The organism is Saccharopolyspora sp. NPDC003752 (assembly GCF_053605825.1).
Genome location: NZ_JBSGJZ010000009.1, coordinates 1 through 111,272 on the forward strand (window position 1 = coordinate 1; position 111,272 = coordinate 111,272).

The 111,272-nt window shown below is 71.0% G+C and carries 104 protein-coding genes and 2 pseudogenes (1 of these 106 running past the window's edge); 54 read left to right on the top strand and 52 right to left on the bottom strand.

Annotation, left to right across the window (positions count from 1 at the left end):
* Positions 1–117: 117 nt before the first annotated feature.
* Entirely contained in the window at positions 118–1,251 is a 1,134-nt protein-coding gene (locus ACWEV3_RS13840) for a threonine synthase (RefSeq protein ID WP_452614185.1), read from the bottom strand.
* Between the two features lie 47 nt (positions 1,252–1,298).
* A complete protein-coding gene (locus ACWEV3_RS13845; RefSeq protein WP_452614186.1) occupies positions 1,299–1,970 on the bottom strand; it encodes a LysR substrate-binding domain-containing protein in 672 nt (223 codons plus the stop codon).
* A 493-nt stretch (positions 1,971–2,463) separates the two neighbouring features.
* Between ACWEV3_RS13845 and ACWEV3_RS13850 the strand changes: the two genes are divergently transcribed.
* Together ACWEV3_RS13850 and ACWEV3_RS13855 are read left to right on the top strand one after the other, a co-directional pair.
* Complete coding sequence (locus ACWEV3_RS13850) at positions 2,464–2,745, top strand: isocitrate/isopropylmalate family dehydrogenase (protein WP_452614428.1); 282 nt, start codon at positions 2,464–2,466, stop codon at positions 2,743–2,745.
* A gap of 52 nt (positions 2,746–2,797) precedes the next feature.
* The gene (locus ACWEV3_RS13855) at positions 2,798–3,007 is read left to right on the top strand and encodes a 2-hydroxycarboxylate transporter family protein (protein WP_452614429.1); all 210 of its coding nucleotides are present in this window, start codon (positions 2,798–2,800) and stop codon (positions 3,005–3,007) included.
* A gap of 210 nt (positions 3,008–3,217) precedes the next feature.
* On the opposite strand, the gene ACWEV3_RS13860 is transcribed toward ACWEV3_RS13855, so the two are convergent.
* Complete coding sequence (locus ACWEV3_RS13860; RefSeq protein WP_452614187.1) at positions 3,218–4,408, bottom strand: alpha/beta hydrolase family protein; 1,191 nt, start codon at positions 4,406–4,408, stop codon at positions 3,218–3,220.
* Positions 4,409–4,605: 197 nt separating this feature from the next.
* Between ACWEV3_RS13860 and ACWEV3_RS13865 the strand changes: the two genes are divergently transcribed.
* Positions 4,606–5,382: an SDR family oxidoreductase gene (locus tag ACWEV3_RS13865; protein ID WP_452614188.1), complete on the top strand. Its 777-nt coding sequence runs from the start codon at positions 4,606–4,608 to the stop codon at positions 5,380–5,382.
* A 257-nt stretch (positions 5,383–5,639) separates the two neighbouring features.
* On the opposite strand, the gene ACWEV3_RS13870 is transcribed toward ACWEV3_RS13865, so the two are convergent.
* Positions 5,640–7,103 carry an MFS transporter gene (locus ACWEV3_RS13870; RefSeq protein ID WP_452614189.1) on the bottom strand — a complete coding sequence of 488 codons (1,464 nt, stop codon included), beginning with the start codon at positions 7,101–7,103 and terminating at the stop codon, positions 5,640–5,642.
* Positions 7,104–7,359: 256 nt separating this feature from the next.
* Between ACWEV3_RS13870 and ACWEV3_RS13875 the strand changes: the two are divergent.
* Both ACWEV3_RS13875 and ACWEV3_RS13880 read left to right on the top strand, forming a co-directional pair.
* Positions 7,360–7,509: pseudogene (locus ACWEV3_RS13875) on the top strand (SDR family NAD(P)-dependent oxidoreductase); the annotation flags it as partial.
* 83 nt (positions 7,510–7,592) lie between these two features.
* Positions 7,593–7,718: an SDR family oxidoreductase gene (locus ACWEV3_RS13880; RefSeq protein ID WP_452614430.1), complete on the top strand. Its 126-nt coding sequence runs from the start codon at positions 7,593–7,595 to the stop codon at positions 7,716–7,718.
* A gap of 211 nt (positions 7,719–7,929) precedes the next feature.
* On the opposite strand, the gene ACWEV3_RS13885 is transcribed toward ACWEV3_RS13880, so the two are convergent.
* From ACWEV3_RS13885 to ACWEV3_RS13895, 3 genes are read right to left on the bottom strand one after another with little or no spacing between them, the layout of a single operon-like run.
* Positions 7,930–8,337 carry a nuclear transport factor 2 family protein gene (locus ACWEV3_RS13885; protein WP_452614190.1) on the bottom strand — a complete coding sequence of 136 codons (408 nt, stop codon included), beginning with the start codon at positions 8,335–8,337 and terminating at the stop codon, positions 7,930–7,932.
* Positions 8,334–8,843, bottom strand: coding sequence for a nuclear transport factor 2 family protein (locus ACWEV3_RS13890; protein WP_452614191.1), 510 nt, complete (start codon positions 8,841–8,843; stop codon positions 8,334–8,336). Before ACWEV3_RS13890 ends, ACWEV3_RS13885 begins: the two co-directional genes overlap by 4 nt.
* 15 nt (positions 8,844–8,858) lie before the next feature.
* The gene (locus ACWEV3_RS13895) at positions 8,859–9,713 is read right to left on the bottom strand and encodes a TIGR03619 family F420-dependent LLM class oxidoreductase (RefSeq protein ID WP_452614192.1); all 855 of its coding nucleotides are present in this window, start codon (positions 9,711–9,713) and stop codon (positions 8,859–8,861) included.
* A gap of 228 nt (positions 9,714–9,941) precedes the next feature.
* Here ACWEV3_RS13895 and ACWEV3_RS13900 point away from each other — a divergent pair, with 228 nt between their 5' ends.
* The gene (locus tag ACWEV3_RS13900; protein WP_452614193.1) at positions 9,942–10,829 is read left to right on the top strand and encodes an IclR family transcriptional regulator; all 888 of its coding nucleotides are present in this window, start codon (positions 9,942–9,944) and stop codon (positions 10,827–10,829) included.
* A gap of 55 nt (positions 10,830–10,884) precedes the next feature.
* Here the strand turns inward: ACWEV3_RS13900 and ACWEV3_RS13905 are convergent, their stop codons facing one another.
* A complete protein-coding gene (locus tag ACWEV3_RS13905; RefSeq protein ID WP_452614194.1) occupies positions 10,885–11,466 on the bottom strand; it encodes a flavin reductase family protein in 582 nt (193 codons plus the stop codon).
* A 223-nt stretch (positions 11,467–11,689) separates the two neighbouring features.
* Here ACWEV3_RS13905 and ACWEV3_RS13910 point away from each other — a divergent pair, with 223 nt between their 5' ends.
* From ACWEV3_RS13910 to ACWEV3_RS13950, 9 genes are all read left to right on the top strand, one after another.
* Positions 11,690–12,556, top strand: a complete 867-nt coding sequence (locus ACWEV3_RS13910; RefSeq protein ID WP_452614195.1) for an alpha/beta fold hydrolase — start codon at positions 11,690–11,692, stop codon at positions 12,554–12,556.
* Complete coding sequence (locus tag ACWEV3_RS13915; RefSeq protein WP_452614196.1) at positions 12,553–14,205, top strand: FAD-binding protein; 1,653 nt, start codon at positions 12,553–12,555, stop codon at positions 14,203–14,205. Before ACWEV3_RS13910 ends, ACWEV3_RS13915 begins: the two co-directional genes overlap by 4 nt.
* Positions 14,206–14,218: 13 nt before the next feature.
* Positions 14,219–15,262: a 2Fe-2S iron-sulfur cluster-binding protein gene (locus ACWEV3_RS13920; RefSeq protein ID WP_452614197.1), complete on the top strand. Its 1,044-nt coding sequence runs from the start codon at positions 14,219–14,221 to the stop codon at positions 15,260–15,262.
* Between the two features lie 162 nt (positions 15,263–15,424).
* Entirely contained in the window at positions 15,425–16,210 is a 786-nt protein-coding gene (locus ACWEV3_RS13925) for a 2-keto-4-pentenoate hydratase (protein ID WP_452614198.1), read from the top strand.
* Positions 16,211–16,299: 89 nt separating this feature from the next.
* A complete protein-coding gene (locus ACWEV3_RS13930; protein WP_452614431.1) occupies positions 16,300–17,151 on the top strand; it encodes an acetaldehyde dehydrogenase (acetylating) in 852 nt (283 codons plus the stop codon).
* Between the two features lie 7 nt (positions 17,152–17,158).
* Positions 17,159–18,205, top strand: a complete 1,047-nt coding sequence (dmpG, locus tag ACWEV3_RS13935; protein ID WP_452614199.1) for a 4-hydroxy-2-oxovalerate aldolase — start codon at positions 17,159–17,161, stop codon at positions 18,203–18,205.
* On the top strand, positions 18,205–19,389 hold the full coding sequence (locus ACWEV3_RS13940) for an acyl-CoA dehydrogenase family protein (RefSeq protein ID WP_452614200.1): 1,185 nt from the start codon (positions 18,205–18,207) through the stop codon (positions 19,387–19,389). Before dmpG ends, ACWEV3_RS13940 begins: the two co-directional genes overlap by 1 nt.
* 33 nt (positions 19,390–19,422) lie before the next feature.
* Positions 19,423–20,343 carry a VOC family protein gene (locus ACWEV3_RS13945; protein ID WP_452614201.1) on the top strand — a complete coding sequence of 307 codons (921 nt, stop codon included), beginning with the start codon at positions 19,423–19,425 and terminating at the stop codon, positions 20,341–20,343.
* Positions 20,344–20,350: 7 nt separating this feature from the next.
* The gene (locus tag ACWEV3_RS13950; protein ID WP_452614202.1) at positions 20,351–21,823 is read left to right on the top strand and encodes an FAD-dependent oxidoreductase; all 1,473 of its coding nucleotides are present in this window, start codon (positions 20,351–20,353) and stop codon (positions 21,821–21,823) included.
* Positions 21,824–22,013: 190 nt separating this feature from the next.
* Here ACWEV3_RS13950 and ACWEV3_RS13955 read toward each other — a convergent pair whose 3' ends face one another.
* Entirely contained in the window at positions 22,014–22,943 is a 930-nt protein-coding gene (locus tag ACWEV3_RS13955; protein ID WP_452614203.1) for a helix-turn-helix transcriptional regulator, read from the bottom strand.
* A 164-nt stretch (positions 22,944–23,107) separates the two neighbouring features.
* On the opposite strand from ACWEV3_RS13955, the gene ACWEV3_RS13960 reads away from it, so the two are divergent.
* On the top strand, positions 23,108–24,367 hold the full coding sequence (locus tag ACWEV3_RS13960) for an MFS transporter (RefSeq protein ID WP_452614204.1): 1,260 nt from the start codon (positions 23,108–23,110) through the stop codon (positions 24,365–24,367).
* A 130-nt stretch (positions 24,368–24,497) separates the two neighbouring features.
* Here the strand turns inward: ACWEV3_RS13960 and ACWEV3_RS13965 are convergent, their stop codons facing one another.
* Positions 24,498–24,716 carry a hypothetical protein gene (locus ACWEV3_RS13965; protein ID WP_452614205.1) on the bottom strand — a complete coding sequence of 73 codons (219 nt, stop codon included), beginning with the start codon at positions 24,714–24,716 and terminating at the stop codon, positions 24,498–24,500.
* A gap of 429 nt (positions 24,717–25,145) precedes the next feature.
* On the opposite strand from ACWEV3_RS13965, the gene ACWEV3_RS13970 reads away from it, so the two are divergent.
* The 3 genes from ACWEV3_RS13970 (at position 25,146) to ACWEV3_RS13980 (ending at position 26,856) form a co-directional block, all read left to right on the top strand.
* A complete protein-coding gene (locus tag ACWEV3_RS13970; protein WP_452614206.1) occupies positions 25,146–25,994 on the top strand; it encodes a helix-turn-helix domain-containing protein in 849 nt (282 codons plus the stop codon).
* A complete protein-coding gene (locus ACWEV3_RS13975; RefSeq protein WP_452614207.1) occupies positions 25,991–26,164 on the top strand; it encodes a DUF397 domain-containing protein in 174 nt (57 codons plus the stop codon). The genes ACWEV3_RS13970 and ACWEV3_RS13975 overlap by 4 nt, the downstream gene beginning before the upstream one ends.
* A gap of 143 nt (positions 26,165–26,307) precedes the next feature.
* The gene (locus ACWEV3_RS13980) at positions 26,308–26,856 is read left to right on the top strand and encodes a dihydrofolate reductase family protein (RefSeq protein ID WP_452614208.1); all 549 of its coding nucleotides are present in this window, start codon (positions 26,308–26,310) and stop codon (positions 26,854–26,856) included.
* Between the two features lie 133 nt (positions 26,857–26,989).
* Here the strand turns inward: ACWEV3_RS13980 and ACWEV3_RS13985 are convergent, their stop codons facing one another.
* From ACWEV3_RS13985 to ACWEV3_RS13995, 3 genes are read right to left on the bottom strand one after another with little or no spacing between them, the layout of a single operon-like run.
* On the bottom strand, positions 26,990–27,790 hold the full coding sequence (locus ACWEV3_RS13985; protein ID WP_452614209.1) for an SDR family NAD(P)-dependent oxidoreductase: 801 nt from the start codon (positions 27,788–27,790) through the stop codon (positions 26,990–26,992).
* On the bottom strand, positions 27,791–28,063 hold the full coding sequence (locus ACWEV3_RS13990) for a ferredoxin (protein WP_452614210.1): 273 nt from the start codon (positions 28,061–28,063) through the stop codon (positions 27,791–27,793).
* Entirely contained in the window at positions 28,063–29,211 is a 1,149-nt protein-coding gene (locus ACWEV3_RS13995; RefSeq protein WP_452614211.1) for a Rieske 2Fe-2S domain-containing protein, read from the bottom strand. Before ACWEV3_RS13995 ends, ACWEV3_RS13990 begins: the two co-directional genes overlap by 1 nt.
* A gap of 148 nt (positions 29,212–29,359) precedes the next feature.
* Here ACWEV3_RS13995 and hsaA point away from each other — a divergent pair, with 148 nt between their 5' ends.
* Positions 29,360–30,526, top strand: coding sequence for a 3-hydroxy-9,10-secoandrosta-1,3,5(10)-triene-9,17-dione monooxygenase oxygenase subunit (gene hsaA / locus ACWEV3_RS14000; RefSeq protein WP_452614212.1), 1,167 nt, complete (start codon positions 29,360–29,362; stop codon positions 30,524–30,526).
* Between the two features lie 164 nt (positions 30,527–30,690).
* Here the strand turns inward: hsaA and ACWEV3_RS14005 are convergent, their stop codons facing one another.
* Positions 30,691–30,981, bottom strand: a complete 291-nt coding sequence (locus ACWEV3_RS14005) for a DUF1330 domain-containing protein (RefSeq protein ID WP_452614213.1) — start codon at positions 30,979–30,981, stop codon at positions 30,691–30,693.
* 286 nt (positions 30,982–31,267) lie between these two features.
* Between ACWEV3_RS14005 and ACWEV3_RS14010 the strand changes: the two genes are divergently transcribed.
* Entirely contained in the window at positions 31,268–31,900 is a 633-nt protein-coding gene (locus ACWEV3_RS14010; RefSeq protein WP_452614214.1) for a TetR family transcriptional regulator, read from the top strand.
* Between the two features lie 264 nt (positions 31,901–32,164).
* On the opposite strand, the gene ACWEV3_RS14015 is transcribed toward ACWEV3_RS14010, so the two are convergent.
* Positions 32,165–33,001 (bottom strand): transposase family protein, encoded by an 837-nt coding sequence (locus ACWEV3_RS14015; RefSeq protein WP_452614215.1) that lies wholly within the window; start codon positions 32,999–33,001, stop codon positions 32,165–32,167.
* Positions 33,002–33,160: 159 nt separating this feature from the next.
* The gene (locus tag ACWEV3_RS14020; protein WP_452614216.1) at positions 33,161–34,093 is read right to left on the bottom strand and encodes a 3-oxoacyl-ACP reductase; all 933 of its coding nucleotides are present in this window, start codon (positions 34,091–34,093) and stop codon (positions 33,161–33,163) included.
* 212 nt (positions 34,094–34,305) lie between these two features.
* Between ACWEV3_RS14020 and ACWEV3_RS14025 the strand changes: the two genes are divergently transcribed.
* From ACWEV3_RS14025 to ACWEV3_RS14040, 4 genes are read left to right on the top strand one after another with little or no spacing between them, the layout of a single operon-like run.
* The gene (locus tag ACWEV3_RS14025; protein ID WP_452614217.1) at positions 34,306–35,466 is read left to right on the top strand and encodes a steroid 3-ketoacyl-CoA thiolase; all 1,161 of its coding nucleotides are present in this window, start codon (positions 34,306–34,308) and stop codon (positions 35,464–35,466) included.
* A 1-nt stretch (position 35,467) separates the two neighbouring features.
* A complete protein-coding gene (locus ACWEV3_RS14030; RefSeq protein WP_452614218.1) occupies positions 35,468–37,672 on the top strand; it encodes an acyl-CoA dehydrogenase in 2,205 nt (734 codons plus the stop codon).
* Positions 37,673–37,699: 27 nt separating this feature from the next.
* Complete coding sequence (locus ACWEV3_RS14035; protein ID WP_452614219.1) at positions 37,700–38,572, top strand: MaoC/PaaZ C-terminal domain-containing protein; 873 nt, start codon at positions 37,700–37,702, stop codon at positions 38,570–38,572.
* Positions 38,569–39,198 (top strand): PaaI family thioesterase, encoded by a 630-nt coding sequence (locus ACWEV3_RS14040; RefSeq protein WP_452614220.1) that lies wholly within the window; start codon positions 38,569–38,571, stop codon positions 39,196–39,198. The genes ACWEV3_RS14035 and ACWEV3_RS14040 overlap by 4 nt, the downstream gene beginning before the upstream one ends.
* A gap of 215 nt (positions 39,199–39,413) precedes the next feature.
* On the opposite strand, the gene ACWEV3_RS14045 is transcribed toward ACWEV3_RS14040, so the two are convergent.
* Positions 39,414–42,158 carry a sensor domain-containing protein gene (locus tag ACWEV3_RS14045; RefSeq protein WP_452614221.1) on the bottom strand — a complete coding sequence of 915 codons (2,745 nt, stop codon included), beginning with the start codon at positions 42,156–42,158 and terminating at the stop codon, positions 39,414–39,416.
* Between the two features lie 447 nt (positions 42,159–42,605).
* On the opposite strand from ACWEV3_RS14045, the gene ACWEV3_RS14050 reads away from it, so the two are divergent.
* Positions 42,606–43,577 carry a nucleoside hydrolase gene (locus tag ACWEV3_RS14050; protein WP_452614222.1) on the top strand — a complete coding sequence of 324 codons (972 nt, stop codon included), beginning with the start codon at positions 42,606–42,608 and terminating at the stop codon, positions 43,575–43,577.
* Positions 43,578–43,696: 119 nt separating this feature from the next.
* On the opposite strand, the gene ACWEV3_RS14055 is transcribed toward ACWEV3_RS14050, so the two are convergent.
* The gene (locus ACWEV3_RS14055) at positions 43,697–45,331 is read right to left on the bottom strand and encodes a class I adenylate-forming enzyme family protein (protein ID WP_452614223.1); all 1,635 of its coding nucleotides are present in this window, start codon (positions 45,329–45,331) and stop codon (positions 43,697–43,699) included.
* A 207-nt stretch (positions 45,332–45,538) separates the two neighbouring features.
* Here ACWEV3_RS14055 and ACWEV3_RS14060 point away from each other — a divergent pair, with 207 nt between their 5' ends.
* The 9 genes from ACWEV3_RS14060 to ACWEV3_RS14100 all read left to right on the top strand — a co-directional run bounded on the left by ACWEV3_RS14060 (position 45,539) and on the right by ACWEV3_RS14100 (position 55,077).
* Entirely contained in the window at positions 45,539–46,300 is a 762-nt protein-coding gene (locus ACWEV3_RS14060; protein WP_452614224.1) for an SDR family NAD(P)-dependent oxidoreductase, read from the top strand.
* 86 nt (positions 46,301–46,386) lie between these two features.
* Positions 46,387–47,619, top strand: a complete 1,233-nt coding sequence (locus ACWEV3_RS14065) for an NADH:flavin oxidoreductase (RefSeq protein WP_452614225.1) — start codon at positions 46,387–46,389, stop codon at positions 47,617–47,619.
* A gap of 14 nt (positions 47,620–47,633) precedes the next feature.
* The gene (locus ACWEV3_RS14070; RefSeq protein WP_452614226.1) at positions 47,634–49,295 is read left to right on the top strand and encodes an AMP-binding protein; all 1,662 of its coding nucleotides are present in this window, start codon (positions 47,634–47,636) and stop codon (positions 49,293–49,295) included.
* Between the two features lie 62 nt (positions 49,296–49,357).
* The gene (locus ACWEV3_RS14075; RefSeq protein ID WP_452614227.1) at positions 49,358–50,560 is read left to right on the top strand and encodes an acyl-CoA dehydrogenase family protein; all 1,203 of its coding nucleotides are present in this window, start codon (positions 49,358–49,360) and stop codon (positions 50,558–50,560) included.
* Complete coding sequence (locus tag ACWEV3_RS14080; protein ID WP_452614228.1) at positions 50,557–51,504, top strand: bifunctional MaoC family dehydratase N-terminal/OB-fold nucleic acid binding domain-containing protein; 948 nt, start codon at positions 50,557–50,559, stop codon at positions 51,502–51,504. Before ACWEV3_RS14075 ends, ACWEV3_RS14080 begins: the two co-directional genes overlap by 4 nt.
* Positions 51,505–51,528: 24 nt before the next feature.
* Positions 51,529–52,641 (top strand): acyl-CoA dehydrogenase family protein, encoded by a 1,113-nt coding sequence (locus ACWEV3_RS14085; RefSeq protein WP_452614229.1) that lies wholly within the window; start codon positions 51,529–51,531, stop codon positions 52,639–52,641.
* A complete protein-coding gene (locus tag ACWEV3_RS14090) occupies positions 52,638–53,078 on the top strand; it encodes a MaoC family dehydratase (RefSeq protein WP_452614230.1) in 441 nt (146 codons plus the stop codon). Before ACWEV3_RS14085 ends, ACWEV3_RS14090 begins: the two co-directional genes overlap by 4 nt.
* Positions 53,075–54,265, top strand: coding sequence for a lipid-transfer protein (locus ACWEV3_RS14095; RefSeq protein WP_452614231.1), 1,191 nt, complete (start codon positions 53,075–53,077; stop codon positions 54,263–54,265). Before ACWEV3_RS14090 ends, ACWEV3_RS14095 begins: the two co-directional genes overlap by 4 nt.
* A complete protein-coding gene (locus ACWEV3_RS14100; protein ID WP_452614232.1) occupies positions 54,262–55,077 on the top strand; it encodes a MaoC/PaaZ C-terminal domain-containing protein in 816 nt (271 codons plus the stop codon). The genes ACWEV3_RS14095 and ACWEV3_RS14100 overlap by 4 nt, the downstream gene beginning before the upstream one ends.
* Positions 55,078–55,136: 59 nt before the next feature.
* Here ACWEV3_RS14100 and ACWEV3_RS14105 read toward each other — a convergent pair whose 3' ends face one another.
* Complete coding sequence (locus tag ACWEV3_RS14105; protein WP_452614233.1) at positions 55,137–55,550, bottom strand: RidA family protein; 414 nt, start codon at positions 55,548–55,550, stop codon at positions 55,137–55,139.
* 91 nt (positions 55,551–55,641) lie between these two features.
* On the opposite strand from ACWEV3_RS14105, the gene ACWEV3_RS14110 reads away from it, so the two are divergent.
* Positions 55,642–56,136, top strand: coding sequence for a MarR family winged helix-turn-helix transcriptional regulator (locus ACWEV3_RS14110; RefSeq protein WP_452614234.1), 495 nt, complete (start codon positions 55,642–55,644; stop codon positions 56,134–56,136).
* 116 nt (positions 56,137–56,252) lie between these two features.
* Here the strand turns inward: ACWEV3_RS14110 and ACWEV3_RS14115 are convergent, their stop codons facing one another.
* Positions 56,253–56,897: an NAD(P)-dependent oxidoreductase gene (locus ACWEV3_RS14115; protein ID WP_452614235.1), complete on the bottom strand. Its 645-nt coding sequence runs from the start codon at positions 56,895–56,897 to the stop codon at positions 56,253–56,255.
* Between the two features lie 54 nt (positions 56,898–56,951).
* On the opposite strand from ACWEV3_RS14115, the gene ACWEV3_RS14120 reads away from it, so the two are divergent.
* A complete protein-coding gene (locus ACWEV3_RS14120) occupies positions 56,952–57,320 on the top strand; it encodes a winged helix-turn-helix transcriptional regulator (protein WP_452614236.1) in 369 nt (122 codons plus the stop codon).
* 90 nt (positions 57,321–57,410) lie between these two features.
* Here ACWEV3_RS14120 and ACWEV3_RS14125 read toward each other — a convergent pair whose 3' ends face one another.
* The 3 genes from ACWEV3_RS14125 to ACWEV3_RS14135 are packed head-to-tail and all read right to left on the bottom strand — an operon-like array spanning position 57,411 to position 59,819.
* Positions 57,411–58,169: an SDR family NAD(P)-dependent oxidoreductase gene (locus ACWEV3_RS14125; protein ID WP_452614237.1), complete on the bottom strand. Its 759-nt coding sequence runs from the start codon at positions 58,167–58,169 to the stop codon at positions 57,411–57,413.
* A 22-nt stretch (positions 58,170–58,191) separates the two neighbouring features.
* Positions 58,192–58,497 (bottom strand): hypothetical protein, encoded by a 306-nt coding sequence (locus tag ACWEV3_RS14130; RefSeq protein ID WP_452614238.1) that lies wholly within the window; start codon positions 58,495–58,497, stop codon positions 58,192–58,194.
* A 20-nt stretch (positions 58,498–58,517) separates the two neighbouring features.
* A complete protein-coding gene (locus ACWEV3_RS14135) occupies positions 58,518–59,819 on the bottom strand; it encodes an acyl-CoA dehydrogenase family protein (RefSeq protein WP_452614239.1) in 1,302 nt (433 codons plus the stop codon).
* A 151-nt stretch (positions 59,820–59,970) separates the two neighbouring features.
* Here ACWEV3_RS14135 and ACWEV3_RS14140 point away from each other — a divergent pair, with 151 nt between their 5' ends.
* The 3 genes from ACWEV3_RS14140 to ACWEV3_RS14150 all read left to right on the top strand — a co-directional run bounded on the left by ACWEV3_RS14140 (position 59,971) and on the right by ACWEV3_RS14150 (position 63,139).
* Positions 59,971–61,680, top strand: coding sequence for a class I adenylate-forming enzyme family protein (locus ACWEV3_RS14140; protein ID WP_452614240.1), 1,710 nt, complete (start codon positions 59,971–59,973; stop codon positions 61,678–61,680).
* 9 nt (positions 61,681–61,689) lie between these two features.
* Positions 61,690–62,376: a TetR/AcrR family transcriptional regulator gene (locus ACWEV3_RS14145; RefSeq protein WP_452614241.1), complete on the top strand. Its 687-nt coding sequence runs from the start codon at positions 61,690–61,692 to the stop codon at positions 62,374–62,376.
* 124 nt (positions 62,377–62,500) lie between these two features.
* A complete protein-coding gene (locus ACWEV3_RS14150; RefSeq protein ID WP_452614242.1) occupies positions 62,501–63,139 on the top strand; it encodes a LysE family translocator in 639 nt (212 codons plus the stop codon).
* Positions 63,140–63,244: 105 nt separating this feature from the next.
* On the opposite strand, the gene ACWEV3_RS14155 is transcribed toward ACWEV3_RS14150, so the two are convergent.
* The 4 genes from ACWEV3_RS14155 to ACWEV3_RS14170 are packed head-to-tail and all read right to left on the bottom strand — an operon-like array spanning position 63,245 to position 66,727.
* Entirely contained in the window at positions 63,245–64,315 is a 1,071-nt protein-coding gene (locus tag ACWEV3_RS14155) for an NAD(P)H-dependent flavin oxidoreductase (RefSeq protein WP_452614243.1), read from the bottom strand.
* Positions 64,312–65,079, bottom strand: coding sequence for a CoA-transferase subunit beta (locus ACWEV3_RS14160; protein WP_452614244.1), 768 nt, complete (start codon positions 65,077–65,079; stop codon positions 64,312–64,314). Before ACWEV3_RS14160 ends, ACWEV3_RS14155 begins: the two co-directional genes overlap by 4 nt.
* 2 nt (positions 65,080–65,081) lie before the next feature.
* Positions 65,082–65,972, bottom strand: a complete 891-nt coding sequence (locus tag ACWEV3_RS14165) for a CoA transferase subunit A (RefSeq protein WP_452614245.1) — start codon at positions 65,970–65,972, stop codon at positions 65,082–65,084.
* Complete coding sequence (locus ACWEV3_RS14170) at positions 65,969–66,727, bottom strand: enoyl-CoA hydratase family protein (RefSeq protein WP_452614246.1); 759 nt, start codon at positions 66,725–66,727, stop codon at positions 65,969–65,971. Before ACWEV3_RS14170 ends, ACWEV3_RS14165 begins: the two co-directional genes overlap by 4 nt.
* Before the next feature lie 81 nt (positions 66,728–66,808).
* Between ACWEV3_RS14170 and ACWEV3_RS14175 the strand changes: the two genes are divergently transcribed.
* On the top strand, positions 66,809–67,570 hold the full coding sequence (locus tag ACWEV3_RS14175; RefSeq protein ID WP_452614247.1) for an SDR family oxidoreductase: 762 nt from the start codon (positions 66,809–66,811) through the stop codon (positions 67,568–67,570).
* A gap of 64 nt (positions 67,571–67,634) precedes the next feature.
* Here ACWEV3_RS14175 and ACWEV3_RS14180 read toward each other — a convergent pair.
* Positions 67,635–68,006, bottom strand: a pseudogene (locus ACWEV3_RS14180) (TerC family protein); the annotation flags it as partial.
* Between the two features lie 23 nt (positions 68,007–68,029).
* Here ACWEV3_RS14180 and ACWEV3_RS14185 point away from each other — a divergent pair.
* The 3 genes from ACWEV3_RS14185 to ACWEV3_RS14195 all read left to right on the top strand — a co-directional run bounded on the left by ACWEV3_RS14185 (position 68,030) and on the right by ACWEV3_RS14195 (position 70,056).
* Positions 68,030–68,380 carry a DUF3556 domain-containing protein gene (locus tag ACWEV3_RS14185; protein WP_452614432.1) on the top strand — a complete coding sequence of 117 codons (351 nt, stop codon included), beginning with the start codon at positions 68,030–68,032 and terminating at the stop codon, positions 68,378–68,380.
* The gene (locus ACWEV3_RS14190) at positions 68,377–68,526 is read left to right on the top strand and encodes a DUF3556 domain-containing protein (protein WP_452614248.1); all 150 of its coding nucleotides are present in this window, start codon (positions 68,377–68,379) and stop codon (positions 68,524–68,526) included. Before ACWEV3_RS14185 ends, ACWEV3_RS14190 begins: the two co-directional genes overlap by 4 nt.
* Before the next feature lie 114 nt (positions 68,527–68,640).
* A complete protein-coding gene (locus tag ACWEV3_RS14195) occupies positions 68,641–70,056 on the top strand; it encodes a phytoene desaturase family protein (protein ID WP_452614249.1) in 1,416 nt (471 codons plus the stop codon).
* Between the two features lie 97 nt (positions 70,057–70,153).
* Here ACWEV3_RS14195 and ACWEV3_RS14200 read toward each other — a convergent pair whose 3' ends face one another.
* The gene (locus ACWEV3_RS14200; RefSeq protein WP_452614250.1) at positions 70,154–70,837 is read right to left on the bottom strand and encodes a hypothetical protein; all 684 of its coding nucleotides are present in this window, start codon (positions 70,835–70,837) and stop codon (positions 70,154–70,156) included.
* Positions 70,838–70,875: 38 nt separating this feature from the next.
* Between ACWEV3_RS14200 and ACWEV3_RS14205 the strand changes: the two genes are divergently transcribed.
* Positions 70,876–71,502, top strand: coding sequence for a TetR/AcrR family transcriptional regulator (locus ACWEV3_RS14205; RefSeq protein WP_452614251.1), 627 nt, complete (start codon positions 70,876–70,878; stop codon positions 71,500–71,502).
* A gap of 155 nt (positions 71,503–71,657) precedes the next feature.
* On the opposite strand, the gene ACWEV3_RS14210 is transcribed toward ACWEV3_RS14205, so the two are convergent.
* Genes ACWEV3_RS14210 through ACWEV3_RS14220 form a run of 3 tightly spaced genes read right to left on the bottom strand, consistent with a single transcriptional unit; the run spans position 71,658 to position 76,095 of the window.
* Positions 71,658–72,662 carry an alpha/beta fold hydrolase gene (locus ACWEV3_RS14210; RefSeq protein ID WP_452614252.1) on the bottom strand — a complete coding sequence of 335 codons (1,005 nt, stop codon included), beginning with the start codon at positions 72,660–72,662 and terminating at the stop codon, positions 71,658–71,660.
* Positions 72,659–74,110 carry an MFS transporter gene (locus tag ACWEV3_RS14215; protein WP_452614253.1) on the bottom strand — a complete coding sequence of 484 codons (1,452 nt, stop codon included), beginning with the start codon at positions 74,108–74,110 and terminating at the stop codon, positions 72,659–72,661. Before ACWEV3_RS14215 ends, ACWEV3_RS14210 begins: the two co-directional genes overlap by 4 nt.
* A gap of 47 nt (positions 74,111–74,157) precedes the next feature.
* The gene (locus tag ACWEV3_RS14220; protein WP_452614254.1) at positions 74,158–76,095 is read right to left on the bottom strand and encodes a flavin-containing monooxygenase; all 1,938 of its coding nucleotides are present in this window, start codon (positions 76,093–76,095) and stop codon (positions 74,158–74,160) included.
* A 300-nt stretch (positions 76,096–76,395) separates the two neighbouring features.
* Here ACWEV3_RS14220 and ACWEV3_RS14225 point away from each other — a divergent pair, with 300 nt between their 5' ends.
* Together ACWEV3_RS14225 and ACWEV3_RS14230 are read left to right on the top strand one after the other, a co-directional pair.
* Positions 76,396–77,331 carry an SDR family NAD(P)-dependent oxidoreductase gene (locus ACWEV3_RS14225; protein WP_452614255.1) on the top strand — a complete coding sequence of 312 codons (936 nt, stop codon included), beginning with the start codon at positions 76,396–76,398 and terminating at the stop codon, positions 77,329–77,331.
* On the top strand, positions 77,331–78,257 hold the full coding sequence (locus ACWEV3_RS14230) for an alpha/beta hydrolase (RefSeq protein ID WP_452614433.1): 927 nt from the start codon (positions 77,331–77,333) through the stop codon (positions 78,255–78,257). Before ACWEV3_RS14225 ends, ACWEV3_RS14230 begins: the two co-directional genes overlap by 1 nt.
* Before the next feature lie 4 nt (positions 78,258–78,261).
* On the opposite strand, the gene ACWEV3_RS14235 is transcribed toward ACWEV3_RS14230, so the two are convergent.
* The gene (locus tag ACWEV3_RS14235) at positions 78,262–78,858 is read right to left on the bottom strand and encodes a TetR/AcrR family transcriptional regulator (protein WP_452614256.1); all 597 of its coding nucleotides are present in this window, start codon (positions 78,856–78,858) and stop codon (positions 78,262–78,264) included.
* A gap of 192 nt (positions 78,859–79,050) precedes the next feature.
* Here ACWEV3_RS14235 and ACWEV3_RS14240 point away from each other — a divergent pair, with 192 nt between their 5' ends.
* Together ACWEV3_RS14240 and katG are read left to right on the top strand one after the other, a co-directional pair.
* Entirely contained in the window at positions 79,051–79,467 is a 417-nt protein-coding gene (locus tag ACWEV3_RS14240; protein ID WP_452614434.1) for a Fur family transcriptional regulator, read from the top strand.
* An 18-nt stretch (positions 79,468–79,485) separates the two neighbouring features.
* The gene (katG, locus tag ACWEV3_RS14245; protein WP_452614257.1) at positions 79,486–81,714 is read left to right on the top strand and encodes a catalase/peroxidase HPI; all 2,229 of its coding nucleotides are present in this window, start codon (positions 79,486–79,488) and stop codon (positions 81,712–81,714) included.
* 95 nt (positions 81,715–81,809) lie between these two features.
* Here katG and ACWEV3_RS14250 read toward each other — a convergent pair whose 3' ends face one another.
* Positions 81,810–83,084, bottom strand: a complete 1,275-nt coding sequence (locus tag ACWEV3_RS14250; RefSeq protein WP_452614258.1) for a M20 family metallo-hydrolase — start codon at positions 83,082–83,084, stop codon at positions 81,810–81,812.
* A gap of 167 nt (positions 83,085–83,251) precedes the next feature.
* Complete coding sequence (locus tag ACWEV3_RS14255; protein WP_452614259.1) at positions 83,252–84,433, bottom strand: PucR family transcriptional regulator; 1,182 nt, start codon at positions 84,431–84,433, stop codon at positions 83,252–83,254.
* 226 nt (positions 84,434–84,659) lie between these two features.
* Here ACWEV3_RS14255 and ACWEV3_RS14260 point away from each other — a divergent pair, with 226 nt between their 5' ends.
* Positions 84,660–85,970 (top strand): MFS transporter, encoded by a 1,311-nt coding sequence (locus tag ACWEV3_RS14260; RefSeq protein ID WP_452614260.1) that lies wholly within the window; start codon positions 84,660–84,662, stop codon positions 85,968–85,970.
* Between the two features lie 104 nt (positions 85,971–86,074).
* Here ACWEV3_RS14260 and ACWEV3_RS14265 read toward each other — a convergent pair whose 3' ends face one another.
* From ACWEV3_RS14265 to ACWEV3_RS14305, 9 genes are all read right to left on the bottom strand, one after another.
* A complete protein-coding gene (locus ACWEV3_RS14265) occupies positions 86,075–86,647 on the bottom strand; it encodes a class I SAM-dependent methyltransferase (protein ID WP_452614261.1) in 573 nt (190 codons plus the stop codon).
* Positions 86,648–86,716: 69 nt separating this feature from the next.
* Positions 86,717–88,372, bottom strand: coding sequence for an MDR family MFS transporter (locus ACWEV3_RS14270; RefSeq protein ID WP_452614262.1), 1,656 nt, complete (start codon positions 88,370–88,372; stop codon positions 86,717–86,719).
* Positions 88,369–88,968: a TetR/AcrR family transcriptional regulator gene (locus tag ACWEV3_RS14275; protein ID WP_452614263.1), complete on the bottom strand. Its 600-nt coding sequence runs from the start codon at positions 88,966–88,968 to the stop codon at positions 88,369–88,371. Before ACWEV3_RS14275 ends, ACWEV3_RS14270 begins: the two co-directional genes overlap by 4 nt.
* A gap of 280 nt (positions 88,969–89,248) precedes the next feature.
* On the bottom strand, positions 89,249–90,448 hold the full coding sequence (locus ACWEV3_RS14280) for a cytochrome P450 (protein ID WP_452614435.1): 1,200 nt from the start codon (positions 90,446–90,448) through the stop codon (positions 89,249–89,251).
* The gene (locus tag ACWEV3_RS14285) at positions 90,448–91,623 is read right to left on the bottom strand and encodes an NAD(P)/FAD-dependent oxidoreductase (protein WP_452614264.1); all 1,176 of its coding nucleotides are present in this window, start codon (positions 91,621–91,623) and stop codon (positions 90,448–90,450) included. The genes ACWEV3_RS14280 and ACWEV3_RS14285 overlap by 1 nt, the downstream gene beginning before the upstream one ends.
* Positions 91,620–91,820, bottom strand: coding sequence for a ferredoxin (locus tag ACWEV3_RS14290; RefSeq protein ID WP_452614265.1), 201 nt, complete (start codon positions 91,818–91,820; stop codon positions 91,620–91,622). Before ACWEV3_RS14290 ends, ACWEV3_RS14285 begins: the two co-directional genes overlap by 4 nt.
* A 30-nt stretch (positions 91,821–91,850) precedes the next feature.
* Positions 91,851–93,320, bottom strand: coding sequence for an MFS transporter (locus tag ACWEV3_RS14295; RefSeq protein WP_452614266.1), 1,470 nt, complete (start codon positions 93,318–93,320; stop codon positions 91,851–91,853).
* 68 nt (positions 93,321–93,388) lie between these two features.
* A complete protein-coding gene (locus tag ACWEV3_RS14300; protein ID WP_452614267.1) occupies positions 93,389–96,529 on the bottom strand; it encodes a BTAD domain-containing putative transcriptional regulator in 3,141 nt (1,046 codons plus the stop codon).
* 172 nt (positions 96,530–96,701) lie between these two features.
* Positions 96,702–97,487 carry an AraC family transcriptional regulator gene (locus ACWEV3_RS14305; RefSeq protein WP_452614268.1) on the bottom strand — a complete coding sequence of 262 codons (786 nt, stop codon included), beginning with the start codon at positions 97,485–97,487 and terminating at the stop codon, positions 96,702–96,704.
* 170 nt (positions 97,488–97,657) lie between these two features.
* Here ACWEV3_RS14305 and ACWEV3_RS14310 point away from each other — a divergent pair, with 170 nt between their 5' ends.
* Entirely contained in the window at positions 97,658–98,518 is an 861-nt protein-coding gene (locus ACWEV3_RS14310) for an alpha/beta hydrolase (protein ID WP_452614269.1), read from the top strand.
* Positions 98,519–98,562: 44 nt separating this feature from the next.
* On the top strand, positions 98,563–99,438 hold the full coding sequence (locus ACWEV3_RS14315) for a macrolide 2'-phosphotransferase (protein ID WP_452614270.1): 876 nt from the start codon (positions 98,563–98,565) through the stop codon (positions 99,436–99,438).
* A gap of 48 nt (positions 99,439–99,486) precedes the next feature.
* Here the strand turns inward: ACWEV3_RS14315 and ACWEV3_RS14320 are convergent, their stop codons facing one another.
* The 4 genes from ACWEV3_RS14320 to ACWEV3_RS14335 all read right to left on the bottom strand — a co-directional run bounded on the left by ACWEV3_RS14320 (position 99,487) and on the right by ACWEV3_RS14335 (position 106,055).
* Positions 99,487–100,788, bottom strand: coding sequence for an SLC13 family permease (locus ACWEV3_RS14320; protein ID WP_452614271.1), 1,302 nt, complete (start codon positions 100,786–100,788; stop codon positions 99,487–99,489).
* Positions 100,789–100,873: 85 nt separating this feature from the next.
* A complete protein-coding gene (locus ACWEV3_RS14325) occupies positions 100,874–101,626 on the bottom strand; it encodes a fumarylacetoacetate hydrolase family protein (RefSeq protein ID WP_452614272.1) in 753 nt (250 codons plus the stop codon).
* Between the two features lie 247 nt (positions 101,627–101,873).
* Positions 101,874–104,816 carry an FAD-binding and (Fe-S)-binding domain-containing protein gene (locus ACWEV3_RS14330; protein WP_452614273.1) on the bottom strand — a complete coding sequence of 981 codons (2,943 nt, stop codon included), beginning with the start codon at positions 104,814–104,816 and terminating at the stop codon, positions 101,874–101,876.
* Between the two features lie 75 nt (positions 104,817–104,891).
* Positions 104,892–106,055, bottom strand: a complete 1,164-nt coding sequence (locus ACWEV3_RS14335) for a pyridoxal-phosphate-dependent aminotransferase family protein (RefSeq protein WP_452614274.1) — start codon at positions 106,053–106,055, stop codon at positions 104,892–104,894.
* 40 nt (positions 106,056–106,095) lie between these two features.
* On the opposite strand from ACWEV3_RS14335, the gene ACWEV3_RS14340 reads away from it, so the two are divergent.
* Entirely contained in the window at positions 106,096–106,914 is an 819-nt protein-coding gene (locus ACWEV3_RS14340) for an IclR family transcriptional regulator (protein WP_452614275.1), read from the top strand.
* A gap of 11 nt (positions 106,915–106,925) precedes the next feature.
* Here ACWEV3_RS14340 and bioD read toward each other — a convergent pair whose 3' ends face one another.
* The 4 genes from bioD to bioB are packed head-to-tail and all read right to left on the bottom strand — an operon-like array spanning position 106,926 to position 111,052.
* Positions 106,926–107,585: a dethiobiotin synthase gene (gene bioD / locus ACWEV3_RS14345; RefSeq protein WP_452614276.1), complete on the bottom strand. Its 660-nt coding sequence runs from the start codon at positions 107,583–107,585 to the stop codon at positions 106,926–106,928.
* Positions 107,582–108,721, bottom strand: coding sequence for an 8-amino-7-oxononanoate synthase (locus tag ACWEV3_RS14350; RefSeq protein WP_452614277.1), 1,140 nt, complete (start codon positions 108,719–108,721; stop codon positions 107,582–107,584). The genes bioD and ACWEV3_RS14350 overlap by 4 nt, the downstream gene beginning before the upstream one ends.
* Positions 108,718–109,977 carry an adenosylmethionine--8-amino-7-oxononanoate transaminase gene (locus ACWEV3_RS14355; protein ID WP_452614278.1) on the bottom strand — a complete coding sequence of 420 codons (1,260 nt, stop codon included), beginning with the start codon at positions 109,975–109,977 and terminating at the stop codon, positions 108,718–108,720. The genes ACWEV3_RS14350 and ACWEV3_RS14355 overlap by 4 nt, the downstream gene beginning before the upstream one ends.
* A gap of 1 nt (position 109,978) precedes the next feature.
* Positions 109,979–111,052 carry a biotin synthase BioB gene (bioB, locus tag ACWEV3_RS14360; RefSeq protein ID WP_452614279.1) on the bottom strand — a complete coding sequence of 358 codons (1,074 nt, stop codon included), beginning with the start codon at positions 111,050–111,052 and terminating at the stop codon, positions 109,979–109,981.
* Between the two features lie 101 nt (positions 111,053–111,153).
* On the opposite strand from bioB, the gene ACWEV3_RS14365 reads away from it, so the two are divergent.
* A protein-coding gene (locus ACWEV3_RS14365) for a TetR/AcrR family transcriptional regulator C-terminal domain-containing protein (RefSeq protein WP_452614280.1) crosses the window boundary here: on the top strand, positions 111,154–111,272 show its start. The gene runs 436 nt beyond the window's last position; the window shows 119 of its 555 coding nt (coding positions 1–119); its start codon is at positions 111,154–111,156; its stop codon lies off the right edge, out of view.

Genomic DNA, 111,272 nt, shown 5'->3' on the forward strand with positions numbered 1-111,272 from the left:
CCTAATTTTCATTTTAATTTGGACATTAATTTTAATTGTAATTTGCGGACCGAGGGCGGAACCCGGGCATCCCGGGGGTTGGACCGGTGGGTCGGACCGGTGGATCGGTGGGGCGGGTCAGTCGTCCAGCAGCCGGGCCATTGCGGTGCTCGCCTTGAGGCCCGAGCCGGTCAGCACCGCCACGACGACGTCGTCGTCGGTGAGGTGGCCGTCGCGCACGAACCGTTCGAGGGCGGGCACCACCTGGGCGCTCGTGGGTTCGGCGTAGAGGCCGGTCTTCGCCAGGGCGAGCGTCGCCGGGCGGAGTTCTTCCTCGGGCACCGCGGTCATCGCGCCTCCGCTGGCGCGGATCGCGCGCAGCACCTCCTGGTCGCGCACGGGGTGCGCGATGGAGGTGCCCTCGGCGAGCGTCGGGGCCCATTCGGCCGGTTCCACGCCGTCCGCGCCGGAGTCGAACGCTCGCACCAGCGGGCTGCACCGCTCCGGCTGGCTGACCAGCAAGCGCGGAACCCGGTCGATCTCGCCCGCCCGGTGCAGCTCGTCGAAGCCCGCGGCGCAGCCCAGCACGAGGCTCCCGGCACCGGCCGGGACGACCACCGCGGACGGGGCGGTGAAACCGAGGTCCTCCCAGATCTCGTAGGCGATGAGCTTGATGCCGTCGAGGAAGTGGGGGTGCCAGTTGTGGCTGGCGTAGAAGCGTTCGGCCGACCGGCGGAGCGCCTCGTCCGCGGTGTCCTGCCTGCTGCCGGGCACGAGTTCGACCGACGCGCCGTGGATCCGGCTCTGCAGGATCTTGGCCGGGGACGTCGCTTCGGGGGCGAGGATCTGCGCGTCGATCCCGGCCGCCGCGCAGTAGGCGGCGACGGACGAACCGCCGTTGCCGCTGGAGTCCTCCAGCACCGCGGGGACGCCCTGCGCGCGCAGGGTGCTGATCATCACCGAGGTGCCGCGGTCCTTGAAGCTGGCGGTGGGATTGGCCGATTCGGCCTTGACCGCCACGTCGAGCCCGGCCAGCCGGCGGTGCAGCAACGGGGTCAGCCCCTCGCCGAGGCTGACCGCCGGGGTGTCGGGCAGCGCGAGCGCGGCGGCGTAGCGCCATTGCGAGCGCACGCCCGAGTCGATGCGCTCGCGGGTGATGCCGGGCAGCGGCTCGATCAGCAGGGGAGATCCGTCGTCGCCGCACCAGCGCGGCTCGTCGATCGGGTAGCGGCGGCCGGCGCGGTCGACCAGCTCGGGTTCGCCAGTGCTCACGATGTCTCCTCGGCTCGGGTGGACGGTTCGGAAGGGAAGCGCGAAAGTCATTGCCCCGCAGGGACATCCAGGCGCCGCGCGAGTCCCTCGGCGATGTGGTCGATCGCGAGCTTCGCGCGCCGGGTCAGGTTCTGGGCGGAGGCGTAGACGGCGTAGATGTTCGCGCCGGGAGTGGGGACGCCGTCGAGCAGCTGGACCAGCGCGCCGGTGCGCAGCATCGGGGCGACGTGCCACCGGGAGCGCATGAGCAGCCCGTGGCCTTCCACGCACCACTGCGTCGCGACGTCGCCGTCGTTGCTGACCATGGAGCCGGGGACCTTCACCGCGGTCTCCTCCGATTCGGTGCCGAATCTCCAGGCGGCGTGGTCGGAATCGTTCTCCCGGATCACGATGCAGTCGTGCTCGGGGAGCTCGTGGATCGACCGCGGCGGGTTCCGGTTCGCGAGGTACTTCGGGGCCGCGCACACGACGCGCCGGTTCGGGTGCAGGAGCCGGGCGCGGAGGCTGGAGTCGCGCTGCCTGCCGACCCGGATGGCGAAGTCGAACCGGGTCCCGGCGATGTGCAGCGGCAGGTGGGACAGCTCCAGGTCGATCTCGACATCGGGATGCAGGTCCTTGAACCGCCCCAGCAGGGGAGCGATGTGCGTGCGGCCGAGCCCGATGGTCAAGTGCACCGCGACGTGGCCGCGCAGCTCGTGGCGGCGCTTCGGCAGATCCACGACGCCCTTCTTTCGTCTCGCGCAACGCTGTTGTGCCGAATCAGGTCTTTTGGGTCCACTTCGTGCGCCCTACGCTACATGGAAATCGCCCGCGGGACGCGGGACGAGGTCGGGCCGAGCCGCCGGACAAAGCCGATTTCGACTGCGCCGCAAGGAAATGCGGCCAACGGGGGAAATCCAGCATGACCACCACGCATCGCATCGCCGTGATTCCCGGTGATGCGACCGGATCCTGGAGTTCGCCTTCGAGCTGGCGCCGAGGGCGTGCGGGTGCTGACCGCGGCCGCGCGCAGCCGCCCGCGCGAAGAGCAACGGGATCTCGATCTCGATGCCGTACTGGGACGAACGGGTGCAGAACATGGCCGCCCGGTAACCCGACGTCGAGGTGGACAAGTACCACATCGACATCCGCACCGCGAACTTCGTGATGCACCCCGACTGCAACCTCTTCGGCGACATCCTCTCCGATCTCGGTCCGGCCTGAACGGGCACGATCGGCGTGGCACCGAGCGCGAACATCAACCCGGAGCGGAACTTCCCGAGCCTCTTCGAGCCGGTGCACAGCTCGGCGTCGGACATCGCGGGCAAGGGGATCGCGAACCCGGTCGGCCAGATCTGGTGCGCCGCGATGATGCTGGAGCACCTCGGCGAGCACGCCGCCGGCGCGGCCGTACTGGGCCGCGGCGGAGCGCGGCTCACGCCGGATCTGGGCGGCGACGGCACGACCGCGGAGCTCGGAGCCGCCGTCGCCGACGCGGTCCGCGGCGCCCGCTGAGAGCGCTCCTGCCCGGTCGATCGGCTCCCGGATTTGCCGCCGCCGCCCGGAAATCGATTGGTCGGTCGCGCCGTTTTCCGCGTATCCCGTCGACGCCTCGCTGGTCACGGTGTGCCACAGCGGGCTCGGCGGCACCGGGGACGTGGCGATCCTCTCCGCGTCGAACCGGACGGTGCTCATGCCGTTCGCCCAGATCTCCACGCGGATCGGTGGGGTCGTGACGGTCATCAGCGCGGCCGCGCTCATCCAGGCGTTCGGCTGATGGGCCTGGTGGGGCTCATCGGGAGGTGCGGCGGGCAAGAGGTTGAATCAGCTGGACGACTTCTTCGGCGCGAGCCGCGATGCGCATCGCCGCGATCGCGGAATCGCCGCCCGGCAAGGTTCACGGCTGAACACCGCTCCTGGGCAACATCATGCGAGCACGCAAGGAGGTTTACCGCCGCTCCCGCTGCGGATCGGGCGGCGGTCGGGTTCACGATCGGGAGCAGGCGCTCGCCGGTTGCCGGTTCGCGAGGAGATCTTCGGTGAACCGCTGCGCCGCGGGCTGGGACGCCGCGAGGACCTGGCGGTGATCCGCGCCGTCGTACGCCTCGTAGCCGATCGCGGGGGAGCGTTCGCACAGGGACTTCACCAGCTGGTCGGTTCCCCGCTTGCTCACGAGCACGTCCGTCGTGCCCTGCAGGACCAGGGTCGGGACGCGGAGCGCCAGGCCCTCCGGTTCCTGCGACTTCAGGTACGCCGTCAGCCGGTCGAGATCCGCGCCCTCGCGGAAGACCCGCTCCGCCCGCACCGTCGAGGCGGCCTCCCGGATCCCGTCCTGGCAGGTCGTGCGCGCCGCGTCCAGCACCGGCCGGACCTCGTCGGCGAGCAGCTGTTCGGGCACGATTCCGGGATCGACCGCGGCCGCCCCGATGAGCATCGTGGGGAGGAACGGCAGCGCCGCGCGGACGCCCTGCTCACCCGTTTGCTGCTGGAAGTACGCCGTCGTCTGGCTCGTCTGGAAGCCGCCCGGCGCGATGGACACGGCACCGCGCAGCGACAGCCCAGCGGCTTGCTGGTCCGCTGCCGCGGTGAACAGCGCGGCGTGGCCGCCCTGGCTGTGCCCCACCGCGAACCAGTCCGGTCCGACGCCGGGGTCGACCTGGCGCGCGGCCCGGACGATGTCGGCGACCGCGTTCGCCGCGCTGGGCCCGTTGAGGTAGGGGTGTTCCCCGGGGGTGCCGAGCCCCTCGTAGTCGGTCTGCACCACGACGTAACCGGCGGCGACCCACTGGTCCAGCGTCTGGTCGACGAGCCCGACGTAGGAGTGCGCCGGGCCGCCCGGCCGGTCGGCGGACGGCGCGCAGGCGTCGGCCGTGCCGGTGGTGCCGTGCGCCCAGCTGATCACCGGCCAGCCCGCCTGCGGCGGGGGAGACCCGGGCACCGAGACCGTTCCCGAGACCGTGACCGGCTTCCCATCGGCGTCCGCGGAGGTGTAGGAGATCAGCCATTCGCCCTGCGCGCTGGGCAGGCGCCGGTGGTCCAGCGGGACCGAACTCGACAGGGTGCCGCGTTCCGGCGGTACCGGCTCCGGCGTGTCGCCGGTGCCCGCGGAGCAACCGGACGCGACCAGTCCGGCCGCGAGCAGCGCGGTCAGCGAGGTGGTTGGGGACAACCGGTTCACGGGCGTTCCTCCCGGGCGGTCGGGGTTCGAAGTCCCGCAGAGACAACCCCGTCGGCGCTCGGTGGGAGTCCGCTGATCCCACTCACCGGTACTACCGGATCCCGCGTCGCGGTGACCTCCGATAGGCATGCGGTGATGGCCGCTGCGCCGGATTTCCCAGGCGAGGCCGAACGAACTGGTGTGAGGAGCACGAGGACATGACACGCCGCATCGCCGTGACCGGCTCGGCATCGGGCATCGGCAAGGCCCTGGTGGAGGTGCTGAAGGCGCAGGGGGACACCGTGATCGGTGTCGATCGGGACACCGCGGACGTCCGGGCCGACCTGTCCACCGACGAGGGGCGGACCCGGGCGGTGGCGGAGGTGGCCGAACTCGGCGCGGGACGCCTGGACGGCGTGGTCGCGTGCGCCGGCGTCTCGTTGCCCGATCCGATCGCCGTGGGCGTCAACTACTTCGGCGTCGTCCGGCTGCTGGAGGGGCTTCGGCCGTTGCTCGCCGCCGCCCCGCAGCCGCAGGCCGCGGTGGTCGGTTCCATCGCCGGCACGCAGCCGGTCGACCAGGCCGTGATCGAAGCGTGCCTGCGGGACGACGAGCAGGCGGCGCTGGAACGCGCGAAGGCAGCGGTCGAGGGCGGGGCCGGTTCCCGGTTGTACCCGTCGTCGAAATCGGCCCTCGCGCAGTGGCTGCGCAGAGCGGCGGTGACCGCGCACTGGGCGGGTGCGGGCATCCCGCTCAACGCCGTGGCACCGGGAGTCGTGCTCAGCCCGATGGCGGCGCCGCTCCTGGAGGACGAAGCGATGAAGAAGGTCATGGACGAGGCGGTGCCGATGCCGCTGAACGGATACGCGGAACCGGGCGTGATCGCCACGGCGCTGGGCTGGCTGATCAGCGCGGGGAACACGCACATGACCGGCCAGGTGATCTATGTGGACGGTGGCGCCGAAGCCACCCTGCGGGGCCCGGAAGTCTTCTAGCGGGCCGGGAGCGGGGCCGCGGTGCGCGACCGCAGCCCCGTTCTCGTGGCGCAGTGGCCGAACCAAAGCGCCCACCGACCCTGCCGCCTATCGAGGCGAACGGTCCGTTCGCTCCGTTTCGGTGGTGTGAGCTGGTGTTGGGTGGGTGGAGTGAACGGCCTGTTCGCCTCGTCTATTGAGGTGAACAGGCCGTTCACTCCACACCAGTCGGGCGAGGTCGTGCCACCGCGCCGGATGGGGCTTCGCCGGGACAGCCCCTACGGTGTGTGCCGGCCGCGGAGGGGGCCGGTGGAGAGGGCGCTGATCAGGGCGATGGCGCCGCACACCGCAGTTGCGAGGAAGGCCAGCACGAAGCCCGATTCGGCGTAGTGCACCTCGGTGCCGAGATCGGTCGCGCCCGGCAGCAGTAGCAGCACCACCAGCGCCTGCGATCCGAGCGAACTGCCGAAACTGCCCACCAGGTTCAGCATTCCGCCGCTGACTCCCTGCACGTCGGCCGGCACCGCGTGCATGATGACGTTCGGGAGCGAGGCCGAGGCGGCCCCGATGCCGAGCCCGAAGATCAGCTGCGACAGCAGGACGATCCCCGTGGTGTCGTGGACGAACGCGATCAGGGTCGCGCCGATGGTGAGCGCCGAGGCGCCGAAGGCCATGCCGGCGTGGGGCCCGAAGCGCCGCGAGACCAGCCCGCTGACCGGGCCCGCGATCATCCCGGACACTCCTGATGCGGCGACGAATCCGGCCACCTCGAGCGCCGACGAGCCGAACCCGAAGCCGCCTTCCGGCGACGACATCACGAACATCGGCACCAGCATGGAGTTGCCGACCAGTGCGAACTGCACGCAGGCGTTGGCGATCATGGGAAGGCCGACCCGGCGCCGCGTGAGGAGTCCGATGTGGACGAGCGGATCAGCGGCGCGCCGCTCGTAGGCGACCCATCCCGCGATGAGCAGCACGCCCGCGATGATCCCGCCCAGCGTCGGCACCGAGACCCAGCCCGCCTTCTTGGCCATGCCGATACCGGCGAGGAAGGCCAGCGCGCCGAGCCCCAGCAGCGCCGCCCCGGCCCAGTCCACGCCGACCTTCGCACGCAGCCCGCTCTCGGGGATCAACCGCCACACCAGCAGGCCCACCACGACCGCGTAGCAGAGCTGGAACCAGAAGACGCCGCGGAAGGAGAACGTGCCGAGCAGGATTCCGCTGATGAACGGGCCGATGATCGTGCTGGCCCCCATCCCCGTGCCGATGAAGCCCAGCGCGATCGGGATCAGCCGCTTCGGCAGCACGTCCCGGACCAGCCCGTACGCCAGCGACAGGACGGCCAGGCCGAAGCCCTGCAGCGCGCGACCGGCGATCATCAGCGGCAGCACCGGAGCCGTCGCGCACAGCGCGGTGCCGACCGCGAACACGGCGGTGCAGGCCAGCGAGACCTTCTTCTTGCCGTAGACGTCGCCCAGCTTGCCGCACACCGCGAACGCGATCGCGCCCACCAGGGTGACGGCGGTGATGATCCAGGAGATGTCCGGCGATCGGTACGCGGCGGCGATGTTCGACAGCACCGGCGGCACCATCGTGTAGGCGAGCCCGGTGATCTCCACCAGCAGGACGAGGAGCGCGATGATCGCGTAGTTCTGCGCGGTGGACCGCTCCTCGCGGACGGATTCGCCGTCGGCGTCCGGTCCGGTGGGCGCAGATCTTTGCGGCAGCGATTCCTGATCCATTTTGGACTCCTCGCTGAGTCGGATTGGCTGCGGTGATCATCGAATTCGGTCCGGCGGGGCGGAGTTCTGGCCGGCCGCGCGGCGCCCGGGCACGTCGGGCGGATGCCCGGAGCGGGCGTGCCAGCGGACGCTAGCGACTCGACCAGGGGGCAACCGAAGAGGTCTCGGTCACCGAGACGGTGCGGAACCGGTCAGCGGCGGCTGCGAGGTCAACCCGGTTTCGCAGTGGCTCGGTATCAAGCACGCCGCGCCGGTCATGCGGGAGGGCGGCTCGATCGTGAACATCTCGTCGGTCAACGGGCTGGTCGGGGGAGCGGGCTTCGCCGGCTGCAGCGCCAGCAAGTTCGGCATCCGGGGCCTGACGAGGTCCGCGGCGCTGGAGCTCGGGCCGCGCGGGATCCGGGTCAACTCCGTGCACCCCGGCAGCGTGGCCACGCCGATGACCGGCAGGGAGGAGGACGAACTGGAGGACCAGGCCGCCGGCTGCCGATTCCCCGCTACGCCAGGCCGCAGGAGATCAGCAACGCGGTGCTGTTCCTCGCTTTCGACGAGTCGAGCTACTGCACGGGAGCGGAGTTCGTCGACGGCGGGATGACCGCAGGCGCCGGGTTCTGAGGGGCGTTCCAGACTGCGGTGCGGGCACGCGTGAGGGGTGATCGCCTGGCACGCAGGGCGGCGTTTTCGCGCGAAACCGGCGTTCCGCGTGAGGGCGGGTGGCGGTTTCGCGCGAAACCGCCACCTCCCCGGGCCTCAGGCGCCTTGCAGATGAGCCCTTGTGGAACGATTCTGAGGCGAAAAGTGTCCTATTAGGACGTGGCTGTGATGCTCAGGCCGGGCGGAGCACCGCGAAATCGCCCAGGGTGATCCGCATGTCGAACGTGCGCGACGACAGCCGCCATCCGCCGGGCGTGCGCACCCAGCGGTCGTCGTACTCGCCCATGCACTCGAAGAACCGCCCGGCCATCGGCCCGGCCCCGACGTGGTGCACGCGCGCGTAGGTGAGCGAACGCGCGGTGTCGCCGTCCACCGCCACCCGGTGGTTGCCGAGCAGGTGCTGCGTCGGCCCGCACCCGTCGAGGTGATCGCGCATCTGCCGCACGATCGCCTCGACGCCGTCCCGGCTGTACCCGTGGGCGTCCGGGAGGAAGGTGGCCTCGATGGCTGCCCAGTCCCGTGCGTCGATCGCGGCCGCCAGCTCGGCGAGCCGCTCCACGATCTCCTCCCGGGCGGTCATTCCGCCTCCACCGCAACGGGATCGAGCGCCGCGAGCAGTCGCGGCGACTCCTCGCGGCCGTCGAGCACCCGGCCCGTGCGGCGGGTGACGCGCCAGCCCGCCGGGCCGCGCCGCAGCTGCCAGCGGTTGGCGGTGGCGCGGCGCACGACGAACTCCCCGCCGTTGTGCACCACCATCAGCGAGTGGCCCACGGCGACGGCCTCGTCGCCGTCGACGGTGATGTGCGCGGGGCCGAGGAAGTGGGCGCAGCCGCCCTCGATCCAGCCCTGGTGCGTCGCGCCGGTGACCATCGCGGCGATCTCGGCGCGGCCGTTCATCGACCACCCGTCGACCTCGTACGTGCCGTCGGGTTCCCAGCGGTCGGCCACCGCCTCGGCGCTCCCGCTGTCGACCAGCGGGCCGTAGCTCGCGATGAGCCGGGCGATCTCCTGCTGGTCCTCGATCCGCCGCAGGCGCTCCTCCAGCGCGGCGAACCGCTCGGCAAGATCGGTGGATTCCTCAGCCATCGGTACCTCGTCCCGTCAATCGATGCCGGCCGCGATGCCGGCCAGGGCTTCGAGCTGCTCGCAGTAGTGATCGGCGGATCGCGCCCGCAGCTGGGCGCCGACGAGCGTGGCGCCCGCTTCGCGCACCTGCACCAGCGCCGCCTCGGCCGCCGCCGGCTTTTCCAGCGGGTCCAGCGCGCCGGAGGAGAGCACGACCTCGAAGTCCGCCGGAAGTTCGACCTTGGCCAGCATCTCCCGCAGCTGGGCCACGTCGAGGCCGAAGGGCACCCAGCCGTCGCCGTGCGTCGCCGCGCGTCGGAGGGAGCGCAGCGTCCGGCCGCCGATCCACATCGGCACGCGGGCCTGCACGGCGTGCGGCTCCACGACGAAGCCCGCGTAGTCGTAGTGCTCGCCGTGGTACTCCGGTTCCCGCTGCGACAGGCTGGCCCGCAAGGCGGCGAGGGCGTCGTCGGCTCGGGAGCCCCGCCCCTCGAACTGCGCGCCGAGCAGCGCGAATTCCTCTTCCAGGCTGCCCACGCCGAGCCCGAGCACCAGTCGGCCGCCCGACACGCGGTCGAGGGTGCCGTAGCGCTTGGCGATCTCCAGCGGGTGGTGGTAGCCGAGCACCAGGACCTGCGTGGCGAGGCGGATCCGCGTGGTGCGCGCGGCCAGGTACCCGAGCGTGGCCAGCGGGTCCCAGTAGGTCGCGCCGCGCTGCTCGGCGACCTCCCGGGGAATGCCCACGTGCTCGCTGCACGTCAGGTGGTGGAAACCCAGCCGGTCGGCGGCCTCGGCGATCCTGCCGAGCTCCTCGATGCCCGCCGTGCGCTCCCACTCCGAATGCACGCCGGGCACCTGCGTCACCACCGGGCTTGCGATGCCGACTCTCATCTGCAGACCTTTCCTCGCACGGCACCGGTTCCACCGGGCCGTCGACAAGGTTTAGCCCAGCCGCCTCGGCGAACTCCCGGCTCATCCCGGTCACCGGGAGCCGGCGGCCGCCCGGAACGCGGGCGAAACCCCGGCGGGAGGCTTCCGCAGCTCGCGCGCCGCTGCTACCGTTCCAGAGAAGAATTCATTTCAGTTTTGCTTCCGGTACGCCGGGCCGAGGGGAGAACCATGACTGTCCCTTTCGCTCGCGAGAACGCTGACTCCCCGCGCCGCGAGCTGCCGCCGTCGATGGTGGAACGGATGACGCTGATCCTCGACTCGTTCGAGCGCTGCTCCGCTCGGCTCACCCTGGAAGACGTGGCTCGGCGCACGCATCTTCCCAGGTCGACAGCGCATCGGATCCTCGATCAGCTGGTCCGGCTCGACTGGCTCCGGCACAGCGCCGCCGGCTACTCGCTCGGGCGCCGCGCGCTCAGCCTCGGCGGCCAGGCCAACGCCCACGACGAGCTCCGCGGCGCCGCCGCACCGCTGCTCCACGACCTCCAGATGAAAACTGGAATGGTCGTTCACCTCGCGGTGCTGGAGGGCGGCGAGATCCACTACCTCGACAAGGTGGGCGGCCGGTTCGCCGCGTCGGTGCCCTCGTGCGTCGGCGGCCGGGCCCCGGCGCACTCGACCGCCCTGGGCAAGGCGATCCTGGCCGGGCTCGCGCCCGAGACCGTGGACGAGCTGCTCGGCGACCGCATCGGGCGGCTGACGGACCGGACCATCGGCGACATCGGCACCCTGCACCAGGAGCTCAACCGCATCCGGCGCCGCCGCGGTCTCGCCTTCGAACGGGGCGAGTGCATTCCCTCGCTCGCCTGCGCGGCGGCCGCCGTCCGCGGCCCGGAGGGACCGGTGGGCAGCATCTCCCTGGTGGGCTACGTCAAGGCGCCGTTGGAGAAGGTGGCGCCGCTGGTCGTGGACGCCGCCAGGACGGTGTCGGACGTGCTCTACCCGGCTGCGGTGAAACCGCGCTCCTGTCGCAAGATGAGCGTGGTCGCGCCCGAGAAGACCTGGTCGACCGCGACGCTCGACCGGATGATGGCGGCCGGATCCGGCGACTGGCTCTGACCGCCGGGCGCCGGATTCCGGCCGCGCACGGCGGAAACCCGGTGCGCACGGCGGCTCAGGCCCAGGTGTCGCCCCAGCCCCAGGCGTCCGGCATGACGAGCTCCGGCTCCGGGGCGATCCCGAACCTGCCCCGGAAGAAGACCATCGGCGGCGCGTCGGCGGGCGTCTCCAGCTCCAGCACCCGGCCGATCACCACGTCGTGGTCGCCGGCGGCGTGCACGTCGTGCACCTCCGCGTGCACCCGCAGGAGCACGCCGGGCAGCGCCGGGCTGCCCCACCGGGACAGCTGCCAGGGCAGTCCCTCGAACTTGGCTCCCCGGCTGGAACCGAACCGGTCGCACAGGTCGTTCTGCCGCTCGGCGAGCACGTTCACGCAGAAGCGCCCGGCGTCGCGGATCCGCGGCCAGGACCGGCCCCGGTGGTCGGCGCAGAACAGCACGAGCGGCGGTTCCAGGGACACCGAGGCGAAGGACTGGCAGGCGAAGCCCACCGGCTCGCCGTCGTACCCGGTCACCACCGTGACGCCGCTGGCGAAGGTACCCATCGCCCGCCGCATCTCCAGCGGCGTGGGCGCCACCGCCGCGGGGGCGTCGTCCACCGTCACCTGAGGATCTTCCGCTGCACGCTGGGTGTTCACGGGACCGACGTTATGCGCGCGGTTGCGGCGTTCTCGCCGCGTCGTCCCGTTGAGCGGGAAGCACCGCCGGGCCCCCCGGAAGCGGATTCCGCGCGCGGTCGCGATCCTGTTGGCCGGGAGCCCGCGATCCCGCTGATCGGGAGTTCGTGACGCCCGACCGGGGCACCCGCGCTTAACGTGCAGCGGCGAAACCCCTGAAAGTCCTCGAGAGCTTGGGCGTGAGATGACGGAACTGAACTACGAGTCCACGCTGCGCGAGCTGCAGACGGACCGCGGTGTCCTGCGCTACCACGAAGCCGGCGACGGGCCGCCCCTGCTGATGCTGCACGGGTCCGGCCCCGGCGTCACCGGGTGGCGGAACTTCCGCGGCAACCTCCCGGTCTTCGCCGAGCACTTCCGCTGCCTGGTCCTGGAATTCCCCGGCTTCGGCGTCAGCGACCCCACCGACGAGCACCCCATGGTCGCCGCCCCCGACGCGGTCCGGCGCTTCCTGGACGGCCTCGGCCTCCAGCAGGTGGACGTGATCGGCAACTCCATGGGCGGCATCGTCGCGACCCGGTTCGCCATCGACCAGCCGGACCGCGTGCGCCGGCTCGTCACCATCGGCGGGATCGGCCGCAACCTCTTCAGCCCCTCGCCGGGCGAGGGCATCAACCTGCTGATGGAGTTCACCGAGGAACCCACGCGGGAACGGCTCGTGGCGTGGCTGAACTCCATGGTGTACGACCGGTCGCTGGTGACCGAGGAGCTGATCGAAGAGCGCTGGGCGCACGCCACCGATCCGAGCACCCTCGCCAGCGCGCGGAAGATGTACGGCCGCAAGGCTTTCGAGGCCGTCGCCGCCGCCGCGGCGATGTCCGACGAGCCGCCGTACTGGGCGATGCTGCACAAGGTCCGCGCCAGGACGATGATCACGTGGGGACGCGACGACCGGGTCAGCCCGGTGGACATGGCGCTGATCCCCATGCGCACGATTCCCGACGCGGAACTGCACATCTTCCCCAACTGCGGGCACTGGACGATGATCGAGCAGAAGGAAGCCTGGGAGAGCGCGGTGCTGGCGTTCCTGACGCGGAAGGACGCGCCGTGACCGCGTCCTGGGACCACGAGTTCGACCTCGTCGTCGTCGGCTCCGGCGGCGGCGGGATGACCGCCGCGCTCACCGCCACCGACGCGGGCCTGTCGACGGTGGTCGTCGAGAAGGCCGGGAAGTACGGCGGCAGCACCGGGATGTCCGGCGGCGGCATCTGGATCCCCAACAACCCCGTGCTGCGGGCGAAGGGCCACGACGACAGCCGCGAGTCGATCCGCCGGTACCTGGACCTGCTCACCGAGGGCAAGGTGCCGGCCGCCCGCCTCGACGCCTACGTCGACCACGGCCCCGCGGCGATGGAACTGCTGTGCCGCAGCAGGTGGATGCGGTTCTACTGGACCAAGGGGTACGCCGACTACCACCCGGAGTACGAGGGCGGCCGGCCGATGGGGCGATCCGTCGAGCCGCTGCCGTTCGACACGCGGAAGCTCGGCGCGGACGAGGAGTTCCAGCGCCCCAACAGCATGAAGGGTCCGCTGGGCCTGTGGGTCACCGGCAAGGACTACCACGACCTGGCCATGGTCAAGCGCACCTGGCGGGGCCGCTGGGCGTCGGTGATCGCCGCTTGGCGGGTGTCCTCCAACGTCGTCCGGCGGCGGCACATGTCCACCGGCGGCCGGGCCCTGGTCGCGCGGATGCGGATGGCGCTCAAGGACGCCGGAATCCCGCTGTGGCTGCGGGCTCCGATGACCGACCTGGTGGTCGAGGACGGTCGGGTGACCGGTGTCGTCGTGCGCCGCGACGGTGAGCAGCAGCGCATCCGCGCCCGCCGCGGCGTGCTGCTCGCGACCGGCGGGTTCGACCACAACAGCGAGATGCGGGCGGAATACCTGCCCGAGGGCGGCCAGGAGAACCACAGCCTCGGCGCGGTGGAGAACGTCGGGGACGGCATCGCCGCGGGCCGGAAGCTGGGCGCGGCCCTGGACTTCATGGACGACGCGTGGTGGATGCCCTCGGTCGAACATCCCTCGGGCGCCACGATCCCGCTGGTCTCCGAGCGCGCCATCCCGGGCCAGATCATCGTGTCGGCGGACGGGAAGCGGTTCACCAACGAGTCGGCCCCCTACACGAACTTCGTGCACGCCCAGCTGGCGGGCAAGCACCGGCCGATCTGGTTCATCATGGACGCGAGGGCGCGCGCGAGGTACCCGTTCGCGCAGATCCTGCCCGGCATGCCGTTCCCGCAGAGCTTCTACGACGCCGGCATCGTGCACCGGGCCGGCACGATCGCGGAACTCGCGGAACGCGTCGACGTCCCGGCGGACGCGCTGCAGCAGACCGTCGAGCGGTTCAACGGCTTCGCCCGCGCGGGCAAGGACGCGGACTACGGCCGCGGCGACAGCGCCTACGACCGCTACTACGGCGATCCCACCCTGAACAACCCCAACCTGGACGTGATCGACAAGGCGCCGTTCTACGCGGTGCGGGTCGAGGCGGGTGATCTCGGCACGAAGGGCGGCCTGGTCACCGACGAGCTCGGCCGGGTCCTGCGCGCCGACGACTCGGTGATCGAGGGCCTCTACGCCACCGGCAACACCACCGCGTCGATCATGGCCAACGAGTACGCGGGCCCCGGCGCCACCATCGGCCCGTCCATCGTCTTCGGCTACATCGCGGCGAAGCACGCCGCGGGAGTTCTCGGATGAGGCGGGAGGAAACATGACGCCGCCAACGGTGTGGAAGCTTCGCGTCGTCGAGGTGATCCGGGAGACCGCCGACGCGCACACCCTGGTCCTGGAGCACTCCGAGCAGCCGGGCGCGCCGTTCGGCTACCTGCCCGGCCAGTTCCTGACCATCCGGATCCCCTCGGACCGGCCGGGCGGTGCCGCCCGCTGCTATTCGCTGTGCAGTTCCCCGGTCTGCGACGAGAAGCTGAAGGTCACGGTCAAGCGCACCAAGGACGGCTACGGCTCGAACTGGATCTGCGACAACGTCGTGGCGGGCGACGTGCTCGACGTGCTGAGCCCGTCGGGCACGTTCACCCCCTCGTCGCTGGACACCGATCTGCTGCTCGTCGCCGCCGGCAGCGGGATCACCCCGGTGCTCTCGATCCTCAAGTCCGCCCTCCGCGCGGGCGCAGGCCGGATCACCTTGCTCTACGCCAACCGGGACGAGAACTCGGTGATATTCCGCGACGAACTGCAGACGCTCGGGCTCGACGAGCACGGCGACCGGCTCACCGTGCTGCACTGGCTGGAATCCGTGCAGGGGCTGCCGACCGCCGCGGGCGTGCGGGAGCTGCTGCGGCCCTACGCCGACCGCGAGGCTTTCGTCTGCGGGCCCAAGGTGTTCATGGACCTGGTGCTCGAATCGCTGACCGCGCTCGGCGCGCCGCCGAAGCGGGTGCACGTCGAACGCTTCACCTCGCTGACCGGCGATCCGTTCACCGCCAACGAGAATCCGCCGGAGATCAGCCCGGACGGGCCGATGAGCGAGGTCGAGGTGACCCTCGACGGGGAAACGCGCACCGTGTCGTGGCCCCGGAACAGCAAGCTGCTCGACGTGCTCCTGGCCGCGGGCCTGGACGCGCCGTACTCCTGCCGGGAAGGCGCCTGCAGCGCTTGCGCCTGCGTGCTGCTCGAAGGCGAGGTCGACCTCGAGCGCAACGAAGTGCTCGACGACACCGACCGCGCCGAGGGCATCATCCTCGGCTGCCAGGCAGTGCCGCTCAGCGACCGGCTGAAGCTGACCTACGACTACTGACCGGACGGGGTCCCGGTGAGCGGGCGGGAGAACCCGCGGTGCGCTCCTGCACCGCGGGTTTTCGCTCGTCCGGACGGAGTTCTGCGACGACCTCGCGGCGGGTGGTCCCGGTGAGCGGGAGAGGAATCCCAGCTGCGCGGGATCGGCTGGCACCGTTCAGGCATGCTCGATGCGACAACTCGACAGGCTGCCGCCGACGCCCTCCGGGCCGCGCAGTCCGATCGCGCGCCGATCGATCCGCTCACCGAGCGGTTCCCCGGCATCGACGTGGTCGACGCCTACGAGATCCAGCTGCTGAACATCCGCCGGCAGCTCGCCGCCGGCGCGGTGGTGCGCGGTCACAAGGTCGGGCTGTCGTCCCCCGTGATGCAGCGGATGATGGGCGTCGACGAGCCCGACTACGGCCACCTCCTCGACACGATGTTCCTGGCGGAGGACCGCGCGGTGGAAACCGCGCGCTACTGCTACCCGCGCATCGAGGTCGAGATCGGCTACGTCCTGGGCGATTCGCTGCCGGGCGAGGGGTGCACGGAGGAGGACGTGCTCGCCGCCACCGAGTACGTCGTCCCGAGCCTGGAGCTGATCGACAGCCGGATCGGGGACTGGCGGATCGGCCTCGCCGACACCATCGCCGACAACGCCTCCTCCGCGGGCGTCATCCTCGGCGCCGCCCGGGCCAAGCCCGGCGAGCTGGACCTCGCCGACATCGAGGCGGTGCTGTTCTCCGGCGGCGCGGAGATCGCCCGCGGGAACACCAGCGCGGTGCTCGGGAACCCCACCACGGCGGTGGCCTGGCTGGCCCGCAAGGTCGCCACCTTCGGCGTCCGGCTCGAAGCTGGGCACGTGATCCTGCCGGGCTCGTGCACCAGGGCCGTCGACGTCGCGCCGGGCGAGGAGTACCGCGCCGACTTCACCGGCCTCGGGTCGGTCACGGCCCGGTTCGCGTGAGGCGCACCGGGAACCTGGAAAGGACGAATGGAACAGTGACCAAGGCGACCGCTGCCATCGTGGGCTCCGGCAACATCGGCACCGACCTGATGTACAAGCTGCTGCGCTCCGAAACCATCGAGCCGCGCTGGATGATCGGCGTGGACCCCGACAGCCCCGGCCTCAAGCGCGCGGACGGCGAGGGGCTGATCAGCTCCGCCGCGGGCGTCGACTGGCTGCTGGCGCAGGACGAGCAGCCGGACATCGTGTTCGAGGCGACCTCGGCCTACGTGCACCGGGAGAACGCGCCGAAGTACGCCGAGCGGGGCATCCAGGCGATCGACCTGACCCCGGCCGCGCTGGGGCCCGCGGTCGTGCCCGCGGTCAACCTCGGCGAGCACCTCGACGCGCCCAACGTCAACCTGATCACCTGCGGCGGCCAGGCCACCATCCCGATCGTGCACGCCGTCTCGCGCGTGGTGGAGGTCGCCTACGCCGAGATCGTGGCCAGCGTCGCCTCGCCGTCGGCCGGGCCCGGCACCCGGGCGAACATCGACGAGTTCACCATCACGACCTCGCGCGGCATCGAGGAGATCGGCGGTGCCCGCCGGGGCAAGGCGATCATCATCCTGAACCCGGCCGAGCCGCCGATGCTGATGCGCGACACCGTGTTCTGCGCGATCCCGGCGGACTGCGACCGGGACGCGATCGCCCGGTCCGTCCACGAGGTCGTCGCGAACGTCGCGAGCTACGTGCCCGGCTACCGGCTGCGCGCCGAGCCGCAGTTCGACGATCCGTCCACTGTGAACGGTGGCATGGCCCGCGTCGCGGTGTTCCTCGAAGTGGAGGGCGCAGGCGACTTCCTCCCGCCGTACTCCGGGAACCTCGACATCATGACCGCCGCAGCGGCCGGCGTCGGCGCGGGCTTCGCCCGGCGGATCCGCGCGCAGAAGGGGCAGTGAGAAACCCATGGCCTACAGCACCGATCTCGACATCAGGATCACCGATTCCTCGCTGCGCGACGGCTCGCACGCCAAGCAGCACCAGTTCACCGCCGAGCACGTGCGGGACATCGTGGCCGCCCTCGACGGCGCCGGGGTCCCGGTCATCGAGGTGACCCACGGCGACGGCCTCGGCGGCTCGTCGTTCAACTACGGCTTCAGCCACACCCCCGAGCAGGAGCTGATCAAGACCGCGGTGGCCACGGCGAAGCGCGCCAAGATCGCCTTCCTGATGCTCCCCGGCGTCGGGGTGAAGGACGACATCCGCGCGGCGGCCGACAACGGGGCGGCCATCTGCCGGATCGCCACGCACTGCACGGAGGCCGACGTCTCCGTCCAGCACTTCGGGCTGGCCCGCGAGCTGGGCCTGGAGACGGTGGGCTTCCTGATGATGTCGCACAGCCAGCCGCCGGAGGTGCTGGCGCAGCAGGCCCGGATCATGGCCGACGCGGGCTGCCAGTGCGTCTACGTCGTGGACTCCGCGGGCGCCCTCGTGCTGGAGGACACCAGCGAGCGGATCGCGGCGCTGGTCGCGGAACTCGGCGACGACGCCCAGGTCGGCTTCCACGGCCACGAGAACCTGGGCCTCGGCGTGGCCAACTCCGTGCTCGCCGTGCGCGCCGGGGCGACCCAGATCGACGGCTCCACCCGGCGCTTCGGCGCCGGCGCCGGGAACACTCCGGTCGAGGCGTTCGTCGCGGTCGCCGAGAAGCTCGGCATCCGCACGGGCGTCGACACCCTGAAGATCATCGACGCCGCCGAGGACGTGGTCCGGCCGGTGATGGACGGCGAGTGCCTGCTCGACCGGCTCTCGCTGACCATGGGCTACGCCGGTGTCTACTCCAGCTTCCTCAAGCACGCCGACCGCGCCGCGAAGAAGTACGGCGTCTCCGGCGCCGAAATCCTCGTCGAGGCGGGCAAGCGCAAGCTGATCGGCGGCCAGGAGGACCAGCTGATCGAACTCGCCGTGGGCCTCGCCGCTCGCGGCTCCGACACCGAAGCGAGGGCCAGCTGATGTCCAACCCGGTTCTGACGGCGGTCGAAGAGCGCGCCGAGGAGATCGCCGCGGCCGCCGCCTCGAACGAGCGGCTCGGCAGGCTCGACGACCGAGCGGCCAAGGTGCTCCGCGAGACCGGTGTGATCAAGATGCTGCAGCCCGCCCGGTACGGCGGAGCGGAGGCGCATCCGGCCGAGTTCGCCGAGACGGTGATGAAGGTCGCGAGCCACGACGGCTCCACCGGCTGGGTCGCCGGCATCGTCGGGGTCCACCCGTGGGAGATGGCGATGGCCGACCCCCGGGTGCAGGAGGAGATCTGGGGCGAGGACACCGACACGTGGATCGCCTCGCCGTACGCCCCGCTCGGCGTGCTCAAGCCGGTCGACGGCGGTTACGTCTTCAACGGGCACTGGCAGTTCTCGTCCGGGACCGACCACTGCGACTGGATCTTCCTCGGCGCCTTCATGGGCGACGAGGAGGGCAACGTGGCCCAGCCTCCGGTGTCCTACCACGTGATCCTGCCGCGGTCGGACTACGAGATCGTCGAGGACTCCTGGGACGTCGTGGGCCTGCGCGGCACCGGCAGCAAGGACATCATCGTCAAGGACGCGTTCGTCCCGTCGTACCGGGTGATCCCGTTCAGCACGATGCTCGACGGGTCGGCGCCCAGGGACGCCGGGCTGGACAACCCGACCTACCACGTCCCGTTCACCACGGCCTTCCCGCTGGGCATCACCTCCGCGGTGATCGGCATCTGCGAGGGTGCCCTGGCGCACCACATGGCCTACCAGCAGAAGCGCGTGCAGATCACCGGCACCAAGATCAAGGACGATCCCTACGTGCTGTTCGCGATCGGCGAGGCGGCGGCCGAGATCCACGCCTCCCGCGTCGCGTTGCTCGACAACGTCTCCCGGATCTACGACAAGGTGGCAGCGGGCGCGGAGATCGGCTTCGAGGAGCGCGCGGTCAGCCGCCGCACCCAGGTCGCCGCGGCGTGGCGCGCCGTCCGCGCGATGGACGAGATCGTCGCCCGCTCCGGCGGCAACGGCCTGCGCATGGACAACCCGATCCAGCGCTTCTGGCGCGACGGCCACATGGGCATGGTGCACGCCATCCACGTCCCGGGCGCCGTCTTCCACGCGTCCGCGCTGACCGAACTCGGCATCGAGCCGCCGCCGGGCCCGATGCGCTCGATGATCTGACCGCCCCGCCGCACAGAGATAGGAAGAACGCACATGCCCCAGATCCGCGGCCTCGGATACCTCACGGTGCAGACCCGGGACATCGACCGCTGGCGCGAGCTCACGGTCGACGCCCTCGGGCTCCAGGAGGCCACCGGTCCCCACGCCGACGGGCTCTACCTGCGCATGGACGAGCGGGCCGCCCGGCTGATCGTGCTGCCCGGCGACACCGACAAGGTGCTCGCCGTCGGCTGGGAGGTGCGCGACCAGTTCGGGCTCGCGGCCGTCGGCCGCGACGTGGAGGCGGCAGGCACGGCGGTCAAGGCGCTGTCGCAGGCGGAATGCGACGAGCGGCGCATCGAGGCCGGGATCGCCTTCGAGGACCCGACCGGCACTCCCGTCGAGGTGTTCTTCGGGCCGGTGCTCGACCACAGCCCGGTCGTCACCAAGCACGCCCACCGGTTCGTCACCGGCGATCAGGGCATGGGCCACGTGGTGCTGCCGACGACCTGTCCACAGGAGACGGTCGAGTTCTACACCGAGGTGCTCGGCTTCCTGCCGCGCGGCGCCATCCGCGTCGGCGGCGGAGCCCCGGACGCCCCGCCGCGCCGGGTGCGGTTCATGGGCGTGAACCAGCGCCACCACAGCCTCGCGGTCTGCCCGGCCCCGCACGGCGAGCCGCCGGGCCTGGTGCACCTGATGGTCGAGGTCGAGGAGATCGACACCGTGGGCCGGGCCCTCGACGAGGTCAACCGGCGCGGCTTCTCGCTGTCGTCGACCCTGGGCAGGCACACCAACGACAAGGCGATCTCCTTCTACGTCCGCGCGCCCGGCGGCTGGGACATCGAGTACGGCTGCGACGGCCTGCTCGTCGACGAGACGTACTACACGGCGGAGGAGATCACCGCGGACAGCTACTGGGGCCACGACTGGTCCGGCTCGGAACCGCTCGCGGCGTTCAGCCAGGAAGGGTGAGCCGCCGATGAGCCCCCGGCCGGTGCACCCGGTGCCGCTGTCGCAGGTGGAAGCGTTCGACCACGAAGCCGATGTCCTCGTCGTCGGCTTCGGGTGTGCCGGCGCGGCGGCCGCTTTCGAGGCGGCGTCCGCCGGCGCCGACGTCATCGTCCTGGAACGCGCCGGGGGCCCTGGCGGGTCCTCGGCGCTGTCCGGCGGCGAGCTGTACCTCGGCGGCGGCACGCGCGTCCAGCGGGCGTGCGGTTTCGACGACACGCCGGACGAGATGTTCGCCTACCTCGAAGCGGCCCTCGGCCCGCACGCCGACGCGGAGAAGCTGCGGCTGTACTGCGACGAGAGCGTGGAGCACTTCGAGTGGCTCTGCGCCCGCGGGCTGACCTTCGAGGAGTCGATGTACGACGCCCCGAGCTGGATGCCGCCGACCCGCGACGGGCTGATGTGGCTGGGCGAGAACGCCTGGCCCTACAACACGATCGCGCGGCCGGTCCCGCGCGGCCACCGGCCCGCCGCGGAGAACTTCGGCGGCTGGCTGATCATGGAGCGCCTCGCGTCGGCCGCGCACGAGGCCGGGGCGCGGACGCACGCCGACACGCTCGCCACCGCGCTCGTCGTCGACGAGTCCGGGCGGGTTGTCGGGGTGGTGGCGACCAACTACGGCAAGACCGTCCACTACCGCGCCCGCCGCGGAGTGGTGCTCACCACCGGCGGCTTCGTGGATGACGAGGAGATGCTCGCCGACCACGCGCCGGTGCTGCTCGGGCACGGCAAGGTCAGCGACGGCCTCGACGACGGCAGCGGGATCCGGATGGCCGCCGCCCTCGGCGCGGCGACCCGGCGGATGGCGCAGGTGGAGGCGGCGTTGACCGCGCTGCCGGCGATGGTCTGCCGCGGCATGCTCGTCAACGCGCGGGGCCAGCGGTTCATCAACGAGGACGTGTACCCGGGCATGTTCAGCCACGCCGCGCTGCACAACCCGGCGCCGTGGTGGGTGATCATCGACGAGGCGGGCTACGACGCCATTCCCGAGCGCGACCTCTGGGGCGTGCGACCGCAGCACGTCGCCGAAACCCTTGCAGAGCTGGAAGAAGAGCTCGGCATGCCGGCAGGTGCGCTCGAAACGACCGTCGCGACGTACAACCGGCACGCCGTCGAGGGCGACGACCTCCACTTCCACAAGAACCCGGCGTGGCTGCGCGAGCTCGAACCGCCGTTCGCGGCGGTGAACCCGGCGCTCGGGTTCAACCCGGGAGGCGGCGACGCGGCGCCGCCGGGCACGGGCATCGCCGGGTTCACGCTCGGCGGCCTGCACACCACAGTGGACGGTGCCGTGCTCGACGTCTCGGGCAAGCCGATCGCGGGGCTTTTCGCGGCGGGGAGGGCGAGTTCCGGAATCCACGGCGAAGGCTACGTGAGCGGCACGTCACTGGGAGACGGAACGTTCTTCGGCCGCCGCGCGGGCCGCACCGCCGCACAGGTCTAGCAGGCGTCACCCCGGCCCCGGGGACGCCCGGTGCCTGACACCGGCGCTGATTTCGCGCGAAATCGCCACCCCTCCCTCACGGGAACCGGTGATTTCGCGCGAAATCGGCGTCCTGCATCCTATACATCCACGCCCCGCACGCCACTCTGGAACGACGCTCAAGTCCACTGCGGACACGAGACGCAGGACGTCAGTGCTCGGGGCGCGGGGATGGCGACCGTTCGGCTTGGTCTTCGGCCGCGGGAGTTTCGCCGAGGTGGGTGGCGGCCCAGGTGGCCAGGAGGGTCATGGCATCGGCCGAAGGGCTGCCGGGTTCGGGGCTGTAGACGGTGAGGACCAGGCCGGGGTCGGCGGGCAGCGGCATCGTCTCGTAGGTGACCGTGATGTCGCCGACGACGGGGTGGTGGAAGGTCTTGGTGCCGGTGTAGTGCAGGCGCACGTTGTGCTTGGCCCAGCGCACCCGGAATTCCTCGCTGCGGGTGGACAGTTCGCCGACCAGGTCGGAGATGCCCCGGTCGTAGGGGTCGCGGCCGGCGTCGGTGCGCAGCAGGTTGACCGCGCTGTCGGCCATCCACTCCCAGTCGGGGTAGAAGTCCCGCGCTCGGGGGTCGAGGAAGCAGAACCGGACGAAGTTGACCGGTTGGCCGGGGTCGGGGTGCAGCGGGTCGGGGTAGAGCGGGGAGTAGAAGGCGTAGGCCAGCTGGTTGCCGCAGACGAAGTCGTGGCGGGCGTTGCGCACGAACGCCGGCACCGTCATGGAGTCCACCAGGCGCTGCACCATCGGCCGGATGGTCTTCGTGCGGCGGGGCCGGGGCCGCTGCGGGCTGGTGGTGGCGCTGCGGTGCAGGTCGAACAGGTGGGAGCGCTCGGCCTCGTTCAGTTGCAGTGCGCGGGCGATTGCGTCGAGCACCGATTCGGAGACGCCGTTGACCTTGCCGCGCTCGATCTGCGTGTAGTAGTCGACCGAAAGCCCGGCCAGGGTGGCGACCTCCTGGCGGCGCAGCCCGGGCACGCGGCGCTTGGCGGCGTCGTAGACCGGCAGCCCGACCTGGTCGGGGGTGATCCGGGCCCGTCGCGACGCCAGGAACTCGCCGATCTCGGCGTGGTGCTGCTTGCCCATGCCGCCGACGCTACGACGCCCGGCCCACCGATGCCAGGCTCTGCGAGGGGGGTGCTGCCGGCACCCCCCTGAACACCGCCTCCCACACCCGCGACGTGCGGCGTTTCCTGGACATCGGGATCCGCTGCGGACCCGATGAAGAGCCACCTGGAGGGGCGGAGACGTTGAGCACATCGCTGCGGGGTGCCACGAGCAGCACGCGGACGCCGGGACTGGTCTACGTGATCGCGGCGGGCATCTTCCTGATGGGCACCACCGAGTTCATGATCGCGGGGCTGCTGCCCGAGGCTGCTGCCGACCTGGGCGTGGATGTCGCGCAGGCGGGCCTGTTGGTGTCCGCTTTCGCGGTCGGGATGATCGTCGGGCCGCCGGTGATGGCGTTGGCCACGCTGCGCCTGCCCCAGCGGGCGACGTTGGTGCTGTCGCTGGTGGTGTTCGCGGTCGGGCACGTCGTGGCGGCGTTGAGCGGTTCGTTCGCCGTGGTGACCGTCTCGCGGGTGGTCACCGCGCTGGCCACCGGGACGTTCTGGGCGGTGGGTGCCGTGGTGGCCACCACGGCCGCCGGTCCGGGGAAGAGTGCCCGGGCGCTGTCGGTGATGTCGGGCGGGCTGAGCCTGGCCGTGGTCGCCGGTGTGCCGTTGGGCACCTTCGTCGGGCAGTACACCGGTTGGCGGGGCCCGTTCTGGATGCTGGCCGGCCTGGCGCTGCTGGCCATCGTGGCGGTGCTGCGATTCATGCCGGCCGCCACCGGCCCTCAGCGCGCGGAGGTCACGGTGCGCGGGGAGCTGGCCACGCTGCGGCCGTGGCGGATGTGGGTCGTGCTGGGCGCGATCGGGCTCGCCCAGGCCGGGTTCCTCGGCGCCTACAGCTACATCAGCCCGCTGCTCACCGACGGCGCCGGCATCCCGGTCGAGTTCGTGCCGCTGGTGCTGGTCGGATTCGGGATCGGCGCGCTGGTGGGCACGGCCGTGGGCGGTCGTCTCGGCGACCGCCGTCCGCTCGCGACAGTCGCCGGAGCGTTCGCGCTGACGTCGTTGTTGCTGGCGCTGATCGTGTTCAGCTCGACCCGGTCGACGGTCGTGGTCGCGCTGGTCGTCCTGCTCGGGGCGTCGGGGCTCGGGGCCAACCCGGTGCTGATCGCCCAGACGCTGCGCCACGCGGGCAACGGTTCGACGCTGGCCTCCTCGCTGGCGACCGCGGCGTTCAACCTGGGCACCGCCGTCGGTGCCGCGGTGGCCGGGGCCACCCTGTCGACCTCGTGGGGGCTGGTCGGACCTGCCGCGCTGGGCGCTGTCGTGACCGGTGCGGCGCTGCTGCCGATCGGACTGCTCGCGGCTGCCACGACTCGACGCGCCCAGGGCGATGCGCCCGGAAGCCGCCATGAACGCGAAGACGAGACACCTGTTCCTGCTGCGGTGAGTTGAACCCACGGGCCGCCAGTTCGGCCGTATCCGCGGCTATGGGGCCCGGTAGCCGGGCGGGGTCGGGGGCAAGCCCGGCTACCGGGAGGATCGGCGCGCTGGGGTCGGGGAGGGCGCGCCGATCCGGTCAGGGTCAGGCGGCTCTGGACGAGTCGCCTTCAGGTGGAGCGCGGAGGCGGTGGCGGCCGGTGTACTCGGCTTCGCGTTCGGCCTCGATGTCCTGGATCAGCTGCCAAACTCCGTAGGCGTCGTCGTCGGCATCGCCGTGCTGCGGATTCGAGGCCGGGACGAGCAGCATCGCGAAGATGACGACGTTGAACGCGATGAGCGTGCCCAGCTGCAACCAGAACATGACGCCTCCCTTGTCACCGTCCGATGTGGTCAGATCAGCGTTCTCGCTTGAGGCACTGCTGATTTCGCAAGTGCCGCGCCGCCACGCCGGATCGGGCTGGACTTGATGTCTTCTTGCGCGCCTCGGCGATCCGCACGCAAACCGCGCAGCGCGGCCGGGTCGTGGTCGGATGCCCGACGGCGGCCCACATCACCTCGGCACCGCACTCTCCGGCCCCGCCGCGCTGAAGCACGAGATGCGTGTCCAACGGCCGCAATCCAGGCGACGGCAACCACCGAGGCCACGACTCCAACACCAACGAAACCACCTCCACGGTTCGGAACTTGCGTATTGGTTGCGTAGACACCATGTTGGTTGGTTGCCAGGGTGCACCACCAGTGATCTAATTGGGTGATCTGTTTGCGCTGATCAACCAATAGGATGTGGTGCATGGCCGCAACCGCAGGTACGCCGCGTGCCAGGGCGTTGTCGGCGGCTCTCCGCGAAGCCAGATTGGCCAGCGGCGTCGGTTCACGAGAACTGGCGAGACAACTGGAGCTGTCGCACACCCAGATCTCCCATTGGGAGAACGGCCATCGGGTGCCCAATGTCGAAACGGTCGCGATGATCCTGACCGTGCTTCGCGTTTCCCCGCGCGAGCGGGAGAGAATCCTCGACCTGGCGCGCAACGTTGCAGAGCCGAACTGGCTCACGGTTGGGATGAACGGCATCCCGCAACAGCTGGCAGGTGTCGTGGAGTGCGAACGTTCGGCCTCGTCGATCGTCGAGTGGTCGCCGATGGTGGTGCCCGGGCTGCTCCAAACTTCCGACTACACAAGAGCGGTCAAGGAAGCCGCCGGGTTGTCGCAGACCGACGTCGAGCTGCGCGTGATGCTCAACGTGAGTCGTCGGGAGGTCCTGACCCAGCGGAATCCGGTGAGCTTCCATGCATTGATCGGGGCGGCAACTCTGCACGAACCCATCGGTCCGGAGGGCGTGGTGCTGGATCAACTCCGGCACTTGGTCGAAATAGCCGACCGCCCCAACGTGGTGGTTCAGCTGATGCCGCTGCGCATCGGATGGCACCCGGGATGGGCGGGTCCGTTCGTCTTGTACGAGTTCCGAGACACTTCGCCCGTCGTGCACTTCGAACATCACAGTTCGGGTGCCTTCATCCCGACTGAGCACGATGTCGTGGAATACCAGAAGGCCGTGACCTGGCTCAGCGAGATCGCGATGGATGAAGCCGACTCGATTGACCTCATCGCAAAGACCATTTCGGAGATGGAGGAAAGATGAGCCCCCATGCCTGGCAGAAGTCCAGCTTCTCCAACGCCAACGGCAACTGTGTCGAATTATCCAGGCCGCTCGGGCTGATCCGGGACTCGAAGGACCCGGACGGGCCGCGTCTGGACGTCGACGTCGCGGGTTTCCTGCGGGCCGTCAAGGCTGGGCGTTTCGAGCGGTGAGCGGGTGGGTCTCGTGAGTGTTGAAACCGGTTCTTGCCGGTCTCAGCACTCACGACCCCGCTAGTGGTGCGTCGCTCCCCGGAGCCCACGTTCGGCGCGGCGAACAGGTCCGCCGTGCATCCCATCGGCGGTACTCTCGCGAGATGCGACCCCTTCGGTACTCCATCAACGTCACGTTGGACGGGTGCTGCGATCATCGTGCAATCCCCGCTGACGAAGACTTGCATCGTCACGCGGTCGAGAACCTCGACCAGGCCGATGCCCTTCTCTTCGGCCGGGTGACTTACGAAATGATGGAATCGGCGTGGCGGCCGCCGGCGCCGGCGGGAGCGAGACCTGATTGGATGGAACCCTTCGCCCAGGCGATCAACGCGGCGAAGAAGTACGTCGTGTCGAGCACCCTGGAGCAGGTCGATTGGAACGCGGAACTCGTGCGCGGGGACCTGGCCGGCGCCGTTCAGCAGCTCAAGCGGGAGCCGGGCAAGGGACTGTTCGCAGGAGGCGTGAAGCTCCCGCTGGCGTTGGCGGAGCTGGGATTGATCGATGAGTACGAGTTCGTGGTGCATCCCAGGCTCGCGGGCCACGGGCCGACGTTGTTCGCGGGGCTGTCGAAGCATGTCGACCTGAAGCTCGTGAGCCGGCTGGAGTTCGGCTCGGGCGCAGTGGCGATGCGGTACGAGCCGAGAAGGTAGCCATCGGGTGCCAGGTCCACTGAGGACGCTTCCGGTGGACCCGAGGTCTCAGAGTGGCGAATAGGCCAGAGCGACGCGGGAAACCGCGGTCCAGGTGCTCGGCAGGCCCTGGGCCGCGGTGTTCCGTGCCGCGTCAGGCCTTCGGCTCGGGCGGTAGCAGGCGTTTCGAAGCTTCGTGGGCGCCCAGTGCGAGTTCCGCCCGGTTGGGGCCGCTGCGCTTCTCCGCCGCCTCGGCGTTGCCGCCCGCCACCCACACCGGCCCGTGCGGCAGCCTTTCGAGGCCTTCCCGGGCCACGTCGTCGGGTTCCGCGACGTTGAGGCCCGGGATGTCGAAGTTGAGTCCGGCGCGCTCCATCGCCGGTGTCCGGGTCACGCCGAGCACCAGCTCCAGGACGTCCACGCCGTGTTCCCGCAGTTCGAGCCACAGGCCCTCGGCGAACACCCGGGAGAACGCCTTCACCGCCGAGTAGACGCTGATCTGGGCCTGGCCCAGGTAGCCCGCCATCGAGCCGACCAGGACCACCCCGCCGCGGGCCCGCTCCTTCAGCAACGCTCCGAAGTGGTGGGTGAGCGCGAGCTGCGCGGTGATGTTCAGGTCGATCACGCCATGCACGCGGTCGAGGTCGCCCGTGACGAACTCGTGGCCGTAGGTGTTGGCGCCCGCGTTGAAGATCAGCAGGCCGACGTCGAGGTCGTCGGTGACCTCCCTGACGGACCGCAACGCGCCCGGGTCGAGCAGGTCGAGCTCAAGCGCGTGCACCTGCACGCCCTTGGCCCGCACCGCATCGGCGGTGGCCTTCAGCGGCCCCGGTTTCCGCGCGATCAGCACCAGGTTGATCCCGGCGTCGGCGAGCTGGTGGGCGAACGAGGCGCCCACGCCTTCAGATCCGCCGGCGATGACCGCCCATGGTCCGTACTTCGTGGTGTCGAGCACTCAGTCCTCCGCCTGGATCGCGATCTCGCCGCGGGCCGCCGCTGCGCGCACGGAATCCCGCAATGCCTTGCAGCCGCTGAAGAATCGGCCGTTCGGCCCGGATCCCGGCTGCGCGTCGCGGCGCTCCGCGCAGGCCCGGACGGCGTCTTCGTGCCACTGGATGCTGGTCTGGTCCCAGCTGCTCTTGCGGACCTCGACGCGGCCGCCGCAGGCGCCGCACTGCACGGGCTGCATGGGCGAATCGACGAGCCGGCCGTCTGCGCGCACCGCCATCAGACGGCCTGCGCCTTGCGCGCCAGGTTCTCCTCGACCTCGCGGCGCCAGGCCTCGCTGGGCCGGGTGGTGTCGATCTCGAACTCGAACCGCTCCACCATCTCGGGCGTCACGTCCGCCGCGTCGACGTAGAACTGCTCGTACCACCGGCGAAGCTGGTAGACCGGGCCGTCCTCCTCGCACAGCAGCGGGTTGTCGATGCGGGTCTTGTTCTTCCAGATCTGCACGTCCTGCTCGAAGCCGATCTTGATGAAGTCGCCCATCTTGCGGGCCATCTCGTCCGCGTCGTCGCCCCGCATCCGGTCGGTGCGCTTGACGATGATCCCGTACTGCAGCACGAAGGAGTTCGCGGTGACCGGGTAGTGGCAGTTGATCAGCACCGACTCGACGTCGCCGTCGCTGTAGTGGTAGGTCAAATCGTCGATCATGAACGACGGGCCGTGGTAGGCGGCCACCGACGTGTTGCCGAGCATGCGGGGCGCGCCGCTGCCGGATTCCTGCGGGCGGGCGTCCTCCCGCCCGACGCCGTTCTGGATCTGGGTCGCGGTGTGGCCCTCGAAGATGTTCTTGAAGTACGTCGGGAACGAGTAGTGGACGTAGAAGAAGTGCGCCATGTCCACCACGTTGTCCACGATCTCGCGGCAGTGCGCGTTCTCGATGGTGACCGAGTACCACTGCCAGTCGGTCCACTCGTCGCTGGTGGCGCCCTCGATGCGCGGGATGGTCACATCGGCGGGCGGCGGATTGCCCTCGGGGTCGTTCCACACGAAGAACATCCCGTCCTGCTCCAGGGTCGGCCACGCCGCCGTCCGCGCGCGCAGCGGAACCCGGCGCGCGTAGGGGATGCTCTTGCACTTGCCGTCGCCGCCCCACCGCCAGTCGTGGAACGGGCAGGCGATCTCGTCGCCCTTGACCGAGCCCTGCGACAGGTCGCCGCCCATGTGCCTGCAGTACGCGTCGACCACGTTCAGCTCGCCGTGGGAATCGGCCCAGACCACCAGTTTCTGGCCGAACGCCTGCACCGTGTGCGGCTCGCCGTCCTTGAAGTCCTTGGCGAGCCCGAGGCAGTGCCAGCCGCGTGCGAACCGGGTGGGCGCCTCGTCCACCTCGATCTGCCGGACCTCCTCCACAGCGGTCATGCTCGTCATCCCTTCCTGTGAGCAGTGGGTCACCGCGAAAGTAGGCGGGGACGGCCGCCGGAACCGGCGATGATCCCACTCACCGGTACCTTCCGGAGACCGCTGCCGATGGCAGGCCGCACGATGGGAAACCCGACGCCGCAACGGGAGGACGAGCATGACCGACGAGGTGCTGGAGCGGGTCCGCGACGTCCTGCCGGCGATCGCGGAGCGGACCCGGGCCGCGGAGGAGGACCGGCGGCTGCCGGCGGAGACGGTGGCCGACCTGGTGTCGGCCGGCGCGTTCCGGATGCTGCAGCCGAAGCGCTACGGCGGCCTGGAAAGCGATCCCGTGCGCTTCTACGAGGTGGTCCGGGAAGTGTCCACAGTGTGCGGTTCCAGCGGCTGGGTGCTCTCGATCCTCGGCGTGCATCCCTGGCACGTCGGGCTGTTCCCCTGCGAAGCGCAGGACGAGGTCTGGGCGGGCGGCCCGGACGTGCTGATCTGCTCGTCGTACGCGCCCATCGGCCGCCTGACCGCGGTCGAGGGCGGTTACCTGCTCAGCGGCCGGTGGGGCTTCGCGTCCGGATGCGACCACGCGAGCTGGGCGCTGGTCGGCGGGCTGGTCGTCGGCGAGGAGGGACGGCCGGTCGACTTCCTCAGCGTCCTGGTGCCGCGCGCGGACTTCCAGGTGCTGGACGTGTGGGATCCGGTGGGGCTGCGCGGCACCGGCAGCAACGACATCGTCGTGGACAAGGCTTTCGTGCCCGCACACCGAATCGTCCGCAACTACGACGTGTCGCAGCTGCGCGCCCCCGGCCGGGCGGTGAACCCGGGCCCGCTGTTCGCGCTGCCGTTCGGCGCGGTGTTCACGACCGCCGTCGCCGCACCCGTCGTGGGAGTCGTGTCGGGTTGCTACGAGACCTACGTGTCGGCCATGCGCGACCGGGTGCGGCTGAGCCTCGGTGGCGGCCGGTTCGTGGAGGACCAGGGCGCGCAGGTGGCCGTGGCGCGGGCGGCGTCCGAGATCGACGCGGCGGTGCTGCAGCTGGACCGCAACATGACCGACCTCTACGACCACGCCGTCCGGGACGCGGAGATCCCGATGGAGCTGCGGCTGCGCGCCCGCCGGGACCAGGTGCGCGCCACCGAGCGCGCGTTGGCGGCGATCGACCTGCTGTTCCAGAGCGCGGGCGGGAACTCGCTGCGCCGGGGGAACCCCATCGAACGGGCCTGGCGCGACGCGCACGCGGGCAGCACGCACGTCGCCAACGACCCGCAGCGCGCCCTGGCGCTGTACGGCATGGGCGCGTTCAGCCTCCCCGTCGAGGACACGCTGGTCTGATCGCCTGCCTCCGGGCCGCTCGCTCAGGACGAACGAGCGGCGCGGGGACGTGGTCGGGGAATCCCGGTCTGCCTGTCAGCTCTCCGAGTGTTCGAAGGCTGGGGTCAGGGTCTGTGCCGGTCTCCGGTTCCGTCATCAGCGGTCTGATAGTCGTCGATCGATGATCACAAGCCTTCGACGAACGTGAGCCGCCTGTCCAGCGCTTGCTCACGCACCTGAAGAGCTTCCGCGTACTCAGGCGAGGCGTACCACTCGTGCGCGCGATCCAAGGACGGGAACTCGGCGACGATCACACGTTGTCCGGCCGGCCGGTCACCCTCGACGACCTCGGTCGTGCCACCCCGGGCGAGGTAGCGCCCGCCGTACTGGGCGATAGAACGTTCCGCGAGCGACTGGTACCTGCCGACCAGCGACTCGTCGACGATATTGACCTCGGAGATAACAAGTGCAGTCACACCTAGATCATCGCAGGACTGCCGACCCGTCCGAATGCCGAACCCTCACTGGACACGGCACGCCGGGACGGCGGGCGGATCGTGAGCTGGACCCGCTCGATGGCTCCGGCAGGGAGACCAGCGCGGGAGAATGCGCCCCTGGCCGATCCGATCGCCGGCGGGCCCGGGAATGCGGAAGCCCGTGGTACGGGGCCTGCCCGTCCCGGTGAGCGGTACGTTGGCGGAGACGGCCACGAGGCGAACCCGCACAATCAGACGTCGATGCGGATCAACCGAGGGGGGACACGTGCCGAGAATCGCCGAGGCCCGGCCGGCCGCGGAGCCGAGCTCGCAGGAGCAGAAGGCGCGCCAGCGCCGGATCCTGCGCGCCGCCGCAGGCCTCGCGGCCGAGCGAGGGCTCGACCGCGTGCAGATGCATGACGTGGCCAAGGAAGCAGGCGTCGCGATCGCCACGCTCTACCGCTACTTCCCCTCGAAGACGCACCTGTTCACCGCAGTCATGGCGGAGCAGGTCGAGCAGCTGGACAAGCTGGCACGGCCGCCGCGCGCGGATCAGGACCCGGTGGACGCCGTGTGCGAACTGCTGCTGCGGTCCACCCGCCAGCTGCTGAGCAAGCCGTTGCTGGCCAGCGCGATGATGCAGTCCAACGTCCAGGCCAACGCGGCGACGGTGAACGAGGCCATCCGCATCGACAAGATGATGAACGAGGCGGTGTTCCGGATGCTCGGCCTCGAGAGCCCGACGGCCCGCGACGTCCGCCTCGTGAGCCTCGTCATCGAGTGCTGGTACGGAATGCTGAGCTCGGCGCTCAACGGCCGGATCTCGATGGCGGACGTCGAGGTGGAGATCCGGCTCGCCTGCGGCCTCCTCCTGGCGGCCCGCTCGAACGCACCGGAACCCACCGCCCTGGAAGACTGACCCCTCCGCTCGTCCCTCCGCTCGTCCCTCCCCGCACCTCACCCGGCCGACACCGAGCTCCCGACCCCGTTTCCCGCAATTTCCATTGAAATCGAACCTTCGATTTCAATGGAAATTGCGGATCAGGTCGGGCCGGACCACCGGCCCACCCCGGACTACCGGCCTGATCCCCGGGCCACCGGCCTGATCCCCTCGGTCGTCCGGGTTCCGCCTTCGGTCCGCAATTTCCATTGAAGTTGGACCTTCGATTTCAATGAGGTGATCTCAGTGGATTTTGCCGTGTTCGTGGTGGGTGAGGGTGAGTGCGGCGCGGACGATCGCGGTGATTTTGCGGGGGCTGGCGGTGATGCGTTTGAGTGTGCGCCAGCGTTCGGTGAGGAGCGCAAAGCCGCGTTCTCCCTGGGCTCGTAGGCCTCTGAGCAGGGCGTTGTAGGTGCGGTTGTCGGCCTCGAGTGGGTGGCCTGTGAAGGATTTGTGGTGCTTGATCGGTGTGTGGACACCGATGCCGGCGCCCTGGAAACCGCCGTCGGCGAGTGTCGGTAGATCCAGCTGGGAGGCTGCCCAGTACAGGGCGCCGAGGACGTGGTTTTCGGCGGCGGTGATGTCGTGGACGCTGCCGGGCTCGACCGGTGAGGACCAGAGCGGGAAGCCGGTCGGGTCGGTGAGGACCAGGACATTGCCGCCGTGGGTGTGGTGTTTGCCGGAGAACCAGCGGTCGACCGGGTTGCCTTTCTTGTTCAGGGTTGTCTCGCCCAGTCGGTCGGAGGCGAACAGTTTGCCGTCCATGATCAGGTAAGGCTCGCCCTCCCTCGCTGCTTTCTTGAGTGCGTCGTGCAGGTCAGGGGCTTGTTCAGCGAGCACGCCGATGACCTCGTCGACGTAGCGGTAACCGGTCGCCCGTGCGATGTTGTTGTCCCGGGCCAAAGCGGGGATCGCGGTGCGGTCCCGGAACCACCGCAGACCCAGCACGGCCTGTTTGAACGGAGTCAAAGCCCGCCGCCCACGCGGGGTCCCGCGACGTCGGCGTTCCTCGGCCAGCAGGCGGCTGAGGTAGTGGGCGAGTTCGTCGGCGACATCAAGCGTGGCACGATAGGTGATCACGTGGGGTCCTGACTCTGCGGAAGATGATCTTGTGGTGAGACCTCTTCTACCAGGACCCCACGCCCACTCTCTTCAAACCCCCAGCACGCACCACCTCAAGAACCTCGGCCCCATTCCACTGAGATCACCTCAATGGAAATTGCGGATCAGGTCGGGTGGTTACTTCTTCTGGGGCGCGATGTTCTGCACTCCCGTGGTGTCCAGCTCCGCGACGCTGTAGGCCGCGTAGGTCTGGTACGGGCTCCGGCCCGCGAAGTACGGCGTGAGCTGGTCGTCGAGCTCCGCGACGCTGAAGGCGCCCGCCGCCGCCGTGAACTTCCGCTCCACCGTGGGCGCGGCCAGCAGCGCGACCATGTCGCCGTAGACCACGAAGACCTGGCCGTTGATCTCGTCCGCCGCCGGCGAGGCCAGGTAGGCCACGAACGAGCCCACCCGCTCCGGCGCCAGGATGTCCAGGTCGCCCCCGTTCGGGTCGTCGCTGAACACGTGGGCCGTCATCCCGGTCCGCGCCCGCGGGCAGATCGCGTTGGTGCGAACCCCGTACCGCGACAGCCCCTGCGCGCTCGACAGGGTCAGCGCGGTGATGCCGGCCTTCGCCGCCGAGTAGTTCGGCTGGCCCGCGGCGCCGAACAGGAACGCCTCCGACGTGGTGTTCACGATGCGGCCGTAGACGGGCCCGCCCGCCGCCTTGCTGGCGTTGCGCCAGTGCACCGCCGCAGCGCGCGAGACGGCCGCGTGGCCCTTGAGGTGGACGTGGATGACGTCGTCCCAGTCGCGCTCGGTGAGGTTGAAGATCATCGTGTCCCGCAGGACGCCCGCGTTGTTCACCACGACGTCCAGGCCGCCGAAGGTGTCCACGGCCGCCTCGACCAGCCGGTCGCCGGTGGACCAGTCGCCCACGTCGCCGGTCACCGCTACCGCGTCGCCGCCCGCGGACTTGATCTCGTTCACGACGTCCTCGGCGGCCGGGCCCATGTCGTTCACGACCACGTTGGCCCCGTGGGCCGCGAGCGCGAGCGCTTCCGCGCGCCCGAGCCCTGCGCCGGCGCCGGTCACGACCGCGGTGCGGCCCTCCAGCGTGCTGTCGCTCATCGCGTGCTCCTCGTCCTGCATCCGACGGTCCCGGCACGTCCGTGCCCGGTCTCGGGCCGAAAACTAGTATTCATTCTTCTAGCGAGCGCTCCCCAGTCCCACTGAGCGAGCCTGAAGCGGTCCGCTCTCGTCGCGGTGGTGTTTCAATGCGGATAGATAATGAATTCTAGGGCTGCGGGGCGCGTCGTCCCGCATGCGGATGGAGAAGCCAGATGCCCGAGGCCGTCATCGTCGAGGCCGGTCGAACGCCGGTCGGCAAGCGCTACGGAGCCCTGTCCGGGCTGCATCCCGCCGAACTCCTCGGCCTCGCCCAGCGGGGCGTGCTCGACCGGGCCGGCCCGGACCCGGCGAAGGTCGGCCAGGTCGTCGGCGGCTGCGTGACGCAGGTGGGGGAGCAGTCCAACAACGTCACCCGGAACGCCTGGCTGCACGCCGGCCTGCCCCACGCCACCGCGTGCACCAGCATCGACTGCGCCTGCGGCTCGTCCCAGCAGGCCGTGCACCTGGTCGCCGGGCTGATCGCCGGCGGCGCCGTCGACATCGGGATCGCCTGCGGCGTCGAGGCGATGAGCCGCGTCTTCCTCGGCGCGGCCCTGGCGCCGGGCACCGGCATCCCGGTGCCGGACTCCTGGTCGATCGACATGCCCGACCAGTTCACCGCCGCCGAGCGGATCGCCCGCAACCGCGGCATCACCCGCGCCGACGCCGACGCGCTTGGCGCGGCTTCCCAGCAGAAGGCGGCGGTCGCCTGGTCCGAGGGGCGCTTCGACGGCCAGATCATCCCCGTCGACGCGCCGGTCCTGACCGAGGACGGCCCCACCGGCGAAACCGCCCTGGTGACCCGGGACCAGGGGCTGCGCGAGACCACGACCGAGGGCCTCGCCAAGCTCAAGCCGGTGATCACCGACGGCATCCACACCGCGGGCAACTCCTCGCAGATCAGCGACGGGGCGGCGGCCGTGCTGCTGATGAGCCGGGAGCGGGCCGAGGCGGAGGGCCTGCGGCCGCGGGCCCGGATCGTCGCCTCCGGGATGGTGGGCTCCGACCCGTACTACCACCTCGACGGCCCCGTGCACGCCACGGCGCACGTGCTGGATAAGGCGGGCATGGCGCTCGGCGACATCGACCTGGTGGAGATCAACGAGGCCTTCGCGTCCGTCGTGCTGTCGTGGGCCCAGGTGCACCGGGCCGACATGGACAAGGTCAACGTCAACGGCGGCGCGATCGCGCTCGGGCACGCCGTCGGCTCCACGGGCGCCCGGCTGATCACCCAGGCCGTCCACGAACTCGAACGCAGCGACCGCTCCACCGCGCTGATCACCATGTGCGCCGGCGGCGCGCACGCCACGGCCACCATCGTCGAACGGATCTGAGATGACACGAGGAACTCTGGGGTTGAGCGAGGAGCACCGCGACCTGCGGGACTCCGTGCGGGCCTTCGCCGGCCGGCACATCACCGAGACCGAGGTGCGCGCGGCGGTCGATGCCGACGCGGAGCAGCTGCCGCCCTTCTGGAAGCAGCTGGCCGCGCAGGGCCTGCTCGGGCTGCACCTGCCGGAGGCTGTCGGCGGCGCCGGTTACGGGCTGCTCGAACTCGCGGTCGTCCTCGAAGAACTCGGCCGCTGCATGGCGCCCGGTCCCTTCCTGCCGACCACGCTCACCAGCGCGGTGCTGCGCGAGGCGGGGCACCAGGCGCACCTCCCGGCGCTCGCGGACGGAACGGCGACCGGCGCGCTCGCCCTCGGCGACGGGTTCACCGCCGAGCGCACCGCGGACGGCGGTCTCCTCGTCTCCGGGACCGCCAAGCCGGTGCTCGGCGCGCACCTCGCGGACGTGCTCGTCCTCCGCGTCGCGCTGGAGGGGGCGCAGGCGTGGGTGGTGCTGCCGCGCTCCGCGGTCGAGGTCGCCGAGGTGCCCAGCCACGACCTCACCAGGCGGCTCGCCGAGGTCGCGGTCTCCCGCGCGCAGGTGCCCGCCGAGGATGTCCTCGACGTCGCGCCGCACCGGCCGCACGACCTCGCCGCCACGCTCTTCGCGGCGGAGGCGTGCGGCATCGCCGACTGGTGCACCACGACCGCCGCCGAGTACGCCCGGGTGCGGGAGCAGTTCGGCCGGCCGATCGGGCAGTTCCAGGGCGTCAAGCACCGCTGCGCCCGCATGCTGGCCCGCACCGAGGCCGCCCGGGCCTGCGCCTGGGACGCCGCCCGCGCGCAAGACGCGCAGGACGCCGCCGACGAGGTTGAGCTGGCCGTCACCGTCGCGGGAGCCACCGGCGTCGAGGCCGGGTTCAGCACCGCGAAGGACTGCATCCAGGTGCTCGGCGGCATCGGGTTCACCTGGGAGCACGACGCCGGTCTCTACCTGCGCCGCGCGCAGACGTCGCGATTGCTCCTGGGAGCGACCGGCCACTGGCACCAGCGGGTGGCGCGCCTGGCGCTGGACGGCACCCGCCGCGCGGTTTCGGTGGACCTGCCACCGGAGGCGGAGGAGATCCGGGCGGTGGTGCGCGCGGAGCTCGCCGAGGCGGCCGCCCTGCAGGGAAAGGAGCGCATCGCCTACCTCGCCGAGCACGGCTACACCGCGCCGCACCTGCCGAAGCCGTGGGGCCGGGGCGCCGACGCCGTCGAGCAGCTCACCATCGCGGAGGAGATGCGGGCCGCGCAGGTGCGCGCCCACGACATGGTGATCGGGAACTGGGTGGTCCCGACCCTGATCCAGCACGGCGACGAGGAGCAGCAGCGCCGGTTCCTCCCCGCGACGCTCCGCGGGGACATCACCTGGTGCCAGCTGTTCTCCGAGCCGGGCGCGGGATCCGACCTGGCCGGCCTGTCCACCAGGGCGGAGAAGGTCGACGGCGGCTGGAAGATCAACGGCCAGAAGGTGTGGACCTCCATGGCCCGCGAGGCGCACTACGGCATCCTCCTCGCCCGGACCGACCCGGACGTGGCCAAGCACAAGGGACTGTCGTACTTCCTGCTGAACATGGACGCCCCGGGCATCACCATCAGGCCGCTGCGCGAGCTGACCGGCGATGCCCTGTTCAACGAGGTGTTCCTGGACGACGTCTTCGTGCCCGACGACATGCTGGTCGCCGAGCCCGGCGACGGCTGGAAGCTCGCCCGCACCACCCTGGCCAACGAGCGCGTCGCGCTCTCGCACGACTCGTCGCTGGGCACGGGCGGCGAAGCGCTGCTCGAACTGGCGGCGGCGGAAGCCGACGACCACCGCCTCGCGGTGCTGGGGCAGATCCTCTCCGACGCCCAGGCGGGCGCGTTGCTCGGTCTCCGCCAGACGATCCGCTCGCTGAGCGGGCAGCAGCCGGGATCGGAGTCGTCGATCGCCAAGCTCCTCGGCGTGGAGCACATCCAGCAGGTGTGGGAGACCGCGATGGAGTGGCAGGGGCCCGCGGCGCTGCTCAACGGCCAGCGGCCGTCCGCGGATTCTCCCGGCGCGACCTGGAAGTTCCTCAACACCCGATGCCTGTCGATCGCGGGCGGCACCACCGAGGTCCAGCTCAACATCGTCGGCGAGCGGCTGCTGGGGCTCCCGCGCGACCCAGAGCCCCGCCCCAAGCCCTGATCTGACGCACACAGGAGAAACGCAAGAATGGCGATCGACCTCGACGAGGCGCTGAACGCCCGGCCCGCGAGCCGCGAGATCTCGTGGACGCGGCGGGACGTGCTGCTCTACCACCTCTCGCTCGGCGCCGGCGCCCGCGCCGACACCGAGCCGGAGCTGCCCTACACCTACGAGGGCGGCCTCCAGGTGCTGCCGACCTTCGCGATGGTGGCGGGGCAGGGGATCTCCGCGGGCGACCGCGCCGAGCCGGGCCTGGCGCTGCCCGGGATCGACATCGACCTCCGCAAGATCCTGCACGCGGGGCAGGCGCTGCGCGTGCACCGGCCGCTGCCCGCGTCCGGCACGGCCACCGTCACCAGCCGCGTCGTGGACGTGTGGGACAAGGGCAAGGCGGCGGTGATCGTGCTCGAATCGACCGCGGCGGACGGCGACGGCGCGGCGCTGTGGACGACGACCATGCAGATCTGGGCGCGCGGCGAGGGCGGGTTCGGCGGAGAACCGGGACCGGACGTCGCGGCCGAACTGCCGGAGCGCGAACCGGATGTCGTGCTGGAGTCGCCCACGACGCCCGCGCAGGCGCTGATCTACCGGCTCAACGGCGACATGAATCCGCTCCACGCCGATCCCGGCTTCGCCCGGGCGGCCGGTTTCGACCGGCCCATCCTGCACGGCCTGGCCTCCTACGGGCTGGTCGCCAAGGCGATCGTCGACGGGCTGCTCGACGGCGACGCCGCCCGGCTGCGCGCGTTCGAGGTGCGGTTCGCCGGCACGCTGCTGCCGGGGGAGACCATCCGGACCGCGGTGTGGCGCGACGGCGGGCGGCTGGTGCTGCGCTCGACGTGCCCCGACCGCGACGACGCGCCCGTGCTGACCCACGCCACCGCGGAGGTGGCATCGTGACCGCCGCGCAGAAACAGCCGCTGGAACTGACCGCCACGCCCCGCAACGAAGGCGTCGACGCCGCGGTGTCGGCGGCCCGCCGGGTGATCGCGTCGCTGCTGCACGCCGGGGACGGGTCGGCGGCGGAGATGAAGGAGGTCGCGGACCGGCTCAACGCCGTCGCGGACCACCTCGACGAGCACGCGCCCGCGATGGACCAGCGGATGGTGGACATGTGGTCGGGGGAGGGCATCACCCGCCACGACCCCGTGACCGGCCCCGAGAACGCGATCGCGCCGCCGCTGCACCTGACCGGGAAGGACGACGGCTCGGTCGAGGGGGTGGTGGCGCTGGGCCTGCCGTACCAGGGGCCGCCCGGGCACGTGCACGGCGGGATCTCGGCGCTCCTGCTCGACCACACCCTCGGCGTGGCGAACCACTGGGCGGGTCAGTCGGGGATGACGGCGGAGCTCACGCTGCGCTACCACCGGCCGACCCCGTTGTTCGAGCCGCTGACCGTCACCGGCGAGCAGGTCGCGGTCGACGGGCGCAAGATCCGCACGACGGGCGCGATCACGGCCCGGGGCGAGGTCTGCGTGTCGGCCGAAGGCCTGTTCATCGCGAAGCACCTGCCGCGACCACGCTGACCCGGACCCGAAGGGCTCCCGGCCGGTGCGGGCACGTCGAGATGCGGCGGCCCCTGGGACGAGGGGCGCCGGTTTCGCGCGAAATCGCCGTCTCGGCCTCATGTGAGTGCCGGTTTCGCGCGAAATCGCCACTGGCGGCGGGGAGCGTGCTCGGAGCCGTCCTGGGACGACCCTGTCCAGCACGGGGTCCTTCGATGGTCGGGCTCGTGCGCCGGTTACGACGGCCAGTGGTTTCCGGGGAGTCGGTCGGCGGGCGTCGGTCTGCCGATGTAGAAGCCCTGGGCTTGGTCGCACCCGAGACGGCGGAGGAGGTCCAGTTGCCCCGCCGTTTCGACGCCTTCCGCCACCACCGTGAGCTTCACCGCGTGCGCCATCGCGATGATGCTGCTGACGATCGCTTCGGAGTCGGGGTTCTCGTCCACCCCGGTGATGAACGAGCGGTCGATCTTGAGCGTGTCCAGGGGGAGTCGTTGGAGCTGTGCGAGTGAGGAGTAGCCCGTCCCGAAATCGTCGATCGCCAGCCTCACCCCGAGCCGGCGCAGGTTGCTGAGCACCTGCGCCGCCGCCGTCGGGTCGTGCATGAGGGCGCTTTCGGTGACCTCCAGGCAGACGGCGCCGGCCGGCAGCCCCGCTTCGGTGAGGGCTTCGTGCACGTCGTTGTGCAGGTGGGGGTCGTCGAGCTGGCGTGCGGAGAGGTTCACCTTGAGCCGGAGATCGAGCTGGTGCCGGGCGCGGTAGGCCGCTAGTTCACGGCTGGCCATGCGCAGCATGTGGGCGCCGATTCCGTGGATGACGTCGCTCTCCTCGGCCAGCGGGATGAACTCCGCCGGCGACACCGTGCCGTACAACGGGTGCGTCCACCGCAGCAGTCCTTCCACGGCGACAGTCCGCCCGGTGCCCAGATCGATGATGGGCTGGTAGGCCATCCAGAGCTGGTCCTTCTGCGCCGCTTCGCGGAGGTCTTGCTGCAGGAGGAGGTGGCGCTGCATGCGTTCGCGCAGTCGCACGTCGAAGAACGCGGTCCGCCCGCGGCCGAGCGTTTTGGCGTGGTACATGGCAACATCGGCGTCGCGGAGCGCGTCCGCGGCCGTCCTCGGGTCACCGGAGGGCGCCAGCACGATCCCGATGCTGGCGTCGACGCGCAGCTTCCGGCCCTCCACGTTGATCGGATCGGCGATGTTCCGGCGCAGCTCCTCGGCGAGCAAGAGGAGCTTCCTGCGATCGTCCTCGGCGCGAGCGATGACGACGAACTCGTCACCGCCGAGCCGGCCGACCACTTCGCCCTCGCCCACCAGTTGCTGCAGCCGCTCGCCCACGACGCGCAGCACCTCGTCGCCGACACCGTGCCCCAGCGAGTCGTTGATGACCTTGAACTCGTCCAGGTCGATGAACAGCACCCCGGCGGGGCGGGTGGATCGCAACGCGGAATCGAGGCGCCGGAGCACCAGGGTGCGGTTGGCCAGGCCGGTCAGCGGGTCGTGCGTGGCCTCCCGCTCCAGCCGCTCCCGGATCGCCCGGGACTCGGTGATGTCGGTGAACGAGAGGACGACCGGGTGCGGCGCGTCGCTGTCCGGGGTGAGCGACCGCGAGGTCACCGAGAGCCACACGCTGCGTCCATCGCCTCGGCGGGTACCGATCACCCGGGCGTTCTCCGGGGCTCCGGTGCGGTGGGTCTGCGTCGCCGGTCGAGCGTCCAGCGGGATCGGCGTCCCGGTCTCGTCGAACAGCGGCCAGTCCCCGAGGTACGAGCCCACCACCTCCGTCCGGGCGGTGCCGAGGATCTGCGCCGCAGCGGGGTTCGCGGACAGGACGAGCCCCTTCGCGTCGGCCACGATCACTCCTTCGTCCAGCGCGTTCACGACGGTGGCGTAGTCCTGCTCGGCCCGTCGGCTCGCTGTCTCGTCGGCACATACCAGGACGAAACCGGACGGCATCTCCGCAGCGGAGACGCGGATGGCCAGTGCGGATCCGTCGGCGTGCAGGTGTCGAGCCTCCGTGATGCCGCCGGCGTCGAGCAGCTCCGCGGGATCCAGCGGCGCGCCGACCACCGCGCCGATCTGCCGGCCGATGGCCTGCTCGGGGGACAGCCCGTAGATGGCCGCTGCCGCCCGGTTCCAGCTGGTCACCATCCCGTCCCGGGTGGTGGCGATGATCGCGTCGCTGACGTGCTGGACCAGCGCGGCCTGGTGGTGCAGCACCACCTCGGCCGGTTGGTGGGCGGTGACGTCCCGTTGGATGATCTGGAACGCGGGGCGGCCCGCCCAGTTGATGCGCACCGCCACGGATTCGACCGGGATGGTGCTGCCGTCGAAACGCCGCATCTCGACCTCGGCCGGCATCGTGGCCGTTCCCGGGGTGGTCAGCGCCGCGAGCCGCTCCTGGACGCCCGGCATCGCGTGCCCGGCGACGAGGTCGGCGATCGGGCGGCCGACGATCTGCGCGCTGGACTCGGCCGCGAGCATGCGGACGGTAGCGGGGTTGGCGTAGACGGCCTTCCGATCTTGGTGGACCCAGATCGAGTCCGGGCTGTGCTCGACGAAGACCCGGTAGCGGGCGGCCAGGTCGGACATCGCCTGCCGGTCCTCCCGCGCCCGCGTGACATCGGTGGTGATCCCGAGCAGGCGACCGGTTCGGGCGTCCCCGACCAAGCGAGCGCGGGAACAGAGCAGCCGTTCGTCCCCGGTCGCCGTCGTGCAGTGCTGTTCGTGCCCGAAGACCTCCCCGGTCGGGGCGGAGCGGGCGGTCGCGATCAGCGGGCGGATGAGCTCGATGAGCCGGGCGCGGAGGTCGTCGTGGGTCGCGCCGGGCAGGCCCAGCAGGGCGTCCAGGCCGGCCGCCCAGGTCGGCTCGTCATGGGCGAAGCCGTACGACCAGGGGACCGCCTCGTTCAACGACCACATCGCGTCCAGGAGCTCGCGATCGATCACCGCGAACCCATCGGCATCATGCGGGTCGGTCATAGCCCTCCGGAAACCACCAGGAAGCGGTGGGGAGAATCCGCCCGGTCGGACTCCCGCTCGGTCGGGCGGTCCACCATGGCGTGCCGTCATTTCTAGACGCGTTCCGACGTGCATTCAAGCTCGGTTCGTTCAAGGTCGAACTTGACCGATTAAGCCATTGTCGGCGCTGTGCCCAGCGAAAACCGGTGGTCCGCAAGTGGCGCCCGGGGCGAGGTGCAATCCGGGCCCGTTTGAACAGTCCTCGTGTTCGCGATGCGCTGGACCGCTTCGAGTGCGGGGTAGTTCTGATCTTGATCCGGCCTGCACGAGATCGCGAGGCGCTCACCCGGCGAACCCTGGTGGAGATCCCGTCGTACGCCGGGAGGCGTGATCGGCGCCGTTCCGCTCTTGATCTACTGGGCGCTGGTTCGCCGACCCGGTGCGAACCGGAGTCGAAGGGATTTCTCCATGGGCCGCAGGATCATCCTCGATGTCGACACCGGCACGGACGACGCCGTCGCCATCATGTTCGCCGCGCTGCACCCCGATCTCGATCTGATAGGCATAACCACGGTCAACGGCAATGTGCCGCTGGAGAACACCACGGACAACACGCTGCGGGTCCTGGACTGGATCGGGAGGCCGGACATCCCGGTCTTCGCAGGCCTGTCGAGGCCCGTCGCCCGCCGGGGTTTCCCCGGGGGAAGGCATTTCGAACGGGACACCGATCAGGACCCGCACGGCAGCGAGCTGCCGATTCCGGCCCCGCACAGCGAAGTTCGGGACACCGGAGCCGTCGAGTACCTGGTGGAAACACTGCGATCGACCACCGAGCGGCTCACCTTGGTCCCGGTCGGCCCGTTGAGCAACATCGCCACCGCGCTCGCGATCGATCCGTCCTTGACCGAAGCCGTCGACGAGTTGGTCGTCATGGGCGGTGGCCACGGTGTCACCAACGTGACCGCGTCCGCCGAGTTCAACGTCTGGGCCGACCCCGAAGCGGCGGCCGTCGTCCTCTCGGCCGGCTTCGATCGCCTTACCCTCGTGACGCTGGACGCGACCCACCAGGCGTTGATCACGCTGGAGGACTGCGACGCGCTCGAAAACCTGGCGACCCCAGCGGGAATCGCGTCCGCCCGGATCATCAGGCGCCGGATCGACGCCTACGCGTCGGCGATGACGATCGAGCACGCGGCACCGGTGCACGACGTGCTCTGCACGGCCTACCTCGTGCGGCCCGAGGTCGTCACCACGCGGCACCTGCCCGTCGCGGTGGACACGACCAGCCCGCTCACCATCGGCCGAACGGTCATCGACACCCGCCCGGACACGCCGCAGGAACCCAACGCGCACATCGCGTTCAGCGCGGACGCACGCATGCTGTCCGGGCTCCTCGCCAGTACTTTCGCCCGCGACGCTCGCGCCGGCCAGCCGGGCTGAACCTCGGGACGACGCCCGGCGTCGTCGGACGATCAGCGCGCGAGCCCAGGGAAATCCGGGTGCGAAGGCCCCGGTCGTTCAGCCGGAGCGAACGGCCGGGGTCTTCGCGCTCCGCCGGGCTAGACGTCCTCGCGGACCGCGGTTCGGATCACCTTGCCCGTGGCGTTGCGCGGCAGCCGGTCGTGGGTGATCCGCCAGCGCGACGGCACCTTGAAGTAGGCCAGCTGGTCCCGGGCGTGGTCGCGCAGCTCCTCCTCGGTGAGCCCGCTGCCGGGATCCGTGACCACCACCGCGAACACCTCCTGGCCGAGGTCGGCGTGCGGGACGCCCAGCACGGCGCACTCCTGGACCTGCGGGTGCTCGGCGAGGACGCCCTCGACCTCCGCCGGGTAGACGTTCTCCCCGCCGCGGATGATCAGGTCCGAGCGCCGGCTGCTGAGCCGGAGCCTGCCCCGCTCGACCACCCCGATGTCGCCGGTGTGCAGCCACCGGTCCTCCCGGATGGTGTCGCCCGTCGCCTTCGGGTCGTTCCAGTAGCCGAGCATGTTGTAGGCGCTGCGGACGCACACCTCGCCCTCTTCGCCGTCCGGCAAGGGGATTCCGAGCGGGTCGCGGGTCTCGAGCTGGACGCCGGCGATCGGCCGGCCGAGGGTGCCCGGCGCCTCGGCGAGGTCCGCCGGGCTCGCGGCGGTGAGCGCCGTGCAGGTCTCGGTCATCCCGTAGCTGTCCACGAGGGACTTCTCCGCGAAGGGGAGCTTCTCCCGCAGGCGCTGCTTGAACGCCGTGGACGACGGCGCGGAGGCGAGCGAGAACGCGGTGAGGGCCGAGAGGTCGTACTTCGACACGTCGCCGTGCTCCAGCAACCGGTGGGCCTGGGTCGGCACCGCGCCCCAGTTGGTCACCCGCTCCCGCGCCACCAGGCCGAGCACCGCGTCCACGTCGAAGGCGCCCTGGTGCATGACGACGGTGCTGCCGGTCGCGAGCCTCGGCACCGCCAGGTTGTGCAGGCTGGCGATGTGGAACAGGGGCAGCGCCAGGAGGTATCGCCGGTCCTGCGGGGCGACCGGATCGCGCAGCGCCGCGGCGAGGGCGTCGTTCATGCGGTGGTACTCGACGACCGAGCACACGTTGCGGTGCGAGTGGACGGCTCCCTTGGGGCGGCCGGACGTCCCGCTGGTGAACAGGACGATCGCGGGGTCGTCCTCGGCCACTTCCACGGCGGGCAGCGGCGCGCCCGCGTACCGCTGGACCAGGTCGCCGACCTGCCGCTCCATGCGGAGCAGCGGCACGGAGCCGTTCTCCAGCAGGGCGGCGCGCTTGGCGTCGGCGACGATCACGTGCGGCTCGACGAGGCCGACGCCGTGGTCCAGCTCGCGGGCCGACCACCAGGCGTTGAACCCGACGGCGATGCCGCCCACGGCCATCGTGGCCCAGAACGCGAGGATCCATTCCGGCGTGTTGGCGGCGGCGATCGCGACCCGGTCGCCCTTGCCGACGCCGAACTCCTCGCGCAAGGCGGCGGCCAGCGCGGCGACCTGTTCGGCGTGCTCGCGGAAGGAGATCCGCCGGTCGGTCGTCACGATGTAGTCGCGGTCGCCGTGCGCGGTGGAACCGGCGAGGATCTCGGCGAGCGACCCGGCCCGGTTCTTGAACACCGGCAGCCGCGCGCCGAGCACGTCTTCTTCGGCGAGTTCGAAAGCGCCGCCAGGCCCGGTCAGGGCGGTCACGACGGCAGCAGGTTCGGTTGTGCTCATGGGTGGGCGTTCCTCCAGCTGCTGACCGGGACGTTGAGCGCATCAAATCGTGCGGCACCCGGTGCGGACAACAGCCGCAGGTTTCCGTTCATCGGGACGCCCGCTCGCCCGTCTTCCCGCTGAGCGGGACGGTCCGCTCGGCTCTGCCCCGATCCGCCCCACCCTTTGCGGGGCAGGCGCAGCACACGTCGATCTGGGAGTCGCCGCATGGGCATCTTGCAGGGCAAGGTCGCACTGGTCACCGGGGCCGGGCAAGGCGTCGGGCAGGGCATCGCGCTCGCGCTGGCCGGGGAGGGCGCGTCCGTGGCGGTGGTCGGGCGCACCGAGGCGAAGCTGAGCGCCACCTGCGAGCTGATCCGCGAACGCGGCGCCGAGGCCGTGCCGTTCACCGTCGACGTGGCGGACACCGCCGCCATCCCGCCGCTGGTGGAGCAGGTCGTCCGCACGCTGGGCGGCGTCGACGTGCTCGTCAACAACGCCTACACCGGCCACTACGGGCCGCTGCTGTCGATGAGCGACGACGACTTCCAGCGGGGCTTCCGGACCGCGCCGTTCGCCGCGTTCGCCTTCATGAAGGCCTGCCACCCGCACCTGAAGGCCCGCGGCGGCGGCTCCATCGTCAACCTCGTCACCTCCGCGATGGTGCGCTGGGATCCCACGACCTACGGCGCGTACGCCGCGGCGAAGCAGGCCCTGCGCTCGCTCACCCGGACCGCGGCGGCGGAGTGGGGGCGCGACGGGATCCGCGCGAACTCCATCGCGCCCCACGCCCTGTCCCCGGGGCTGGAGGCATGGGTGGCGAAGAACCCGGAGGAGGCCGCCGAATTCGTCAAGTCCATCCCGCTCGGCCGCATCGGCGAGTGCGAAGCGGACATCGGGCGCGCGGTCGTCGCCCTGGTCGGCCCGGACATGCGCTACCTCACCGGGGCCACCGTGCCCCTGGACGGCGGCCAGGCCTTCTTCGGCTGACCCGGTCCTCCCGATGGGCGGGATGGCCGGGGTGCGGGATCTCCCCGGCGACCTACCGTCCGCGCAGAAACCGAACAGGAGCATTCGTGACCACCACCGACAGGACCGTTCCGGACGTCTTCAGCCCCGGCAGGATCGGCCCCCTGACCCTCCGGAACCGGACCATCAAGGCCGCCACCTACGAAGGTCTCAGCCACAAGGGCAGGGTCACCCGGGATCTCGTCGACTTCCACGTCCGGCACGCGGCCGGCGGCGTGGGCATGACCACGGTCGCCTACTGCGCGGTGTCTCCCGAAGGGCGTACCGACCGGCACCAGATCCTGTGGACCCCGGAATCGCTGCCGGGCCTGCAGAAGCTCACCGCCGCGGTCCACGCCGAGGGCGCCGCCGCGTCGGCGCAGATCGGGCACGGCGGCCCGGTCGCCAACCCCAAGGGCAACGGCGCGCCCGCGCTGGCACCGAGCCGGCACTTCCACAAGACCACGCTGAGCTTCGCCAAGGAGGCCACGCGGGACGATCTGCGCCGCATCGTGCGGGATCACGCCCGGGCGGCGCGCATGGCCATCGACGCGGGCTTCGACGCGGTCGAGGTGCACCTGGGCCACAACTACCTGGCCAGCTCCTTCCTGAGCCCGAAGCTCAACCGCCGCACCGATTCCTACGGCGGGAGCCTGGAGAACCGGGCGCGGTTCGCGCGGGAGATCATGACGGCCGTCCGCGAGGCCGTCGACGACCGGATCGCGATCATCGCCAAGATGAACATGGACGACGGCGTGCCGGGCGGCTTCTGGCTCGACGAGGCGATCGCGGTGACCCGCTGGCTGGAGTCCGACGGCACGGTCGACGCCCTGGAGATGACCGCGGGCAGCTCGTTGAGCAACCCCATGTACCTGTTCAAGGGCGACGCGCCGCTGGAGGCGTTCGCCGACGTCATGCCCCAGCCCATCAAGCTCGGCGTGAAGCTGGTCGGGAACAAGGTGCTGCGGGAGTACCCCTACCGGGACGGCTTCCTGCTCGAGGACGCCCGCCAGATCCGGGCCGCCGTCGAGCTGCCGATGATCCTGCTCGGCGGCATCACGAACCGGGGGATCATGGACCAGGCGATGGCCGAGGGCTTCGAGTTCGTCGCGATGGCCCGCGCCCTGCTCCGCGAGCCCGACCTGGTGAACCGGATCGAGGCCGACGCGGGCGTCCGGTCGCTGTGCAACCACAACAACCGTTGCATGCCAACGAACTTCACCGGCACGCGCTGCGTCCTGGTCGACCGGAGCACCACGCGTTCCGCGACCTGGGGCACCGAGGCCGGCTACGTCTCCTGAAGCGGCGAGGACCGATGACCGAGCGACGAGAGACCATCGCCGATCTGCTGCTCGACCGGATCGGTGACCACCGGCCGGGGCTTCGCTCCCGGGAGCGGAGCTGGACCTGGGACGACGTCGTCCGGGACAGCGCCGCCCGCGCCGACCTGTTGCGGCGGCTGCGCGACGAGGACCGGCCCTTCCACATCGGGATCCTCCTGGACAACGTCCCGGAGTTCATCCTCTGGCTGGGCGCCGCGGCGCTCAGCGGGGCGACGGTGGTGGGCATCAACCCCACCCGCAGCGGCGCCTACCTGGCGGAGGAGGTGCGCAACACCGACCTCCAGCTGGTGGTGACCGACGCGGCGGGGCTGGAGATCCTCGACGGTCTCGACATCGGCGTGGCGCGGGACCGCTTCCTGCTCGTGGATTCGGCGGAGTACGCCGAGCGGCTCCCGAGCCGGGCCGAACCGGCCAAGGACCCGTCGGTCGCGGCCGCGACCCGGATGCTGCTGCTGTTCACCTCCGGGACCACCGGCGCGTCCAAGGCCGCGATCTGCTCCCAGGGACGGCTCGTCGGGCTGGCGTACCAGAACACCGCGAAGTACCGCATCGGCCGGGACGACGTCTGCTACTGCTGCATGCCGCTGTTCCACGGCAACGCGCTGATGGCCCTCTGGGCGCCCGCCCTGCTCGCGGGGGCGTGCGTCGTGCTCACGCCGAAGTTCACCGCGTCGGGTTTCCTGGACGACGTTCGCCATTACGGCGCAACGTACTTCACCTACGTCGGCAAGGCGCTCGGCTACATCCTCGGCCGGCCGGAACGACCGGACGACGCCGACAACACGCTGACGCACGGCTTCGGCACCGAGGCGTCGCCGGAGGACCAGGCCGAGTTCAAGCGCCGCTTCGCGGCGACGCTGTACGAGGGCTACGGGTCCAGCGAAGGCGCCGGGATGATCAACCAGGCCCCGGACGGGCCGCCCGCGGCGCTCGGGGTGCCCGCGCACGCGGGCGTCCGCGTCGTCAACCCGGAGACCCGCGAGACCTGCCCGCCCGCGAAGCTGGACGAGCACGGCCGGGTGCTCAACGCCGAGCTCGCCATCGGCGAGATCGTCAACACCGAGGGCGCCGCGAAGTTCGAGGGCTACTACAAGAATCCGGCGGCCAACGCCGAACGGGTGCGCCACGGCTGGTACTGGACCGGCGACCTCGGGTACGTCGATCCGGCGGGCTACTTCTACTTCGCCGGCCGCTCGGGCGACTGGATCCGGGTGGACGGCGAGAACATCTCCGCGCTGCTGACCGAGCGGATCCTGCGCCGCCACCCCGATGTCGTCGCCGCCGGTGTCTTCGCGGTGCCCGACCCGCGCTCGGGCGACCAGGTGATGGCGGCCGTCGAGATCCCCGAGCGGATGAGCTTCGAGGGCCTCGGCCTGCCGGATTTCCTCGCGGGGCAAGAAGATCTGGGCGCCAAGGGCGCGCCGCGCTACATCCGCGTGTCGCACCAGCTGCCCACGACCGGCTCGAACAAGCTCCGCAAGAAGGAGATGCAGGCCGACGGCTGGCGGACCACCGACGACGTGTACTGGTGGGCCGGTCGCGGCGAGCCGTCGTACGAGCTGATGACCGCGGCGGACAAGGAGTCCCTCCGCGAGCAGTTCGCCGCGAACGGCCGGCTGCGCTTCCTGCCCTGACCTTCCGCCGCCGCACCACCGGCCGGGACCGGCCGCACCGAGCCCAGGAACGAGGACTCCCGATGGATTTGCGCGAAACACCCGAGCAGCGCCGGCTCCGGCAGGAGCTGCGCGGCTACTTCGCCAGCCTGCTGCCCGAGGACGAACGCAGACGAGTGGGGGAGGAGGGCGTCGGCGGGGACAGGTTCCGGGAGGTCGTCAAGATGCTCGGCCGCGACGGCTGGCTGGGCATCGGCTGGCCGCGCGAGTACGGCGGCCAGGGCCGGTCGGTCGAGGAGCAGTACGTCTTCTTCGACGAGGTGCAGCGCGCCGGGCTGCCGTTCCCGTTCGTCACCGTGAACACCGTCGGCCCCACGCTGATGGAGTACGGCACGGAGGAGCAGAAGAAGGCGTACCTGCCCGGAATCCTCAGCGGCGACGTCGTCTTCGCCATCGGCTACACCGAACCCGACGCGGGCACCGACCTCGCCTCGCTGAAGACCCGGGCGGTGCGCGACGGAGGGGGCACCTCCCGCTCGAGCGAAGCCGAGAGTGGGGGAGAGTACGTGGTCAACGGGCAGAAGATCTTCACCTCGGGCGCGAACACCGCGGACTACATCTGGCTCGCGGCCCGCACCGACGCGGAAGCGCCCAAGCACAAGGGCATCTCGATCCTGATCGTGCCCACCAGCGCCCCGGGCTTCTCCTGGAGCCCGATCCGGGCCGTCGGCGGCATGGTGGTCACCGCCACCTACTACAGCGACATCCGCGTCCCGGCCGGCGACGTCGTCGGCGCGGTCGACGGCGGATGGCGGCTGATCACCGCCCAGCTCAACCACGAGCGCATCGGCCTGGCCGCGCTCGGCGGGCGGATGATCCAGCTCTGGGAGCAGGTGCTGGCCTGGGCGAAGCGCACCGGGGTCGTCGAAAAGCCCTGGGTGCGGCGGGAAATGGCCCGGACCTACGCGAAGCTCGAAGCGATGCGCCTGATGAACTGGAAGATGACCACGGCCGTCGCGGAAGGCGCGCTGACCGGCGCGACCGCCGGCGCCGCGAAGACGTACGGCACCGAGACGCACATCGACGTGCAGCGCACGCTGACCCAGGTGCTCGGCGCGGCCGGCCGGATCCGCCCGGATTCGCCGGCGGCCGTGCTCGGCGGGCAGATCGAGCAGCTTTCCAGGCAGGGCATCGTCAACACCTTCGGTGGCGGCGTGAACGAGGTGCTGCGCGACATGGTCGCCACCCAGGGCCTCGGCCTGCCCCGGGCGAAGAGGGGCGCATGAGCGGCGAGCAGATGACCCCGGAGGCGGCGTACGAGCAGCGCCTCCAGTCCTACGCGGGGCGCGTCCTCCTGCCGGGCAGGCCGGGCCAGGACCCGGTCAACGTGCCGATGATCCGCCACTGGGTCGAGGCGATGGGCGACGCCAACCCGGTCTACCTCTCGGCCGAGGCCGCGCGGGCCACGGGCCGCGACGGCGTCGTCGCCCCGGCCTCGATGGTGCAGGCGTGGACCATGCGGGGCTACGCCGCCACCACGGCACCGCACGATCCCACGCCCTTCGACGAACTCGCCGCCCTGCTCGCGGAGGGCGGCTACACCTCGGTGGTGGCCACCGACTCCGAGTTCGAGTTCCACCGCGAACTCGTGCCCGGCGACGAGATCAGCACCGAGGAGGTCGTGGAGTCGATCTCCCCGGAGAAGCGCACCGGACTCGGCGCGGGGCGGTTCGTCACCACGGTGCGCACCTACCGCGACGCGAGCGGAACCGCGGTGGCGACCCAGAAGTGGCGCACCCTGCGGTTCCGGCCCGCCGAGAAGAAGGCGCTGCGGCCCCGGCCCGCCGTGAACCAGGACAACGAGTTCTGGTTCGCCGCGGCGAAGGAGAAGCGGCTGGTCGTCCAGCGGTGCCGGTCCTGCGAGACCCTGCGCCACCCACCCGGCCCGTGCTGCCCGCACTGCCAGTCCTTCGACTGGGACACCGTGACGGCTTCCGGACGCGCCACCGTCTACAGCTACGTGGTCGCGCACCACCCGCCGCACCCGGCGTTCGAATACCCGCTGGTGATCGCGGTCGTCGAACTGGCGGAGGGCACCCGGCTGATCACCAACCTGGTGGGCGTGGCGCCGGACGACGTCGCCATCGGCATGCCGGTCCGGCTCGACTGGCTCGAAGCGGACCCGCAGCTGACGCTGCCCGTGTTCCGCCCCGCGACCGACCGGCCCTGACCGTCCGGAGAAGGAGAACCCCGAATGGACTTCCACCTCAGCGACGAGCTGGTCGCGGTCCAGGACCTGTCCCGCAGCATCTTCGCCGACCGGGCCGCCACCGACCGGATCCGGGAGGTGGAGGCGTCGGAGACGCGCGTCGACGAGCGCCTCTGGGCGGACCTGGCCGGGGCCGGACTGGTGGGCATCGCGCTGCCCGAGGAGCACGGCGGAGCGGGCCTCGGCCTCGCCGGCCTGTGCGTGCTGCTGGAGGAGCAGGGCCGGTTCGTCGCATCTGTTCCACTGTGGACGGCGGGCGTGGCGGCGCTGGCGGTCGCCACCCACGGCGACGAGGAGCAGCGCGCCCGGATCCTGCCGGCGGCGGCCGACGGGAGCCTGCGGCTGGCCCTGGCGCTGGAGGAATTCGCCCCCGCCGAGCCCGGCGCGCCGGCGTGCGCCGCGACCGTCGACGGAAATGCCTGGCGGCTAACGGGAACCAAGGCGGTCGTGCCGTCCCCGCAGGGCGCCGACGCGGTGGTCGTGTCCGCGACCACGGACCGGGGGCCGGGGCTGTTCCTGGTGCGAGCGGACGCCGAAGGCGCGCGCTGGGAACAGGCCGAGACCACGACTCGGGACCTCAGCGGGCACCTCCACCTCGACCGGGCCGCCGGGCACGCGGTCGGCGATCCGGGCGGCGACGCGCTCCGCCGGACCCTGCACCGCGCCACCGCCGCCCTCGCGGCGATCCAGGCCGGGGTCGCGCGAGGAGCCCTGGCGCTCGCCGCCGGCTACCTCGGCCAGCGGCACCAGTTCGGCCGCCCCCTGGCCACCTTCCAGGCGGTCCAGCACCAGCTGGCCGACTGCTACATCGACATCGAGGCCATGCGGGTGACGCTGTGGCAGGCGATCACCTCGCTCGCCGACGAGGCGCCCGACGCCGGCGCCGCCGTGCTGGTGGCCAAGTGGTGGGCGGACCAGGCCGGGCTGGACGTCGTGCACCGCACCCAGCACGTGCACGGCGGCATCGGCGTCGACGTCGACTACCCGGCCCACCGGTTCTTCCTGTGGGGCAAGCAGATCTCCGGCACGTTCGGCGGAGCCGAGGCCGCCCTCGCCGGCCTGGGCGAGCACCTGGCCGTCGAGGAGGTGGTCTCGTGACGATCCCGCCGACGCGGGCCTTCGACGCGGTGCGCGTCGGGGAAGTCCTCCCGGAGCTGGAGATCCCGTTGACCCGCACCCTCGTCGTGGCCACCGCCATCGCGAGCCGGGACTTCCAGGACGTGCACCACGATCCGGGGCTGGCGGCCGAGCGCGGCTCCCAGGACGTGTTCATGAACATCCTCACGACCAACGGCCTGGTGGACCGGTTCGTCACCTCCTGGGCCGGCCCGGCCGCAGTGGTCAAGGCCATCCGGATCCGGCTCGGGGCGCCCAACTACCCGGGCGACGCGATGGTCCTCAGCGGCGCGGTGACCGGCAAGGACGAGCCGAACCGGCGCGTCCAGATCTCGGTCCGGGGCGAGAACGGCCTCGGCGCGCACGTCACCGGCACGGTCGACGTCCAGCTTCCCGGCACCCGGAAGGAATCCGCATGAGCCCGGCCAGCGGCACCGCGCTGTCCCGTTCGGCCGCGATCGTCGGCATCGGTGCGACGGAGTTCTCCAAGAAGTCCGGCCGCAGCGAACTGCAGCTGGCCACCGAGGCGGTGCTCGCCGCCGTGGCCGATGCCGGGCTGACGCCCGCCGACGTCGACGGCATGGTGACCTACACCGCGGAGTCGAGCTCCGACATCCACGTCGCCCGCAACGCGGGGATCGGCGATCTCACCTTCTTCTCCCGCGTCGGCTACGGCGGCGGGGCGGCGTGCGGCACGGTCGCGCACGCCGCGGCCGCCATCGCCACCGGGCTGGCGTCGGTCGTGGTCTGCTGGCGGGCGTTCAACGAGCGGTCGGGGGAGCGCTACGGCCTGGGCCAGGCCGACCGCGCGATGGACACCAGCGCCGACCGGGCCGCGTACTCGTGGATGACGCCGTACGGCCTGAACACCCCCGCCCAGTGGGTGGCCCTGTTCGCGCGCCGCTACCAGCACGAATACGGCGCCACCTCGGAGGATTTCGGGCGGGTCGCCGTGCTGGACCGCAAGCACGCCGCCACCAACCCCAACGCCTGGTTCTACGGGCGTCCGATCACCATGGCGGACCACCAGGCGTCGCGGTGGATCGCCGAGCCGCTGCACCTGCTGGACTGCTGCCAGGAAACGGACGGGGGCCAGGCGCTGGTGCTGGTCTCCGCGGAGCGCGCCCGGGACCTGCCGCACGCCCCGGTGGACGTGCTCGCCGCGGCGCAGGGTTCCGGCGCCGACCAGCACATGATGACGAGCTACTACCGGCCGTCGATCTCGGGCATCCCGGAGCTGGGGCTGGTCGGCGACCAGCTGTGGTCGCAGAGCGGGCTGCGCCCCGGCGACGTGCAGGCCGCGATCCTCTACGACCACTTCACCCCGCTGGTGCTCCCGCAGCTGGAGGAGCTCGGCTTCTGCGCCCGGGGCGAGGCGAAGGACTTCATCCGGGACGGTCACCTCGAACTGGACGGCAGGCTGCCCACCAACACCCACGGCGGCCAGCTCGGCGAGGCGTACCTGCACGGGATGAACGGCATCGCCGAGGCCGTCCGGCTGGTCCGGGGCACCTCGGTCAACCAGCCGGCGGGAGTGCGGAACGTGGTGGTCACGGCGGGAACCGGGGTGCCGACCAGCGGCCTGATCGTGGGAGCGGTGCGATGACGGTGGAAACGGCCCGCCCGGCGGGCGAATGGCGGGGCGTCGAGCTCGGCAGCCGCGTGGTCGACTACACCGAGCGGGACGCGATCCTCTACGCGCTGGCGGTCGGCGCCGCCGCAGCGGACCTGGACCTGGTCTTCGAGGAGCGGCTGCGCGTCCTGCCGACCTTCGCGCTGACGCTCGCGCAGTGGGCTCCCGACGAACTGGGCGCCCGAGGCGCTTTCGACACGCGCACCGCCGTGCACGGCTCACAGCGGCTCGAAGTGCTCGCCCCGCTGCCCCGCTCGGGTTCCCTGGCGATGACCGCGTCCGTGGCGCAGGTGTGGGACAAGGGCTCCGCGGCGATCTTCGAGGTGGCGGTGGAGAGCGACTACTTCGTCGCCACCTGGGCGCTGTTCGCCCCCGGCTGCGGCGGGTTCGGCGGCGAGCGCGGCCCGTCGAGCCCGAAGCGGCCGGAAGCCGCGGCCGACCACCGGCTCGACGTCGCCACCGCGCCGAACCAGGCGGCGCTGTACCGGTTGTTGGGGGATCGACACCACATGCACATCGATCCCGAAGCCGCCGAGGCGGCCGGGCAGCCGCGGCCGTTCCTGCACGGCCTGTGCACCCTGGCGGGCACGACCCTGTCCGTGGCGCGGCGCTACGGCGCCCATCCGGCCGACCTGCGCCGGTTGGAGGGTCGCTTCGCCGCTCCCGTCTTCCCCGGCGACCGGCTCTCGGTCGAGTGCTGGGGAGCCGGCGCGAGCGCGGTCGCCTTCGGCGCCGCGGTCGCGGAGCGCGCCGTGCTGACCGGTGGGACGGTCTCGTTCGGCTAGCGCCGGCGCCTGCCGACCGGGGGCGTCCGGTCGGCAGGCGCATCGGAGGCGGCCGGCGGTCAGCCGACGATGGCCGTCACGCGGATCTCGACGCGCATCCCCGGGGCGCCGAGGGCCGGCACGCCGAGCTCGGTCCAGATGGGCGCGCGGTCGCCCATGCGCTCGCGGAACTGCGCCACCATGACGCGGTTGTGGACCTCTCCGATGAACTCGGCGGATTCGGGGACGTGGTAGGAGTTCACGGCGATGACGTCCCGCCACGTGGCGCCGGCCGTGGCGAGGGTTCGCTCGACGTTCTCGAAGGCCTGCACGATCTCGTCTTCGAGGGACTCGGGGAAGTTCCAGTCGTCGTCCCATCCGCCTTGGCCCGAGGTCTCGACGCGGTCGCCGATGCGAACCGCCTGGTTGTAGTGCATCTCGGTCAGCTGCCTCGCGCCGTACCCGGGCGTGGCGAAGAATTCCGGCTCGCTCATGGAGTCCTTTCGTGATCACTTCACGCGTGAAGTCAACGTAGCACGGTTTCACTTCACGCGTGAAGTCATGGCCGCTGGGTAGGGTTCCGCCATGGCCACCACCGCAACCCCAGGCGGGCACGCCCCGGACGAGACGCCGTGGCTGAACCCGGACGAGAAGGAGGCCTGGACCGGGCTCGTCTCGCTGATCCTGCTGCTACCGGGGCGGCTGGAGTCGCCGCTGCAGCAGGAGGCCGGCCTGACCCTGTTCGAGTACCTGGCCCTCAGCCACATCTCGGAGGCCCCGGAGCGCCGCCTGCGGATGAGCGAGCTGGCCTACCTGGCCAACGGATCCCTCTCGCGCCTGTCCAACGTCGTGAAGCGGTTCGAGCAGCGGGGCTGGGTGGAGCGTTCGCCCGATCCCGACGACGGCCGGTACACCATCGCCGCCCTCACCGACGCCGGCTACGAGGTGGTCGTCGCCGCCGCGCCCACGCACGTGCGCGCGGTGCGGCGGCTCGTCCTCGACCCGCTCACCGCCACCGACCAGCAGGCGCTGGCCCGCATCGCGGCCAAGCTGCGGGTACGACCGGTCGACCTGGCCTAGGTGTAGGACGCCACGACGTTGGTGACACGCTGATCCAGCATGGCTGCGGGCGGTGATAGTTATAGTGCGCGTTCCACACGCAGAGGGCGTTCGAGTGTTGCTGCTCTGAGGTTGTGTCACTGCCGGCCTTCCCGGGCAGCACCGCCCTCACCCGGTTCCGCGGGTGCGTCCGGTGACGGCGGCAGAACGCCAACATGCTCACCTCGCACCCCCGGCTGCTCGGCAAGGTCGACGATTGCGCGAGCGTGGTCGGCATAGGTGATACGTGCACTGGGGTCGCTGACAGCCGTCATGGTGTAGCCGCCCTGAGACGGTCTGTGGGAGTCGAAATCTCCCGCTGGGCTCACGGCGGTCCACATCAGGTCCGATCCCGTGAACACCTCCAACGCCGCACGGTGTCCGAGCGAGAACGGACGGTACTCCACCGGAAAGCCTTCGGCGTCAACCGGAGCAACTCCAGCGGCGTTCGGCAGCAATGACGCGATACTCACCCACACCAGACGAGCAACGCCCGCTTCGGCCAGGCCGGCCGCCAGGCTGCTCGCAGCGGCGCGGTAGAACCCCGCAGGGTCGCCGTCAGCCGGTGCCACAGCACCGATTGCGACATCCTGACCGAAAGCTGCCCTGGCCACGGCCTGCGGGTTGGTGATGTCCGCGTCAGCCCTTCTCAACGCGGTCACGCGGTGTCCGCGCGCAGATGCCTCGACAACGGCAGCGGTACCAGCCTGGCCGCCAGCCCCGAAGATCACGATCTTCAACATGCGCGTGACGCTAGGGCAACGTCCGGTTCCCGATCGGGTACCTACGCTTGTCGTATGCGCCCGCCGTCGCCCATCACCTTCGATGAGTTGTGCCCGTCCTCGATGCTCCCGGTTCGGATGCAGCACAAGTGGGGACCGCTCGTGTTGCGACTGCTCGAAGACGGAGCCCAACCGTTCAGCCACTTTCGGCGGGCATTACCACGCCTCGGTCCCAAGGAGCTCACCCGCGCACTTCGATCGCTGGAACGCGACGGGTTCATCACCCGCGACTCAAGCGGCGGTTCGACCAGCTACGGACTCACGCCCCTCGGGCGGAGCCTGCTCGCACTGCTTCTCGATATCTACGCCTGGACGTCGGAACACTGGGACGAGATCGTCGATGCGCGGGAGTCCGGTGCCGCCCGCTACCCGAGCAAGCAGTAACCGGCCGGACGTCAGCAACCTGTTGGCCGGCAACACCTAGAGGCCGTTCCCGCGGGTTCGGTCCTGTGATCGCGGGACAGCCGACCGAAATCAGTGGACGCCGCCGTCGAGGCGGAGGATTGCTCCGGTGCAGAAGGAAGACGCGGCACTGGCGAAGTAGAGAGCCGCTCCCACGACCTCGTCGGGCTCGCCTCCGCGGCCCAGCGCGATCGAGGTTCTGGCCCGTTCGGCGAACGCGTCGAGGTCCCAGGCGTGGGAGATGTCGGTGAGGAACGGCCCGGCTTGGATGGCGTTGACCCGGACCTCGGGGCCGAAGGCGCGGGCGAAGCCTTCGGTGAGGGTGTTCAGGCCGGCTTTCGCCGCGGCGTAGGGGAGTTCGATCGGTGCCGGCCGGATCGCGGCTACCGACGAGATGTTGATGATCGCGCCGCCGTCGCCCTCGGCCATCCGGGTGCCGATCAGCGCGGTGAGCCGGAACGGGCCCTTGAGGTTGACGGCGAGCACCTTGTCCCACAGGGCTTCGCTCACCCCGTCGAGGCTGGGGTAGAGCGGCGAGAGGCCGGCGTTGTTGACCAGCACGTCGACCCGGCCGAACTCGGCGTAGGCGCGTTCGACCAGGGCATCGCACTGGTCCCAGTGGCTGACGTTGCAGGCCACGGGGAGTGCGCGGACGCCGTGCTCCTCCTCGATCTCACGTGCCGTGCTCTCGCAGGCCGCCAGCTTGCGGCTGGCGATGATCACGTCCGCCCCCTTGGCCGCGAAGGCGTGGGCCATCGCGCGGCCCATGCCTCGACTGCCACCGGTGACGAGGGCGATCTTGCCGGTCAGGTCGAAGGTCGTGTCGGTCATGGGATCGCGCTCCAACCGGGGTTCATGTCAGCGATCGGGCTTGGGTGCCTCGCCCGCGCAGGCGCGGGCGTGGGTTCCTTCCAGGACGATGCCGTGCTTGAAGGAGGCCAGGACGCGGTACCAGGTGATGGCGGCCAGGTCGCCTCTCGCGGATCAGCGCGTCGTTGCTGCGCTTGCGCAGATGTCGCGGCGGGCGGCGCAGCACGTACAACATGACGTTCTGCGTGCCGCCGGTCAGCTCGGTGACTTCGGTGAAGTCGCCCGGCGGCAGGCCCTGGTCGTCCATCCACCGTGCGAGCGCGGCGAAATCGACCAGCGCGGGATCCACTGTGGATGGTCGGGGTGCGCTCACGCCGGGAGCCGCCCGTGCCGCTTGAGCACGTCGGCGTACTTCTGGCGGGCTTGGTCGCGCAACTTCGGCTCGTGGCGGGTGGGGAACAGGTCGTCCGACGGCTCGTAGTCGTGCAGCACCTGCCGGGCCAGGGTGGCCTTGTGGACCTCGGTCGGGCCGTCGGCGAGCCCCATGTGGAAGGACTGGGTGACGTACCCCGCGAACGGCATCTCGTTGGAGACGCCGAGCGAGCCGTGGACCTGCAGCGCGCGGGAGGCCACATCGCGCAAGACGCGCGGCATCATCGCCTTGACCGCGGAGATGTCGGCGCGCACCTTGCGGTAGTCCTGGTACTTGTCGATGCGCCACGCGGTGCGCAGCACCAGGAGCCGGTAGGTCTCCAGGTCCAGCCAGGAATCCGCGATCATCTCCTGCACCATCTGCTTGCGCGCGAGCTGCTCGCCCTGGGTGGTGCGGGAGAGCGCTCGCTCGGCCATCATGTCGAGGCTCCGCCTGATCAGCCCGACGGTGCGCATGGCGTGGTGGATGCGCCCGCCGCCGAGGCGGGTCTGCGCCACCATGAACGCCTCGCCGCGCGGGCCGAGCAGCGCGTCGGCCGGAACGCGGACGTTGCTGTAGCGGATGTAGGCGTGCGAGCCCGCTCCTTCGGGGTCACCGCCGAGCCCGACGTTGCGGATGATCCCCACGCCCGGCGCGTCGGTCGGGACGATCAGCATCGACTGCTGCCGGTACGGCGGGTTGTCCGGGTCGGTGACCGCCATGACGATGAGGAACGCCGCGTAGCGGGCGTTGGAGGAGAACCACTTCTCCCCGTTGATCACCCATTCGTCGCCATCGCGAACCGCGCTGGTGGTGAACACCTTCGGGTCGGCGCCACCTTGCGGCTCGGTCATCGAGAACGCCGAGACGATCTCGTTGGCGAGAAGCGGCTGCAGCCAGCGCTCCTTCTGCACCGGGGTGCCGAAGTGGGCGAGGATCTCGCTGTTGCCGCTGTCGGGGGCTTGGGCGCCGAAGACGATCGGGGCGCAGCGCGCCCGGCCGAGGATCTCGTTCATCAGGGCGAGCTCGACCTGCCCGTACCCGGGTCCGCCCAGGTCCGGGCCGAGGTGGCAGGCCCACAGGCCGCGTTCGCGGACCGCTTCCTGCAACGGCGGGATCAGCTCCGCGCGGACCGGGTCGTCGAGGTCGTAGGGGTGGTCGATGATGTGGTCGAGCGGTTCGATCTCCTCGCGGACGAACTCCTCGATCCAGTCGAGTTCTCGCTGGAACTCGGGGTCGGTCTCGAATTCCCAGGCCACGGCGGTCTCCTCCGGTGCGGGCTTCGGTGCCGGGCGCCAACGTAATGCGACTGCCTTAGAAGCACAAGCACTTGATTTTCCGTTGCGGGCGAGGCAGATTCGAGCCGTCTCACGGAACTTTCGAGCCGGCGAGGGTGGGGACGTGGAAACGATGAGGAACCACGAGGACATCCGCGCAGAGCTGACCGCTCCGGGCGCGCCTTTCGAGACCGTCGAGGTCGACATCCGCGGGGTGCGAGTGCGTGCCTGGCGGAACGCGCCTGCCAGCTTGCGGGCCATGGTCGAGAGCTCGCGGGCCTTCGCCGAGCGGGATTTCCTCGTCCACGGCGATGCGCGGGTCACCTACCGCGAGCACTTCCAGCAGGTGGCCGGGTTGGCGGGGCAGCTCGTCGAAGAGCACGGCATCCGGAAGGGCGACCGGGTCGCCATCGCCATGCGCAACTACCCCGAATGGCCGGTCGCCTTCTTCGCCGCCGCGTGCGCCGGTGCTGTCGTCGTGCCGTTGAACGCTTGGTGGTCGGCGAGCGAGCTGGAGTTCGGGCTGCGCGACTCCGGGGCGAAGGTGCTGATCGCGGACCAGGAGCGGATGGACCGGCTGCGGGACGTGCTACCGGGCCTCGGGATCACCGCGATCGTGGCGCGGCCGACCGGGCCGCTGCCGGCCGGCAGCCGCGACATCCGCGATGTGCCCACCGCCGCGGAGCTTCCCGACGTCGACCTCGGCCCCGAGGACGACGCCACGATCTTCTACACGTCCGGCACCACCGGCATTCCCAAAGGCGCGTTCGGCACGCACCGCAACATCTGCGGCAACGTGACCAGCGTGGGATACGCGGCGGCCCGGGCCCTGCTCCGGCAGGGCGGGTCGCTCGCCGATCTGGCCGCGGCGCTGGCGGTGCCGGCGACGGCACTGGTGGCAGTTCCGTTCTTCCACGGCACCGGCTGCCACTCGGTGCTGCTAGGTGCTTTCCACCGAGGTGCCACTTTGGTCCTGATGCACAAGTGGGACGCCGGCACCGCGCTCGAACTCATCGAGCGCGAGCGCGTCACGCAATTCACCGGCGTGCCGGCGATGCTCGCGCAACTCTATGCGCACCCCGAGTTCGCGCGGCGCGACCTGACCAGCCTGACCGCGGTCGGAACCGGAGGAGCGGCTGCGCCACCGGCGCTCGTGCAGCGCTCCACCGCGCTCCTGCCCGGCGCGGCACCGGCCAACGGCTACGGCCTCACCGAGACGTCCTCGATGACCACGGCCAACCGCGGACTCGATTACCTGGCCAAGCCGGACAGCGTCGGGCTCGCGGTCGCGATCTGCGACGTCGAGGTGGTGGACCCGGTCACCGAGCAGCGGTTGCCCGCGGACGAGGTCGGCGAGCTGCGGATCAAGGGCGCGAACGTGGTCAAGGGCTACTGGAACCGGCCGGACGCCACGGCCGACGCGATCACCGACGGCTGGCTGCGCTCCGGCGACCTCGCCCGGATCGACGAAGAGGGGTTCGTCTACATCGTCGACCGGGCCAAGGACATGCTGATCCGCGGCGGGGAGAACGTCTACTGCGCCGAGGTCGAGGCCGCGATCCACGAACATCCCGCAGTGGCCGACTGCGCCGTGATCGGCATCCCGCACGACATCCTGGGCGAAGAGGTGGGGGTGCTGGTCCAGGTCCTCGCCGGCACCACCCTGACCGCCGAGGCACTGCGCGCGTTCCTGGACGGGCGGATAGCGCGGTTCAAGATCCCCGCGCACGTCTGGGTGCAGGACGACGAGCTGCCCCGCAACGCCTCCGGGAAGATCCTCAAGCGGCAGATCCGCACCGAGCTGATCCGCGCGGTCACGGCCGGCGAATCGCGGCACGGATAGGTTCTCGTCATGACCCACACCTCGACGCGCGATGCCGAACCCGCGGCGGACGCGCGTTCGGCGCTGACCCGAGCGGCCACCCGGCTCTTCGCCGAACGCGGGATCTACGCGGTGTCGCTGCGGGAGATCACCCGCGCCGCCGGGCAGCGCAACACCACCGCGCTGCAGTACCACTTCACCAACCGGGAAGGCCTGCTCCGGGAGGTGCTGATCGAGCACGGGCGGGACGTCGGGGCACGCCGCAACACGCTGCTCGACCAGTACGAGCTGACCGGCCGCGACGACCTGCGCGCGCTGGCGTCCGCACTGGTCCTGCCCCTGATCGCGAAGCTGTCGGATCCCGCGGGCGGCCGCGAGTACCTGCAGATCGCCGCGGAACTGCTCGGCCGGACCAACCGGATGGTCGAGCCGGGGGAACCTGCCGCGATCGTGCTCGACGACCCCGGGGGCAGCCTGGCCCGCTGGCTCGGGCTGGTGGCACCGATGCTGCCGCCCGAGGCGGTCGGCCCGCCGCTGCACCGCCGATTCGCGGCCATCCACTTCGCGCACCTCGAACTGAGCCGCCGCGCCAAGGACGACCCGCGCAGCGAACAAACCCTGTTCACCCACTACCTCACCGACCTGGTGGCCGCGGTGCTCGCAGCACCGGTCTCCGACGAGACGAAGCGGGTGCTCGCCACGCGGCAGCGATCCTGACGCCGGAAGGACATCGATGTCCCGCGGTCAAGGTCGCAGTTTCAATTGAAACTGCGAACTGGGCGCCCGGCGAGCGGCGAGACCTGGCTGGGCAGGGCGATCGCCCGCCGGATACGTTCGCTCCATGGAACTCGTACCGCTCGCCTCGTTGCTCGGCGTCGTGGTGGTGGAGTTGGGCATGGTGCTGACCCCCGGGCCCAACATGGTCTACCTGGCATCGCGAGCCATCTCGCAGGGGCGGCGTGCCGGACTCGTGTCGCTCGCCGGGGTTGCCCTCGGATTCGTCGTCTACCTCGTCGCAGCAGCTGCCGGTCTATCCGCGCTCTTCGTGGCCGTGCCTGAGGCCTACCACGTGGTGAAGCTCCTGGGCGCGGCGTACCTCGCGTGGATGGCTTGGCAGATCCTGCGCCCCGGTGGCGCCTCGCCGTTCGAACCGCGCGAACTGGCCCCGCACTCGGCGGCCCGCCTGTTCGGCATGGGGCTGCTGACGAACCTCTTGAACCCCAAGATCGCGCTCCTGTACGCCGCGCTGATCCCCCAGTTCGTCGATCCCGCGCTGGGTGCGACGTGGTGGCAGTTCCTCCAGCTCGGAACCGCGCAGATCGTGGTCGGCGTGACCATCAACGGCCTCATCGTTCTCGCCGCCGCTGCGCTCGCCGGGTATCTGGCCCGCCACCCCCGCGTGCTCCAGGCACAGCGTTTCGCATCCGGCACCCTGCTGGGCTTCTTCGCCGCGAAGATGGCCATCAGCCGGCCCAGCTGAACCGATCAGCAGGCCGGAATCCGGGCCGGGGAACCTTCGGAGGAGCGTCCGCGAAGCTTCTGGAAGAGGCGGTGCCCACTGCGCCGTGGGCACCGCCGCTGGTTCTCAGAGCGCGTATTTCTGGGTCCCCCGCAGGCATTCGGCCGCCTCGGTGACCACCCTGTCGATCAGCTCCTCGCAGGTCGGCAGGTCGTCCAGGACGCCGACCACCTGACCGGCGGCGAGCACGCCGGCGTTCGTGTCGCCGTCGACGAGGCCGGACTTGAGCATCATCGGGGTGTTGGCCGCGAGCACCATCTGCGACCAGGAGCGGCCGCTGCCGTGCTTCATCGACCGGCCGTCGGCGGCGAGCTCGCGCCAGGTCATCCCGCTCAGCTTCTTGAACTTCAGGGTCCGCCGGATGGTCGGCCCCAGCCGCTTCAGGATGCTCGTCTCCTGCAGTTCCTCCACGAACCGGGTGCGCAGCATGCGGTGCGGCATGCCGTCGACCTTGTCGGTGACGACGGTCCCGTTGACGTCGTGGGAGAGGTACAGCCGCTTCACGGCATCGGGAACGGCGCTGTCCTTGGTGAGCAGGAAGCGGGTGCCCATGCCGATTCCCGCGGCGCCGTAGGACAAAGCCGCCGCGAGGCCGCGGCCGTCGAAGAAGCCGCCCGCCGCGACGACGGGGATGTCGACGGCGTCGAGCACGCTCGGCAGGAGCAGCGTGGTGGGCACCGAGCCGGTGTGACCGCCGCCTTCGCCGCCCTGGACCATGACCGCGTCGGCGCCCCACGCCGCCACCTTCTCGGCGTGGCGGGGCGCGCCGACCGAGGGCATCACGACGATGCCGTGGTCCTTGAGCTTGGCAATCAGCTCCTTCTTCGGCGCCAGCGCGAACGACGCGACCTTCACCCCGTGCCGGATCAGCAGGTCGACGCGCTGCGGCGCGTCGGCGGCGTCGGCCCGGAGGTTGACGCCGAAGGGCCGGTCGGTGCGGCGCTTGACCGCGATGATCGCCCGATCCAGCTCTTCCAGGCCCATCGTCGCGCTGGCCAGGATGCCCAGGCCGCCGGCGTTGGCCGTGCCGCCGACCAGGCTCGGCCCGGCCACCCAGCCCATGCCGGTCTGCACGACCGGATGCCGGATGCCGACCAGGTCGTTGAGCGGGGTGCGCAGGAGCTGCTCGGCACTCATCGGGCGGCCTCCGGCTTGACCTCGCGGTCGCGCAGGTTCTTCGGGTCGAGCACCTCGCGGATGAGCGTCAGCTCCGCGTCGGTGGGCGTGCGGGTCTCCGGGACCTCGTCGTCGGCGTGGATCTCGCACCCGCTGGCCGCCCGCACGTCGTCGACGGTCACGCCCGGGTGCACCGAGCGCAGCCGCAACGTGCGGTCGGGGCCGCCCAGGTCGAGGACCGCGAGGTTCGAGACGATGCGGTGGATGTCGTTGTACCGGGCCGCGGCCGGTCCGGCCTGCTCGGCCAGCTTCGGGCCGATGCCGGAGACGATGTCCACCCGTTCCACGAAGACCCGGGGGGCGTGCTTCGGAACCCAGTACGAGGTGCGGTTGTTCGCGGTGTTGCCGGGGGCGCCGCGGGAACCGAGCAGCTGGCGCTTCGGCTGCGCGAAGTCGCCGATCGCCGAGATGTTCTGGTTGCCGTGCCGGTCGATCTGGGTGGCGCCCATCATGACGTGCCGCTTGCCGTAGGCGACCACGTCGAAGACCTTCCGGAACGGGATCCAGCCCTCCACCGCATCGGATCCGGTCCCGAGCGCGGGAACCTCGGCGAGGAAGCGGGATTCGCCGTCGGAGATCACCAGATCGGGATTGCTCGTCAGCTTGGCCAGCCGGACGCCCAGGGTGGGCAGCAGTCCCATCGGGCTGCCGAAGATCTCGCCGTCGTCGGCGAACGCGTCGGCGATGGCCGCCGCGCAGATCTCGGCACGCGTCACGTCGGACATCCTCACGCCTCCTGCTCTTCGTGGAACGCCTTCACGGCGGCCTGGTAGTCGTCCTCGGTGCCGCGCAGGAAGCGCCGTTCGAAGGCTTCCCAGGCCGACGGGTCGGCGGCTGCGGCGGCGTAGGCGCGCTGGAACTTCTCGTCCCGCTCGTAGTCCGGGGTGCACGTGGTGAAGTGGGCCCCGTTGGGCGTTTCGACGACGCCGTCGACCATCATCCGGCTGATCAGCAGGCGCTGGACGGCGGCTTCGCGGGTGAGCTCCGCGGTGTCGACGATGCGCTCGCAGGTCACGAACGCCTTGTCGGCCGCCATGCAGAACAGGTCGTCGAAGTAGGGATCCGGGCCGAGGTAGGTGGCGTTGCCGTGCGGGTCCGCGCGGTTCATGTGCACCAGCGCGGCGTCGAGGTGCAGCGCCGGAACGGCGACGAGTTCTTCGAAGACGCCGTCCGCGGCGGGGTACGGGCTGGTCACGGTGCGCAGGCCGGGGTTGTTCACCATGACGTCGGAGCCGAGCCCGGCGCGCATGGGCAGGAACGGCAGGCGCTGGGCGGCGGCGCGCAGCCCGGCCTGGAACATGCCCTCGTCGAGCTCGACGACCTCGGGGATCGTCCGGTTCTGCCGCGCCTGCTGGAAGTTCGGTTCGAGCGGCACGGAGTCGAGCGAGACGAACGCGTACACCAGCTTGCGGATCCGGCCCGCGCGGGCGAGGAGCCCGACGTCGGCGCCTCCCCAGGAGACCAGGGTTAGGTCGGTCAGGTTCGAGCGCAGGATCGCGCGGACCAGCGCCATCGGCTTGCGCCGCGGGCCCCAGCCGCCGATGCCGATGGTCATGCCGTCTTCGAGCCCGGCGACCACGTCGTCCGCGGTCATGCGCTTGTCGCGGGGCTTGCTCATTCGCTCCTCGCTTTCTCGGTGCCGGCGAACCGGTCCCGGTGCTCGTCCGCCACCCCGGCGAGGTTGAGCTCCATGGTGAAGCCCTGCTCGAACCGGTAGCTGCGGTTGACGTCGACGGGGTCGATGCCGTTGATGGCCTCCTTGGCCATCCGGATGACCCGGGTGTCCTTCGCGGCGATCTCGGCCGCGACGGAGAGGGCCGCCTCGTCGAGGCGGTCGCGCGGGACGACTTCGAGGACGGAGCCGTGCCCGACGAGGTCGGTGGCGGGGATGTTGCGGCCGGTGAAGTAGAGGGTGCGCAGCAGGTGCGGCGGGACGAGGCGGGCGAGGTGGGTCGCGGCGCCGAGGGCACCGCGGTCCACCTCCGGCACCCCGAAGTAGGCGTCTTCGGCGGCGACGATCGTGTCGGCGTTGCCGACCAGGCCGACGCCGCCACCGAGGCAGAACCCGTTGACGGCGGCGATGACCGGCACGGCGCACTCGTAGACCGCCTTGAACGCGGCGTAGCAGCCCCGGTTCGCGCCGATCAGGGCGTCGAATCCGTCGGTGTGCTGCATTTCCTTGATGTCGACGCCCGCGTTGAAGCCCTTGCCCTCCGCGCGCAGCACGACGACGTGGGTGTTCAGGTCCGCGCCCGCTTCGTCGAGCGCCGCGGCGAGGTCGAACCAGCCCCGAACGGGGAGCGCGTTGACAGGCGGGTAGTCGACCGTGACGACGCGGATGCCGTCGTCACGCAAGTCCGAGGTGATGCCCATGTGCCACCTTCCGGGCTACTTGACCTATCATTTGCTTGGTACCCTAACATCTGCTTGGTTCCCGACTCATCGGAGAGACGCGTGGCTGTTCAGCTGGACATGACGGGACGGGTGGTCCTGGTGACCGGGGGCACCAAGGGCATCGGCCGGGCCATCGCCGCGGCCTTCGTCGCGGCCGGCGCGCAGGTGGTGACGTGCGCGCGGTCCGAAGGGGACGAGCCGGCCGCGGGCACGACGCACCTGCGCTGCGATGTGCGGGACGAGGAGTCGGTCCGGGCGATGATGGCCGACTTGCTCGCGCGGCACGGCCGGATCGACGTGGCGGTGAACAACGCCGGCGGCGCGCCGTACGCCCTGGCGGCGGACGCGTCACCGCGCTTCCACGGCAAGATCATGGGCCTCAACTTCTTCGGGCCGCTGCTGGTCGCCCAGGTCGCGAACGCCGCCATGCAGCAGCAGGACACCGGCGGCTCGATCGTGAACATCTCTTCCGTCAGCGCCCTCCGGCCCTCGCCCGGCACGGCGGCCTACGGCGCGGCGAAGGCCGGGCTGGACTCGCTCACCCGCTCGCTGGCCGTGGAGTGGGCGCCGAAGGTGCGGCTGAACTCCATCAACGTCGGCCTGTGCCGCACCGAGCTGACCGGCGGCCACTACGGCGACGACGGAAGCGTCGAGGCCATCGAGCGCACCATCCCGCTGGGGCGGATGGCGCGGCCGGAGGAGGTCGCCAACGTCGCGCTCTTCCTGGCCTCCGACCTCGCGTCGTACGTCAGCGGCGCCTCGGTCGAATGCCACGGCGGGGGAGAGCCACCCGCCTTCCTCTTCGCCACCCAGACCCTCTAGCGCACCGCGAGATCGAGGGGAGTGGGACGCGGTCACCCGGGTCTGCGGCACGTAACCGGTGTGGTCACCGGTCGTTCGGGGTGTCCGCGTCCGGCGCCTTGGTGCGGTGTGCCCGGAGGGAACCGGGGTGGGCCTTCGCCGACGGGTCGCGCCGGGTCTTGATCAGGCTCGCCACGGTCACGACCAGCAGCACCGCGATGATCACCCCGAGGCTGAGGGGCGTCGGGATCTCGGGGACGCGCTCGTCGATGTCCACGTGCAACCAGTGCGGGAACAGCTTGACGCCGATGAACGCGAGGATCAGCGACAGTCCCGAGAGGTGGACCAGGCGCTCCAGCAGTCCCTTCACCAGGAAGAACAGCGCGCGCAGGCCGAGGAGGGCGAAGGCGTTGGCGGTGAAGACGATGTAGGGCTCCGCGGTGATGCCGAAGACCGCGCGCGGAGGAGAAGCTCAACTCGCTGCGGCATCGGCCGACGGAGAACCAGGCCGACCAGCTGCGGGCGATGGGCTACCCGCCGGTCGTCGCGGAGATCACGATGCAGCAGACGATCGCCTGGTGGTCGATGCACAGCCAGGGCCGCGGCCTGTTCCCGGTGCTGCTGAAGAACGTGCCCGATCTGGACCGGCGCACGGTGGGCGAGGCCGAGTTCGTCTGCAACTCGCTGATCGGCTCCAACTTCGGCGACGGCCACCTGCACGACGAGGACCTGATCCGCGCGGTGCAGTCCCGCGTCGGGTTCGCCCCCCGGCGAATGGCTCGTGGTGTGGGCGGAGTCGCAACCACTCGAAGGTCCAGCACTGCAAGGTGATCGACGCCGCGCTCGGCGTGATCGAGCGCGGCACCTGGAAGGTCTCCGACGCGGTGGCCGCCCAGCCGTGGCTGCCGGACGGGCCGATCCCGCTGGACGTCACGTGGACCCGCGAGCCCGGCCCGGCGGTCCGCACGACCGCCTGACCGCAGCCGGGCCGATCGGTCTTCCGGCTGGAAGACTCCGGGGCGGAGGGTGAAACAGGCCCGCCCTCCGCCCGCCCAGGAAGCGCACGAAACCTGCCCCGGGAGGGAACCCCGATGAGCACCGCGATCGTGATCGGCAGCGGTCCCAACGGACTCACCGCAGCAGCGGTCCTGGCCCGGGCGGGCGTCGAGGTCACCGTGCTGGAGGCGGCCGACGAGATCGGCGGCGGCACCCGCACCGTCGAGGCGATCGTGCCCGGCCTGCTGCACGACCACTGCTCGGCGACCCACCCGATGGCCGTCGGCTCGCACGCATTGCGCGATCTGGGACTCGACCGCTACGGCCTGCGGTGGCGGCTGCCGGAGATCGACTGCGTGCACCCGCTCGACGACGGCACCGCCGGCGTCCTGCACCGCTCGGTGGCCGAGACGTCCCGCGGGCTGGGGCCCGACGGCCGTCGTTGGCGCGCGCTGTTCGAGCGACCGGCCCGCGGCTACGACGCGCTGAGCGAGGACATCCTGCGTCCGCTCCTGCGCCTGCCGCGGCATCCGCTGCGGTTCGCCCGGTTCGGCATCCCGACGCTCCTGCCTGCCACGGCGCTGGCGCGGCTGTTCCGCACCGAGCAGGCGCGGGCCTTGTGGTTCGGCGTGGCCGCGCACGCGTTCCGGCCGCTGGACCTGCCGCTGTCCTCGGCGATCGGGCTCGGCGTCCTGACCGCCGGTCACCGCAACGGCTGGGCGGTCGCCGAGGGCGGTTCGCGCGCCATCTCGGACGCGCTGGCCGCGCTGCTGCGCGACCACGGCGGGAAGATCGAGACCGGGGTCGCGGTCCGCTCGGCGGCGCAGCTCCCGCCGTCGGACGTCGTGGTGTGGGACGTCGCGCCGACCGCGGTCGCCGACGCGCTGGGCGACCGGCTGCCCGCGCGGATCTCCCGCGCCTACCGCCGGTTCCGGTACGGGCCCGCCGCTTTCAAGGTCGACTTCGCGGTCGCGGGCGGCGTGCCCTGGACCGTCGAGCAGGCCCGGCGGTCCGGTTCGGTGCACGTCTGCGGCACCGCGGCCGAGGTTGCCGCGGCCGAGCGGGAGGTGCATGCCGGGCGGCTGCCCGACCGGCCGTTCGTGCTGGCCGGCCAGCAGTACCTCGCCGACCCGACGCGCTCGGTGGGCGATGTGCATCCACTGTGGACATATGCGCACGTCCCGCACGGCTACACCGGCGACGCGACCGAAGCGATCATCGCCCAGATCGAGCGGTTCGCTCCCGGGTTCCGCGACCGGATCGTCGGCACCGCGGTGCGCACTCCGGCCGGATTCGCTCGGGAGAACGCCAATTTCGTCGGCGGCAACATCCTGACGGGCGCGATGGACGTCCGGCAGCTGACCTTCGGCCCCCGGACCACCCTGCAGCCCTACGACGTCGGGCTGCCGGGCCACTTCCAGTGCTCGGCGGCGACCCCGCCGGGTCCGGGCGCCCACGGCATGTGCGGCGCGCACGCGGCCGCCCGCGCACTGCGCCACCTCCGCCGCTGACCCCCGCCCGTCGTCCTCCCGCAATTTCCATTGAAATTGGACCTTCGATTTCAATGGAAATTGCGGGCAGGACTCCAGGGCCAGGGCGACGTCCCGGTCAGGCGGGCACGCGAGCCGGGGCGAGGCGGATGAGCTCTACGCCGTAGAGGACGATCCAGCCGACCCACATCAGCCATCCGGCCAGGCCGAGCAGGGCGAGCGGGCCGCCTTGGGTCATGATCACCGGAGTGAGGCTCGCGGAGCTGAACAGCAGTGCGGCGGACAACAGGCCCAGTGCCGCGTGCCAAGGCCGGACGAGGCCGGCGTGCAGCCCGGCGATGGACAGGCCGACCAGCCCAAGCGCCAGGAAGGTGCCGTTGAGGGTGAACAACGCGTCGTGCAACGCCCACAGCCCCGAATTGGCCGTGCTGTCCTGCGCGGTTGTCGCTCCGAGTGCGAGGCGTATCGCTATGACGCCGGCGAACGTGGCGTTCTGCAGGATCAGGCCGACCAGTCCGACCAGCGACCAGGCTTCGCCCCGGTCGTGCTCGGACCGGCGCAGTGCGGCGACCACGCTCGCGCCGAACAACGTGGCCAAGACCCAAGCGGTGGGCGTGAGTGCGGACGAGATCCCGACGATGCCGGTCTTCGTGCCGAAGAACGCGTTGACCTCGCCGATGTCGGTGCCGGTCAGCGGCAGGCCGGCGGGCGCGGCGATCGCGTTGCTGCCAACGATGGTGGCGGCGAAGCCGATGCCGGCGACGCCGCCGACCCGTGCGAACGAATTGGGTTTACGCAACATATAATCAATATAGATAGCGACAAACGACGAGGGCCACCATGGATGCAGAACCAGGCCGGCGCCGGTACGACTCGTTGCGCCGCACCGCGCAAGCGCACGAGACGCGGGCCGAGATCGCGCGCGCCGCGCGCAGGCTTTTCGTCGCCCGGGGCTGGGCGGCGACCACCGTGCGGGACGTCGCGCGCGAGGCGGGAGTCTCCGCGCCGACGGTCTATTCGGCGTACGGGAACAAATCCGGGCTGACCCGGGCCCTGGCCGATGCGGCGGACATGTCGGCCGACGTGGGGCAGATGGTCGCCGAGCTCGAAGCCGCCGGGGAGGACTGCGCGCGGCAGCTCGCGGCGATGGCGGCGTACGACAGGCGGCTGTTCGAGCGCGCGGGCGACGTCATCGTGCTGCTGCGCGAGGCGGGGCGCACCGAACCCGAGCTGGCGGAGGCCTACGGCGAGGGGCGCCGGCGCGGCGACGAGACCCGCATCCAGGCGTTCTCCGCCTGGCCGGACGGCACCCTCCGGGAGGGCCTGGACGTGCAGTCCGCCGTCGACGTGTACGGGGCCCTGTGCAACGTCGACGTCTACACCACGCTCACCGCGGAACGCGGCTGGTCGCCCGATCAAGTCGAGCAGTGGTGGGGCGGCGTGCTGGCCAGGGAGCTCCTGGCCTAGCCGCATGGGGTCGCGACGCTGGTGACGCGGCGTCTTCGGCGACGGTGCGGGTCGGTTTTCTGTTGTAGCGCAACATTTTTCGGCGTGGCGTGGCGCCGTTCGAACTCGCTGGAGACCTGGCGCGCGGTGCCGCGCGCTCACCCCTGAGCGCCGGTTCAGAAGTGGCGGGTGAGCCACTCCAGGAGGATCTCGTTGGTGCCTTCCGGATCCTCCTGCTGCGTCCAGTGACCGGTGTCGAGCATGCGGCGCTCCAGGGTCTCGACGTACTGGAGCAGGTTGTCGCTCAGGTCCGGGTGGCAGATCGCGTCCCGGCGAGCGGCGATCATCAGCGCCGGCACGGTCAGCTTCGCGATGGCGCCGTCCGGGAACACCTCGGACTGCACCCGCCAGTTCCCCGGGATGCTGCGGTACCAGCCCAGCGGTCCGCCGAACCCCGTGCGCGCGAAGGCTTCGGCGTAGTGGTCGAGCTCCTCGTCGCCGACCAGCACCTCGCCGGGCCAGGTGGCCTCGTCGTCGGCGAGCAGGTGGCTGTAGCTCATCGACTCCGCATCGTGCCGGCCGGTGCGCGAGAGGGTGGTGCCGGCGCCGGTGTCGCGGCGGAAGAAGAACCGGAGCGTCCGCGCCGGGTCGCGCTCCATGAGCGCCTGCAGCTCGGGGGTCTGGAAGTGCGCGACGTAGTTGCGCGGTCCGTAGGCCTCCAGGTACTTCTCCAGCGGGTTCTCCCGGGAGTACCCGAACGGCGTGTTGAGCGTGATGACGCCGGCCACGCGCTCGGGATGCAGGTGCGGCATCCACCACGAGATCATGCCGCCGAAGTCGTGGCCGACCACCACCGCGCGGTCGTAGCCGGCGTCCGCGATCAGCCCCGCGACGTCGGTGGTCGTCTCCGCGATGCTGTACGCCGTCGGGTCGGCCGGGCCGGTCGAGCGGCCGTAGCCGCGCAGATCGGGCGCGAGCACGTGGAATCCGGCGTCCGCCAGCGGCCGGAGTTGGTGCCGCCAGGAGGCGGCCAGCTCCGGGAAGCCGTGGCAGAGCACGACGCAGACGTCCCGGGCGACGCGCTCCGGCTTCGCCTCGTAGACGGCGAGGCGGACGCCGTTCGTGTCGACGAACCGCGGTGCCGGCAGCAGACCGGGCCTGTCCTCCGCCGCCCCGGTCACCGGTCCGCGCTCCGGCGCTGCAGGGTGCGGGGCACGGCGAGCGAGGCGAGGGCGCCGATCGCTGCGGCGATGGCTGCGACCAGGAACGAGCCCCGGAAGCCCGCCTCCTCGTAGACGACGCCGGTCGGGCCGGCGGAGAGCACGAAGTGCGCCAGCACGGTGAAACCGATCGTCGAGATCAGCGTGCCGGACATGGTCTGGGCGACGCCGACGAAGCTCGACCCGACGGCGCGTTCCGTCTCGGGCAGGGTCAGCAGGGCGAGGTTCGGGACGGCGGCGTAGATCATGCAACCGAGGCCGAAGACCACCCAGATCAGCACCATCACGGCAGGCTCGGAGGGCGCGGTCGCGAGCACGGCGGCCGCCGTCGCGATCGCCACCGCGCCGAGGGTGAGGTGGTTGCGGAAGCCGAGCGAACGCGCGGTGGCCCCGGCGATGAACCCGCTCGCGACGATCGCGAGCTGCCCGGGCAGCAGCCACCCCGCCATCTGGGTCGCCGAGAGCCCGAAACCGTACGACGTGCTCTGCGGCGCCTGCAGCAGCATCGGCATCAGGGTGGCGAGCAGGGTCGTGGCGCCGTAGGCGATGCCGCCGGCGATGACGGTGTAGCGCAGGCCCGGGTTGGTGAACAGGTCCAGCCGGATCAGCGGCTCCGGCGTGCGGCGCTCCCACCACACCCAGATGGCGAAGCCGGCCAGTCCGATGGCGACGAAGGTCAGCGTCCGGGAGTCGAACAGGCCCCACACCTTGCCGCGGGAGAGGCCGAACATGACGACGAACATGCTGGCGGTGACCAGCGCCGCGCCGAGCCAGTCGATCCGCGCGGGGGTGCGGATCGGCGTCTCCCGCACGAACAGCGCCGCGAGCAGGGCGCCGATGGCGCAGAAGCCGAACGCGAACCAGAACACCGAGCGCATCCCGAAGCGGTCGATGAGCACCCCGGCCACCAGCAGGGAGCCGACGCCGACCGCGCCGACACCGGTGTTGGCGATGCTGATCGAGATCGACTGCATCCGCGCCGGGAACGTGTCCCGGATCAGCGTGTAGCCGAGGGCCATGCAGGCGAAGGCGATGCCGGCGAGGAACCGGCCGGTCACCAGGATTTCGAACGTCGGCGCCGTCGCCGAGAGCAACGCGCCCAGGGCGCCGACGGCGGCGGTGATGACGAGCATCCGCTTCTTGCCGTAGCGGTCGGCCAGCTTGCCGATGACGGGCGAGGCGACCGCGCCGGACAGCGTGAAGGCCGTCATCACCCAGACCACCTGGCTGCCGGGGAACTCGGCGGCGACCTGGGGCAGGGCGGGCGCGATGAGGGAGAAGCCGAGGGCGGACTGCTCGGTGAGCAGCAGCAGGATCAGCAGCACGCCGACCCAGTAGCGGGTGGGGCGGCTGCCGGGATCCGCGACGGTGGCGGGGCGTCTTGTGCCGCCGGAGGCCGAGACGGACATGGGGACTCGCTTTCGTGGGGCGGCTCGGTTCGAGACCGGCGCAGGGGTCAGCGGAGGGTGAAGTGCGCGGCGTCGGGCCGGCGGTGCTCGGCCCAGACGTCGACCAGCCGCCACGGGCAGGCAAGGATCACCCGTCCCCGCGCGTTGCGGTAGTAGGTGTGCGCCGTCGGGGTGTGCCGCCAGACGGTGCGCTCCATGTCGGCGTCGATCCGGGCGACGTACTCCTCGTACGCGGCGCGCGTCGGTTCCAGCGACCGGGCGCCCCGCTCGGCGAGGAGGTGCAGGCACTCGAACAGGTAGTGCACGGTGACCTCGATGCCGAAGTTGTTGCCCGCGCCGTGGCTGGGGTTCGCGTTGGGCGCGTTGGCGACGAACAGGTTGGGGAATCCGGGCACGGTGCCGCCGCGGTAGGCGCGGGGGTCGTTGCCGGCCCACTCGTCGGCCAGCCGGACGCCGTCCCGCCCCCGGATGTCCAGGCCGGACAGGAAGTCGAGGTGGAATCCGGTGGCGTAGACGATGACGTCGACCTCGACCAGGTCGCCCTCGGGAGTGCGGATGCCGTGCTCGGTGATCTCCGCGGGTTCGGCCGCGACGACGTCGACGTGGTCCCGGGTGAGCGCGGCGTAGTAGGCGCCGGGGTCGCGGATGATCCGCTTGCCGAACGGCGCGAAGTCCGGGGTCACCTTGGCCGCGAGCTCCGACCCCGCGCCGAAGGTGCGGTCGATGTAGGCCAGGCAGTCCTGGAGCAGGACGTCGTTGGCCGGCGAGATCGACCGGTGGGTGGCGGCCCACTCGGGGTCGACGAGGACGACCGGGTAGCCGTTGTCGGCGGAGCCCCAGAAAGCCTTGAGCCGCAGCCAGTTCGCGTAGAACGGCACGTGCCGGCCGAGCCAGCGGTGGTGCTCGGGAACGTCGTCGCTGTCGCGCTTGCGCGGCGCCACCCAGTGCGGCTGGCGCTGGAACAGCGTGAGGTGGGCGACGTCGTCGGCGATCGCGTCGACGATCTGGGCCGCGGTGCAACCGGCGCCGATGACGGCGACCCGCTTGCCGGTGAGGTCGAGGCCCGGGTGCCACTCGCCGGAGTGGACGCTGAGGCCCTGGAAGCGGTCCCGTCCGGGCGCCCCCGGGTACTGCGGCCGGTTGAGGTAGCCGGCCGCGGTCAGCACCACCGCGGCGTCCTCGACGCGGGTGCCGTCGGCGTCGCGCACCCGGATCCGCCAGCGTGCGGCCTCGTCGTCCCAGGTCAGGGCCTCGACATCGGTACCGAACGCGACGTGCTCCCGGATGCCGTGCCGGCCGGTGACCTCGCGCAGGTACTCCTGGTACTCGCCGCCCTTGGGGTAGTAGCTCGACCAGTCGGGGTTGATCTCGGCGGACAGCGAGTAGTACGACGACGGCGTGTCGACACCGACGCCGGGGTAGGTCTGCGTCAGCCAGGTGCCGCCGATGTCGTCGTTGCGCTCGTAGATCCGGTACCGGACGCCCTCCCGCTGCGCGGTGAGCGCGGCCGCGATGCCGGCCAGGCCACCGCCGATGATGGCGAGGTCGATCGTCTCCGGCAGCGGCTCGGTGCGCGGCACCACCGGCCGGGCGGCCTGGAAACCCCCTTGCTCCAGCAACATCGGGTAGTACTCCGGAGCCGGTGTCGCGCCCATCGCGACCGGCACGAGCCGGGTGAAGAACGCCAGGTCGTCGGGGGCCGGGCCGTTCGCGTCGCCCGGCTCCCGGTCGGCGGTCAGCGCCGCGACCAGCCGGTCGACGATGGCCGCAGCGGTGTCGGCGTCGGTGCGGCCCGCCATCTCGGGCGGGTCCGGCACGTGGGTGATCGCGCCGCCGAGCTCGTCGAGCACCGACACGTCCCGGGTGACCTGGGCCAGCACGGCCAGCAGCACGGCGGAGTCGGCCCGGCGCAGGTGCGCGCGCAGCTCGTCGGCATCGACGCCGGGCGAACCGGGTGAGGCGAGGGCAGGGGCGAAAGCGGACAAGGCGACTCCTTGCAGAGGGCATGGCGGGCTGTCGCGGCGGAGCGGGTCCGCGCCGGTGGGACGGGTCAGGACGGACCTCGGCGGACGCCCGGAGACCGGGGTCGAGCGACTGTGTGAGCCAGGACACTAAGCGGTCGGGCGAACCCTGTCTAGACCCTCGTCTCGGTTTTTAGATCCAAAGTTCGAAGTATCGCCTTCGGGTCTATCCAGGTGCCGCGCGGTCGGCTACGGTCGCCGCCATTCCCCTCGACCGAACGCTGCATCCGACGCGACGCCGCCCTCGAGAAAGGTCTTGCCGCCATGGATCAACTGCGCTTCGACGACCAGGTCGCCCTGGTCACCGGCGTCTCCACGTTCGGCCTCGGGCTCGCCTACGCCCGGCTGCTGGCCGCTCGCGGCTGCCGGGTCGTCGTCAACGACCTCGGTCGCGACTGGGCGGGCTCGGCCAATCCGCCCGCCACCGACGAAGCGGTGCGGATCATCGAGGAGGAGGGCGGCACCGCCGTCGGCGTGACGGGCGATGTCGTGGCGGAGGCCCCGCAGATCGTGCAGGCCGCCGTCGACGCCTTCGGCCGGCTCGACATCGTGATCAACAACGCCGGCGCCGGGGGCGACTTCGACACCCAGGTCGACGTGCACCTGCGCGGCGCCCACCGGATCAGCGAGGCCGCCTGGCCGCACCTCGTCGCCACCGGGGCCGGACGGATCCTGAACATCTCCTCCAACGGCAGCTACGGCGCGCCGGCGATGCCGGGGTACGCCGCGGCCAAGGGCGGCATCCTCTCGCTCACGCGCACCCAGGCCATCCTCGGCCGGCCGGTCGGCGTGCGGGCCAACGCGATCCTGCCCGCCGCGTGGACCCGCTCGACTGCGGGCATCGAGCAGCCCGGCTTCGCGGACTTCATGTCCACCCACTTCCCGCCGGAGGCCGTGGCCGCCTTCGCGGCGTACCTCCTGCACGGCGGCACGGCGCTCACCGGCGAGGCCTTCGCCGTCGGCGGCGGCCTGGTCACCCGCGTGGTCCAGGCCGAGACGCGGGGAGCGCGGGCGGCCGACCACGTGCCCGAGGCCTGGCCCGCACTGATCGAGCAGGTGCTGGCGCCGGAGTCGATGGTGGTCGCCGGCTCGCTGTGGGCGCAGCTCGACGCGTTCGTCGGCCGGATGGGGCCGGCGACGCAGGCGGACTGGGCGGCGATCCGGATCGCCCCGGACGTGGCCGGGAAGGTGGGTGCGTGATGGTGTCCCTCGACCCCGATGTCGCCGCCTACCTGGCGGGCAGGAGCGAGAGCTGGGTGCCGATGCACGTCGCCGGCGTGACCGCCGCGCGCACGGCGCTCGCCCGGCTGCCGCGCCGCGCCGGGCCGCAGATGCACCGCGTCGAGGACCGCGTGATCGACGGGCCGCACGGCCCCTTGCGGCTGCGGATCTACTGGCCGACCGACGCGGACACCCCGCCCGCCGTCGCGTACTTCCACGGCGGCGGCATGGTCATCGGCGACATCGACGACTTCGACATCCTGGCCCGTTTCCTGGCGGAGGCCTCCGGCGCCGTGGTGGTGAGCGTCGACTACCGGCTCGCCCCCGAGCACCCCTACCCGGTGGCCACGGAGGAGGCGTACGCCGCCGTGCAGTGGATCGGCGACGCCGCGGCCGAGCTCGGCATCGACCCCACCCGCGTTGCGGTCGCCGGCGACAGCGCCGGCGCGACCCTGGCGGCCGGCGTCGCTCTCCAGACCCGCGACGAGGGCGGCATCCCGCTGGTCTTCCAGCTGCACCTCTACGCCGGGATCGACCGCGACGACACCCGGCCCTCGGTCCTGGAGCACGCCGACGGGCCGATCATCACCGCAGGCGACTTCGCCTGGACCAAGAACCTCTACCTGGGGGACGACCCGAGCCGCGACCACCCCTACGGCGTGCCCAGCCTCGCCGCCGACCTGTCCGGCCTCCCGGACGCCATCGTCGTCACCGCCTCGCACGACCCCAGCCGCGACGGCGCGGAGGAGTACGGGCTGCGGCTGCGCGACGCCGGCGTCCAGGTGGCGCTGCTGCGGTACCCGGGCGTGGCCCACGGGTTCCTGATGCACGCCGACCACCACGCCCGGGCCCGGCTCGCGCTGGCCGAGATCGGCGGCCTGATGCGCGCCAAGCTCGGGCGCTGAGACCTCAGTCGACGAGCAGCGCCGCGCACCAGACGTCGGTGATCGTGTCGATCGCACCGGCCCGGTCGGCCGCCCAGCCCCGCACCAGCCAGGTGTTGAGGAACAGCTCCAGGCCGCTGATCAGCAGCAGCGCGCGGGACTGCACGTCGGCGTCGTCGAAGCGCTTCCACAGGGCCGCGTTCGCGGTGAGCGCCGTGACGAAGCGGTGGTGGTAGTCGAGGTAGAACTCGTCGTAGCGCACCAGCCCGGAGCTCTGCACCCGCAACCGGTCACCGCTGTGCTCCCAGGTGGCGACGACGTTCTCGACCCACCCGCCGATGCTCGCCCGGGACCACTCTTCGAGAGCCCCGAAGTCGCGGTACAGCGACTCCGCGCGATCCCACATCTCGATGACGATCTCGCGGACGATCAGGTCCTTGCTCGGGAAGTACGAGTACAGGGTCGCCCGGCTCGCCCCCACCGCCTTCGCGATGTCGTCGATCGTGGTCTCGCGGAAGCCCCGCCGGCCGATCAGCTCGGCGGCGGCGTCGAGGATGGTCGCCCTCGTCTGGCGCTTCTGCTGCTCGCGCAGCGACGGACGCCGCTCGGGTCTGGAATCCATACTCCGAGTCTAGTATCCGTGAACTCGCGGAAGCCGCTGGCGGACAACCAGGACCACCTGCCCCCGGCACGGTTGTTCAGCGTTGTCCGGGTGCTTCGGGGATCCGCGGGCGAGGCGGGACTCACTCTTGATTAGTTCCAGAAAATGCGGCAGGCTCTGCGCGTGCCAACGACCACGGCGGATCTTGAGCGCATGTTGCGCAAGACTGCGCTTCGCGTGACCCGGCCTCGGGTCGCGGTGCTGTCCGCAGTGCGTGAGCATCCGCACGCCGATACGGACTCGATCGTCGGTGTCGTGCGCAGAGAACTCCCGAAGGTTTCCCGCCAGGCCGTCTACGACGTGCTGCGCGCGCTGACCGAAGTGGGTTTGCTGCGTCGCATCCAGCCGATGGGCTCCGTGGCCCGCTACGAGGCGCGAGTCGGGGACAACCACCACCATCTCGCGTGCCGGTCGTGCGGTGCCATCGTCGATGTCGATTGCGCCGTGGGAGCGGCCCCCTGCTTGGCCGCCTCCGATGCCCACGGCTTCACGATCGACGAGGCCGAGGTCATCTACTGGGGGCTGTGCTCCTCCTGCTCGTCCGACCCCACCGCTGAACAGAACAGCTGAACCTGAAAGGGAACTCCCGTGACTGACAGCCCTGACGCCGTTGTTGGAGACAACAAGGAGGCGAGCGCAGGCAAGTGCCCGGTCGCGCACGGGCGCGCGCCGCACCCGACCCAGGGCGGCGGGAACCGCCAGTGGTGGCCGAACCGGCTCAACCTCAAGATCCTCGCGAAGAACCCCCCGGTGGCCAACCCGCTGGGCGAGGAGTTCGACTACGCCGAGGAGTTCAAGACCCTCGACCTGCCCGCGGTCAAGCGGGACATCGAAGAGGTCCTGACCACCTCGCAGGACTGGTGGCCGGCCGACTTCGGTCACTACGGGCCGCTCATCATCCGGATGGCGTGGCACAGCGCGGGCACCTACCGCATCAGCGATGGCCGCGGTGGCGCCGGTGCCGGTCAGCAGCGCTTCGCGCCGCTGAACAGCTGGCCGGACAACGTCAACCTGGACAAGGCCCGCCGCCTGCTGTGGCCGGTCAAGAAGAAGTACGGCCAGAAGATCTCGTGGGCCGACCTGCTCATCCTGGCCGGCAACGTCGCGCTGGAGTCGATGGGCTTCAAGACCTTCGGCTTCGCCGGTGGGCGCGTGGACGTCTGGGAGCCCGACGAGGACGTCTACTGGGGCCCCGAGACCACGTGGCTCGACGACGAGCGCTACAGCGGTGACCGGGAGCTCGAGAACCCGCTGGCCGCGGTCCAGATGGGACTCATCTACGTCAACCCGGAGGGCCCCAACGGCAACCCGGACCCGATCGCCGCGGCCCGCGACATCCGCGAGACCTTCCGCCGCATGGCGATGAACGACGAGGAGACCGTCGCGCTGATCGCCGGCGGGCACACCTTCGGCAAGACCCACGGTGCGGCGCCGGACAGCAACCTGGCCGCCGACCCCGAAGGCGCCGCGCTCGAAGAGCAGGGCCTGGGCTGGAAGAACTCCTTCGGCACCGGAAAGGGCGCCGACACCATCACCAGCGGTCTCGAGGTCACGTGGACCTCGACGCCGACGAGGTGGACCACCAACTTCCTCTGGAACCTCTTCAGCTTCGAGTGGGAGCTGACGGAAAGCCCGGCCGGCGCGAAGCAGTGGAAGCCGAAGGGCGGCGCGGGCGAAGGCACGGTGCCGCACGCCCACGATTCGTCGAAGCGGATCGCGCCGAGCATGCTGACCACCGACCTCTCGCTGCGGTACGACCCGGTCTACGAGCCGATCGCGCGGCGCTTCATGGAGAACCCCGACCAGTTCGCCGACGCGTTCGCCCGGGCGTGGTTCAAGCTGACCCACCGCGACCTGGGGCCGAAGTCGCTCTACCTCGGCCCGGAGGTGCCCGAGGAGACCCTGCTGTGGCAGGACCCGCTCCCCGCGGTCGACCACGAGGTCATCGGCGCCGAGGACATCGCCGCCCTGAAGGCGCGGATCCTCGACTCGGACCTGAGCGTCTCGCAGCTGGTCTCGGCCGCGTGGGCGTCGGCCTCGACGTTCCGCGGCAGCGACAAGCGCGGTGGCGCCAACGGCGCGCGCATCCGCTTGGAGCCGCAGAAGGGGTGGGAGGTCAACAACCCCGACGAGCTGGCGAAGGTGCTGAGCACGCTGGAGGGCGTCCAGGAGTCGTTCAACGCCGCTCAGACCGGTGGCAAGAAGGTCTCGCTGGCCGACCTGATCGTCCTCGGTGGGGCTGCGGCCGTCGAGCAGGCGGCCAAGGCCGCGGGCTACGACGTCGAGGTGCCGTTCACGCCGGGCCGCGTGGACGCATCGCAGGAGCAGACCGACGCCGAGTCGTTCGCCGCGCTTGAGCCCGCCGCGGACGGGTTCCGCAACTACCAGGGCAAGGGCAACCGGCTGCCGGCCGAGTACCTGCTGCTCGACAAGGCGAACCTGCTCACGCTGAGCGCCCCGGAGATGACCGTGCTCGTCGGCGGTCTCCGCGTCCTCGGCGCGAACTACGACGGCTCGGCGCTCGGTGTCCTCACCGGCACCCCGGGCGAGCTGACCAACGACTTCTTCGTGAACCTGCTCGACCTGGGCACCACGTGGAAGCCGGTGTCGGAGGACGCCCAGTCCTTCGAGGCTCGCGACGACTCCGGCGAGGTCAAGTGGACCGGTAGCCGCGCCGACCTCGTCTTCGGCTCGAACTCCGAGCTGCGGGCGCTCGCGGAGGTCTACGCGAGCGACGACGCGAAGGAGAAGTTCGTGCGCGACTTCGTCGCCGCGTGGGACAAGGTCATGAACCTCGACCGGTTCGACCTCGCCTGATCCCGACCGCGCCAGCTCGCTTCTGACGAGCTGAAACGGTCCGAAGAGGACAGCGAGACCCCGTCCACCAGGACGGGGTCTCGCCGCTTCCGGCGCTACCGCTGGGATTCCAGGGCGCCCGACATGAGGCGGTGGATCACCTCGGTCAGCAGGTCGGTGCCCGCGCAGATGTCGTGATCGGGGGTGAACTCGCCTTCGTTGTGGGAAATGCCGTCGGCGCTGGGGACGAAGAGCATGACCGCGGGCGCGACGTCCTTCATGTTCACCGAATCATGACCGGCGATGGTCATCATGGTCCGGTGCCGGAGCCCCAGCTCGTCGGCCACCTCGGCGGCGAGATCCACCCCGGCCCGCGGGAAGGGCGCCACACCCCATCCGTGCGTCTGCACCACCTCGATGTCGACCGCCGCGCGCTCCTCGATGCCGGGGATGGACTCGGCGAGTTCTTTGGCCGCGTCGTCGAGGAAGGCCTCGTCGGGGGAGCGCAGGTCGACGTGCATCCGCACCTCGCGGGCCACCACCACCGGCGAGTTGGGCTCGATGTACATCTCGCTCACCGAGGTGTGCAGCGGGACGGCCACGGCCCGCTCCGCCAGTTCGCGCACGGCCACGACCAGGAGGGAAGCGCCGAACAGGGCGTCGCGCCGGTCCGCCATGATCGTCGATCCGGTGTGCGACTGCTCGCCGCGGACGATCACCTGGTACTTGCGCGCCGCCCAGGTCGAGCCGACGAGTCCGATCGTGGTGCCCGCGTTCTCGAGTTCTCGCCCCTGTTCGATGTGGATTTCGGCGTATGCGGCCAACTCCGGCCCGGCGTAGTCGCCGATCGTCCCGATCTCGCGGAGCGCGGCCCGCACCGAGGTCCCCGCCGGGTCGGTCGTGGCGAGCGCGGTCTCGGCGGGCAGCTTCCCGGTGAAGACCGCGCTGCCCATCATGCTCGGCTTGAACCGGGAACCCTCCTCGTTGAACCAGTTGACGACGGCGAGGTTGTAGCGCGGGGAAGCGCCGGAAGCCCTCCATCGCTCGACGGCTCGGTGCGCGGCGTGGGCTGCCGCCAGAACACCGTAGGCACCGTCGTAGCGGCCCCCGAGCGGCTGGCTGTCCAGGTGCGAACCGCTGAGGACGTACGGCGCGCCCGGCGTGAAGGTGAACAGGCCGAACTGGTTGCCCACGCCGTCATAGTGCACTTCGAAGCCGTGGCTGGTCAGCCACCGGTGCAGCCAGGCGCGCTGTTCGCCGTCGGCAGCGGTGGCGGCCTGGCGATCGACTCCGCCGCCGGGCGTCGCTCCGAACGCCGAGAGCGTCGCGAAGTCCTTCAGCAGTGCGGTGTTCTGCTCGTCCGGGGCAGGCGAGGCGGAGGCGCTTCTCATGATCAGGTCCTTCTGGGCGGGTTCGCAGTCGTCGCTGTTGTCGTGATCGTTCGGTGGGGCTCGTTCGTGCCGTCCATTCGACCCGAACCCGGGCCCGTGGGGAATTGCTGCCCGCCGCCGGAATCGGCGATTTCCTTGGGCGTATGCACAAGCCGCGGCGCAGCCGGTCAACCAGGGGCGACCTCGCCGTCCGCGCGTTCCCGGCAGGCCAGTGCGACCAGGACCGCGGCGGCGTGCTCCGGCCGGGTCACGTCGTGCCCGGTGAGCTCGGCGAACCGGTGCAGCCGGTTGAGCACGGTATTGCGGTGGCAGAAGACCTCGTTCGCGACCGCGTTGATCGAACCGGACCGGAGATACGCCCGCACGGTCTCCAGCAGGCGAGCCTGCTCGTGCGGCGTGCCGGCGGCCGGCGCGGGGAGCACCTCGTCCCGCAGGGCGGCCGCGACCTCGCCCAAGCGGGCGCCGACGACATGCGGCCACCGCTCGACGAGGTGGTGCGGCCGGCCGTCCTCGCCGCTGATCGTCGCGGCCACTTCCACGCTGATCCGCAGCGCCCGGGGCACGTCGGCGAGCCCGTTCGCGATCGGCCCGACGCCGCACGGCACGGAGTCGAGCCACCGCCCCGGTGTCCCCGGCACCCGGTTCGGCAGCTCGGCGATGAGCACCTGGCGCCGGTCGACGTCCTGCAGGTGGGCCGGCACGGACGTGGCCCGCAACCGGTCTGCCGCCTGGCGCAGCGGGCGCGGCGCGTCGACGGGGGCGGCCGCGACCAGGAAGTCGCCCTTCGCGTTCATGCCGAGCGCCTGCGCGACCTGCTCGACGACCTGCGGGTCACGTCCCCCGGCGGCCAGCAGCGAATCCACCAGGCGGTTTCGTTCGTCGTCGCGTTCCCTGGCCAGCACGGCGGCCTCGTTCTCGTAGGCCAGGTGCACCCGGGCGCTGTACTCCTCGACCACGTCCCAGACGCGAACGGTGTTGTGCACGAGGAGCGGGAGTTCGGACCGGTCCACCCGGCGCAGGAACGCCGACCACATCACCCGGAAGTCCAGTCGCACCGCGCGGAGCAGGACTTCCAGCGGGACGCCGAGGTGCGCGCGCCTGCGCCCGATCCGCTCGCAGGTGTCGCCGAGCCGCTGCGGCACGGGCAGCCCCGCGGCGGTGCGCAGGAGCAGTTCGATGCTGGCTTCGGCGTCCTCGCGCAGCTCCTCGCCCGGCACCGCGCCGCTGGCGTAGGGCTCGATCGCGCTCAGCTCCGCGATGAAGTCGTCGACCAGCTCGTCCAGGTCGTCCAGGCACGCGTGCACCAGGCCGCGCAGCGGGCCGCCCGGCGCGATATCGACGTCCGACATGTGTGTTCGCCCATTCCGTCGCGATCTTCCAGGTCGTCCGCCTCATTGTGCGGGAGTGCTCATCGGCGCCTGCGTGCCGATTCGGGGCGATCACCGTCCGCTGCTCGTGTGCATTTGCCCAAGCCGCTCCCGGGAAGTAGCGGCATTTCGTCATTGTGCCGGGGTGTCGGTGCGAGCACGCTGTCCGCACAGGATCACCGGGTTCCCACTGTGCAACGGAGTTCCGATGAGAAGTGCTGCTATGCGCGACGAACCGCGTGTGACCGATGCCGAGGCGCGGCGGATCGCCTTCGCCGCGTTCGTCGGGACCGCGCTCGAGTGGTACGACTACTTCCTCTACGGCACCGCCGCCTCGATCGTGTTCAACCGCCTGTACTTCGTCAGCGGCGATCCGGTGGTGGCCACGCTGGCCGCGTTCGCGTCGTTCGCGGTCGGGTTCGTCGCTCGCCCGATCGGCGCGGTGATCTTCGGCCACGTCGGTGACCGCCACGGGCGACGGGCGTCGCTGATCATCACGGTGACGATGATCGGGCTGGTGACGGCACTGATCGGGCTCCTGCCGGACTTCGCCGCGATCGGGGTCGCCGCCCCGGTCTTGCTGACGCTGCTCCGGGTGTTCCAGGGCATCGCGGTCGGCGGCGAATGGGGTGGGGCGGTGACGCTGGCCGTCGAGCACGCCCCGCCGGAGCACCGCGGCCGGTATGCGGCGCTGCCCCAGGTCGGCTCGCCGATCGGGACGCTCCTCTCGTCGGGGGCGTTCGCGCTGGTATCGCTGCTGCCCTCCGGCGCATTCGACTCCTGGGGATGGCGACTGCCGTTCCTGGCGGCCATCCCGCTGCTGTTCGTCGCCCTGTACCTGCGGCGGCGGATCGAGGAGTCTCCGCTGTTCACCGAGTTGCTCCAGCAGCAGGAGCGCGCGTCCTCGCCGGTCGTCGAGGTGCTGCGCAGGTCCTTCGGGCGGGTTCTGGTGGGCCTGTCCGCGTCGCTGCTCGGGGTCGGCGGGTTCTACCTCCTGACGACGTTCGCGATCAGCTACGGCACGGAAACGCTGCACCTGCCCCGCTCGTTGATGCTCGGGGCGACGCTCGTGGCGGCGGTGGTGGAGATCGCCATCCTGCTCGCCTTCGGGAGGCTCGCCGAGCGGTGGGGGCCGGGCAACGTGTGCGTGGTGGGCGGCATCGCCTCCGCGCTGGTCGCGTTCCCGGTGTTCTGGCTGATCGACACGAAGAACCCGGTCCTGGTCGTGCTGGCGATCACCGCGGGCGTGGCATGCCTGTCGGTGCCGTACGCGGTGGCGGGATCGCTGCTCACCGAACTGTTCCCGCCGCAGCTCCGCTACAGCGGTGTGTCGATCGCGTTCAACCTGGGCGGCGTGGTCAGCGGGTTCGTGCCGTTCGCGGCGACGGCGGTGCTGGCGGCGAGCGGGAAGCAGTCGTGGTCGGTGGCGCTGCTGCTCGTGGGACTGTCCGTGCTGACGGCCTTGGGCGGAGCGATCGGTGAGCGGCTGCGGATCGAGGACGACGTGAGCACCGCATGAGTCCGCTCGCTGGAGAGGCTGTTTTGAATGCGTTCGTGATGCCAGGGATCCCACAGCGAGAAGACACCTGAGGTTCCGCCAAACCCGGCTGTCTCTTGTGGACTTCAGCGGGTGTGGACCGAAACCGCGTAGTCGCCGTCGGTGAAGGGGGCCTGGTCCCAGGTGGCGAACCGGTCGGTCAGCGTGAGCCCGGCCGCCGCCGCGTGCGCGTCGTAGTCCGCGATCCGGTAGCCGCGGTCGAGGCTGAAACCGGCGATGAGCAGTCCCGCGGGGCGCACGTGGCGGGCCACGCCCGCCACGAGCGCCGCCTGCGTGCCGGGCGGGGTGAACAGCGGGACGTTGCCGGCCATGACGACCACGTCGAAGGTCCGTCCGAGGTCGAGCCCGGCCAGGTCGGCCTGGACCCAGGAGATCTCCGGGGCCAGGCGGCGGGCGGTGGTCAGCATCGAACCGTCGACGTCGGCCCCGACGACCTCGATGTCGTGCCGGGCCAGTTCGATCGCCACGCGGCCCGTCCCGCAACCGGCGTCGAGGACGCTCGCGGGGGAGAAGGAGCGGACGAAGCCCGCTTCGCCGTGGACATCCGCCCCGGAAGCCGCCAAGGCGTCGAAGCGCCGCTGGTAGTCCTCGCCGTCCCACTCGGCGGGTGCGGTGGCGGTGTCGCGTCCTTCAGGCATGGCTCGATCCTCGCATTCCCGGAGACCTGCGAGTACTACCGGCCTGCCGGCAGTACTCGCAGGTGGCGGTCACGGAACCGGATCTTCGGATCCTTCCCGGCGTGCGCTCGCCTGGTCGGCCTCCGGCGCCTTCTGCGTGCGCTGCTCGGCTTCCAGTCGCTCGGCTTCCTCGCCGCCGATCGCCTCACCGCGGGCGACGAGCCCGGCGACGTCCGAGAGCGGGATCTGCTTGAGGACCAGGGCGAGCAGGAAGGCGATGCCGATGAACGGCAGCAGGTACCAGAACACGGGCGCGAGGGCGTCGGCGTAGGCCGCGACAACGCCGTCGCGGAGCTGCTCGGGGAGCTGGCTCAGCGTCTTGGGGTCGAGCGTCGCGGTCGCGGTCGAGGCGTCCGCCGCCGAGGCGCCGGAGGCGGTGAAGACGCCGGTGAGGTTCTCGGTGAGGCGGGTGGTGAAGATCGTGCCGAACACCGCGGTGCCGAGCGCGGCACCGACCTCGCGGAAGTAGTTGTTGGTGCTGGTCGCGGTGCCGATCATGGCGGGCGGGACCGCGTTCTGCACGACCAGCACGACCACCTGCATGATCAGGCCGAGGCCGGCGCCGAAGATGAACAGGTAGACGCAGATCAGCCAGATCGGGGTGTCGGCGGCGAGCGTCGTCATCAGGACCATGGCGACGGCGGTGATGATCGTGCCGACGATCGGGAAGATCCGGTAGCGGCCGGTCCTGGTGATCGCCGTGCCCGAGGCGATCGAGGTGCCGAGGAGACCCACCATCATCGGCAGGAGCAGCAGTCCGGAGGCGGCCGCCGAGGTGCCCGACGACATCTGCAGGAACGTCGGCACGAAGCCGATGGCGGCGAACATGCCGAGGCCCAGCGCGAGGCCGATCGCGGTGGCGTTCACGAAGATCGGGTTGCGGAACAGGCTCAGCGGGATGATCGGGTCCGCGGCGCGCGCCTCGGTGATGACGAACGCGACCGTCGCGGCGAGCAGGCCGAGGCCCCAGGCCCACGTCTCGACCGCGGTCCAGCCGTGCGCCTTGTCGCCGCCGAAGTCGGTGAAGAAGATGAGGCACGTCGTGGCGATGGAGAGGAACACGACGCCGAGGACGTCGACCGGCTGGGTCGCCTTCTTGTTCGGCAGGGTCAGCGCGACGAGCGCGATGACGAAGGCGGCGATGCCGACCGGGATGTTGATGTAGAACGCCCACTGCCAGGTGAGGTGGTCGACGAAGAACCCGCCGAGCAGGGGCCCGCCGACGGCCGACAGGCCGAAGATGCCGCCGAGCGGGCCGAGGTACTTGCCGCGCTCGTTGGCGGGCACGATGTCGGCGATGATCGCCTGCGACAGGATCATGAGCCCGCCGCCGCCGAGGCCCTGCATGGCCCGGAACACCACGAACGCCCAGAAGTCCGTGGCGAACGCGCAGCCCACCGAGGCGAGCGTGAACAGCGCGATCGCGACGAGGAACAGCCGGCGGCGGCCGAGGACGTCGCCGAACTTGCCGTAGATCGGCATGACGATCGTGGTCGCGAGCAGGTAGGCGGTGGTGATCCACACCTGGTGCTCGACGCCGCCGAGATCGCCGACGATGGTCGGCATGGCGGTCGCGACGATCGTCTGGTCGAGGCTGGACAGCAGCATGCCCGCGATGAGCGCGCTGAAGATGATCCAGATCCGCCGCTGCGTCAGCAGTAACGGGGCGGGCGCGGTGGTGGTCATGACTTCCGTTCGAGGTTCGGCGCGAAGAGCTCGCGGACGGCGGCCAGCCGGCGGGCGAGGATCTCCGCGAAGGAGTCGGAGTTCGACAGGGTGAGGAATTCCCGCACGGCGGCCGCGACCAGGGCGCGGATGACCTGCACTGCGGCGGCGGCGCGGAGATCACCGGGAGCGAGGCCCTCGCGCTGCTCGACGAGTTCCACGTCGGACTGCTCGTCGAGCTGCATCTTCTCGACGAACCGGGTGAGCAGCCGGGGCTCGCGCTCGAACACGGCGAGGACGTCGCGGATGCTCTCGGCCGTGATGTCCGCGCGTTCCCAGCGCTGCACCGCCAACTCGGCGAGCTCGTCGAGCAGGGTCGGCGAGAGTCCAGGGCGCGGGGAGGTGCCGTGCGCCAGGAACTGGTCCGTGAGCGCCTCGTCGTCCTTGCGTGCGGTGATTCCCAGGACAGCGTCGTCCTTGGAAGCGAAGTAGTTGAAGAAGGTGCGGCGGGAGATGTCGACCTGCTCGCAGACTTCCTCGACGGTGAACCCGGACAGCCCGCGTTCGGCGGTCAGCCGGAGGGCGACGGAGGTCACCTGAGCAGCGGTCGCGGCCATGCGCCGCTCGCGAAGGTTAGTTGCACGATTCATCTCATAGTGCAGTATTGCACCCTCGGTTGCACAGTGCATCAATACCCACTGTGCTCTCGACCGCACCCAACCTGGGGGCAGCTGACACGCCCGCGTTCCAGGTCCCCGGTCGGGAGCACTTGCGCGAGGCGGAGTTCGTGACGGGCTTCGAGGTGCACATGGGAATCGTGCCCTGTCTGCGGCAATGAGTGGCGGCGACGGCATGCGTGACTCGGCCCAGCGAGGGGGCTCGCTGGGCCGGGCCGGGTCAGGCGTTCCAGGTCAGGGGGAGTTTCTCCACTTCGTAGATGTTCGAGTTGGTGTGCATCGGGACTTCTTCCACGGGGATCGCCAGGTTCAGGTCCGGGAATCGGGTGACCAGTGCCGGGAGCGCCGTTCGCAGCTCTATTCGTGCGAGGTGCTGGCCGAGGCACTGGTGGACGCCGTGGACGAAGGTGAGGTGTCCCGCCGCGTTGCGGCGCAGGTCCAGGGCGTCCGGGTCGGGGAACTTGGCCGGGTCTCGGTTGGCCGCGTCCATGGAGACGGTGACGCTTTCGCCCGCCTTGATCAGGCGGCCGTCGATTTCGGCGTCTTCCAGTGCGGCTCGCACCGTGCAGGGGCCGATTCCGGTGTAGCGCAGCAGTTCCTCGACCGCTCCGTCGGCGAGGTCCGGGTCGTTGCGCAGGGCGGCGAGCTGGTCGGGGTTGATCAGCAGGGCGAAGGTGGCCATCCCGATCACGCTCGCCGTGGTGTGCAGGCCCGCGAACAGGAGGAAGGCGCCGAGCCCGAACAGCTCCTCGTCGGTCAGATCGCTGGTCGTCAGTTCGCTGAGGACGTCGTCGGTGGGGTTGGCGCGCTTTGCCAGGACGAGCTCGCTGATGTAGTCCTGCAGCCCCTTCATCGCGGCGATCTGGTCCTCCGGGGTGGCCCCGTCCCGCAGCACCACGCCTTCGGCGAGGTGCTGGAACTTCTCGTGGTCGGTGTAGGGGACGCCCAGCAGCTCGCAGATCACCAGCGCCGGAATCGGCCGCGCGTACAACTCCATGAGGTCCGCCGGAGAACCCTGCCGCCGCATCGCGTCCAGGCGCGCCGCGGTGAACTCCGCCACCCGCTCCGCCAGCAGGCGGATCCGGCGCGGGGTGAACTTCCCGGCCAGCAGCCTGCGATAGCGGGTGTGCTCCGGCCCGTCCAATCCGAGGAAGTCCCCCGGCGATGCGGGAGGTGACGGCTCGGTGATACCGGGCATCGGCATGTGCAGCAGCTCGTACCGGTTGCTGAACCCGGGATGAGCGAGCACGGCGCGGGCCTGGTCGTAGCCGGTCGCCAGCCAGCCCTCGTGCCCGTCCGGGTAGGTCATCCGCACCAGCGGCTGTTCCTCGCGCAGGCGAACGAGCTCCGGAGGCAGGTGGAACGGGTGCTCGGGAGACCGCTGGAACAGCAGCTCCAGCTTGGTGAAAGGTTCTGCCATCATCGAATTCCTCCTACTGGTAAGGGATTTCGCAGCATGCGGCGTGCGGTGCGGACGCCGCGGGGGTGGTTCCAGCCGATGGCGGCGGTGACCCCGTCGTCGCCTTCGGCCAGCGCGAGGAAGCGGCCCTCGCGGGGATCGCCTTCGGCGATCCGGATCCGCGCTTGCGGCGTGATGACGCCGTGCACCTGGATCTTGGTGTCGTACTGGTCCGACCAGAAGTACGGGATCGGGCTGTACCGGCGGTTACCGCCGAGGATGTTGTCGGCGACGACCAGGGCCTGTTCCGTGGCATTGGTGCGGGTTTCCAGCCGCGCGGTGGCGCCGGTGCCGGGGTCCTGCCAGCGGGCGACGTCGCCGACCGCGTACACGTCGTCGGCGGCGCGCAACGAGGCGTCGCAGCCCACCCCGTCGTCCAGGCGCAGGCCGCTGTCCGCCAGCCATCCGGTGGCGGAGGTGGACCCGGTCGCCAGCACCGCGAGATCGGCCTCGACGACCTCGCCCGAGGTCAGTTCCACCCCGGAGGTCTTGCCGTCCGCACCGGTGAGGCGGGAGGCGCCGACGCCGGTGCGCAGCCGCACGCCGCGCGATTCGTGCAGTGCGGCGACGTGACCGCCGAGCTCGGCCCCGAGTTGCAACGCCATCGGCACCGGTCCCGGATCGATGAGCGTCACCTGCTTGCCGAGCGCGCAGCAGGCGGCCGCTACCTCGCAGCCGAGGACTCCCGCGCCGATCACCGCGACTCGCCGTGCGGTCTGGAGGGCCTGCTTGAGGCGGAGCGCGTCGTCCAGCGTCCGGAGGGTGTGCGCGCCGGCGAAGCCGGCCGGTCGGCGCGGCACCAGGCCGGTCACGATCACCAGCGCCCCGTACGACAGGGCCTTGCCCCGGTCCAGCGCGACCGTGCGGGTGTCGAGCCGGAGCCGCTCGGCGCGGTGGCCGAGCAGCCAGTCCACTCCCAGTTCGTCCAGCCCGCCGGCGGGGCGCAGGTGGACCGCCTCCGCGGACCACCGTCCGATGAGGACTTCCTTGGACAGCGGCGGCCGGTCGTAGGGCGGACGCGGTTCTTCGCCGACGATCCTGATCCGGCCGGTGAATCCCTTGCGGCGCAAGGCCTCCGCCACGGTCAGGCCGCCCACGGACGCGCCCACGATCAGCACGTCATCGGGGATGGTCACGACGTCTCCTCGATGCGGATCGCAGCAGCGGGGCACAGCATCGCGGCTTCCCGCACCGCATCGTGCAGGTCGGCACGCGGTGCCGGGTCGAGCAGCACCACGACACCGTCCTCGTCGCGCTGGTCGAACACCTCCTCGGCGGCGAGCACGCACTGGCCGCCGCCGGTGCACTTCACCTGGTCCACGGTGATCTTCATGTTGAGCTCCAATGGGTTCGGGTTCTTACGTCAGACCTCTGCGGTGACCTGCTGAGGAGCGGGGGCGGTGCGGCCCTTCATGACGAGGCGGGCGAGCACGGCGGCGGCGAGCACGAGCGCGGCGGTGGCCCAGCAGGTGATCGCCATGCCCGAGCTGAACGCCTCGCGAGCGGCGTGCGCGAGCCCGGCATCGCCCAGTGCGAGCGCATCGCCGATCGAGGTGCGGGCCGGTTCTGGTGCGGTCGCGGGCATCGCGGAGGTGTAGTTCGCGGCCAGAACGCTGCCGAGGACGGCGATCCCGAGGGCTCCGCCGGCCTGCTGCATGGTGTCGTTCACCGCGGATCCGACGCCCGCGTGCTCCGGCGGAACGGCGTTCATGAGCGCCGCGACGGCGGCGGGCTGCGCGAGACCGGCCCCGATGCCGAACACCGTCAGCGCCGATGCCACCGCGACAACACCGCTGTCCGGGGAAAGGCTCCCCAGCAAGGCGAATCCGGCGGCCACCACGGTCAGCCCCACCGCGGTCATGGTCCGGTTGCCGATCTTGTCGCCGAGGGTGGCGCCGAGGGCGTTGGTCAGGATGGTGGCCAACGCGATGGGCACCATCATCGCGCCCGCCTGGGTCGGGGTGTAGCCGAGGACGAACTGCAGGTACTGGGTGAACACCAGGACCAGCCCGCCGAATCCGACCTGCGTCAGGACCAGCGCGAAGCTGCCGCCGGAGAAATCGCGGTCCCGGTACAGCGCGAGCGGGACCATCGGGGACGCCGTCCTGGTCTCCCAGATCGCGAACGCGATCAGGACGACCACGGCCACCGCGAGCCGGGCGAGGGTGGCCGGGTGGGTCAGGCCGGTGACCGGGAGTTCGATGATCGCCCACACCAGCGCGGTCAGCCCGAGCATCGACAAGACCGCGCCGAGCGGGTCGGCCCGGCGGGCGGGCGCCCGGGATTCGGGCATCAGGACCAGCGCGGCGATGATCGCCAGGACCGCGATCGGGACGTTGATGAGGAAGACCGAACCCCAGCCGAAGCCGGTGACCAGCACCCCGCCGAGGATGGGCCCGCCGATCATGCCGACCATCAGCACCGACGACCAGACCGAGGTGGCCTTGCGCCGCTCCTCGTCGTCGAACACCGTGATCAGGATCGACAGCGTGCTCGGCAGCACCAGCGCGCAGCCCACGCCCATCAGGGCGCGGTAGGCGATCAGCTCACCCGAGCTCGCCGCGCCGGCGGCCAGCAGCGAGGCCAGCCCGAACAGGGCCAGGCCGATGATCATCACCCGCCGTCGTCCGTACCGGTCCGACAGGCTGCCCGCGGTGGTCAGGATGTAGGCGTCGCCGATCCACTGGATGTCCTGGGAGTCCGCCCCCAGGTCCTGGACCAGCACCGGGATCGCGACCGTGAGCACCTGGTTGTCGATCGTCAGGACCAGGGTGCTCAGGCACAGCACGACCAGGACGAGCCAGCGTCGTGGGTTGCGTTGCGTTTTCGACACGCCGGCAACAGTGCCGACCGGCGATGACAGCCGTCTGACAGCGGCCTGACAGCCCGGCCGCGCCGCTGTCAGGCCGTGTAAGCGGTCAACCGGTCGAGCGCTTCATGACGCGGCATGTCGGCGCCCCGGCGGTACGCCTCGTCGTACTCGGCCTCGCCGAGGCGCCGCGCGAGTTCGGCGACGAGCTCGCGCAGTTCCGGGTCGCCGTGGTCGAACGCGCCGCGGATGGTCCGGCTCATCCCCAGTGCGGTGGCCGCGCCGACCGGGTCGCCTTCCAGGTGCAGCAGCATCGCGAGCTGCTGGGCGGCCGGTGCGATGTCCCGGTGGGCGAATGCTGCGGAAACGGCGCTGGGAAGCAGTTCGCGTGCCGCCGCAGCGTCGCCCGCTGCGAGCCGGTTCGTCATCTTCGCCGAGGCGATCCGGGCCTCGATCGCCTCGGCGGGCAGCGGCGTCTCGCGGGCCAGCAGCGCCATCCGGTCGAGCTCCCGGTCCGCGCGGTCCGGATGTCCCGAGCGGCGGTGGAACTCGGCCATGGCGACCAGGGTTTCGGCCTCCAGCAACCGCTGGCCGCGGTCCCGGGCCTCTCGCTCGGCGGCGTCGATGTCGCGCCGGGCGCCGTCGAGATCGCCGCTGCGCATCCGTTCGGTGGCGAGCCCGACCCGGTAGGAGAACGCGTCCTGCGGGGTCAGCGCGAGGCTCCGTTCGAAGGCGGCGATCGCTTCGTCGTGGTCGCCGCCGACGGAGTGCACCTGCGCCTGGCCGGACAGCACCATCGCCGTCCACAGGCGGTCACCGGTCTCCTCGAACCCGCGCAACGCGTGCGCCAGCGCCGTCGAGCAGCCGCCCCAGTCGCCGCGATCGCGGCGGATGAACGCTTCCACCATGAACGTGCATGCGGTGGCCCACCGATCGGATCGGGCGCGCACCTCCCGCATCTGGCGTGCGACCAGCTCGTCCAGGCCGAGGAAGTGCCCCATCGGCAGGGTCACCATCAGCAGCACCGGGTAGCGCTGGAGCGCTCCCGTGCGCGCGCAGTCCTCGATCAGGGCATGAGTCCGCTCGGCGTCGGCCTTCGGCCCGCTGTCGCCGGCCAGCAGGTGGATCGCGGTGAACGCGGCGCGGGCGTCCTCGGGCAGCGCGTCGCCGAACTCGACCACCCTGGCCACGTAGTTGTCGGACCGCGCGTCGTAGCGCAGGGAGTTCCAGTACCAGTACAGCGGGCCGAGGATCTGGACCGCGGTGCCCGGATCCCCGTCGTCGATGGCCGAGCGCAGTGCGAACATCAGGTTGTCGTACTCGGCGTCGAAGATCAGCAGGGACTCCGGCTGCCGGGCGGAGCGCAGCAGCGGCTCGTGCTCCTCGGCCAACCCGGCGAAGTAGCGCGTGAAACGTCCCCGGACCTGCTCTTCTTCCCCGGCCTGCCGGAGTTTGTGCGCCGCGTGGGCCCGAATGCTCTCCAGCATCCGGTACCCGTTCCCGGCCTGTTCCACGATGGACTTCTCGACCAGTGCATCGAGCACGTAGCCGACGTCGTCGGCAGGCAGGTCCACCGCATCCGAGCACACCGCCTCCGCCGCGTCGCCACCGGCCGCTGCGGGGAACACCGACATGCGTCGTGCCAGCAGCCTTTCCTGCTCGGTCAGCAGGTCCCAGCTCCACTCGATCACCGCGTGCAGGGTGCGCTGGCGCGGCTGAGCACCCCGGTTTCCCGTGGACAGCAACCGGAACCGGTCGTCGAGCCGCCGCTCGATCTGCTCGGGGCTCATCGCCCGCAGCCGCGCAGCGGCCAGTTCCAGGGCGAGCGGCAGGCCGTCCAGCCTGCGCACCACGTTCACCACCGACTCCACAGTGGACATGTTCAGCTCGAAACCCGGCCGCACGGCCGCCGCGCGGTCGACGAACAGCCGCACCGCGGCGGACCCGGACGCCTCCGCCGGATCCGCGCGGTGCCGCGGCAGGTCGAGGGGCCCGAGGCGGCACAGCGCCTCGCCCATGACCTCCAGCGACTCCCGGCTGGTGGCGAGGACGGCCAGCTGCGGCTGGCGCTCCAGCAGCTGCCGGGCGAATTCCGCGGCGGCCCCGACCACGTGCTCGCAGTTGTCCAGGACGAGCACGGCCTCTCCGCCACCGAGCAGCTCGACGACCCGGTCCAGCGGATCGCCCGGGCCGCCGCCGGAGAGCCGGCCGTCCGGGGAGCTGAGCACGCCGAGCACCGCGTCGGCCACGCTGCCGGGTCCGCTCACCCCGGCGAGCGGGACCAGCCACAACCGGCCGCGCCGGTGGGCCCGGTGCCGGGACGCCGCCTCCACCGCCAGCCGGGTCTTGCCCACGCCGCCGGGGCCGAGGACCGTGACCAGCCGGGAGGTTTCCATCAACTCGGCGAGCAGCTCCAACTCGTCATCCCGGCCGACGAACGTGGTCAGCGGCGCGGGCAGGCGGCCCGGTGCCGACTCGGGCCGTGCCGCCGTGCGGTCCGTTCCGCCGCGCAGCACGGCCAGGTGCGCCGCCCGCACCTCGGCCGAAGGATCGACGCCGAGCTCGTCGGCGAGCGTGCTGCGGAGTTCCTCGTGCACGGCCAGGGCATCGGCCTGGCGGCCGGCCGCGTGCAGCGCGCGCATGCGCAGCGCGGCCAGCCGTTCCCGGAGCGGGTGCTCTGCGGAGAGCGTCTCCAGGTCGGCGAGGATCTCGGCGTGGTGGCCGAGTCGCAGCTCCGCATCGAAACGGTCTTCGACGGCTCCGATCCGGAGTTCCTCCAGGCGCGCGCCGGCCCTGGTGGCGAACGGGGCGTCGAGCACGTCGGAGAAGGCGGTGCCCTGCCACAGGGCGAGCGCGGCGCCTAGCGATGAGGCCGCTTCGCGCGGCACGTCCGCTGCTAGTTCCCGCCTGCCCCGCGCGGCCATCTCCTCGAACCGGTGCGCGTCGACGTTCTCCGCGGGCACCGCGAGCCGGTAGCCCGTCCGCGTCGACTCCAGCGTCCCGGCGTCCCCCAACGCCTTTCGCAGCCGGTACACCACTGCGTGCAATGCGTTGACCGCGTCCGCCGGCGGATCGTCGTACCAGAGGTCGTCGATGAGCGAACCGGTCGGCACGATCTCGCCCGCGGTCAGCGCGAGCCTCGCCAGCAGCATGCGCGGCCCGGCGCCCGGGACGCGGATCGGCGTCCCGTCCTCCGCGCAGGCCCCGACCGGCCCGAGCACTGTCACCCGCATGGTCCCCAGTCCTTCACAACGCCCCTCGTCCCCGAGAGTGGCAAGCCACGCCGCGGGCGAACGAGATCATCGTAGGTCCGGCCGCGGGTCCCTTTTCCGGATGTGCCCGACTGGCCGGGGAGCGGGAGTGCCTGCGCAGTACTGGTCCACAGTGGAGCAATTGGGTGCGCGGTCATTCCGTTGGGAGGCTGCTGAAGTACTGGGATGGGGGCTTGCCGAGGCAGCGGCGGAACATCGCGCTGAACGCGCTTGGGCTCTCGTAGGACAGCTGCGCCGAAACCCGCGTGACCGACTCGCCCTTGGCGAGCATCTCGACGGCCGCCAGCAGCCGCGCCTGCTGGCGCCAGCGCCCGAACGTGCAGCCGACCTCGGCGACGAATCGGCGGGCCAGCGTCCGCTCGCTCATGTGCGCGTGGTGCGCCGCGTCGGCGGTTGTCCACGTGAGCTCCGGCTCGTCGATGAGGCGTCGGCACACCTGCAGCAGGGCGGGGTGGCGGGGGAGGGGCAGTTGCAGGGGTACGACTGTCAGCGGCGCGAATTCGTCCAGCAGCAGCTCCATGACCAGTCCGTCGCGGCCGCGCGGGTCGTAGTCGATCGGGATCCTGGTCGCGGCGAGCAGCAGTTCGCGCAGCAGCGGCGTGACCGCCACCACGGTGCACGACGTCGGCAGGTGCGGGCGTGCGCCGGGCTCGACGTAGACGGTGCGCATCGGGACCGCGCCGGAGGTGCGCATCGCGTGCCGGACCCCGGCGGGTATCCAGACCGCGCGCTGCGGCGGTGCCACCCAGGTGCCCTCCGGGGTGGTGACGGTGATCGCTCCGGACGTCCCGTAGATCAGCTGGGCCCGGCGGTGCGAGTGCTCCGGGATGACGTGGCCGTCCGGCAGGTCGCGGGCCATGGCGGCGAGCGGCCGGGCGGTGCGCTGGTAGTCCTCGCGGTCCTCGCTCTTGCCGAACATTGGCAGCCCTTCGACGATGTGTGGCCGGTTCGCGCGAGACAGCCAGTGGTTGTCCGCGGGAGACTGTAGTCCGGCCGGTCGACGGGCGTGATCGAGTGCCTGCGAGGCGTCGGAGGCAGGAGCGCTCGGGCCGGCCTGCTGTGCAGGGACTACCCGGAGGATGTTGACCGATGATCGTCGATGGGATCGAGCGGAGCCGGCAGTGGCTGGATGCCGAGTACAACGTGCGCGCCGGCATCCCGGACCACGAGGAGATCTTCGCCCGGTGGACCGCGGAGAGCGAGCAGCTGCGCTCCGCGGCGGACGTGCGGTCGGTCGGCTACGGCGATCATCCGAAGCAGGCGTTCGACGTCTACCTGCCGGCGGCGCCGACCGGGGCGGACCCGCTGCTGGTGTTCGTGCACGGCGGTTACTGGCAGTCGCTGGACAAGGAGATGTTCGGCTTCCTCGCCGCGCCGTACACGGCCCGCGGCATTTGCTTCGCCTCGCTGGACTACCGGCTCGCGCCCGAGGCGGGGATGGACGAGATCGTCGCCGACGTGCGCGTCGGTATCGCCGAGATCGCCCGGCGCGCCACGCGGTTCGGGGCCGACCCGGGGCGGATCTTCGTCGCCGGGCACTCCGCCGGCGGCCACCTCGCGGCCACGGCCATGGCCACGCCCTGGGAAGATCTGGGCCTGCCCGCGGACCTGGTGACCGGGGCGTGCGCGATCAGCGGCCTCTACGACCTCGAACCGATCCAGGCCTGTTATCTCAACGAGAAGCTGGGCATGACGCGCGAGATCGCGCGGCGCAACAGCCCGGTCCGGCAGCAGCCCGCCCACGCATCTCCGCTGATCCTGACCTTCGGGGGTGCCGAGTCCTCGGAGTTCGCGCGCCAGCAGGCGGAGCTCGTGCGCGCGTGGTCGGCGCACGGGGTGCCGTGCGAGGTGGTGGACCAGGCCGACGGCCACCACTTCGACGCCGTGGAACGGCTCGCCACCGACGGCCCGCTGCGCGAGGCGGTGCTTGCCATGATCCGCGGCGCCTGAAACTGAATCGCGGCGAGCGGCCTCCGGACGCTACGGTTCGTGGCGTGTTCGTCGATCTTGCCCGCAAGCACGGGCTGCAGGTTCGCGTGCTCGAAATCGATGAGAGGGGCTGGGATTTCCAGGTCGGGCACGCCGTGGATGCCGACGGCGCGCGATGGGTGCTCCGCGTGCCGCGGCGTCCCGAGGTCAGCGAGCTGATCGCGGGGGAGCGACGGCTGCTGGAGTTCCTGCGCCCGCGGTTGGACGTCGCGTTGCCGCAGTGGGAGGTGTGCACCTCCGAGTTCGTCGCCTACCGGCGGCTGCCCGGTTCGCCGTTGGGGCCGGAAGATCCGGTGACGTTGGCGTACCAGTGGCGGATGGACGTGCCCGAGGAGCTCTTCGGGATCCTCGGCGCGGTGATCGCGGAACTCCACCGCACGCCGGTGGCGGAGATCGCCGAGCTCGGTGTCCCGATGTCGGAGCGAACGGCGTTGCGCGACGAAGCCGACGACCACCTCCGCCGCGCGGAGTCCGAATTGGACGTTCCGGCGTGGCGGGCTCGCCGGTGGCGGGAGTGGATCGATGACGACCGGTACTGGATCGGCGAGTCCGCCGGGCTCCGCCTGGTGCACGCCGACCTGCACCCGGGGCACCTGCTAGTGGACGAATCCGGAATGCTGACCGGAATCCTGGACTGGACCGACGCCGCGGTCGACGATCCGGCGCTCGACTTCATCGCTCCGCGCCGGGCGTTCGGCGAAGCCGGCCTCGACCGGCTGCTGGCCGCCTACGTCGACGCGGGCGGACGGCCGCGCGACCACTTCCGGGAGCACGTCGAGCAGCTGTCGTCGTTCTTGTTCAGCGTCTCGCTCGGCATCCACGGGATCGACACGAGCCACGACGGCTACGTCAAGATCGCCCAGGAACGCCTACTGGAGTGACGTGCGGCCCGGGGTTCGGCGGCGCGGGCCACCGAACCCCGGGTTCCGTCAGAGCCAGCCGGGCAGCACGAAGATCGCGCACGACAACACGGGCGCGACCACGATCATGCTCATGCCCCACGCCATCAGCCGCTTGAACGTGGTGTCCCGCGCCTCCTCCGGGGTGCTGGCGATGACGAGCGCACCGCTGGTCGAGAACGGGGACGAGTCGACCACGGACGACGAGATCGCCAGGGCGATGATCAGGCCGATCGCGCCGACCTGACCGGTCTGCAGGAACGGCACCGCGAGCGGGATGAGCGCCCCGAGGATCCCGGTGGTCGAGGCGAACGCGGAGACCCCGCCGCCGATCAGGCAGATGACGAACGCGGCCAGCAGCGGGATCCCGATGCCGACGACGCCGTTGCCGAGGTACTCGATAGTGCCGACGTCCTCCATCAGGCTCACGTACGTCACCACGCCGCAGACCAGCAGCACGGTCGGCCACGCGACCTCGGACACGCACTTCTTGGTGACACCGGGCCACAGCAGGATGATGATCGTGGCGATGCTCAGCGCGAGCAGGCCCACGTCGAACTCCAGCGCCAGCGCGCCGACGGCCAGCGCGCCGAGCCCGACGAGCGTCACGATCCGCTGCCCGTTCAAGGTGGTCGCCTCGACGGCCGTGGTCGTCCGGGTCGCGGTCGCCGCGCCACCGCCCGACGGCTCGTCGTCGTGCTGCGCCGGATCGGTGCTGACCCGCCTGCCCAGCAGCTGCTTCCCGCCGAACACGAAGAACACCGCGACGCTCAGCGCGGTGTTGAACAGCAGCGAGCTGACCCACAGCAGCACGGGGTCGCCCGGCAGGCCGCTGCGTTCCACGACGCCGTTGGTGATGCTGCCGAAGATGCTGATCGGCGAGAAGCCGCCCGCGCTCGCGCCGTTGATGATGAGCAACCCCATGAGCAGCGGGTTGATCCGGTAGCGCGTCGCGAAGTTCATCCCGATGGGGGCCATCATCGCCACCGCGCCGGGGACCACGGCGCCCACCATCGTCAACAGGCTGGTGATCAGGAACATCACCCACGGGATGAGGGCTATTCGTCCCCGCACGGCCCGCACTCCGCTGTGGATGAGCCAGTCGACGGTGCCGTTCGCCTTGGCGATGGCGAACAGCAGGGTCACGCCGACCAGGGTGACGAACAGGTCGCCCGGGAAGCCGGCGAAGAGATCGTCGTTGGACTTGTCGAACACGAACGTGCCGAGCAGGAAGGCGCCCAGGAACGCGACCGCTCCCATGTTCACCGAGCGCACGGTCGCGAAGGCGAAGATCAGAACCAGGCCGATGATCGATATGACTTGTAAGGACATCGACACTCCTCGAGGCTGACGTTGACTCGCAGGGGTTGGTGGATTCGTTGGTACGACGACTGAATCTGGCGGTCGGACGGCCGGGTCAGGCCCGGTCGGCCACCACGTTGCGCAGTGCACCCACCCCGGAGATCTCGACCTCGACGACGTCTCCGGGCACCATCGGTCCCACCCCGGCCGGGCTGCCGGTGAGCAGCACGTCGCCGGGTTCGAGGGTGATCCAGCGGGTGACGAAGGCCAGCAGTTCCCCGATGCCGAACACCATGTCCGCGACCGATCCCCGCTGGACGACCTCCCCGGCCAGCCTCGTGGTGATCCGCAGGGTCGACGGATCGGGCACCTCGGTCTCGATCCAGGGGCCCAGCGGGCAGAACGTGTCCGCGCTCTTCGCCCGCGTCCACTGGCCGTCGGCCCGCCAGTCGTCCGCGGTGACGTCGTTCGCGCAGGTGTAGCCCAGCACGACGTCGGCGAAGCGATCGGCCCGCACGTTGCGCGCGGTGCGGCCGATGACGACGGCCAGCTCGCCCTCGTACTCCAGCCGCCGCACCTCGGGCGGCCGCAGCACCTCCGCGTCCGGACCGGTGATCGCGTTGGGAGCCTTGAGGAACAGCGATGGCTGCTGCGGCCAGGGCCTGCCCTTCTCGGCGATCTGGTCGGCGTAGTTGCTGCCCGCGCAGACGATCACGCGCGGCTCGCACGGGGCGAGCAGCGTGACCTCCGGCAGCGTCCCCACGGCTTGCCCCGGGGTGTCGTGCCCGTCGGGCAGTTCGTGCACCAGGTCGCCGACGACGGCGCCGCGGCCGACCCGGTCGCCGAGGCGGTAGCGAACTATTCGCATGGTCCCTCCTAGCGGCTGTTTTGGATGTCGTGGTGTGAGGTGTGGCATCGCGGGGTTTTGTCCTTGAAGCGGCGCAGCCGCTTAGCCCACCTGCGCAACTCGCACCGCCGCGGGTTCTCAGGGGTCTTCTCGCGAGGACAGCCCCGGCGTGGTGAATTGGCATTCATGAGTCGGGGATCCCACAGCGAGAAGGCGTCTGAGGTTCCGCTACCTGCACCGCCACGCAGGGAAAGTTCGGAAACAGGCTCTAGTCGACGGCCAGTGCCTCGCGCACGAGCTCCACCGGGTGCCACGCGGTGCGGCCTGCGCCGTGGAAGATCTGCTGCCGGCACGAAACCCCGGTCGCGGCCACGACCGTGTCCTCGGGTTCCGCCGCCAGCACCGGGAAAAGCCGGTCCCCGCCGACGGTCATGGACGTTTCGTAGTGCTCCGACTCGAAGCCGAACGAGCCTGCCATCCCGCAGCAGCCCGCGTCGATCTCCTCGACCTGCGCCCCCGGGATCCGGCGCAGCAAGGCGACCGTGGCGGCGGTGCCGACTTCGGCCTTCTGGTGGCAGTGGCCGTGGAAGACGATGCGGCGCCCCGCGAGCCAGGAATCCGCGCGCAGGGTCAGCCGGCCCGCGTCGATCGCCTCGACGAGGAGTTCCTCCACCTGCTTGACCCGCTGCGCCACGGCGCGCACCGAGGAGGAGTCGGGCAGCAGCGCCTTGTGCTCCTCGCGGAGCATCAGCACGCACGACGGCTCGCAGCCCACGATCGGCGAATCCGGTGCGGTGTCCCGCTCCAGCGACGTGACCAGCGCCGTCGCCTTCTTCTTCGCGTCGTCGAGCATTCCCTTCGACATGCTCGACCGCCCGCAGCAGCCGCTGCCCGCGAGATCCACCCGCCAGCCCGACCGTTCCAGCAGCTCGATGCCCGCTCGGCCGATGTGCGGTTCGGTGTAGGTGGTGAACGAGTCCGCGAGCCAGGTGACCGCGCCCTGCGGCGCGGTGGGCGGCGCGGACGTTCGGCGGCGGAACCAGCGGAGCAGGCTGACCCGCTGGAACGTGGGCAGCGGGCGGGCCGCCGCGATGCCGAGCGTGCGGTCCAGGATCCGGCGCAGGAAGGGGATCCGGCCGGGCAGGTTCGACAGCGGGGCGGTCGCCGAGCCGAGCCGGTTGAGCGCGCGGATCGAGGAGAACACGCGCGACCGGAGCGGAGTCCCGTGGATCTCGTGGTGGTGCGCGAGCGTTTCGGCCTTCAGCGAGGCCATGTCCACGCTCATCGGGCATTCGCTCTTGCACGCCTTGCACATCAGGCAGAGGTCGAGGATCTCGTGGAGGCGTTCGCCGCCCAGCGCCGCGTGCGGGTCCGGTTCGGACAGCGCCTTCACCAGCGCGTTGGCCCGGCCGCGGGTGGAGTGCTCCTCGTTCTTCGTCGCGATGTAGGACGGGCACATCACGCCCGCGGTCGACTTCCGGCAGGCGCCGATGTTCATGCAGCGGTCCGCGGCGCCGCGCATGCCGCCGACGACCTCGAACTCCAGCATCGTCCGCAGCGGTGGGGCGGGCGGGAGGGCGTCGCGGTCGCGGAGGTTCTCGGTCATCGACGGCGCGTCGACGATCTTGCCGGGATTCATGACGCCGTCGGGGTCGAAGAGCCGCTTGACCGCGCGCATGGCCTCGTACAGCTCGTCGCCGAAGATCTCCCGGTTGAACTCGCTGCGGGCGAGGCCGTCGCCGTGCTCGCTGGAGTTCACCCCGCCGTACTCGGCGACGAGGTCCTTGACCGCTTCCGCGACGGCGCGCATCTCGGCGACCTCGCCGGGGTCGGTCAGGTCGACGAACGGGCGGATGTGCAGGCAGCCCACCGAGCAGTGGCCGTAGAACCCGGCCTCCATCCGGTGCTCGTCGAGGATCTCCTTGAACCGCTTGGTGTATTCGGCGAGGTGCACCGGGTCCACCGCGGTGTCCTCGACGAAGGCCAGCGGGCGGCGGGTTCCCTCGCCGGCGGCCATCAGCAGGCCCAGGCTGGACTTCCGGACCTTCAGCAGCGCCTGCTGCTCGGCGGGCGTGACCGCGCGGAGCGTGTGGTAGCCGTGCCCGTTCTGCTGCCACCGAGCATCGAGCCGGTCGAGCTGGGCGACCAGGTCCGCTTCGTCGTCGCCGGTGAAGGAGACGAACAGCAGCGCGCCCGGGTCGCCGACGAGCACGTTCCCGAGGTCGGCGAACTCGATCTTCTGCCGCGACAGGTCCAGGATCGTCCGGTCCATCAGCTCGACCTGGTGCGGATCGCAGCTCAACGCGTCCGTGGTGGCCGAGATGGCGCTCGCGGTGTCGGTGAAGTGGCCGACGGCGTAGACCGTCCGCCGCGGCTTGGGCACCAGGTCGACGAGCGCGCGGGTGGCGATGACCAGCGTGCCCTCCGCACCCACCACGAACTTCGCCAGGTCGAACGGCTTTTCCGGCCCGAAGCCGACCAGCCGGTCGAGCCGGTAGCCGCAGGCGCGGCGCCAGAACGCCGGCATCTTCGCCTCGATGACGTCCTCGTTGGCGGTGACCAGGTCCGGAAGTGCTTGGTAGATCCGGCCTTCGAGGGTCTCCGCCGACGCCCGGCGCGCCCGCTCGGCCTCGTCGACGGGCTCGAACCGGGTGCACGAGCCGTCGGCGAGCACCACGTCCAGCGCCCGCACGTGGTCGATCGTCATGCCGTAGGTCAGCGAGCCGCTGCCCGCGGAGTTGTTCCCGATCATCCCGCCGATCGTGGCGCGGTTGCTGGTGGAGGTGTCCGGGCCGAACATCAGCCCGTGCGCGGCGGCGGCCTGGTTGAGCTGGTCCTGCACCACGCCGACCTCCACCAGCGCCGTGCGCGCCACCGGGTCGATCTCCAGGATCCGGTTCATGTGCCGGGACATGTCGAGCACCAGGCCGGGCCCCACGGTCTGGCCGACCAGGCTCGTTCCCGCGCCGCGCGGCACGACCGGCACACCGAGCCCCGCGGCGACCTTCACGGCCGCGGCGACGTCGTCGTTGTGGCGCGGGAAAGCGACGCCGAGCGGCGTGATCGAGTACATGCTGGCGTCGCGGGAGAAGAGGTGGCGGGTGTAGTCGTCGAAGGCGACCTCGCCGTCCAGCGCGGCGCGGAGCGCGCTTTCCAGGCGAGAACCGAGGGTTTGCCGTGCGGCGGGAGCGTCAGTTGTCGGGACGGTCATCGTGATTCCTTTCCACCGATTCGTCCTTGCATTCACCGCGCCCGGTCGGCGGACCAGGGCGCCGCACTGATTTACCTAGGCGCGCAACACCTCCAGCGCTGCTTGGAGGCCGGTGGGGTCGATGGGAACCCCGGACAGTTCGAGTCCCATCTGGACGCCCGCGAGGGTGCCGGCCAGCGTCAGGTCGTTGAAGTCGCCGAGGTGGCCGATGCGGAACACGCGACCGGTGAGCTTGCCCAGGCCGGCGCCCAGCGACATGTCGAAGCGGTCCAGGATGACCTCGCGGACCTTGTTCGCGTCGTGCTCCTCGCCCAACCGCACGGCGGTCAGCGAGCTGGAGTGCTCGCGTTCGTCGGCGCACAGCACCTCCAGACCCCAGGCCCGCACGGCTGCTCTGGTCGCCGCGGCGTGCCGGTCGTGCCGGGCGAAGACGTTGGGCAGCCCCTCGGCTTCGAGGAGGGACAGCGCTTCCCGCAGTCCGTAGAGGAGGTTGGTGGGCGGGGTGTAGGGGAAGAAGCTGCGCTCGTTGGCTTCGAGGATGGGCGCCCAGTTCCAGTACGACTTCGGCAGCCGTGCCCCTTCGGCGGCGGTGAGCGCCTTCTCGCTGATCGCGTTGAACCCCAGCCCCGGCGGCAGCATCAGGCCCTTCTGCGAGCAGCTGACCGTGACGTCCACCCCCCACTCGTCGTGCCGGTAGTCGATGGAGCCCAGCGAGGAGATCGTGTCGACCAGCAGCAGCGCGGGATGGTTCGCTCCGTCGATGGCCGCCCGGATCTCCGGCACCCGGCTGGTGACCCCGGTGGACGTCTCGTTGTGGACGACCATCACCGCGGCGATGCCGTGCTGTTCGTCCGCGGCCAGCCGCTCGGCGACGACGGCCGGGTCGACGCCTCGCCGCCAGTCCCCGGGGACGAAGTCGACGACCAGCCCGAGGCCTTCCGCCATGTCGCGCCACAAGGTGGCGAAGTGGCCGGTTTCGAACGCGAGCACGCGATCGCCGGGGGACAGGGTGTTGACGAGCGCCGCCTCCCAGGCCCCGGTGCCCGAGGACGGGTAGATGACGACGGGCCGACCGGTGCCGAACACCGGCCGGACCCTGCGCAGCACGTCCTGCGCGAGTTCCGCGAAGTCCGGCCCGCGGTGATCGATCGTGGGTTGCGCCATGGCGCGCAACACGCTGCCGGGGACGTTGGTCGGTCCGGGGATCTGCAGGAAATGCCGTCCGCTGTTGGCGGCCATTGCACCAAACCCTTCTGAGCCGATCAGGTGACACTGTGCCGTGACGTGGTACGCTGTGCCGTATGAAAGCGCCGAGAGAGTAGGCACGGCGGACTGGGGAGTCAAGGCATTGCGCAACGTCCTGAACACGCTGCGGGTACTGGAAGAGGTCGCCGCGCGGCAGCCGATCGGCGTCGGTGAACTGGCCCGCGCGCTGGACATGCCCAAGAGCTCGGTCCAGCGCTCGCTGCTCACCCTCGACGAGGCCGGGTGGATACGCCCGGCATCGGGCGAGGTCAAGCGGTGGGTGATGACCACCAAGGCGCTCGCGATCGGCGGCCGCGCCAGCGGTGACCTCGGCCTGCGCGACGCGGCCAGGCCGATCATGGAGGACCTGCGCCGGCGCACCGAGGAGACGATCCACCTCACGGTCCCGGAGGAGGACAGGGTCGTCCTGATCGAGCGGCTGGAGACGTCGAAGCCGCTGCGCATCAGCATGGCCCTGGGGCACGCGCTTCCCCTGCACGCGTCCGCCAACGGCAAGGCTGTCCTCGCCAACAGCGGCCCGGATGTCCTCAAGCGCCTGTTCGCCGACGAGCTACCGCGCTACACCGACAACACGATCACCGATCCGGACCAGATGCTCGCCGAGCTGGCCCGGATCCGGGAACGCGGATTCGCGCTCAACCACGGGGAATGGCGGGCCGACGTCGGCTCGGTCGCCGCCGCCGTCCTGGAGGGGCCGGAGAAACCGATCGCCAGCCTCAGCGTGAACATCCCGATGAGCCGCCTGACCGAGGAGAACGAAGCGATCTTCGGCGCTGCGGTGAGCGAGGCGGCGAGGAACCTCGGCGCCCGGCTCGGCTACGAAGCGGCGTAACGAAGCTCTGGTCAGTCGGTCAGCCAGGAGCCGGCTCGCGCCCGGAACTGCTCCGGTTCGAGACCGCCCGCGCCGTCGGGAATCGCCGCCACGATCGGCACTCCCGTGACCCGGGGCAGCTCGGCGAGGTTGCACTCCTCGGCCAGGCCGAGCGCTTCCGGCACCGCGCCGAGCACCAGTCCCGCCGGCTCCAGGTTCCGCGAACGCAGGGCGTTGACGGTGAGTTCGGTGTGGTTGAGGGTGCCGAGCCCGGTCCGGGTCACGACGTACACCCGCACCGGGTGGTCCACGGCGAGCCCGGCGGCGAGGTCCAGCAGGGTGCCGCCCCCGGTGTCGAGGCGGACCAGGAGGCCGCCCGCGCCTTCGACGATCACGGTGTCCCGGGTCCGGGCGAGCCCGCGGATGCGGGCCGCGTGCTCGCTGATCGGCGGGATCCCGATGCCGCGCCGCCGGGCGGCCGTGTCCGGCGCGAGGGGATCTTCGAGCCGGGTGAACTCGGCGACCTCGCAGCCCGCCAGCCGCGCCACGACGGAGATGTCGGGTTCGTCGGTGCCGACGCCGGTCTGCGCGGGCTTCACGACGATCGTTCCCGGACCGGAGCGGACCGCGAGCGCCGCGGTGGCCACGGTCTTGCCGACACCGGTGTCGGTGCCCGTGATGATGGTGATCATCCCTGCCGCCGGTGGTCGTCGATGGTGCGGGCCAGCACGTCGACGGCGCGCGCCCAGCGCTGGTCGTCGAGGCCGACGTGGGTGGTGATCCGGAGCCGGGAGATCCCGTCGGGCACCGACGGCGGGCGGAAGCACCCCACCCGGACCCCGGACGCGAGCGCCGCGGCCTGCGCGGCGACGGCGATCTGCGGCGACGGCATGGGCACCGAGAGCACAGCGCCTGCCGATCGCGGCACGCCCAGCCGGTCGGCCAGCTCGCCGCCGCGCTGGTGGATCTGCGCCGGGAAACCGGGTTTCCCGCGCAGCCGGCGGAGAGCTGCCAGCGCGCCGGCGGTGGGCGCTGGTGCCAGCCCGGTGTCGAAGATGAACGGGCGGGCCCGGTTGGTGAGGTGGTCCATCAGCGCAGCGGAGCCGAGCACCGCACCGCCCATCGCGCCGAGCGATTTCGACAGCGTCGCGGTCATCACCACGTGCCGGTCGCCGGCCAGGCCGTGGGCGTGCACCAGTCCTCGGCCGCCGTCGCCGACCACGCCGAGCCCGTGCGCCTCGTCGACGACGAGCAGCGCGTCGTGATCGGCGCAGGCCGCCGCCAGATCCTCCAGCGGGGCGGCGTCGCCGAGCACCGAGAAGACCGACTCGGTCAGCACGATCGCCCGCCGGCCACCGGCTTCGGCCAACGCGGCCCGGACCGCGGCGACGTTGTTGTGCGGGACCACCTCGATCGCCGCCCGGGACAGCCGCGCGGCGTCGATCAGCGAAGCGTGCACGTGCGCGTCGGAGACGATCAGCGTCTGCTTGTCCGCCAGCACGGTCACCGCCGACAGGTTGGCGTGGTATCCGGTCGAGAAGACCAGCGCCGCCTCCCGGCCGGTGAACTCGGCGAGTTCGCGCTCCAGGCCGGCGTGCAGCGTGGTGGTGCCGGTGACCAGCCGGGAGGCGCCCGACCCGGCGCCCCAGGCGAGGGCGGCGTCGGCGGCCGCTCGGCGCACCTCGGGATCGCGGCTCAACCCCAGGTAGTCGTTGTTGGCGAGGTCGATGACGTCGTCATCGACCTCCCGCGGCCGCAGCGTGCGCTGCAACCCGGCGTCTTCGCGCTTGGTCCGCTGCTCGGCGAACCACGTTTCCCAGGCGCTCATCCGGCCTCCGCAGCGGCCGCGATCCCGGCGCAGATGGCGGCGATGTCGTCGTCGGTGCACACGTACGGCGGCATGGTGTAGATCAGGTCGCGGAACGGGCGCAGCCACACGCCCTGCTCCAGGGCCGCTTCGGTCGCCTTGACCACGTCGACGGGGTGGTCGAGCTGGACCACGCCGACCGCGCCGAGGACCCGAACGTCGACGGCGTCGATGTCGTGCAGCGCCTGCAAACCCGTGTTGATCCGGCGCACGTCCGCCGCCCAGTCGCCGGTGCTCAGCAGGTCCAGGCTGGCCGAGGCGACAGCGCAGGCCAGCGGGTTGCCCATGAAGGTGGGGCCGTGCATGAGGACGCCGGAATCGCTGGCGGACACGCCACGGGCGACCTCCGTCGTGCAGAGCGTGGCGGCCAGCGACAGGTAGCCCCCGGTGAGCGCCTTGCCGACGCACAGCACGTCCGGGGTCACCTCGGCGGCGTCGGCGGCGAAAAGTGTCCCGGTGCGGCCGAATCCGGTGGCGATCTCGTCGAAGACCAGCACCAGTCCGTGCTCGTCGGCGATCTCGCGGAACACCCGCAGGCATGCGGCGGGGTAGGGGTGCATGCCGCCGGCGCCCTGGAGGAGCGGCTCCACGATCAGCCCGGCGAGCCGGTCCGCGTGCTCGGCCGCGAGCGCGCGGAAGCCGGCCGCCCAGGCGTCGACGTCGCCGTCGAGCCGTGGCGGGCGCTCGCCGAACACCTGCTCCGGCAGCACACCGGACCACATGGCGTGCATGCCGCCGTCGGGGTCGCACACGCTCATGCAGTCGAAGGTGTCGCCGTGGTAGCCACCTCGGACGGTGAGGAACCGGGTCCGCTCCGGCCGGCCGGCGCCGCGCTGGTACTGCAGCGCCATCTTCATCGCCACCTCGACGCTCACCGAACCGGAGTCGGCCAGGAAGACGCGGTCGAGACCGGCGGGTGCGAGGTCGACCAGGCGCCGGGCCAGCTCGATCGCCGGCTCGTGGGTGAGCCCGCCGAACATCACGTGCGACATCTGCTCGATCTGCCTGCGCACCGCCGCGTCGAGCACGGGGTGCCGGTAGCCGTGGATCGCCGACCACCACGACGCCATCCCGTCGACCACCTCGCCGACGCCGTCGAGGGTGATCCGGCTGCCCGCGGCGCCGGTGACCAGGCGCGTCGGGGTCGGGTCGGCCATCGATGTGTACGGGTGCCACAGGTGCTCGCGGTCGAACGCGAGCAGCGCTTCCGCGGTCATGTCAGGCGTTGGGGAGGACGTCGGTGCCGGCCCCGCGGCGCCGGATCGCCGGATCGATCGGCTCCAGCCTCCCGGTCTGCTGCGCGAGGTCCTCCTCGGAGCCCAGGACGACGAAGCCGTTGTCGCGGATCATCTCGAGGTCCGCCTTGGCTTCCTGGCCCTCCGAGGTGAGGTAGTCGCCGAGGAAGATCGAGTTGGCGACGTGCAGCGCGATCGGCTGCAGCGAACGCAGGTGCATCTCGCGGCCGCCGGCGATCCGGATCTCCTTGTCCGGGCAGACGAAGCGGGCCATCGCCAGGATCTTCACGCAGCGGGTGGGGGAGAGCTCCCAGGTGTTCTCGAACGGGGTGCCGTCGAAGGGCATCAGGAAGTTGACCGGGATCGAGTCCGAGCCCAGCTCCCGCAGCGCGAACAGCGCCTCGACGAGCTGCTCGTCGGTCTCGCCCAGGCCCGCGATCAGGCCGGAGCAGGGCGAGATCCCCGCGCCCTTCGCCTTCTCCACGGTGTCGACCCGGTCCGCGTAGGTGTGGGTCTGGACGATGTTGTCGTGGTTGCTCTCGGCGGTGTTGATGTTGTGGTTGTAGGCGTCCACCCCGGCGGCCTTCAGGCGCTCGGCCTGGCCGTCCTTGAGCAGCCCCAGGCAGGCGCAGACCTCGACGTCGGGGTATTCCTCCTTGAGCGCCCCGACCATCTCGGTCACCTTGTCGATGTCCCGGGTGGACGGTCCGCGGCCGGAGGAGACCAGGCACACCCGGCTCGCGCCGCCCTTGAGCCCGGCGCCGGCCTGCCGGAGGGTCTCGTCCTTGGACAGCCACGAGTACTTGAGGATCGGCGCGTCGGAGCCCAGCGCCTGCGAGCAGTAGTTGCAGTTCTCCGGGCACAGCCCCGATTTCAGGTTCACCAGGTAGTTCACCTTCACCGCGTTGCCGAAGTGCGCGCGGCGCAGCCGGCCGGCGGCGGCGACGACGGACATCAGCTCGGCGTCGTCGGCGCGCAGCACCGCGAGGGCGTCCTCGGGAGTGGCCGGCACCCCGGCGAGGATCCCGTCGGCGAGCTGGTGGAAGGTGGTGTTCATCGCTTCTCCCGTGTCGGCAGGTGCGGCAACCTGAACAGTGTTCACCTGAACAGTGTTCAGGCTAGACTGGGCGGGGCGATCGGTCAACGGGAGGGGTCTGCGTGCGGTATCACCGGAGCGACGTCGTGGATCGCGCGATCGCGGTCCTCGACGAGTACGGGCTGGAGTCGCTGTCGATGCGGCGACTGGCCGCCGAGCTCGGCGTGCAACCGAGCGCCCT

What these genes read in the sequence shown, in the direction of transcription:
- ACWEV3_RS13865 (WP_452614188.1), top strand. Translation starts at nt 4,606, where the DNA reads ATGACACGCCGCATCGCCGTGACCGGCTCGGCATCGGGCATCGGCAAG.
- ACWEV3_RS13870 (WP_452614189.1), bottom strand. Translation starts at nt 7,103, where the DNA reads ATGGATCAGGAATCGCTGCCGCAAAGATCTGCGCCCACCGGACCGGAC.
- ACWEV3_RS13885 (WP_452614190.1), bottom strand. Translation starts at nt 8,337, where the DNA reads ATGACCGCCCGGGAGGAGATCGTGGAGCGGCTCGCCGAGCTGGCGGCC.
- ACWEV3_RS13890 (WP_452614191.1), bottom strand. Translation starts at nt 8,843, where the DNA reads ATGGCTGAGGAATCCACCGATCTTGCCGAGCGGTTCGCCGCGCTGGAG.
- ACWEV3_RS13895 (WP_452614192.1), bottom strand. Translation starts at nt 9,713, where the DNA reads ATGAGAGTCGGCATCGCAAGCCCGGTGGTGACGCAGGTGCCCGGCGTG.
- ACWEV3_RS13900 (WP_452614193.1), top strand. Translation starts at nt 9,942, where the DNA reads ATGACTGTCCCTTTCGCTCGCGAGAACGCTGACTCCCCGCGCCGCGAG.
- ACWEV3_RS13910 (WP_452614195.1), top strand. Translation starts at nt 11,690, where the DNA reads ATGACGGAACTGAACTACGAGTCCACGCTGCGCGAGCTGCAGACGGAC.
- ACWEV3_RS13920 (WP_452614197.1), top strand. Translation starts at nt 14,219, where the DNA reads ATGACGCCGCCAACGGTGTGGAAGCTTCGCGTCGTCGAGGTGATCCGG.
- ACWEV3_RS13925 (WP_452614198.1), top strand. Translation starts at nt 15,425, where the DNA reads ATGCTCGATGCGACAACTCGACAGGCTGCCGCCGACGCCCTCCGGGCC.
- ACWEV3_RS13930 (WP_452614431.1), top strand. Translation starts at nt 16,300, where the DNA reads ATGTACAAGCTGCTGCGCTCCGAAACCATCGAGCCGCGCTGGATGATC.
- dmpG (WP_452614199.1), top strand. Translation starts at nt 17,159, where the DNA reads ATGGCCTACAGCACCGATCTCGACATCAGGATCACCGATTCCTCGCTG.
- ACWEV3_RS13940 (WP_452614200.1), top strand. Translation starts at nt 18,205, where the DNA reads ATGTCCAACCCGGTTCTGACGGCGGTCGAAGAGCGCGCCGAGGAGATC.
- ACWEV3_RS13945 (WP_452614201.1), top strand. Translation starts at nt 19,423, where the DNA reads ATGCCCCAGATCCGCGGCCTCGGATACCTCACGGTGCAGACCCGGGAC.
- ACWEV3_RS13950 (WP_452614202.1), top strand. Translation starts at nt 20,351, where the DNA reads ATGAGCCCCCGGCCGGTGCACCCGGTGCCGCTGTCGCAGGTGGAAGCG.
- ACWEV3_RS13955 (WP_452614203.1), bottom strand. Translation starts at nt 22,943, where the DNA reads ATGGGCAAGCAGCACCACGCCGAGATCGGCGAGTTCCTGGCGTCGCGA.
- ACWEV3_RS13965 (WP_452614205.1), bottom strand. Translation starts at nt 24,716, where the DNA reads ATGTTCTGGTTGCAGCTGGGCACGCTCATCGCGTTCAACGTCGTCATC.
- ACWEV3_RS13970 (WP_452614206.1), top strand. Translation starts at nt 25,146, where the DNA reads ATGGCCGCAACCGCAGGTACGCCGCGTGCCAGGGCGTTGTCGGCGGCT.
- ACWEV3_RS13975 (WP_452614207.1), top strand. Translation starts at nt 25,991, where the DNA reads ATGAGCCCCCATGCCTGGCAGAAGTCCAGCTTCTCCAACGCCAACGGC.
- ACWEV3_RS13980 (WP_452614208.1), top strand. Translation starts at nt 26,308, where the DNA reads ATGCGACCCCTTCGGTACTCCATCAACGTCACGTTGGACGGGTGCTGC.
- ACWEV3_RS13990 (WP_452614210.1), bottom strand. Translation starts at nt 28,063, where the DNA reads ATGGCGGTGCGCGCAGACGGCCGGCTCGTCGATTCGCCCATGCAGCCC.
- ACWEV3_RS13995 (WP_452614211.1), bottom strand. Translation starts at nt 29,211, where the DNA reads ATGACGAGCATGACCGCTGTGGAGGAGGTCCGGCAGATCGAGGTGGAC.
- hsaA (WP_452614212.1), top strand. Translation starts at nt 29,360, where the DNA reads ATGACCGACGAGGTGCTGGAGCGGGTCCGCGACGTCCTGCCGGCGATC.
- ACWEV3_RS14020 (WP_452614216.1), bottom strand. Translation starts at nt 34,093, where the DNA reads ATGAGCGACAGCACGCTGGAGGGCCGCACCGCGGTCGTGACCGGCGCC.
- ACWEV3_RS14025 (WP_452614217.1), top strand. Translation starts at nt 34,306, where the DNA reads ATGCCCGAGGCCGTCATCGTCGAGGCCGGTCGAACGCCGGTCGGCAAG.
- ACWEV3_RS14030 (WP_452614218.1), top strand. Translation starts at nt 35,468, where the DNA reads ATGACACGAGGAACTCTGGGGTTGAGCGAGGAGCACCGCGACCTGCGG.
- ACWEV3_RS14035 (WP_452614219.1), top strand. Translation starts at nt 37,700, where the DNA reads ATGGCGATCGACCTCGACGAGGCGCTGAACGCCCGGCCCGCGAGCCGC.
- ACWEV3_RS14045 (WP_452614221.1), bottom strand. Translation starts at nt 42,158, where the DNA reads ATGACCGACCCGCATGATGCCGATGGGTTCGCGGTGATCGATCGCGAG.
- ACWEV3_RS14050 (WP_452614222.1), top strand. Translation starts at nt 42,606, where the DNA reads ATGGGCCGCAGGATCATCCTCGATGTCGACACCGGCACGGACGACGCC.
- ACWEV3_RS14055 (WP_452614223.1), bottom strand. Translation starts at nt 45,331, where the DNA reads ATGAGCACAACCGAACCTGCTGCCGTCGTGACCGCCCTGACCGGGCCT.
- ACWEV3_RS14060 (WP_452614224.1), top strand. Translation starts at nt 45,539, where the DNA reads ATGGGCATCTTGCAGGGCAAGGTCGCACTGGTCACCGGGGCCGGGCAA.
- ACWEV3_RS14070 (WP_452614226.1), top strand. Translation starts at nt 47,634, where the DNA reads ATGACCGAGCGACGAGAGACCATCGCCGATCTGCTGCTCGACCGGATC.
- ACWEV3_RS14075 (WP_452614227.1), top strand. Translation starts at nt 49,358, where the DNA reads ATGGATTTGCGCGAAACACCCGAGCAGCGCCGGCTCCGGCAGGAGCTG.
- ACWEV3_RS14080 (WP_452614228.1), top strand. Translation starts at nt 50,557, where the DNA reads ATGAGCGGCGAGCAGATGACCCCGGAGGCGGCGTACGAGCAGCGCCTC.
- ACWEV3_RS14085 (WP_452614229.1), top strand. Translation starts at nt 51,529, where the DNA reads ATGGACTTCCACCTCAGCGACGAGCTGGTCGCGGTCCAGGACCTGTCC.
- ACWEV3_RS14095 (WP_452614231.1), top strand. Translation starts at nt 53,075, where the DNA reads ATGAGCCCGGCCAGCGGCACCGCGCTGTCCCGTTCGGCCGCGATCGTC.
- ACWEV3_RS14100 (WP_452614232.1), top strand. Translation starts at nt 54,262, where the DNA reads ATGACGGTGGAAACGGCCCGCCCGGCGGGCGAATGGCGGGGCGTCGAG.
- ACWEV3_RS14105 (WP_452614233.1), bottom strand. Translation starts at nt 55,550, where the DNA reads ATGAGCGAGCCGGAATTCTTCGCCACGCCCGGGTACGGCGCGAGGCAG.
- ACWEV3_RS14110 (WP_452614234.1), top strand. Translation starts at nt 55,642, where the DNA reads ATGGCCACCACCGCAACCCCAGGCGGGCACGCCCCGGACGAGACGCCG.
- ACWEV3_RS14115 (WP_452614235.1), bottom strand. Translation starts at nt 56,897, where the DNA reads ATGTTGAAGATCGTGATCTTCGGGGCTGGCGGCCAGGCTGGTACCGCT.
- ACWEV3_RS14120 (WP_452614236.1), top strand. Translation starts at nt 56,952, where the DNA reads ATGCGCCCGCCGTCGCCCATCACCTTCGATGAGTTGTGCCCGTCCTCG.
- ACWEV3_RS14125 (WP_452614237.1), bottom strand. Translation starts at nt 58,169, where the DNA reads ATGACCGACACGACCTTCGACCTGACCGGCAAGATCGCCCTCGTCACC.
- ACWEV3_RS14140 (WP_452614240.1), top strand. Translation starts at nt 59,971, where the DNA reads ATGAGGAACCACGAGGACATCCGCGCAGAGCTGACCGCTCCGGGCGCG.
- ACWEV3_RS14145 (WP_452614241.1), top strand. Translation starts at nt 61,690, where the DNA reads ATGACCCACACCTCGACGCGCGATGCCGAACCCGCGGCGGACGCGCGT.
- ACWEV3_RS14150 (WP_452614242.1), top strand. Translation starts at nt 62,501, where the DNA reads ATGGAACTCGTACCGCTCGCCTCGTTGCTCGGCGTCGTGGTGGTGGAG.
- ACWEV3_RS14155 (WP_452614243.1), bottom strand. Translation starts at nt 64,315, where the DNA reads ATGAGTGCCGAGCAGCTCCTGCGCACCCCGCTCAACGACCTGGTCGGC.
- ACWEV3_RS14160 (WP_452614244.1), bottom strand. Translation starts at nt 65,079, where the DNA reads ATGTCCGACGTGACGCGTGCCGAGATCTGCGCGGCGGCCATCGCCGAC.
- ACWEV3_RS14165 (WP_452614245.1), bottom strand. Translation starts at nt 65,972, where the DNA reads ATGAGCAAGCCCCGCGACAAGCGCATGACCGCGGACGACGTGGTCGCC.
- ACWEV3_RS14170 (WP_452614246.1), bottom strand. Translation starts at nt 66,727, where the DNA reads ATGGGCATCACCTCGGACTTGCGTGACGACGGCATCCGCGTCGTCACG.
- ACWEV3_RS14195 (WP_452614249.1), top strand. Translation starts at nt 68,641, where the DNA reads ATGAGCACCGCGATCGTGATCGGCAGCGGTCCCAACGGACTCACCGCA.
- ACWEV3_RS14200 (WP_452614250.1), bottom strand. Translation starts at nt 70,837, where the DNA reads ATGTTGCGTAAACCCAATTCGTTCGCACGGGTCGGCGGCGTCGCCGGC.
- ACWEV3_RS14205 (WP_452614251.1), top strand. Translation starts at nt 70,876, where the DNA reads ATGGATGCAGAACCAGGCCGGCGCCGGTACGACTCGTTGCGCCGCACC.
- ACWEV3_RS14215 (WP_452614253.1), bottom strand. Translation starts at nt 74,110, where the DNA reads ATGTCCGTCTCGGCCTCCGGCGGCACAAGACGCCCCGCCACCGTCGCG.
- ACWEV3_RS14225 (WP_452614255.1), top strand. Translation starts at nt 76,396, where the DNA reads ATGGATCAACTGCGCTTCGACGACCAGGTCGCCCTGGTCACCGGCGTC.
- ACWEV3_RS14230 (WP_452614433.1), top strand. Translation starts at nt 77,331, where the DNA reads ATGGTGTCCCTCGACCCCGATGTCGCCGCCTACCTGGCGGGCAGGAGC.
- ACWEV3_RS14235 (WP_452614256.1), bottom strand. Translation starts at nt 78,858, where the DNA reads ATGGATTCCAGACCCGAGCGGCGTCCGTCGCTGCGCGAGCAGCAGAAG.
- ACWEV3_RS14240 (WP_452614434.1), top strand. Translation starts at nt 79,051, where the DNA reads ATGTTGCGCAAGACTGCGCTTCGCGTGACCCGGCCTCGGGTCGCGGTG.
- ACWEV3_RS14250 (WP_452614258.1), bottom strand. Translation starts at nt 83,084, where the DNA reads ATGAGAAGCGCCTCCGCCTCGCCTGCCCCGGACGAGCAGAACACCGCA.
- ACWEV3_RS14255 (WP_452614259.1), bottom strand. Translation starts at nt 84,433, where the DNA reads ATGTCGGACGTCGATATCGCGCCGGGCGGCCCGCTGCGCGGCCTGGTG.
- ACWEV3_RS14260 (WP_452614260.1), top strand. Translation starts at nt 84,660, where the DNA reads ATGAGAAGTGCTGCTATGCGCGACGAACCGCGTGTGACCGATGCCGAG.
- ACWEV3_RS14265 (WP_452614261.1), bottom strand. Translation starts at nt 86,647, where the DNA reads ATGCCTGAAGGACGCGACACCGCCACCGCACCCGCCGAGTGGGACGGC.
- ACWEV3_RS14270 (WP_452614262.1), bottom strand. Translation starts at nt 88,372, where the DNA reads ATGACCACCACCGCGCCCGCCCCGTTACTGCTGACGCAGCGGCGGATC.
- ACWEV3_RS14275 (WP_452614263.1), bottom strand. Translation starts at nt 88,968, where the DNA reads ATGGCCGCGACCGCTGCTCAGGTGACCTCCGTCGCCCTCCGGCTGACC.
- ACWEV3_RS14280 (WP_452614435.1), bottom strand. Translation starts at nt 90,448, where the DNA reads ATGGCAGAACCTTTCACCAAGCTGGAGCTGCTGTTCCAGCGGTCTCCC.
- ACWEV3_RS14290 (WP_452614265.1), bottom strand. Translation starts at nt 91,820, where the DNA reads ATGAAGATCACCGTGGACCAGGTGAAGTGCACCGGCGGCGGCCAGTGC.
- ACWEV3_RS14300 (WP_452614267.1), bottom strand. Translation starts at nt 96,529, where the DNA reads ATGCGGGTGACAGTGCTCGGGCCGGTCGGGGCCTGCGCGGAGGACGGG.
- ACWEV3_RS14305 (WP_452614268.1), bottom strand. Translation starts at nt 97,487, where the DNA reads ATGTTCGGCAAGAGCGAGGACCGCGAGGACTACCAGCGCACCGCCCGG.
- ACWEV3_RS14310 (WP_452614269.1), top strand. Translation starts at nt 97,658, where the DNA reads ATGATCGTCGATGGGATCGAGCGGAGCCGGCAGTGGCTGGATGCCGAG.
- ACWEV3_RS14320 (WP_452614271.1), bottom strand. Translation starts at nt 100,788, where the DNA reads ATGTCCTTACAAGTCATATCGATCATCGGCCTGGTTCTGATCTTCGCC.
- ACWEV3_RS14325 (WP_452614272.1), bottom strand. Translation starts at nt 101,626, where the DNA reads ATGCGAATAGTTCGCTACCGCCTCGGCGACCGGGTCGGCCGCGGCGCC.
- ACWEV3_RS14330 (WP_452614273.1), bottom strand. Translation starts at nt 104,816, where the DNA reads ATGACCGTCCCGACAACTGACGCTCCCGCCGCACGGCAAACCCTCGGT.
- ACWEV3_RS14335 (WP_452614274.1), bottom strand. Translation starts at nt 106,055, where the DNA reads ATGGCCGCCAACAGCGGACGGCATTTCCTGCAGATCCCCGGACCGACC.
- bioD (WP_452614276.1), bottom strand. Translation starts at nt 107,585, where the DNA reads ATGATCACCATCATCACGGGCACCGACACCGGTGTCGGCAAGACCGTG.
- ACWEV3_RS14350 (WP_452614277.1), bottom strand. Translation starts at nt 108,721, where the DNA reads ATGAGCGCCTGGGAAACGTGGTTCGCCGAGCAGCGGACCAAGCGCGAA.
- ACWEV3_RS14355 (WP_452614278.1), bottom strand. Translation starts at nt 109,977, where the DNA reads ATGACCGCGGAAGCGCTGCTCGCGTTCGACCGCGAGCACCTGTGGCAC.
- bioB (WP_452614279.1), bottom strand. Translation starts at nt 111,052, where the DNA reads ATGAACACCACCTTCCACCAGCTCGCCGACGGGATCCTCGCCGGGGTG.